At 59.9% G+C, this 114580-nt stretch carries 102 protein-coding genes and 1 tRNA gene (1 of these 103 cut by a window edge); 42 read left to right on the top strand and 61 right to left on the bottom strand.

The genetic code is table 11. The features are described from left to right. The 5 genes in view from hisB to hisF are tightly spaced (at most 35 nt apart) and all read left to right on the top strand, a layout consistent with a single transcriptional unit that may run on beyond the window. Positions 1–348 carry the 3' portion of an imidazoleglycerol-phosphate dehydratase HisB gene (hisB, locus tag H8S56_RS17105; RefSeq protein ID WP_004883084.1) on the top strand. Its footprint begins 246 nt before the window's first position, so the window shows 348 of its 594 coding nt (coding positions 247–594); its start codon lies off the left edge, out of view; its stop codon occupies positions 346–348. Further along, positions 348–986 (top strand): imidazole glycerol phosphate synthase subunit HisH, encoded by a 639-nt coding sequence (gene hisH, locus H8S56_RS17100; protein ID WP_024685351.1) that lies wholly within the window; start codon positions 348–350, stop codon positions 984–986. Before hisB ends, hisH begins: the two co-directional genes overlap by 1 nt. Before the next feature lie 5 nt (positions 987–991). Continuing rightward, positions 992–1252 carry a DUF2164 domain-containing protein gene (locus H8S56_RS17095; protein WP_024685352.1) on the top strand — a complete coding sequence of 87 codons (261 nt, stop codon included), beginning with the start codon at positions 992–994 and terminating at the stop codon, positions 1250–1252. A 23-nt stretch (positions 1253–1275) separates the two neighbouring features. Further along, positions 1276–2013 (top strand): 1-(5-phosphoribosyl)-5-[(5-phosphoribosylamino)methylideneamino]imidazole-4-carboxamide isomerase, encoded by a 738-nt coding sequence (gene hisA / locus H8S56_RS17090; protein WP_024685353.1) that lies wholly within the window; start codon positions 1276–1278, stop codon positions 2011–2013. Positions 2014–2048: 35 nt separating this feature from the next. Next, positions 2049–2819 carry an imidazole glycerol phosphate synthase subunit HisF gene (gene hisF, locus H8S56_RS17085; RefSeq protein WP_187519282.1) on the top strand — a complete coding sequence of 257 codons (771 nt, stop codon included), beginning with the start codon at positions 2049–2051 and terminating at the stop codon, positions 2817–2819. A gap of 55 nt (positions 2820–2874) precedes the next feature. Here hisF and H8S56_RS17080 read toward each other — a convergent pair whose 3' ends face one another. After that, positions 2875–4389, bottom strand: a complete 1515-nt coding sequence (locus H8S56_RS17080) for a trypsin-like serine peptidase (protein ID WP_187519281.1) — start codon at positions 4387–4389, stop codon at positions 2875–2877. 237 nt (positions 4390–4626) lie between these two features. Here H8S56_RS17080 and H8S56_RS17075 point away from each other — a divergent pair, with 237 nt between their 5' ends. Then, positions 4627–5382: a substrate-binding periplasmic protein gene (locus H8S56_RS17075; protein ID WP_024694611.1), complete on the top strand. Its 756-nt coding sequence runs from the start codon at positions 4627–4629 to the stop codon at positions 5380–5382. Between the two features lie 2 nt (positions 5383–5384). Here the strand turns inward: H8S56_RS17075 and H8S56_RS17070 are convergent, their stop codons facing one another. The 4 genes from H8S56_RS17070 to gpmI all read right to left on the bottom strand — a co-directional run bounded on the left by H8S56_RS17070 (position 5385) and on the right by gpmI (position 10526). Beyond that, positions 5385–6167, bottom strand: coding sequence for a divergent polysaccharide deacetylase family protein (locus H8S56_RS17070; protein WP_187519280.1), 783 nt, complete (start codon positions 6165–6167; stop codon positions 5385–5387). A 3-nt stretch (positions 6168–6170) separates the two neighbouring features. Then, positions 6171–7496: a S41 family peptidase gene (locus tag H8S56_RS17065; RefSeq protein WP_187519279.1), complete on the bottom strand. Its 1326-nt coding sequence runs from the start codon at positions 7494–7496 to the stop codon at positions 6171–6173. A gap of 33 nt (positions 7497–7529) precedes the next feature. Beyond that, on the bottom strand, positions 7530–8840 hold the full coding sequence (locus tag H8S56_RS17060) for a murein hydrolase activator EnvC family protein (protein ID WP_024694613.1): 1311 nt from the start codon (positions 8838–8840) through the stop codon (positions 7530–7532). Between the two features lie 153 nt (positions 8841–8993). Beyond that, complete coding sequence (gene gpmI, locus H8S56_RS17055; protein ID WP_187519278.1) at positions 8994–10526, bottom strand: 2,3-bisphosphoglycerate-independent phosphoglycerate mutase; 1533 nt, start codon at positions 10524–10526, stop codon at positions 8994–8996. A gap of 145 nt (positions 10527–10671) precedes the next feature. Between gpmI and H8S56_RS17050 the strand changes: the two genes are divergently transcribed. The 3 genes from H8S56_RS17050 to secB are packed head-to-tail and all read left to right on the top strand — an operon-like array spanning position 10672 to position 11869. Further along, a complete protein-coding gene (locus tag H8S56_RS17050; RefSeq protein WP_024685360.1) occupies positions 10672–11085 on the top strand; it encodes a rhodanese-like domain-containing protein in 414 nt (137 codons plus the stop codon). A 2-nt stretch (positions 11086–11087) separates the two neighbouring features. Further along, positions 11088–11339 carry a glutaredoxin 3 gene (grxC, locus tag H8S56_RS17045; RefSeq protein ID WP_024685361.1) on the top strand — a complete coding sequence of 84 codons (252 nt, stop codon included), beginning with the start codon at positions 11088–11090 and terminating at the stop codon, positions 11337–11339. 38 nt (positions 11340–11377) lie between these two features. Then, on the top strand, positions 11378–11869 hold the full coding sequence (gene secB / locus H8S56_RS17040) for a protein-export chaperone SecB (protein WP_024685362.1): 492 nt from the start codon (positions 11378–11380) through the stop codon (positions 11867–11869). Positions 11870–12177: 308 nt separating this feature from the next. Here the strand turns inward: secB and trmL are convergent, their stop codons facing one another. Then, complete coding sequence (gene trmL, locus H8S56_RS17035; protein WP_024688092.1) at positions 12178–12633, bottom strand: tRNA (uridine(34)/cytosine(34)/5-carboxymethylaminomethyluridine(34)-2'-O)-methyltransferase TrmL; 456 nt, start codon at positions 12631–12633, stop codon at positions 12178–12180. On the opposite strand from trmL, the gene H8S56_RS17030 reads away from it, so the two are divergent. Then, a complete protein-coding gene (locus H8S56_RS17030; protein WP_187519277.1) occupies positions 12632–13072 on the top strand; it encodes a hypothetical protein in 441 nt (146 codons plus the stop codon). The genes trmL and H8S56_RS17030 overlap by 2 nt on opposite strands. 276 nt (positions 13073–13348) lie before the next feature. Here H8S56_RS17030 and tauC read toward each other — a convergent pair whose 3' ends face one another. The 3 genes from tauC to tauA are packed head-to-tail and all read right to left on the bottom strand — an operon-like array spanning position 13349 to position 15963. Next, complete coding sequence (tauC, locus tag H8S56_RS17025; RefSeq protein WP_187519276.1) at positions 13349–14179, bottom strand: taurine ABC transporter permease TauC; 831 nt, start codon at positions 14177–14179, stop codon at positions 13349–13351. Continuing rightward, positions 14176–14961: a taurine ABC transporter ATP-binding subunit gene (gene tauB, locus H8S56_RS17020; RefSeq protein ID WP_187519275.1), complete on the bottom strand. Its 786-nt coding sequence runs from the start codon at positions 14959–14961 to the stop codon at positions 14176–14178. The genes tauC and tauB overlap by 4 nt, the downstream gene beginning before the upstream one ends. 24 nt (positions 14962–14985) lie before the next feature. Next, a complete protein-coding gene (gene tauA, locus H8S56_RS17015; RefSeq protein ID WP_187519274.1) occupies positions 14986–15963 on the bottom strand; it encodes a taurine ABC transporter substrate-binding protein in 978 nt (325 codons plus the stop codon). Between the two features lie 776 nt (positions 15964–16739). Between tauA and H8S56_RS17010 the strand changes: the two genes are divergently transcribed. The 6 genes from H8S56_RS17010 (at position 16740) to H8S56_RS16985 (ending at position 22027) form a co-directional block, all read left to right on the top strand. After that, positions 16740–18101, top strand: coding sequence for an OprD family outer membrane porin (locus H8S56_RS17010; RefSeq protein ID WP_024688097.1), 1362 nt, complete (start codon positions 16740–16742; stop codon positions 18099–18101). A gap of 169 nt (positions 18102–18270) precedes the next feature. Next, on the top strand, positions 18271–18909 hold the full coding sequence (locus tag H8S56_RS17005; protein WP_187519273.1) for a peroxiredoxin: 639 nt from the start codon (positions 18271–18273) through the stop codon (positions 18907–18909). A gap of 274 nt (positions 18910–19183) precedes the next feature. After that, positions 19184–20149 carry a sulfonate ABC transporter substrate-binding protein gene (locus tag H8S56_RS17000; RefSeq protein WP_187519272.1) on the top strand — a complete coding sequence of 322 codons (966 nt, stop codon included), beginning with the start codon at positions 19184–19186 and terminating at the stop codon, positions 20147–20149. A 28-nt stretch (positions 20150–20177) separates the two neighbouring features. Further along, on the top strand, positions 20178–20975 hold the full coding sequence (ssuC, locus tag H8S56_RS16995; RefSeq protein WP_024688100.1) for an aliphatic sulfonate ABC transporter permease SsuC: 798 nt from the start codon (positions 20178–20180) through the stop codon (positions 20973–20975). After that, positions 20972–21784 carry an aliphatic sulfonates ABC transporter ATP-binding protein gene (gene ssuB, locus H8S56_RS16990; protein ID WP_024693952.1) on the top strand — a complete coding sequence of 271 codons (813 nt, stop codon included), beginning with the start codon at positions 20972–20974 and terminating at the stop codon, positions 21782–21784. The genes ssuC and ssuB overlap by 4 nt, the downstream gene beginning before the upstream one ends. Before the next feature lie 27 nt (positions 21785–21811). Next, positions 21812–22027, top strand: coding sequence for a TOBE domain-containing protein (locus H8S56_RS16985; RefSeq protein WP_002555770.1), 216 nt, complete (start codon positions 21812–21814; stop codon positions 22025–22027). 116 nt (positions 22028–22143) lie between these two features. Here H8S56_RS16985 and H8S56_RS16980 read toward each other — a convergent pair whose 3' ends face one another. Continuing rightward, complete coding sequence (locus H8S56_RS16980) at positions 22144–22794, bottom strand: TetR/AcrR family transcriptional regulator (protein ID WP_024688102.1); 651 nt, start codon at positions 22792–22794, stop codon at positions 22144–22146. Between the two features lie 77 nt (positions 22795–22871). Continuing rightward, positions 22872–23801: a 2-hydroxyacid dehydrogenase gene (locus H8S56_RS16975; RefSeq protein WP_187519271.1), complete on the bottom strand. Its 930-nt coding sequence runs from the start codon at positions 23799–23801 to the stop codon at positions 22872–22874. 281 nt (positions 23802–24082) lie between these two features. Between H8S56_RS16975 and gabT (H8S56_RS16970) the strand changes: the two genes are divergently transcribed. The 4 genes from gabT (H8S56_RS16970) to H8S56_RS16955 all read left to right on the top strand — a co-directional run bounded on the left by gabT (H8S56_RS16970) (position 24083) and on the right by H8S56_RS16955 (position 27248). Continuing rightward, positions 24083–25387, top strand: a complete 1305-nt coding sequence (gene gabT, locus H8S56_RS16970; protein ID WP_187519270.1) for a 4-aminobutyrate--2-oxoglutarate transaminase — start codon at positions 24083–24085, stop codon at positions 25385–25387. 80 nt (positions 25388–25467) lie between these two features. Beyond that, positions 25468–26124, top strand: coding sequence for an HAD family hydrolase (locus H8S56_RS16965; protein WP_187519269.1), 657 nt, complete (start codon positions 25468–25470; stop codon positions 26122–26124). A gap of 48 nt (positions 26125–26172) precedes the next feature. Next, positions 26173–26661, top strand: a complete 489-nt coding sequence (locus tag H8S56_RS16960) for an Lrp/AsnC family transcriptional regulator (RefSeq protein WP_002555947.1) — start codon at positions 26173–26175, stop codon at positions 26659–26661. Positions 26662–26993: 332 nt separating this feature from the next. Further along, complete coding sequence (locus H8S56_RS16955) at positions 26994–27248, top strand: hypothetical protein (RefSeq protein WP_024688114.1); 255 nt, start codon at positions 26994–26996, stop codon at positions 27246–27248. 155 nt (positions 27249–27403) lie between these two features. Here the strand turns inward: H8S56_RS16955 and H8S56_RS16950 are convergent, their stop codons facing one another. Then, complete coding sequence (locus H8S56_RS16950; protein ID WP_187519268.1) at positions 27404–28558, bottom strand: cysteine desulfurase family protein; 1155 nt, start codon at positions 28556–28558, stop codon at positions 27404–27406. 247 nt (positions 28559–28805) lie between these two features. Between H8S56_RS16950 and H8S56_RS16945 the strand changes: the two genes are divergently transcribed. Further along, positions 28806–29276, top strand: a complete 471-nt coding sequence (locus H8S56_RS16945) for an Lrp/AsnC family transcriptional regulator (RefSeq protein WP_024688116.1) — start codon at positions 28806–28808, stop codon at positions 29274–29276. Positions 29277–29382: 106 nt separating this feature from the next. Here H8S56_RS16945 and H8S56_RS24650 read toward each other — a convergent pair whose 3' ends face one another. Beyond that, the gene (locus H8S56_RS24650; protein WP_268946028.1) at positions 29383–29796 is read right to left on the bottom strand and encodes a DUF805 domain-containing protein; all 414 of its coding nucleotides are present in this window, start codon (positions 29794–29796) and stop codon (positions 29383–29385) included. Positions 29797–30441: 645 nt separating this feature from the next. Here H8S56_RS24650 and H8S56_RS16935 point away from each other — a divergent pair. Next, a complete protein-coding gene (locus tag H8S56_RS16935; protein WP_187519267.1) occupies positions 30442–31029 on the top strand; it encodes a hypothetical protein in 588 nt (195 codons plus the stop codon). Between the two features lie 391 nt (positions 31030–31420). Here the strand turns inward: H8S56_RS16935 and H8S56_RS16930 are convergent. Further along, a tRNA-Arg gene (locus tag H8S56_RS16930) sits at positions 31421–31497 on the bottom strand. 341 nt (positions 31498–31838) lie between these two features. On the opposite strand from H8S56_RS16930, the gene gabD reads away from it, so the two are divergent. From gabD to H8S56_RS16910, 4 genes are all read left to right on the top strand, one after another. Next, complete coding sequence (gabD, locus tag H8S56_RS16925; protein WP_024688119.1) at positions 31839–33281, top strand: NADP-dependent succinate-semialdehyde dehydrogenase; 1443 nt, start codon at positions 31839–31841, stop codon at positions 33279–33281. A 189-nt stretch (positions 33282–33470) separates the two neighbouring features. Further along, positions 33471–34751, top strand: a complete 1281-nt coding sequence (gabT, locus tag H8S56_RS16920; protein ID WP_187519266.1) for a 4-aminobutyrate--2-oxoglutarate transaminase — start codon at positions 33471–33473, stop codon at positions 34749–34751. Between the two features lie 160 nt (positions 34752–34911). Further along, positions 34912–36300, top strand: a complete 1389-nt coding sequence (locus H8S56_RS16915; RefSeq protein ID WP_187519265.1) for an HDOD domain-containing protein — start codon at positions 34912–34914, stop codon at positions 36298–36300. Between the two features lie 304 nt (positions 36301–36604). Beyond that, positions 36605–37171 carry an HD domain-containing protein gene (locus H8S56_RS16910; RefSeq protein WP_187519264.1) on the top strand — a complete coding sequence of 189 codons (567 nt, stop codon included), beginning with the start codon at positions 36605–36607 and terminating at the stop codon, positions 37169–37171. Positions 37172–37174: 3 nt separating this feature from the next. Here H8S56_RS16910 and cadR read toward each other — a convergent pair whose 3' ends face one another. Further along, positions 37175–37621 (bottom strand): Cd(II)/Pb(II)-responsive transcriptional regulator, encoded by a 447-nt coding sequence (gene cadR / locus H8S56_RS16905; protein WP_024684970.1) that lies wholly within the window; start codon positions 37619–37621, stop codon positions 37175–37177. An 85-nt stretch (positions 37622–37706) separates the two neighbouring features. Here cadR and H8S56_RS16900 point away from each other — a divergent pair, with 85 nt between their 5' ends. Continuing rightward, on the top strand, positions 37707–39944 hold the full coding sequence (locus H8S56_RS16900) for a heavy metal translocating P-type ATPase (protein ID WP_187519263.1): 2238 nt from the start codon (positions 37707–37709) through the stop codon (positions 39942–39944). A gap of 620 nt (positions 39945–40564) precedes the next feature. Here H8S56_RS16900 and hutG read toward each other — a convergent pair. The 15 genes from hutG to hutC all read right to left on the bottom strand — a co-directional run bounded on the left by hutG (position 40565) and on the right by hutC (position 56913). After that, the gene (hutG, locus tag H8S56_RS16895; protein WP_187519262.1) at positions 40565–41371 is read right to left on the bottom strand and encodes an N-formylglutamate deformylase; all 807 of its coding nucleotides are present in this window, start codon (positions 41369–41371) and stop codon (positions 40565–40567) included. An 11-nt stretch (positions 41372–41382) separates the two neighbouring features. Further along, positions 41383–42588, bottom strand: a complete 1206-nt coding sequence (gene hutI, locus H8S56_RS16890; protein WP_187519261.1) for an imidazolonepropionase — start codon at positions 42586–42588, stop codon at positions 41383–41385. A gap of 15 nt (positions 42589–42603) precedes the next feature. Next, positions 42604–43980 carry an amino acid permease gene (locus tag H8S56_RS16885; protein WP_024684964.1) on the bottom strand — a complete coding sequence of 459 codons (1377 nt, stop codon included), beginning with the start codon at positions 43978–43980 and terminating at the stop codon, positions 42604–42606. Positions 43981–44083: 103 nt separating this feature from the next. After that, complete coding sequence (gene hutH / locus H8S56_RS16880; RefSeq protein WP_024684963.1) at positions 44084–45631, bottom strand: histidine ammonia-lyase; 1548 nt, start codon at positions 45629–45631, stop codon at positions 44084–44086. A gap of 94 nt (positions 45632–45725) precedes the next feature. Continuing rightward, positions 45726–47267 (bottom strand): HAL/PAL/TAL family ammonia-lyase, encoded by a 1542-nt coding sequence (locus H8S56_RS16875; protein ID WP_187519260.1) that lies wholly within the window; start codon positions 47265–47267, stop codon positions 45726–45728. A gap of 12 nt (positions 47268–47279) precedes the next feature. Next, positions 47280–48110 (bottom strand): quaternary amine ABC transporter ATP-binding protein, encoded by an 831-nt coding sequence (locus H8S56_RS16870; RefSeq protein WP_050586104.1) that lies wholly within the window; start codon positions 48108–48110, stop codon positions 47280–47282. Beyond that, the gene (locus H8S56_RS16865) at positions 48107–48958 is read right to left on the bottom strand and encodes an ABC transporter permease (protein WP_024684960.1); all 852 of its coding nucleotides are present in this window, start codon (positions 48956–48958) and stop codon (positions 48107–48109) included. Before H8S56_RS16865 ends, H8S56_RS16870 begins: the two co-directional genes overlap by 4 nt. 77 nt (positions 48959–49035) lie before the next feature. Then, positions 49036–50004, bottom strand: a complete 969-nt coding sequence (locus tag H8S56_RS16860; protein ID WP_187519259.1) for an ABC transporter substrate-binding protein — start codon at positions 50002–50004, stop codon at positions 49036–49038. A gap of 290 nt (positions 50005–50294) precedes the next feature. Continuing rightward, positions 50295–52013, bottom strand: coding sequence for a urocanate hydratase (gene hutU, locus H8S56_RS16855; protein ID WP_187519258.1), 1719 nt, complete (start codon positions 52011–52013; stop codon positions 50295–50297). A gap of 366 nt (positions 52014–52379) precedes the next feature. Next, positions 52380–53084 (bottom strand): anti-sigma factor, encoded by a 705-nt coding sequence (locus H8S56_RS16850; protein WP_187519257.1) that lies wholly within the window; start codon positions 53082–53084, stop codon positions 52380–52382. Further along, on the bottom strand, positions 53081–53647 hold the full coding sequence (locus H8S56_RS16845; protein WP_024686440.1) for a sigma-70 family RNA polymerase sigma factor: 567 nt from the start codon (positions 53645–53647) through the stop codon (positions 53081–53083). The genes H8S56_RS16850 and H8S56_RS16845 overlap by 4 nt, the downstream gene beginning before the upstream one ends. 100 nt (positions 53648–53747) lie before the next feature. Continuing rightward, positions 53748–54281, bottom strand: coding sequence for a DUF3455 domain-containing protein (locus H8S56_RS16840; protein WP_024695982.1), 534 nt, complete (start codon positions 54279–54281; stop codon positions 53748–53750). A 105-nt stretch (positions 54282–54386) separates the two neighbouring features. Next, a complete protein-coding gene (gene nhaA, locus H8S56_RS16835) occupies positions 54387–55562 on the bottom strand; it encodes a Na+/H+ antiporter NhaA (protein ID WP_187519256.1) in 1176 nt (391 codons plus the stop codon). Between the two features lie 47 nt (positions 55563–55609). Continuing rightward, on the bottom strand, positions 55610–56206 hold the full coding sequence (locus H8S56_RS16830; RefSeq protein ID WP_187519255.1) for a HutD/Ves family protein: 597 nt from the start codon (positions 56204–56206) through the stop codon (positions 55610–55612). Further along, a complete protein-coding gene (gene hutC / locus H8S56_RS16825; protein WP_175561776.1) occupies positions 56203–56913 on the bottom strand; it encodes a histidine utilization repressor in 711 nt (236 codons plus the stop codon). The genes H8S56_RS16830 and hutC overlap by 4 nt, the downstream gene beginning before the upstream one ends. 179 nt (positions 56914–57092) lie before the next feature. Between hutC and H8S56_RS16820 the strand changes: the two genes are divergently transcribed. Beyond that, positions 57093–58457, top strand: coding sequence for a formimidoylglutamate deiminase (locus H8S56_RS16820; RefSeq protein WP_187519254.1), 1365 nt, complete (start codon positions 57093–57095; stop codon positions 58455–58457). Between the two features lie 46 nt (positions 58458–58503). Here the strand turns inward: H8S56_RS16820 and H8S56_RS16815 are convergent, their stop codons facing one another. From H8S56_RS16815 to H8S56_RS16785, 7 genes are all read right to left on the bottom strand, one after another. Next, entirely contained in the window at positions 58504–59082 is a 579-nt protein-coding gene (locus H8S56_RS16815) for a lipocalin family protein (RefSeq protein WP_024687850.1), read from the bottom strand. Positions 59083–59084: 2 nt separating this feature from the next. Next, entirely contained in the window at positions 59085–59339 is a 255-nt protein-coding gene (locus H8S56_RS16810; RefSeq protein ID WP_024687849.1) for a hypothetical protein, read from the bottom strand. A gap of 135 nt (positions 59340–59474) precedes the next feature. Next, positions 59475–60077, bottom strand: coding sequence for a DUF924 family protein (locus tag H8S56_RS16805; RefSeq protein WP_187519253.1), 603 nt, complete (start codon positions 60075–60077; stop codon positions 59475–59477). A 14-nt stretch (positions 60078–60091) separates the two neighbouring features. Continuing rightward, on the bottom strand, positions 60092–61102 hold the full coding sequence (locus H8S56_RS16800) for a class 1 fructose-bisphosphatase (RefSeq protein WP_187519252.1): 1011 nt from the start codon (positions 61100–61102) through the stop codon (positions 60092–60094). A gap of 144 nt (positions 61103–61246) precedes the next feature. Next, positions 61247–62596 carry a DUF3999 domain-containing protein gene (locus H8S56_RS16795; RefSeq protein WP_187519293.1) on the bottom strand — a complete coding sequence of 450 codons (1350 nt, stop codon included), beginning with the start codon at positions 62594–62596 and terminating at the stop codon, positions 61247–61249. 26 nt (positions 62597–62622) lie between these two features. Continuing rightward, the gene (locus H8S56_RS16790; RefSeq protein ID WP_187519251.1) at positions 62623–65478 is read right to left on the bottom strand and encodes a DUF2339 domain-containing protein; all 2856 of its coding nucleotides are present in this window, start codon (positions 65476–65478) and stop codon (positions 62623–62625) included. A 1065-nt stretch (positions 65479–66543) separates the two neighbouring features. Next, entirely contained in the window at positions 66544–68994 is a 2451-nt protein-coding gene (locus H8S56_RS16785; RefSeq protein ID WP_024685621.1) for a glycogen/starch/alpha-glucan phosphorylase, read from the bottom strand. 281 nt (positions 68995–69275) lie between these two features. Here H8S56_RS16785 and pip point away from each other — a divergent pair, with 281 nt between their 5' ends. The 4 genes from pip to mdoH all read left to right on the top strand — a co-directional run bounded on the left by pip (position 69276) and on the right by mdoH (position 75485). Further along, complete coding sequence (gene pip / locus H8S56_RS16780) at positions 69276–70247, top strand: prolyl aminopeptidase (protein ID WP_024685620.1); 972 nt, start codon at positions 69276–69278, stop codon at positions 70245–70247. 39 nt (positions 70248–70286) lie between these two features. After that, on the top strand, positions 70287–70724 hold the full coding sequence (dtd, locus tag H8S56_RS16775) for a D-aminoacyl-tRNA deacylase (protein WP_187519250.1): 438 nt from the start codon (positions 70287–70289) through the stop codon (positions 70722–70724). A 263-nt stretch (positions 70725–70987) separates the two neighbouring features. Next, positions 70988–72910: a glucan biosynthesis protein G gene (locus H8S56_RS16770; RefSeq protein ID WP_024685618.1), complete on the top strand. Its 1923-nt coding sequence runs from the start codon at positions 70988–70990 to the stop codon at positions 72908–72910. Next, positions 72903–75485, top strand: coding sequence for a glucans biosynthesis glucosyltransferase MdoH (gene mdoH / locus H8S56_RS16765; RefSeq protein WP_187519249.1), 2583 nt, complete (start codon positions 72903–72905; stop codon positions 75483–75485). The genes H8S56_RS16770 and mdoH overlap by 8 nt, the downstream gene beginning before the upstream one ends. Before the next feature lie 486 nt (positions 75486–75971). Here the strand turns inward: mdoH and H8S56_RS25110 are convergent, their stop codons facing one another. From H8S56_RS25110 to ubiE, 11 genes are all read right to left on the bottom strand, one after another. Beyond that, a complete protein-coding gene (locus tag H8S56_RS25110; protein ID WP_187519248.1) occupies positions 75972–77915 on the bottom strand; it encodes a methyl-accepting chemotaxis protein in 1944 nt (647 codons plus the stop codon). 207 nt (positions 77916–78122) lie between these two features. Further along, positions 78123–80039 carry a HAMP domain-containing methyl-accepting chemotaxis protein gene (locus H8S56_RS16755; protein ID WP_187519247.1) on the bottom strand — a complete coding sequence of 639 codons (1917 nt, stop codon included), beginning with the start codon at positions 80037–80039 and terminating at the stop codon, positions 78123–78125. A gap of 116 nt (positions 80040–80155) precedes the next feature. Then, complete coding sequence (locus tag H8S56_RS16750; protein WP_024688899.1) at positions 80156–80863, bottom strand: 16S rRNA (uracil(1498)-N(3))-methyltransferase; 708 nt, start codon at positions 80861–80863, stop codon at positions 80156–80158. After that, complete coding sequence (tatC, locus tag H8S56_RS16745) at positions 80860–81660, bottom strand: twin-arginine translocase subunit TatC (protein WP_024688898.1); 801 nt, start codon at positions 81658–81660, stop codon at positions 80860–80862. Before tatC ends, H8S56_RS16750 begins: the two co-directional genes overlap by 4 nt. Then, positions 81657–82118: a Sec-independent protein translocase protein TatB gene (gene tatB, locus H8S56_RS16740; RefSeq protein WP_187519246.1), complete on the bottom strand. Its 462-nt coding sequence runs from the start codon at positions 82116–82118 to the stop codon at positions 81657–81659. The genes tatC and tatB overlap by 4 nt, the downstream gene beginning before the upstream one ends. A gap of 4 nt (positions 82119–82122) precedes the next feature. Further along, on the bottom strand, positions 82123–82410 hold the full coding sequence (locus H8S56_RS16735) for a twin-arginine translocase TatA/TatE family subunit (RefSeq protein WP_024688896.1): 288 nt from the start codon (positions 82408–82410) through the stop codon (positions 82123–82125). A gap of 47 nt (positions 82411–82457) precedes the next feature. Beyond that, positions 82458–82790, bottom strand: a complete 333-nt coding sequence (locus tag H8S56_RS16730) for a phosphoribosyl-ATP diphosphatase (protein ID WP_187519245.1) — start codon at positions 82788–82790, stop codon at positions 82458–82460. A gap of 2 nt (positions 82791–82792) precedes the next feature. Beyond that, positions 82793–83185 carry a phosphoribosyl-AMP cyclohydrolase gene (gene hisI / locus H8S56_RS16725; protein WP_003414224.1) on the bottom strand — a complete coding sequence of 131 codons (393 nt, stop codon included), beginning with the start codon at positions 83183–83185 and terminating at the stop codon, positions 82793–82795. 67 nt (positions 83186–83252) lie between these two features. Next, a complete protein-coding gene (gene ubiB, locus H8S56_RS16720; protein WP_024688895.1) occupies positions 83253–84872 on the bottom strand; it encodes a ubiquinone biosynthesis regulatory protein kinase UbiB in 1620 nt (539 codons plus the stop codon). After that, positions 84869–85492, bottom strand: a complete 624-nt coding sequence (locus tag H8S56_RS16715) for a ubiquinone biosynthesis accessory factor UbiJ (RefSeq protein WP_187519244.1) — start codon at positions 85490–85492, stop codon at positions 84869–84871. Before H8S56_RS16715 ends, ubiB begins: the two co-directional genes overlap by 4 nt. After that, on the bottom strand, positions 85492–86262 hold the full coding sequence (gene ubiE / locus H8S56_RS16710; protein WP_024688893.1) for a bifunctional demethylmenaquinone methyltransferase/2-methoxy-6-polyprenyl-1,4-benzoquinol methylase UbiE: 771 nt from the start codon (positions 86260–86262) through the stop codon (positions 85492–85494). Before ubiE ends, H8S56_RS16715 begins: the two co-directional genes overlap by 1 nt. Before the next feature lie 144 nt (positions 86263–86406). Between ubiE and H8S56_RS16705 the strand changes: the two genes are divergently transcribed. The 5 genes from H8S56_RS16705 to H8S56_RS16685 all read left to right on the top strand — a co-directional run bounded on the left by H8S56_RS16705 (position 86407) and on the right by H8S56_RS16685 (position 91573). After that, the gene (locus tag H8S56_RS16705) at positions 86407–86685 is read left to right on the top strand and encodes a polyhydroxyalkanoic acid system family protein (protein WP_187519243.1); all 279 of its coding nucleotides are present in this window, start codon (positions 86407–86409) and stop codon (positions 86683–86685) included. Between the two features lie 154 nt (positions 86686–86839). After that, positions 86840–87313, top strand: a complete 474-nt coding sequence (locus tag H8S56_RS16700; protein WP_187519242.1) for a phasin family protein — start codon at positions 86840–86842, stop codon at positions 87311–87313. A 10-nt stretch (positions 87314–87323) separates the two neighbouring features. Next, positions 87324–88097, top strand: a complete 774-nt coding sequence (locus H8S56_RS16695; RefSeq protein ID WP_187519241.1) for a phasin family protein — start codon at positions 87324–87326, stop codon at positions 88095–88097. A 604-nt stretch (positions 88098–88701) separates the two neighbouring features. Further along, a complete protein-coding gene (locus H8S56_RS16690) occupies positions 88702–89886 on the top strand; it encodes a YcaO-like family protein (RefSeq protein ID WP_187519240.1) in 1185 nt (394 codons plus the stop codon). 10 nt (positions 89887–89896) lie between these two features. Continuing rightward, positions 89897–91573 carry an ATP-binding cassette domain-containing protein gene (locus H8S56_RS16685; RefSeq protein ID WP_187519239.1) on the top strand — a complete coding sequence of 559 codons (1677 nt, stop codon included), beginning with the start codon at positions 89897–89899 and terminating at the stop codon, positions 91571–91573. A gap of 66 nt (positions 91574–91639) precedes the next feature. Here the strand turns inward: H8S56_RS16685 and H8S56_RS16680 are convergent, their stop codons facing one another. The 10 genes from H8S56_RS16680 to H8S56_RS16635 form a co-directional block, all read right to left on the bottom strand. Next, positions 91640–92254, bottom strand: a complete 615-nt coding sequence (locus H8S56_RS16680; RefSeq protein ID WP_024688887.1) for a TetR/AcrR family transcriptional regulator — start codon at positions 92252–92254, stop codon at positions 91640–91642. A 78-nt stretch (positions 92255–92332) separates the two neighbouring features. After that, positions 92333–94018, bottom strand: coding sequence for a class II poly(R)-hydroxyalkanoic acid synthase (gene phaC / locus H8S56_RS16675; protein ID WP_024694004.1), 1686 nt, complete (start codon positions 94016–94018; stop codon positions 92333–92335). 165 nt (positions 94019–94183) lie between these two features. Further along, positions 94184–95041 (bottom strand): poly(3-hydroxyalkanoate) depolymerase, encoded by an 858-nt coding sequence (gene phaZ, locus H8S56_RS16670; RefSeq protein ID WP_024694005.1) that lies wholly within the window; start codon positions 95039–95041, stop codon positions 94184–94186. Positions 95042–95173: 132 nt separating this feature from the next. Continuing rightward, positions 95174–96853, bottom strand: coding sequence for a class II poly(R)-hydroxyalkanoic acid synthase (gene phaC, locus H8S56_RS16665; RefSeq protein ID WP_187519238.1), 1680 nt, complete (start codon positions 96851–96853; stop codon positions 95174–95176). A 368-nt stretch (positions 96854–97221) separates the two neighbouring features. After that, a complete protein-coding gene (locus H8S56_RS16660) occupies positions 97222–97599 on the bottom strand; it encodes a gamma-butyrobetaine hydroxylase-like domain-containing protein (RefSeq protein ID WP_032622925.1) in 378 nt (125 codons plus the stop codon). Between the two features lie 80 nt (positions 97600–97679). After that, on the bottom strand, positions 97680–99017 hold the full coding sequence (gene hslU / locus H8S56_RS16655) for an HslU--HslV peptidase ATPase subunit (protein WP_024688882.1): 1338 nt from the start codon (positions 99015–99017) through the stop codon (positions 97680–97682). 41 nt (positions 99018–99058) lie between these two features. Next, entirely contained in the window at positions 99059–99589 is a 531-nt protein-coding gene (gene hslV / locus H8S56_RS16650; RefSeq protein WP_004882674.1) for an ATP-dependent protease subunit HslV, read from the bottom strand. 342 nt (positions 99590–99931) lie between these two features. Beyond that, complete coding sequence (locus H8S56_RS16645) at positions 99932–100627, bottom strand: SPOR domain-containing protein (protein ID WP_024686508.1); 696 nt, start codon at positions 100625–100627, stop codon at positions 99932–99934. Position 100628: 1 nt separating this feature from the next. Next, complete coding sequence (argS, locus tag H8S56_RS16640) at positions 100629–102365, bottom strand: arginine--tRNA ligase (RefSeq protein ID WP_024686509.1); 1737 nt, start codon at positions 102363–102365, stop codon at positions 100629–100631. A 238-nt stretch (positions 102366–102603) separates the two neighbouring features. Beyond that, entirely contained in the window at positions 102604–104823 is a 2220-nt protein-coding gene (locus H8S56_RS16635) for a primosomal protein N' (RefSeq protein WP_187519237.1), read from the bottom strand. 165 nt (positions 104824–104988) lie between these two features. On the opposite strand from H8S56_RS16635, the gene rpmE reads away from it, so the two are divergent. The 3 genes from rpmE (at position 104989) to H8S56_RS16620 (ending at position 107470) form a co-directional block, all read left to right on the top strand. Continuing rightward, positions 104989–105210: a 50S ribosomal protein L31 gene (rpmE, locus tag H8S56_RS16630; RefSeq protein ID WP_024686334.1), complete on the top strand. Its 222-nt coding sequence runs from the start codon at positions 104989–104991 to the stop codon at positions 105208–105210. Between the two features lie 13 nt (positions 105211–105223). Beyond that, positions 105224–106018, top strand: a complete 795-nt coding sequence (locus tag H8S56_RS16625; RefSeq protein ID WP_187519236.1) for a thermonuclease family protein — start codon at positions 105224–105226, stop codon at positions 106016–106018. 183 nt (positions 106019–106201) lie between these two features. After that, the gene (locus H8S56_RS16620) at positions 106202–107470 is read left to right on the top strand and encodes a malic enzyme-like NAD(P)-binding protein (protein ID WP_024686336.1); all 1269 of its coding nucleotides are present in this window, start codon (positions 106202–106204) and stop codon (positions 107468–107470) included. A 242-nt stretch (positions 107471–107712) separates the two neighbouring features. On the opposite strand, the gene H8S56_RS16615 is transcribed toward H8S56_RS16620, so the two are convergent. Both H8S56_RS16615 and H8S56_RS16610 read right to left on the bottom strand, forming a co-directional pair. Further along, positions 107713–109101, bottom strand: coding sequence for a GTPase/DUF3482 domain-containing protein (locus H8S56_RS16615; protein WP_187519235.1), 1389 nt, complete (start codon positions 109099–109101; stop codon positions 107713–107715). Then, on the bottom strand, positions 109094–110473 hold the full coding sequence (locus tag H8S56_RS16610; protein ID WP_187519234.1) for a DUF2868 domain-containing protein: 1380 nt from the start codon (positions 110471–110473) through the stop codon (positions 109094–109096). The genes H8S56_RS16615 and H8S56_RS16610 overlap by 8 nt, the downstream gene beginning before the upstream one ends. 109 nt (positions 110474–110582) lie before the next feature. Between H8S56_RS16610 and H8S56_RS16605 the strand changes: the two genes are divergently transcribed. Further along, entirely contained in the window at positions 110583–111095 is a 513-nt protein-coding gene (locus H8S56_RS16605) for a dihydrofolate reductase (RefSeq protein WP_024684724.1), read from the top strand. A gap of 181 nt (positions 111096–111276) precedes the next feature. Next, on the top strand, positions 111277–112335 hold the full coding sequence (locus H8S56_RS16600) for an HAD family hydrolase (RefSeq protein WP_024684723.1): 1059 nt from the start codon (positions 111277–111279) through the stop codon (positions 112333–112335). 104 nt (positions 112336–112439) lie between these two features. On the opposite strand, the gene ilvD is transcribed toward H8S56_RS16600, so the two are convergent. Next, the gene (gene ilvD, locus H8S56_RS16595) at positions 112440–114287 is read right to left on the bottom strand and encodes a dihydroxy-acid dehydratase (protein WP_187519233.1); all 1848 of its coding nucleotides are present in this window, start codon (positions 114285–114287) and stop codon (positions 112440–112442) included. Positions 114288–114580 lie beyond the last annotated feature (293 nt).

The raw sequence follows: 114580 nt of genomic DNA, 5'->3' as shown, positions 1-114580 counted from the left end.
GCCATTGGCGACAAGAAAGGTATTCGCCGTTACGGCCATGCCTACGTGCCGCTCGATGAAGCGCTGTCGCGTGTGGTCATCGACTTCTCGGGTCGTCCAGGCCTGCAGATGCATGTGCCGTACACCCGTGCAACCGTCGGTGGCTTCGACGTTGACCTGTTCCAGGAGTTTTTCCAGGGCTTCGTCAACCACGCCAACGTGACGCTGCACATCGACAACCTGCGCGGCCACAACACTCACCACCAGATCGAAACGGTCTTCAAGGCCTTTGGCCGTGCCTTGCGCATGGCCGTCGAACTGGATGAGCGCATGGCCGGTCAGATGCCTTCCACCAAGGGTGTGCTCTGATGCAGACAGTGGCGGTCATCGATTACGGCATGGGCAACCTGCACTCGGTCGCCAAGGCCCTGGAGCACGTTGGCGCAGGCCGGGTGCTGATCACCAGCGACGCCGATGTGATTCGCGAAGCCGACCGTGTGGTGTTTCCGGGTGTGGGCGCGATTCGCGACTGCATGGCCGAAATCCGTCGTCTGGGCTTTGATTCGCTGGTGCAGGAAGTCAGCAAGGATCGTCCGTTTCTCGGTATCTGCGTCGGCATGCAAGCCTTGCTCGACAGCAGCGAAGAGAGCGACGGCGTGGATTGCATCGGCATGTTCCAAGGCCAGGTGAAGTTCTTTGGCAAGGACCTGCACGAAGACGGCGAGCACTTGAAAGTGCCGCACATGGGCTGGAATCAGGTCACCCAGTCGGTCGATCACCCGCTGTGGCACGACATCCCCGATCTGGCGCGTTTCTACTTCGTCCACAGCTACTACATCGACGCCGTCAATCAGCGCCAGGTGGTGGGCCGTGGGCGTTATGGCCTCGACTTCGCCGCGGCGCTGGCCGACGGTTCGCGCTTTGCCGTGCAGTTTCACCCGGAGAAAAGCCATACCCATGGCCTGCAGTTGTTGCAGAACTTCGCTGCGTGGGACGGCCGCTGGTAATCGACATGAGCAAAGCCAAGGCCAAGCCGCCCATCCTGACCCTCTCGCCCGAGCACGAACAACAGGCGATCGACCAGCTCAAGCGTCTGTTTGCAGACCGCTTTGAGCTGGAACTGGGGTCGTTCGAGGTGGCTGAAGTGCTTGAGCTGTTCACGCGCGAGATTGCCCCGCATTACTACAATCGAGCCATTTTCGATGTTCAGCAGCACCTCAAGGAGAGGTTCGAGAGCATCGAGAGTGACCTGTGGGCGCTCGAGAAAAACTAATTTCCGGACAAGTAGGTTTCCCGATGCTGATTATTCCCGCTATCGACCTTAAAGACGGCGCCTGTGTGCGTCTGCGTCAGGGCCGCATGGAAGATTCCACAGTGTTTTCCGATGACCCGGTGGCCATGGCCGCCAAGTGGGTCGAAGGTGGCTGCCGCCGTCTGCATCTGGTCGACCTCAACGGTGCGTTCGAAGGTCAGCCGGTCAACGGTGACGTGGTCACGGCCATCGCGCGTCGCTACCCGAACCTGCCGATCCAGATCGGTGGCGGCATTCGCTCGCTGGAAACCATCGAACACTACGTCAAGGCGGGCGTGAGCTACGTCATCATCGGCACCAAAGCCGTCAAAGAGCCTGAGTTCGTGGCCGAAGCTTGCCGTGCGTTCCCCGGCAAAGTGATTGTCGGCCTGGACGCCAAGGACGGTTTCGTGGCGACCGACGGCTGGGCTGAAGTCAGCTCGGTGCAGGTCATCGACCTGGCCAAGCGTTTTGAAGCCGATGGCGTGTCGGCCATCGTGTACACCGACATTGCCAAAGACGGCATGATGCAGGGCTGCAACATCCCGTTCACCGCTGCGCTGGCGGCGGCGACGCGGATTCCAGTCATCGCCTCGGGCGGCATCCATAACCTGGGTGACATCCAGGCGCTGCTGGACGCCAGGGCACCGGGCATCATCGGCGCTATCACCGGTCGCGCCATCTATGAAGGCACGCTGGACGTGGCCGAGGCTCAAGCCTTGTGTGATCGGGAACAGCGCTGAGCACGGCACTGTTCCACTAACCGGAGATCGATTCTGTGGCCCTAGCCAAACGCATCATCCCTTGCCTGGACGTCGACAACGGTCGAGTGGTCAAGGGCGTCAAGTTCGAGAACATCCGTGATGCGGGTGATCCGGTCGAGATCGCTCGTCGTTACGATGAGCAGGGTGCCGACGAAATCACCTTTCTGGACATCACTGCCAGTGTCGACGGCCGTGACACCACGTTGCATACCGTCGAGCGTATGGCTAGCCAGGTGTTCATCCCGCTGACCGTCGGCGGTGGCGTGCGGACCGTGCAGGACATCCGCAACCTGCTCAACGCCGGGGCCGACAAGGTGTCGATCAACACCGCTGCCGTGTTCAATCCCGAGTTCGTGGGTGAAGCTGCGGCCCGTTTTGGCTCGCAGTGCATCGTGGTCGCCATCGACGCCAAGAAGGTTTCCGGACCGGGTGAAGCCCCGCGCTGGGAGATTTTCACTCACGGCGGGCGCAAGCCGACCGGGCTGGACGCTGTGGTCTGGGCGAAAAAGATGGAAGAGCTGGGCGCTGGCGAAATCCTGCTGACCAGCATGGATCAGGACGGCATGAAGAGCGGCTTCGACCTGGGCGTCACGCGTGCGATCAGCGATGCGCTGGGCATTCCGGTCATCGCCTCGGGCGGTGTCGGCAACCTCGAGCACCTGGCCGCTGGCGTGCTTGAAGGTCACGCCAGCGCTGTGCTGGCGGCGAGTATTTTCCACTTCGGCGAATACACGGTCCCTGAAGCCAAGGCTTACATGGCCAGCCGCGGCATCGTGATGCGCTGAGCCAGCGTCGAAAAAAAGCGAGCGCGCTGACCCGGTCAGCGCGCTCGTTTTCGTTTCAGTTATCGGTTTTGGGTGCGGTCAGGCTGTCGACACGAGGCTCGGAAGCCTGTCCCGAGGCATCTTTTGCCACAGTACACAGCGTGGCCGGAAGCAATCGTGTGCTGACGTTGAAGTTGTAGTACACCGTCTTGTAGCCATTCGGATCCGCGCAATCGGTCGAGTCTGGTGCGCCGAACTTGAAGGCATGGCTGGCGTGTGTTGGCAGGCTGCGGGTGAAGGTGACCTGGTACTTGCCAGTGTCCAGTTGCGTGACCGTGACATCAGGCGCAGGTGTTGCACCGGAATCCACCAGTTCCACACTGTGAATGAAGGCGTTTTCCAGCACGCCAGGCAGATCGCCCTCGTTGCCGTTGTGGCCGACGATACACAGCGAATACAAGCCGGGCTCGGTGCCGATCACCGAATTGATGTGCGCGGTGCGTGCGTCCCGTGAGCTGCGATAACCGTCCGGTTCGCGGCATTGGCTGGGGTTGCGGGTGGTCTTGAATTTGAACTGTGAGGTGTTGATGGTGAACTTCATGTCCCAGCGTGGCGCAATCACTGCGCCTTGTGCGTCGCGTTCCAGCCTGATCATGTGCTTCTGATAATACGGGTTGGGCAGTGTCACCTGGGCGTCGGTCTGCAGTCTGCAGGCCGGGAGCGAACGCTCGAAAACACCATCGACGAAGCAGGCGTGCAATACGTCGATCGGGCTGGCGTAGGTGGTGTCGGCTGACCAGGTGGCCTTGCCATCGCTGACTTCACAAGGCGAATCGGCAAAGCAGCGGCTCTGCTCGGTGGCGCCCCGTGTACCGGTGCCCATGATGCCGATGATCGTGTTGGTATGACGATCAATCAAAGGGCTGCCGGAGCTGCCCGGCAGTACGTCTTCGCAGCGGTTGCGCAGGTTCGCGCTCCACGCATAGGGATGCTCGATGATGTTCACGACCGCGTCCACCTCGCAGGCAGAAAGCCGCAGCGTGTGACCGTTGGGCGCCAGCGGAGCGCTGACCGACAGAACTTCGCTGCCCGTCTGCGCCGTAACCCCGGACAGTTTCATGGGCGTGATGCCGTCTTTCAGCAGGCGCGACAGCGGTGCCTGCAACTCCAGCAATGCGAGGTCGACGCCGCGCATGCTGCTCCAGTGGATTTTCTTCAATGGATAAACCGGACGTTTACCCGGCGGGATGTCCTTGAAGTAATTGAATTCCACATGACCTTCGATTTCCAGGTCCGTGGCCGCCTGACTGGGGTGGACATAGGTGCAATGGCCGCTGCTCAGTACATAGGCAGGTGCATCGGCATGGGCATCAGTTCGGGTATCGATCAGTACTGCGGTGCACATCCGGTTTTCCAGGCTTTCCATACGACCGACACCGTTCCAGTGATTGAAACGGCCATCCTTGTTTTCCAGCAGCACGGAAGGTGCGAACGCAGCGATACCGTCGCCGTAATCGCCTGGTTGGGCCAGCGCAATGCCCGATACGCAGGCCGACAGCAGGCCCAGGTACAGGTTTTTTTTGAGGCTCATTTATCATTCCTTTGATAGTCGAGAGTGTTGGGTCAGTCGTGCTGACGCGGCCTATCAAAACGCTTCTCGAATCAGGCTGTGCCGTAAATAGTTAACGGGGCTGGTTTTTTTGTGGCGGTGCGATGGGGTATGTCATCGGCGGAATGTGCTTGAAAGCGACATCCTCAAGTCGCGGGCTAGACACTGCCTCGGGTTCGCGGCACTCTGACTCAGTCGTTCAAGATCGAGTGCCGGAACATGCTCAAACGTCTTTTTCTCGCACTGGTCGGAGCAGCTGTTCTGCTCAGCGAAGTCGCCCGAGCCAGCGATTCACCTGCTTATTCCATGGTGCTGCTGACCGAAAATTACCCGCCTTACAACATGGCGATCGATGGCAAGAACTTCGCGCAGGACAGCAACATCGATGGCATTGCCGTCGATGTGGTTCGCGAAATGTTCAAGCGCGCCGGTGTCGGCTACAACCTGACCCTGCGCTTCCCTTGGGAACGCGTCTACAAGCTTGCGCTGGAGAAGCACGGCTATGGTGTGTTCTCCACGGTGCGCACGCCCGAACGTGAAAAGCTTTTCAAGTGGGTCGGGCCTCTCGGACCGGTCGACTGGGTGTTGCTGGCACCCGGCAACAGCACGATTGCACTGTCGAGTCTGGAGCAGGCCAAGGGTTATCAGATCGGTGCCTACAAGGGCGACGCCGTGGCCGAGCATCTTGCGCTCAAGGGCCTGGACCCGGTGGTGATGCTGCGCGATCAGGACAACGCTCGCAAACTGGTCAACGGACAGATCGACCTTTGGGCGACGGCTGATCCTGTGGGGCTTTATCTGGCCAAGCAGGAAGGCATCACCGACCTCAAGACCGTGCTGCGCTTCCACACGGCCGAGCTGTATCTGGCGTTGAACAAGGACACGCCGCAGGAGGTGGTCGATCGTTTGCAGTCGGCGCTGAACACCCTGCGTGATGAAGGGCAGTTGAAGAAAATCCGCGACCGTTACCTGTAAGCCTAACGATAGGTCCCGTCTTTGCCGTGACCGGCCATGGCCTTGTTGCCGCGCTGGCCGATCATTTCCCGCAGTTCGATCCATTCAATGCCCTGCGCCTTGAGCTTGGGCAATTCACGTTCCAGCACATCCAGCGTGACCGGATAGGGATGGCCGATGACCACGGCTGAGCCCTGCTTGCGCGCCAGTCTGATGGCGCTCTGCAACTGTCGGGTGATGGCTTCGGCGGTGCGCTCGTCGTCCAGAAACACATCGCGAGACACGCTGGCCAGACCGATGCGTTGCGCCTGGGCGGCGGCGACGGTCTTGGCGCTGGTGCGGCTGTCGACGAAGAACATATGGCGACGCTGCAGTTCTTCCATGAGCCAGGTCATGGCGACCGGCTCGGCGGTCATGCGGCTGCCCATGTGGTTGTTGATGCCCGCTGCATACGGCACTTTGAGCAACGCAGCACTCAGGCGGCTTTCAAGTTCCGGCAACGGCAGGTCAGGGTGCCAGGCATAGGGGCCGGTCGCCGGGTCCATGGGCATGTGCAGCATCACGGTCTTGCGTGCGCGATGGGCCTGGCGGGCAAACTCGGTGGCGTGCGGGGTGTCGGGCATGATCGCCAGGGTCACAGGGCCCGGAAGCGCCAGCGTACGGCTGTCGCGCTCGGGGTTCTGGCCCAGATCATCGATGATCAGGCTGAGGTAGGCTTTCGCAGGTTTTGCGTCGGTCTCGGCTGGCGCTGCGTGGGCAGCGCCAGTGATCGAGAATGCCAACAGCAGAAGGCAGAGAATCCGCATCCGTCAGTTGCCGCGCGTGATACTCAACCCTTTGAGCAGGCTGAGCGCCTGGCTGAGCTGGAAGTCATCGTCCTGCGGACGCGCCTTGGCTGCCGCGCCGCCCTTGAGAGTCGGTTTGTCTGCGCCGCCGTTGCCGTTACCCAAGTGACCGAGCAGGTCGGCTTCCTTGTAGTTCTCGCCATCGACTTCGTTGGTGACCTTGGCGCGTCGCACCACGATATCCGGGTTGATGCCCTGCGCCTGAATCGAGCGGCCGTTCGGCGTGTAGTACAGCGCCGTGGTGATCTTCAGGGCGCGGTCGTTGTTCAGCGGCAGCACGGTTTGCACCGAGCCTTTGCCGAAACTGTCGGTGCCCATCAGGATGCCGCGTTTCTGATCCTGCAAGGCACCGGCAACGATTTCCGATGCCGAGGCGCTGCCGCCGTTGATAAGCACGACCAGTGGCACGCCTTCGCTGGCGTCCGCCGGGTCGGCCGAGAAGCGCAGTTCGGAGTTGGCGATGCGGCCCTTGGTGTAGACGATCAGGCCCTTGGTGAGGAAGTGGTCAGCCACTTGCACGGCCGATTGCAGCACGCCACCCGGGTTGTTGCGCAGGTCCAGGATCAGACCGCTCATCTTCTTGCCGTTGTCCTTGCGCAGCTTGGCCAGCGCCTTGCCGACTTCATCGCCGGTCTTGACCTGGAACTGGGTGATGCGGATATAGCCGTAGCCGTTCTCCAGCATCTGCGCCTTGACGCTCTTGACCTGAATGGTCGCGCGCGCCAGCGTCACGTCGAACGGCGTGCCGCCGTCACGTACCAGCGTCAGGGTGATTTTTTCGCCAATCTTGCCGCGCATCTTGTCGACCGCTTCCTGCATGGTCTGACCCTGGGTCGGCGCGCCGTTGATCTTCACGATCAGGTCGCCGGCTTCGATGCCTGCCTTCGAAGCCGGGGTGTCGTCGATGGGCGAGACCACCTTGACGATGCCGTCCTCCACGCCGACTTCGATGCCCAGGCCGCCGAACTCACCGCTGGTGCTTTCCTGCAGCTCCTGGAAATCTTCAGGGCCAAGGTAGGCAGAGTGCGGGTCAAGGTTGCTGAGCATGCCCTTGATGGCGTTTTCCAGCAGGGTCTTGTCGTCCACCGGCTCGACGTAGGCGGCCTTCACCCGATCCATGACCTCGGCAAACGTGCGCAGCTCATCGAGCGGCAGCGGCGGCTTGGCGTTGGCCGGGGCGACTGCTGCTGTCGTGGCTGGCGTGGTTTTTTCGGCAGCGTGCGCCAAGGGCGCGCCGATAACGATGGCAATCGCCAGGGCCAGCGAGGTGAGGCGGGACAAATGCAGCATGTCTAACGAGCTCCTACTGATATTGGTGCCGACTTATCCTTGAGTGCGGCACCATTGGGCTGGATCGCTGGGGCGACCCTGCTGACGAATAGCAAAGTACAACGCTGATGTGTCCTGACCGCCGCTGTTGCCTACGGTGGAAATCGCTTCACCGGCTTTTACGATGTCGCCTGCCGACTTGAGCAGGCTTTGATTGTGTCCGTACAGGGTCAAATAGCCATTACCGTGGTCGAGAATGACCAGAAGACCCGCGCCGCGCAACCAGTCGGCAAACACCACCCGACCGCCGTGCACCGCATGTACCTGGCTTCCGGCCGCAGCGCTGATCATGACGCCGTCCCATTTGGTCCGCTCGTCATCACCGCGCGCTTCACCGAAACGTGCAAGCAGTCGACCATCGATTGGCCATGGAAGTTTTCCCTTGGCCTCTGCAAAAGGTCCGCCATACGAAACGCCGGCACTGGAAACCAGCGCGCCGGGGCTTTTGACCGGACGGCGCGGAGCGGGTTCATCGTCGCTCTTGCTACTGTTGCGTGCCACGGCCTCGGCTTCACGCTGGCGTTTCTCTTCTGCTTCCTTGGCTGCCAAGAGCGCCTTCTGGCGTGCTTCTTCGGCTTCGCGGGCCTGTCGGGCCAACGTCTCTTCGATGGTCTTGAGCACCTTGGCCAGATCGGCCTGGTCCTGCTGACGGGCCTGCAACTTCTGGTCGCGGGCCTTGTAGTCCTGATTGAGCTTAGCCAACGCCTGCTGACGTTCCTGGCGAACCTTGGCCAATTCTTCGGTCTGGCTGTCCAGGTTGCTCTTCTGAACCAGCAATTGCGCCTGTTGCAGGTCGATGTCTTTACCGACATTGGCCAGTTGACGCAGTGTTTCATTGAAGTTGCGCAACTGTTCCAGGCGCGCCTGGCTCAGGTAATCGTAATACGTAAGGGTGCGGGCGAATTTTTCGGGGTGCTGCTGGTTGAGCAACAGCTTGAGGTATTCCTGGCGGCCACTCTGGTAGGCGGCGCGGGCCTGAATCGCGATCAGACGTTGTTGCTCGACCTTGGCGCTATTCAGTTTTTTTTTCTCACTGTCGAGCTTTGTCAGCTCGGCTTCGGTCTTTTTTAGTTCCTTTTGCAGGACCTCGACCTGCTTTTCCAGCTTGCCCATTTCCGTTTCAGTGGTGCGCAGGTCCTTCTGGACGCCTGTGCGTTCTTCCTGAAGCTTGTTCAGGACTTTCTGCAGTTCCGCCACATCCTGACGCGCAGCATCTATCTGTTTTTGGGTTTGCACACGCTCATCTTCGGCGAATGCCGGATTGAGCAGGCAGATCAGAACAAGGGCGATCAAGGCGCGAAGCATGAGGGTGGGCGATACCGAGGAATTGTGAGAAAAAATGTCAGGCCTAGTATGCCCGGCATGGGGTACAAAAAAAACGCCCCGCACGTACTGCTTTGGGGCCTGTAACACAAAAAACCGGCACCGCCTGATGGCTAAGTGCCGGCTTTCAGCGGATTACTCGTTCACCAGGATCGAGTGGCCGGTCATCTCTTGCGGTTTCTCCATGCCCAGCAGGTGCAGCATGGTCGGCGCGACGTCGGCCAGTACACCGCCTTCGCGTACTTTCAGCTGGCGTTTGCCGACATACACGAACGGTACAGGTTCGGACGTGTGCGCGGTGTGCGCCTGACCGGTGTGGTCATCTGTCATCTGCTCGACGTTGCCGTGGTCAGCGGTAATCAACGCTTCGCCGCCGACTTTTTCCAGCGCCTCGGTGATCCGGCCGACGCAGACATCCAGGCACTCCACGGCCTTGATGGCGGCTTCCATGATGCCGCTGTGGCCGACCATGTCGCCGTTAGCGTAGTTGACGACGATCACGTCATAGCGCTGATGCTCGATGGCGTCGACGATCTTGTCGGTCACTTCCGGCGCGCTCATTTCCGGCTGCAGGTCGTAGGTGGCGACTTTCGGCGAAGGAATCAGGATGCGCTCTTCGCCCGGGAACGGTTCTTCGCGACCGCCGGAGAAGAAGAACGTCACGTGGGCGTACTTCTCGGTCTCGGCAATGCGCAGTTGCGTCTTACCGTTGTCGGCCAGGTACTGGCCCAACACATTCTTCAGGCTGCCTGCCGCAAACGCGGATGGCGCAGGGATGCTGGCAGCGTACTGGGTCAGCATCACGTAGCTGACCTTCGGCTGACGGGCGCGCTCGAAGTCCTTGAAATCATCCTCGACAAATACGCGGGTGAGCTCGCGGGCACGGTCGGCGCGGAAGTTCATGAACACCACGGCATCGCCGTCTTCGACTTTTGCAGGCTCACCAATGCGGGTGGCTTTGACGAATTCGTCGTTCTCGTCGCGAGCGTAGGCGGCTTCAAGCCCGGCCACGCCACTGTCAGCGTGGAATTCGGCGGCGCTGTCGACGATCAGGTTATAAGCACTGGAGACGCGATCCCAACGGTTGTCACGGTCCATGGCGAAATAACGGCCGATGATTGTGGCCGTGCGGCCCTTGCCCAGACGGGCGAAGGTTGCGTCCATGAGCTCAAGGGACGTCTTCGCGCTACGAGGTGGCGTGTCGCGACCGTCGAGGAAGGCGTGCAGGTAGATCTTTTCGGCGCCGCGCTTGACGGCCAGTTCGGCCATGGCAACCAGATGGTCCTGATGGCTGTGAACGCCGCCATCGGACAGCAGGCCCATGATGTGCACAGCCTTGCCGGCGGCCACGGCTTTGTCCACGGCTGCGCAGATGGTCGGGTTCTCGAAGAACTCGCCGTCGCGAATCGCCTTGGTCACTCGAGTGAAGTCCTGATACACCACGCGCCCGGCACCCAGGTTCATGTGGCCGACTTCAGAGTTGCCCATCTGCCCGTCCGGCAGACCGACATCCATGCCAGAGCCCGAAATCAGGCCGTTGGGCATGGTCGCGTAGAGGCGATCCATGACTGGCATCTTCGCGGCCATAATAGCGTTGCCTTCACGGTGTTCGCTGTGTCCGAAGCCGTCCAGGATGATAAGGACCAGAGGTTTTGGGGTGGCAGTCATAGAACCCACTCGAGGCTGGTTGAAGTAAAGAACAAGGGATCGGCATTTTAAGGACAAGTTCAAACGGCGTCACTGCCGTACGGACTTTGGCCGACCTTGGGTGCTGTGTATACTGGCCGACATTTTAACGCCCTGGAACCTACCGATGGTTGCTCATCTGCTTGAATTCGCTACTAACCACTATTTGATCACCGGTGCCTTCGTCATTTTGCTGGGACTGCTGATTGCTTACGAACTGAGCAAAGGCGGCGCGAGCCTGAGCACACGCGAGCTGACCGCACTGGTCAACAGCGACCAGGGCGTGGTTATCGACGTGCGCTCCAAGAAGGATTTCGCCAACGGCCACATCGTCGGCTCCCTGAACTTTCCGCAGGACAAAGTGCTGACTCGCACCGCAGAACTGCAAAAATACAAGGACAAGACGTTGATCATCGTCGACGCCATGGGGCAGCATGCTGGCAGTACCGCCCGCGAGCTGCTCAAGACTGGCTTCAAGGCGGCCAAGCTGTCCGGCGGCATCTCCAGCTGGCGCGGCGACAACCTCCCACTGGTGAAGTGAATATGGCCCAAGTCATCGTCTATTCCAGCGACTACTGCCCGTACTGCATACGTGCCAAGCAGTTGTTGCAAAGCAAGCGTGTGGCCTTCGAGGAAATCAAGGTCGATGGCAAGCCGCAGATTCGTGCCGAAATGACCAAGAAGGCCGGTCGCACGTCGGTACCCCAGATCTGGATCGGCTCGACCCATGTCGGCGGCTGTGACGATCTGTTCGCTCTTGAACGCGCCGGCAAGCTCGATGCACTGCTCGGCTGAATCCCCAACTTAACCGCCCCATTTGAGAAGGATCCGAAATGACCGATCAACCGAACAACGGCGCCGTGGCCAACGAAGAAGAAAACGCTCCGCAATTCTCCCTGCAGCGTATCTATGTTCGCGACCTGTCTTTCGAAGCACCGAAAAGCCCGGCGATCTTCCGCCAGGAGTGGACACCGACCGTCAGCCTGGACCTCAACACCCGTCAGAAGCCGCTGGAAGGCGATTTCTACGAAGTGGTGCTGACCCTCTCCGTGACCGTTAACAACGGCGAAGAAGTCGCTTTCATCGTTGAAGTGCAGCAGGCCGGTATCTTCCTGATCAAGGGCCTGGACGACGCTTCGATGAGCCACACCCTGGGCGCGTTCTGCCCGAACATCCTGTTCCCTTACGCTCGCGAAGCCATCGACAACCTGGTTGTCCGCGGCTCGTTCCCGGCGCTGATGCTGGCCCCGGTGAACTTCGACGCGCTGTACGCACAGGAACTGCAACGCATGCAGGAAGCCGGCGAAACGCCGACTGTTCAGTAAGCGTAACGGTTGAATGAAAAAGCGCCTTTCGGGGCGCTTTTTTGTGGAGCGATATACCTCTGTGCTGACACACCGCTGTCTCGCAGCAAGTCGCGTTCCACAAAAATGTATATAAGTTCAACACTCCGTGGGAGCGGACTTGTCCGCGAAGGCAGTGTGTCAGGCGCGACATCTCTACCGGATGTACTGGCCCTTTCGTGGACAAGTCCACTCCCACGGTCCTGTGTTTGCAGCGAGACAGCGGAGCGCCATGGACGAAGTGCCAACGCGGAGCGGAGTGGGAATGCAGCCCACGTCCGCTCACGGCGTTACGCGAACCCGTGCTGACGCCATGCCTCATAGACGGCCACGGCGACGGTGTTGGACAGGTTCAGGCTGCGGCAGCCTTCACGCATGGGCAGGCGCAGGCGATGATCGCCGCTCAACGCGTCGAGAATCTCGGCAGGCAGGCCCCGGCTTTCCGGGCCGAACAGAAAGGCATCGCCCGGCTCGAAGCTGACATCATGAAACGGGCGCGAGCCCTTGGTGGTAAAGGCAAACAGCCGCGGGTGGCCGATCTTCTCCAGACAACTGGCCAGGTCGGCGTGGGTCTGCAGCGTGGCATACTCGTGATAGTCGAGACCCGCCCGGCGCAGGCGTTTATCGTCCAGCTCGAAACCCAAGGGTTCGATCAAATGCAGGGTGCAGCCGCTGTTGGCGCACAGCCTGATGACATTGCCGGTATTCGGCGGAATTTCTGGTTGAAAAAGGATGACGTGAAACATGCACGGCTCCGAACGAAAGGACGGGATGCATTCTACCCCTGAAGAGGACCCCAGACCGAAGCTCTGGCCGCGTGTTCTTGGTTCGATGGCCATTGTCGGCTTCACCATCGGCACGATCATCGGCCGTTTGCAGCAGCCTGTGCCGGTCGAACTGGAACAGATCGAAGAGTTGCCGACGGGGCTTGCGCTGTGGTTCGACGAGCAACCCAGGTACGAAGCCAGTACGGTCGATGGTGCCATGGTGGTCAGGCTCGATGCGTCCGGGCGGCCGTGGAATGGCCAATTGCGGTTCGACAACAGGGTTACACGCTGGAAGCTGGAGCGAGGGGAGAAGGGGATGGTGCTGACGCTCCTGGCGGCCCGTCCACTTCACGGCGACTGGCGCACTGAGAAGGTGGACGGGCGCTGGAGACTGGAGGTCAGTCTCCGGGAGGAATAAAAGAGGGGATTCCCCGGCCTGCCTGTACCAAGGTCCCCAAAACTGGTGATGTAATACCTATTGCAGGCAGCGTGCCAGTTTTGAGAAAAAAGCGATAAAACCTCTTCTCCGCGCCGCAAAGCCCGCCATGGCGGGCTTCGACAGGTTGATACCTTGGCGCTGTCCCTTTCAGCTATTTACACGGCGGCCCGTTTGCCCCGCTTTGTGCACCCAATTTGCGCATCACAACGGTGCATCACACCAAGCTGATGCAATTTGTGTCCTGAGTCAGCAGACTCAATGATGCTGACCGTGCCAGGGCATCAGTCTGCGTTGCAGCGCCCGCAGGCTCAGCTCCATGGCGAAGGCGATGATCGCGATCACCAGAATCCCCAGCACCACGACGTCCGTGACCAGAAACTGCGCCGCCGACTGCACCATGAAGCCCAGCCCGCTGGTGGCGGCGATGAGTTCGGCAGCGACCAGTGTCGACCAGCCCACGCCGAGCCCGATGCGCACGCCGGTCAGGATGTCCGGCAGTGCGCTGGGCAGGATGACGTGGCGAATCAACTGCCATCGCGTGGCACCCAATGACTGCGCAGCGCATACTTTGGCCGGATCGACTGTTCGTACGCCGGTTGCCGTGGCAATGGCGATGGGCGCGAAGATCGCCAGATAGATCAGCAGCACCTTGGAAAACTCGCCGATGCCGAACCAGATCACGATCAGCGGCAGGTAGGCCAGAGGCGGAATAGGGCGGTAGAACTCGATCAGCGGATCCAGAATGCCCTGCGCGACACGGTTGTGGCCGATAGCGATCCCTACCGGAATGGCGGTCAATATCGCTGCGCCCAGGCCCAGCCCGATACGTTGCAGGCTGGCCCCCAGATGCTGCCAGAGCGTGGAGTCCATGTAGCCCTGGGTCAGCAGCAGCCAGGCTTTCTCCAGCACATCCGAAGGCGGCGGCAGGAACAGGGGCTCGATCCATTCGGCGGCGGTTACGGCCCACCATAGTGTCAACAGTACTAGCGTGGTCGCGACGCTGATGGCGCGCGTGCTCAGGAACAGGCGCTGTTTGCGTACCGGTATCCCGGAATTGACGGGGTTGCTCAGTTCATAGCTGTTCATGCGTGTTGCTCCCGCGCGCGTTGCGAAAAGACGCTGGCCAGCACGTGCTCGCGGGTTTCGACGAATCGTGGATCGGACTTGATTGCCCGGGCCGGTTCGCCAGCGCTGTAGCGTTGGCCGAAGTCCAGGCGCAGGTGTTCGGCGATGCGTCCGGGATCGGGCGCGAGCAGGATCAGGTCCGTGGCAAGAAAAACCGCCTCTTCTATATCGTGGGTAATCAGGAACACCGGCTTGGCGGTACGTCGCCACACCTGCAGCAGCAGTTCCTGCATGCTTTCACGCGTGAAGGCGTCCAGTGCGCCGAAGGGCTCGTCCATCAGCAACACCCGAGGGTCGGCTGCCAGTGCTCGTGCCAGCCCGACACGCTGCCGCTGCCCGCCGGATAGCTGCCAGATGCGCCGCTGTTCAAAGCCGCTCAGGTCCACCAGCGCGAGCATGTCCCGCGCCTTCGCTTCCCGCTCGCTCCTGCCGACGCCTGCCAGTTCCAGGCCGAACGCGACGTTGGCCAGCACGTTCTGCCAGGGTAGCAAGGCATCATCCTGAAACACCACGCCACGTTCGGCGCCTGGCCCTTCAACCGGTACGCCGTCCAGCGTGATGCGTCCGGTGTCGGGCTTAATGAAGCCTGCGATCAGGTTCAGCAGTGAGGTCTTGCCGCTGCCCGAAGGGCCGAGGGCCACCAGCAACTGGTCCGGGCCAAGGCTCAGGTTGATGTCCGTCAGTACGGGCTGCGCTGCGCCGGGGTACTGTGCGCCGACGCGCTTGAGTTGCAGTAAGGCCATGGCCTTTGGCTCCTTCAGGGCTGATCAGCGGGGGATGAATGTTGCCGTCACGTAAGGCGAGTAGTCGGGCAGCACGGCGTCGACCTTGCCTTGTTCTTTCAGGAAAGCGGCAGTCTTGGTCACGGCTTCAATGGTGGGCGCACCGAGCAGCGCGGCCTGCTCGGCAGCCAGCGGGTAGACATTGCCCTGCAGCAGGCCGGGAATGTCCGCCGCCTTCGCGCCGGAGAGGCGGGTCAGCTTGTCGATGTTGGCGGCATTGGCGATCCAGGCATTTGGGTCCTGACGATACTGTGCGTAGGCGTCGAGGGTGACTTTGGCGAAGGCACTGACCACTTCCGGGTGCTTGGTGGCGAAGTCCTTGCGCACGATCCAGGCGTCGAACGTGGGTGCGCCGACCCTGGCCAGTTCGCCGGACGTTATAAGCACTTTGCCGGTTTCCTTGGCGACGCCCAGTGCCGGGTCCCACACATAGGTCGCATCAATGTCGCCGCGTTTCCATGCCGCAGCAATGGCTGGTGGGGCAAGGTTCAGGATCGTCACCCTGGCTGGATCGATATTCCAGTGCTTGAGCGCGGCCAACAGGCTGTAGTGCCCGGTGGACACGAACGGCACGGCGATCTTCTTGCCAATCAGGTCCTGCGCAGAATTGATCCCCGAGCCGTTGCGCGCCACCAGTGCTTCTGCCGCGCCAATCTGGGTGGCGATCAGGAATGTTTCCACCGGCAGCTTGCGTGTTGCCGCCGCAGTAAACGGGCTTGAGCCCAGGTAGCCGATCTGAACATCGCCGGAGGCAATTGCGGTGATCACGTCAGCACCGTTCTCGAACTTGCGCCAGGCGATTTTCGAGTCGGTGGCCTTTTCGTAAGCGTTATCGGACTGAGCCACTTTGGCCGGATCCACGGTGGTCTGATAGGCCACGGTGAAGTCGGCCGCCTGGGCGATGAAGGCTGCACCGGTCAGTGAAAGCGCCGTCAACAGGCGCAAGGAGAAGTGCAGTTTCATGGCGATGCTCCGAATCAGGCGGGCCGAACATTGGCTGAAAGCGGAGGCTAAATGATCTAAGAAAAGCTAAATAAATAACATTTAAGCATTAGCTTATGAAGGGTTTCGCTTCTTTCTGGCGGGGGTTGAGGCGGTGTGAGGCACACCTGAATCGGTTTCGCATCGGCCAATCGGCTCACGCGAAGGTCGGCATGACAGGTAAAAGTCGATTTGGTTCACCGTCTTAACCGTTCAAGCGGTGTTGCGAGGGGTAAAACTGAGCGCGTTGGACCTCAAAAACCGATTATTTTTATTTCTTCTCCGGTGTTTCCATCGGAAACGTCAACGTGGTGACAACTGTAACATTAGGTGCTTATTCTCCGCGAAGTACCCGTTTTATAAGGGGTTTGAGCACAGGCTCTTCAGGTTTTGTGCTCGTGGGATATGACTGGCCGGTCGGTATGTGGCTAAGTGATGGCTCAAAACCTAACGATCTGACGAACGGTTGCAAAATATTTTTTGGGAATTAGCGAATTAGGTCGATACACTCCGTGACGTCTTTGTGACACGAGTTGTGACATATATCGAAAGGTTCTTAGGATCAGATAAATGATTCCTTTTGGGCTTGAGGTGTTTTCACTACCTTGCTGCACTGACATACGCGGTCTAGTCAAGCAGTCGTGGCGTTCAGAAACCATTGACCTCAGGGTCGGGACTGTCGCCTATCGCGAATCCGGAAGTCAGGGCAAAGCCCGGCATTCTGGACATAAAAAATTAGATTCACGAGGAGCGTAGCAATGAAGAAGTCCACCCTGGCCCTGGCCGTAACCGTTGGTGTATTGGCTCAGCAGGCCGGTGCAGCTGGTTTCCTTGAAGACAGCAAAGCGTCCATCAGTTCTCGTACCCTGTATTTCAACAACGACCTGCGCGAAGGCGTTCGTGCCTCCGACCAGCGCGAAACCGCGACTGGCCTGAAGTTCGACTACCTGTCTGGCTACACGCAAGGCACCGTTGGTTTCGGCCTCGATCTGCAAGCTGTCATGGGCCTGCATCTGGGTGGCGGCATTGATCACCACAACGCCAACACGGCTAACACTGTTGTGCCTACCGACACTGACGGTTCTTCGGTCAGCGACTGGAGCCGTGCTGGCGCCAACGCCAAGGTGCGCTTCTCGAAAACCGAGCTGAAAGTCGGTAACGCTCTGGCTCCAAACCTGCCGATCCTGGTCAGCAACGACGGTCGTTTGCTGCCTCAGGCGTTCGAAGGTGGCATCGTTACGTCCAAGGACCTGGACAACTTCACCATCACTGGCGGTCAACTGAACAAGTCCAGCGGCCGTGCGTCGAGCAACTGGTCTGACCTGTCCGTTGCAGGCGCTACCCAGGGCAGCGACCACTTCCGTTTCGCCGGTGCTGACTGGAAAGTCACCAAAGACCTGACCCTGCAGTACTACTTCGCGAACCTGGAAGACTTCTACAAGCAGCACTTCCTGGGCCTGGTTCACGTTTACCCGATCGCTGACAACCAGACGTTCAAGACTGACCTGCGTTACTTCAACAGCAGCTCTGACGGCAAGAACAGCAGCAACACCGCTGGCTACGGCTTCAACAACAACAGCGGTTACGCAAAAACCACTGGTGAAGTTGACAACCAGACCTGGTCTGCCATGTTCACCTACACCTTGGGCGGTCACGCATTCCTGGTGGGTCACCAGCAGATCGGCGACGACGGCGGCCTGGTGTTCCTGAACCAGGGCAACGTTGTTGACGGCCGCGGTCGTCCTGAAGGCAACGGCGGCGCAAGCTTCTACTCGTTCACTGACTCGATGATCAACGGCTTTAACCGTGCCGGTGAAAACACCACCTTCGGTCAGTACTCGTATGACTTCGCCAAGCTGGGCGTTCCAGGCCTGAAGGCTGCAATCGCTTACCTGCACGGTGATGACATCAAAGGTGCTCGTGGTACGACTGCCTTCGGTAAAGAGTACTCCGAGTGGGAACGCGACATGCGCGTAGACTACGTGCTGCAGAGCGGTCCGTTGAAAGGTTTCGGCACCACCGTTCGTTACGGCACCTACCGTGCTGAAGACGGCCTGAACAACTCGACTAACGCCGATCAGGCTCGTGTGATCTTCAACTACACCTACAACTTCATGTAAGTGTACTGAACGTCAAAGAAACCCCGCCTCGTGCGGGGTTTCTTTTGCCTGTTTTTTGATATTCCTTATCGGTCTATTCACAGTGATATCTATTCTTTTTAAATTACTTCACAGGCAGGCACAGTGGTCTTGACTGAAAGACTCAATCGAACAAGACAGGAGCTGCACCATGACGCTGCGACTTGGCGATATCGCCCCCGACTTCGAGCAAGAATCCAGTGAAGGCCTTATACGCTTCCATGAATGGTTGGGTGACAGCTGGGGTGTTCTGTTTTCCCACCCCGCGGACTTCACGCCGGTCTGCACCACCGAATTGGGTTTCACCGCCAAATTGAAAGACGAGTTCGCCAGGCGCGGCGTCAAGGCCATTGCGCTGTCGGTGGACCCGGTCGATTCGCACAAAAAATGGATCGTCGACATCAACACCACGCAGAACACCCAGGTCAATTTTCCGATCCTGGCTGACGCGGACCGCAAGGTGTCCGATCTGTACGACCTGATCCATCCCAATGCCAACGACACGCTGACCGTGCGCTCGCTGTTCGTGATCGATCCGAACAAGAAAGTCCGCCTGACCATCACTTATCCCGCCAGCACGGGGCGTAACTTTCATGAAATTCTGCGGGTCATTGATTCCCTGCAATTGACCGATAACTACAAAGTCGCCACGCCCGCCAACTGGGTGGACGGCGATGATGTGGTCATCGTGCCGTCGATCAAGGACGAAGAAGAGATCAAGCAGCGCTTTCCCAAGGGCTATAAAGCCGTCACGCCTTACCTGCGCCTGACGCCTCAGCCCAATCGTTAATTCCTGATTACCAAGCGTGGGGTTATTCGGGCCGATTTATCGGCCCTTTTTTATGGGTGTTCGCGCCTGAACCGACGCTATCCCCGGCAAGCCGCCTCCCGCGGTTGTGCGCGTTGCGAGAGGTCGGCACAGATACGGCCTTTTAGCATCTTGTTATATTCATTTATGGAATAACCAAATGAATAAATGAGATTTATAGATATAAAAAATCACTGTTACTGTCACTCCATACCGGCGATCCACGCCATGTCGATATTCACCAAAGGAGCGCGCCATGCGCACTGTTAATTTGCGTCGAGGTCTGGCCGCTCTGTTGGCCGCTGCAGTCACCCTTGGTGCCTTGAGCCAGGCTCAGGCCGAGGACCTGCGTATCGGTTATCAGAAGTACGGCACGCTGGTGCTGCTCAAGGCCAAGGGCTCGCTGGAGAAGCGTCTGGCCGAGCAGGGCGTCAAGGTGCAGTGGACTGAGTTTCCCGGTGGCCCGCAGTTGCTCGAAGGCCTGAACGTTGGCTCAATCGATTTTGGTGTCACCGGCGAAACGCCTCCAGTCTTTGCACAGGCTGCCGGTGCCGATCTGCTCTACGTCGCTTACGAGCCGCCAGCGCCGACCAGTGAAGCGATTCTGGTGCCCAAGGATTCTGCAATCACCTCGGTCAAGGACCTCAAAGGCAAGAAGGTCGTGCTCAACAAAGGTTCCAACGTGCATTACCTGCTGTTGCGCGCCCTGGAAGATGCGGGCCTGAAGTACTCCGATATCCAGACCGTGTTCCTGCCGCCCGCCGATGCGCGTGCCGCCTTCGAGCGTGGCAGTGTCGATGCGTGGGTCATCTGGGACCCGTACCAGGCCGCCGCCGAGAAACAACTGCAGGCGCGCACGCTCAAAGACGGTTCCGGCATTGTCGACAACCACCAGTTCTACCTGGCGACCAAGCCCTACGCGCAGAAAAACCCGAAAGTGATTCAGGCACTGATCGAAGAGGTGCGCGCGGTGGGTGAATGGTCCAAGGCCAACCCTGAGGAAGTCACTAAACAGGTCGCGCCTTTGCTGGGTCTGCCAGCCGACATCACGCTGACCTCGGTCAAGCGTCAGGGCTACGGCGCGCTGTTCATCACCCCGCCGGTGGTGGCGGCTCAACAGAAGATCGCCGACACCTTCTACCAGCTCAAATTGATCCCCAAGCCGCTCAGCATTGCTGACGTGGTCTGGACGCCACCTGTTGCTGTTGCTCAAGCACAGTGATCGACAGGCCCTTTGAGGAGACCACTCCATGAGCCTCAGTGCTTCGCAACGCATCACTCATCGGCTGGCACCCTGGGCCTTGCCTGTCCTGCTGCTGGCGGTGTGGCAGTTGTCGGTCAGCGCAGGCTGGCTGTCGACCCGCATTCTTCCGGCGCCGAGCGCGGTCATCGAGGCGGGCGTCCAGCTGATTGCCAGTGGCGAGATCTGGACCCACCTGGCGATCAGTGGCTGGCGCGCCGGTATCGGCTTTGCCATCGGCGGTGGCATCGGTCTGGCGCTGGGTTTCATCACCGGCTTGAGCAAGTGGGGCGAGCGCCTGCTGGACAGTTCGGTGCAGATGATTCGCAACGTGCCGCACCTTGCGCTCATTCCCTTGGTGATTCTGTGGTTCGGCATCGATGAAACCGCGAAGATCTTTCTGGTGGCGCTGGGCACCCTGTTCCCGATCTACCTGAACACATACCACGGCATCCGCAACATTGACCCGGCGCTGGTGGAAATGTCGCGCAGCTACGGGCTGTCCGGCTTCAGCCTGTTTCGCCATGTGATTCTTCCCGGTGCGATGCCCTCGATTCTGGTCGGCGTACGCTTCGCACTCGGCTTTATGTGGTTGACGTTGATCGTGGCCGAAACCATCTCGGCCAGCTCCGGCATCGGTTATCTGGCGATGAACGCCCGTGAGTTTCTGCAAACCGACGTCGTGGTGCTGGCGATCGTCCTGTACGCCGTGCTCGGCAAACTGGCCGACCTCGCAGCACGAGGTCTGGAACGGGTCTGCCTGCGCTGGCACCCGGCCTATCAAGTCAGCAAAGGCGGTGCCGCATGAGCAATCTGAAACAACAACCGGCGCACCTGCTGCGGGGCATTCCGCTGGCGATCCAGAACCTGAAAAAGGCGTTTGGCTCACGCGAAGTGCTCAAGGACATTGACCTGCACATTCCGGCCGGGCAATTCGTGGCGGTCGTGGGGCGTAGCGGCTGCGGCAAAAGTACCTTGCTGCGTTTGCTGGCCGGGCTCGACAGCCCGACCCAGGGCGAGTTGCTGGCCGGTTCTGCACCCCTTGGCGATGCCCGCGAAGACACGCGTCTGATGTTTCAGGAAGCCCGCCTGCTGCCGTGGAAAAAGATCATCGACAACGTCGGGCTCGGCCTGAGCGGCGACTGGCGCGGGCAGGCTCTCGAAGCCCTTGAGGCGGTCGGTCTGGCCGAGCGCGCCGATGAATGGCCGGCAGCCTTGTCGGGCGGTCAGAAGCAGCGTGTCGCATTGGCTCGGGCCTTGATTCACAAGCCGCGCCTGCTGTTGCTCGACGAACCCCTCGGCGCGCTGGACGCGCTGACGCGTATCGAAATGCAGCAACTGATCGAAAAGCTGTGGCACCAGCATGGCTTCACGGTGCTGCTGGTGACTCACGATGTCAGCGAAGCCGTTGCCATTGCCGACCGCGTGATTCTGATCGAAGAAGGGCGCATCGGCCTCGACCTGCAGGTCGATCTGCCGCGCCCCAGAGCCCGAGGTTCGCATCGCCTCGCTGCACTTGAAACCCAGGTACTCAATCAGGTGCTGGCCGTTCCCGGTTCACCGCCTGAGCCCGAACCCTCTTCACCACTGCCCACGCAATTGCGCTGGGCCACTTAACCCCGATCCCCCAAAGGAAGACCTGCCATGACTATCAAAGCCATCAACGTTCGTAACCAGTTCAAAGGCACCATCAAGGAAATCGTCCACGGTGACGTGTTGTCCGAAATCGACGTGCAGACGGCATCCGGCGTCGTGACGTCCGTGATCACCACCCGTTCGGTCAAGGAACTGGAACTGGTCGTGGGCAGCGAAGTGATTGCCTTCGTCAAATCCACCGAGGTCTCGATCGCCAAGTTGTGATCAGACTTCAACACCCGACCCCGAACGGTGACGACCCTTCGGGGTTTTTTGTCTGTACGCATGAAGGATGTTCAGGCGGCACGTCAGTCCAAATGACACCCCACGGGAAGGCGTGCTTACAGCGCTTCTTCAATCCCTGGCTTTCTCTTGGCCAGGAAAGGCGGCAAGTACAAACCGACATACGCATCAAACACCCGCATCCCTTCCACCGCCATGCGCGGTGTGATTTCACCGTGCAGTTGCACCGAGCGGGCGTATACGCGGTCGCCCAGTTCCATGGCCAGCGCGAACACGTCCACGTCGTCCGGCAGCGCGGGCAGGTGGAAGTGACGGTTGAACACTTCCAGCATCAAGTGGCCCAGTTCGATGTCGTGCTGACGGTCCGCCTGGTTGATTTCGGTCAGGCCGTGTTGCGCCAGGATCAACTGACGCGCTGCGGCGTCGGCGTTGTAGATGTCCAGCATGCGCATCTCCACCACCCGCGACAGGTCTCGCCAGGTGTCGAGCGAATCATGTTCGATAGGCGCTTGCAGGGAGGCGCGAAAGGCGGCGTGGATGTCTGCAGTCAGGGCTTCAAGCAGCGCCGGTACGCTGGCGAAGAAGTGATAGACCGAGGATGGCGGAATACCCGCACGCTCCGCCACGCTGTAAATCGACAGGCTGGCCACCCCTTCCGACGCCAGCAGCGTGCGGGCCGCGTCCAGAATCGAGTCGATCCTGGCCTGGCTGCGTGCTCGGGGTTTGCGCGGGGCGGCGGTACGGGTCATGACAAGGCTCTCGGTTGAACGAGCGCCATTGTAAGACAAACCCTTCACGCCTGTCGGCAAGCGAAGCGGATCGCGGTTCAGTAACCCTGGCCGCGATCCACCTGACCCTTCATGGCTTCGCCGCGTTCGAAGCGTCGAATGTTGTCCAGCAGCCCCGGGAACGCGCTTTCTGGCTGGGTCATGGCTGCCACGTGTGGCGTCAGCAAAATGTTGGGATGTGCCCAGAACGGATGATCGGCCGGTGCAGGTTCCTGTTGCAACACGTCCAGCACTGCGGCGCTGAGCTGACCGCTGTCCAGCGCTGCCAACAGATCCTGCTCCACCAGATGCCCGCCACGGCCCATGTTGATCAGCGCGGCGCCGGGAGGCAATTGCTCGAACAGCTCGCCATTGAGGATGCCTTCGGTTTGTCCGGTCAACGGCAGTACGCACAGCAGAATGTCGCACTGGCCAAGAAAGGCTGGCAGTTGCGCTTCGCCTGCGTAGCAGGTCACGCTTTCGACGTGATGTTCGCTGCGCGCCCAGCCTGACAGCTCGAAACCGAAGGGTTTCAGCGCCGACAGAATCTGCTGCGCTTGCAGGCCCAGGCCCATGACACCCACCCGACGTTGGTGAGCAGGCGTCAGTGGATGCGCCTTCCAGCGTCCTTCTACCTGCTGTTGCCGATAACGCAGCATGTCGCGATGCAGGCTCAGCACCGCGAAAGTCGCGTATTCGCACATGCCCCGGCCAATGCCCGGATCGAGCAGGCGCGCGACTGGCAGCGATGCCGGAATGCGGCTCAGGTCCAGTTGATCGACACCCGCCGACAGGGCAAACAGCACCTTCAGATTCGGCAGCACCGCCTGCAGATCATCCGGTGCCAGCCAGGCGCCTAGATAGTGAACGTCGTCTGGATTACCGATGTGTGGCCATTCCCGCCATTCGATGTCTGGCGCGTGCTCGGCGAACAGTGTTCGCCAGCGTTCGGCGCGTGCAGGATCGGCTTTGTAGAGAAAGGCAGGCATGGGCTTTTCCTGAGTCTGAGAGTGGGGCTCCATCTTGCCGCAAGTGCGAAGCACGATCTGTTGAAAGGCCCATTCCCAAGCACGCTACGCGCTGAAAAAGAGCGTTTTGCGGCAGATTAACCGGCCTTCGCGGGCTTGAAGGAATCTGCCGTTTGCGAGGCTAAAAACAGTGGATATGGACGTCTGGGCGGCCAAGTTCGGCTTAGATCGTTTCGCTGAACGCTTAATCTGAACAGCATCGCAGCCACCTGCCGGTTGCCTGGCTCACTATAGGTAAAACCATGAACAGCAAAATCGACGAAACACCTCATCTGCTGCATCAGCGCGATCAATTCGTGCCGCGCGGCATTGTCACGGCCCATCCACTGGTCATCGACCGTGCGCAGGGTTCCGAGTTGTGGGACGTCGACGGCAAGCGTTATCTGGACTTCGTGGGCGGCATCGGCGTGTTGAACATCGGACACAACCACCCGAACGTGGTCAAGGCCATCCAGGGGCAGCTTGAAAAAGTCACTCATGCCTGTTTTCAGGTGGTTTCCTACCAGCCTTACGTGGACCTGGCCAAACGCCTGAGTCTGCTGGTGGCCGGGCAGAGCGGCATCGATCACAAGGCGGTGTTCTTTACCTCTGGCGCCGAAGCGGTGGAAAACGCGGTGAAGATCGCTCGCGCCCACACCAATCGTCCGGCGATCATTTCTTTCCGTGGCGGCTTTCATGGCCGCACCTTGCTCGGCACGACGCTGACCGGCATGAGCCAGCCTTACAAACAGAACTTCGGGCCGATGGCACCCGAGGTGTTCCATACCCCGTATCCAAACGCGTATCGCGGTGTCACCAGCGAAATGGCACTGGCCGCGCTGCATGAGCTGCTCGCGACTCAGGTTGCGCCTGACCGTGTTGCCGCGATCCTCATTGAGCCTGTGCAAGGCGACGGTGGTTTTCTGACCGCGCCGGTCGAGTTCCTCAAAGCGCTGCGCGCCCTGACCGAGCAGCATGGCATCGTGCTGATTCTGGATGAAATCCAGACCGGCTTCGGTCGTACCGGCAAGTGGTTCGGTTTCGAGCACGCTGGCATCCAGCCTGACCTGGTCACCGTTGCCAAAAGCCTTGCTGGCGGCATGCCGCTGTCGGGTGTGGTCGGTCGCGCCGAGATCATGGACGCACCGCTTCCGGGCGGGCTGGGCGGCACCTATGGCGGTAATGCGCTGTCCTGCGCCGCCGCGTTGGCGGTGATCGACACCTACGAGCAGGAAAATCTGCTGGCCCGTGGCGAGCAACTGGGGCAACGCCTGCGGGCCGGGCTGCTCAAGCTTAAAGAGCGCTACAGCTTTATCGGCGACGTGCGCGGCACCGGTTTCATGCTGGCCATGGAGATGGTCAAAGATGATGCCGAGCGCAGCCCGGACGCGGATCTCAATTCGAAGATGATTGATCAGGCCCGCATGGGCGGACTGCTGGTGATCAAGTGCGGCGTTTACCGCAACGTGCTGCGCTTTCTGGCACCCCTGGTGACCACCGAGCAGCAGATCGACGAAGCACTGACCATTCTTGATGCCGCTCTGGCACGAGTATTGAAATCCAACTGAGCCGGGGGTCGGTCGTGGTTTCGCCAGAGGCCGCGACCGGGCGCTGAGGTTCAACTGTTGGAAAGGAGACGTTGCCTGCCATGGGGCTTATTGATTACCGCGCCTTGCTGATCGATTGTGATGAAGTGCTGGTGGATCGCGACTCCGGTGTGTGGAGCGCCTTGCAGCCGTTGCTGGGCAACGCGCCGAGCGTACCCAACAGGGACGCTGTGATGGCCGGGTTCAACGCGGTCATCGGCACGCTCTATCCGCGCTTCGACGAGTTGGGTTTCAGTGGGCTGTTGTGTTTTGCACACCGCCACCTGGCCGAGCGGCTGGGCATCAAGACCAGTTGGGAAGAGGGCATGACCTTCGCTCGCTCAGTGCCCAACTGGACGTTGTACGAGGATGCTCCCGGGGCCATGCTTTATTTGCGCAAGTTCTACCGGTTGCTGGTCTATGCCGACCGCGACCTGCAGGACCGTGGGTTGCTCTGTGAGCGGCTGGGCCTTGAGCCCGACAGTCTGCTGTCGCTGACCACTCATCCACTGGACGACCCGCAATGGCTTGCCGAGATGGATCTGGACCCCGGCGAAACCCTGCGTGTGTCGCGCCCGCCCGCTACAGCACTGGACGATGGCGGTCTTTGCCTGATCCGCAGAGACCGTGCGCAACACCGCCAGCCGTGCGCGGCGGACATCTGCATCAGCAGCATGGCGGATCTTGTCGCTCAGCATCAGCTGTCCTTACGGCGCTGATTTTGCTAGAAGGTAGGCACTGTGAACGGCACAACACGAGGTAGGTAGATGGAAGGCTTGGTCAAACTGGATCGGATTGATATCAATATCCTGGTAGAACTCCAGAAAGACGGGCGCATGACCAACGTCAGCCTCGCCGATGCCGTCGGGCTGTCAGCAAGCCCCTGCCTGCAACGTGTCAAACGCCTGGAGTCGGCGGGCTACATCTCCAGCTACAAGGCGCACCTTAATCTGGCGAAAATCACGGAGTCGGTCACCGTGTTCACGGAAATCTCCCTCAGCGACCACAAGCGTGAGGATTTCGCCAAATTCGAAGCCAACATCCGCCATGTGGATGAGGTGCTGGAGTGTCATTTGATCAGTGGCGGCTACGACTATCTGGTGCGCTTCATGACCCGCAGCATCCAGCACTATCAGGAAGTGATCGAGGAACTGCTGGACAAGAACATCGGCATCTCCAAGTACTTCAGCTACATCGTCATCAAATCCCCTGTCATGAAAGACGGCGTCCCGCTGCGCAAATTGTTGCGTCACTGAAACGGACGTGACGCAGCGCGCGCTGCCTCGCAGCACACACAGCTCCAGTAAGGGATGCGTCCTCAATATGGGATGCGGATCGACTGGCGTTTCGTATGCCCGCGAAGGCTGCGTCTCAGGCGCGACATTTCTCCCATTAATCGCATGGGCCGCTATCGATCAACCATTCCGGCTGGGCGCTTGCTCGCAGAATTGAAACCCGATGGTCTTTTCGTATCATGAAGATTACAGAGGCCGATAAAGGGTGCGTATCGCTGCGTTTGTCACCTGGATCGAACCCTTGGCGCTCAGGTACGTCCACTTTCTTTGGCAAGACAAAAGAGGTGGCCGACATGACAACCGATTTCATCCTGACAAACGAAGTGCCCAAGGAAGATCCGGCGAGCCCGCAGCTCGGCCAGTACGACCGTGAAGCCGATCCGGTATTGAACATGAACGCCAACAAACCGGGTGCAGGACCCGAGAAGGGCGACGAGGTGCTGGAGCGCACCGAAGAGGACGAGGCGTACGAAGATGATGAGCCTGAGGTGTATTCGGATGACCCGGACATCGTGGCGGATGAAGGCGGTGGCGTGTCGCCCGGCTGAGGCGACACTCATCCGGTTTCCATGGAGACCTGACCGCCAGCGGAGCCCGTCCTTAATGGCTTAAGTACAGCGGTTCAAAAGGCACTGGGGCTGACAGTACGATTCGATCACCCTACTGCAGCCCGCTGTTTTCTTTTCCGACTGACAGCCCGGCGTTACCAGAACGCCGCCGGTGCGCTGAGCGCCTTGCTGAACACCTCGATGGTGCGCTCTATATCCGCCTGCGTGGTGTAACGCCCCAGACTGACCCGCACGCTGGCCAGCGCTTTGTCGGCAGCCAGCCCAAGCGCCAAGAGCACGTGCGAAGGCGCATTGCGTGCCGAATTGCACGCCGAAGTCGAGGACAACGCCAGCGCATGCGACAGCTGCGAACTGGTGAAGCCAGCGCGCGTGATGCACAGGTTCAGGGTGTGCGGAATGCGTTGCTGCGCACACCCGTTGAGCTGCACGTCCGGCAGGGCCAGCAGCCCTTCACGCAGATGACTGCTCAACTGCGCAATGCGACGGTTTTCCGCATCAGCCTTGCCAACCGCCAGCGCAAACGCTTCGCCCATCCCGACGATCTGGTGCGTCGCCAGGGTGCCTGAACGAAAGCCACCTTCATGACCACCGCCATGCATCTGCGCCTGCAACATCGAATGGGCGCGCGGGCCAATGTACAGCGCGCCGATGCCCTTGGGGCCATACGCTTTGTGTGCCGAGAACGACATCAGGTCGACCGCCAGACTCGCCAGATCAACCGGCACCTTGCCGACCGCCTGCGCCGCATCCACATGAAACAACGCCCCATGTTCGCGCACCAGCGCGCCGATAGCCGCGATATCCGTCAGCGTGCCCAACTCGTTGTTCACCCGCATCAGCGACACCAGCAAGGTGTCTTCACGCAGCGCGGCCTGCACGGCGTGCGGCTGGATCAGACCTTGCTCATCCGGCGTCAACCAGGTCACCGGAAAGCCCTGACGCTCCAGCGTTTTCACGGTGTCGATCACGGCCTTGTGTTCCAGAACACTGGTGATGATGTGCCGACGCTGCGCGCTGCTGTCGTGGGCGATGCCTTTGATCGCCAGGTTATTGGATTCGGTCGCGCCAGAGGTCCAGATCACAGCATCGGCAGGCGCACCCACCGCGTCCGCCACCTGCCGCCGCGCCAGCTCGACCGCCTGACGCGCCACCTGACCATAACCGTGCCCGCTGGACGCAGGATTGCCGAAATGCCCTTCGCGCCCCAGACAGGCAACCATGGCTTCAATGACCTGCTCATCGACAGGCGTGGTGGCGGCGTAATCCAGGTACAGAGCAGGTGTGGTCATGGTCAATTCGCTTCGTGATCGGGTCAGGGCTGATGGGTAAAAGGTTACCGACGACGACGCGAAAAATTTTTGATATTTGGGCGAATTGAACGATCAGGAGTGAAAAACTATTCGCCTGATAGCCTGTTTTTACGATTAATGTTTTACAGGCTGATCGGCAGTCAGTAGTTTTATCCCAAAAGCGGCGTGAATACCGGTCAGCGCACCTTGGCCGTTTCCGCCTTGCGCCCGAGCCACAGGAACCCACATGGACAAATTCGACCGAGCCATCCTCGACATTCTGCAGACCGACTGCACCCGTTCGGTCGCAGACATCGCCGAACGCATCGGCCTGGGCAGCACCGCCTGCTGGCGACGCATTCAAAAACTGGAAGAAAGCGGCATCATCGACCGCCGCGTAGCCCTGCTCAACCCGCAGCAGTTGAACGTATCCGTCAGCGTCTTCGCCGCCATCCGCACCAACCAGCACAACGCCGCCTGGCTCGAACAATTCCACAACGCCGTCGGCGACCTGCCCGAAGTGGTCGAGTGCTACCGCATGGCCGGCGACACCGACTACCTGCTGCGCATCGTCGTCGCCGATATCGCAGGCTACGACGCTGTCTACAAACAACTCATCAGCATCCCTGGCATTACCGACGTCAGCTCCAGCTTTGCCATGGAACAGATCAAATTCACCACCGGGCTGCCGCTGCGGTATGCGTCGTTTGGTGGGTGAGGCGGGGGTGGTTGTGAGGGAGGGTTCGCGAAGGGCAGGCTGCCTGAAAATCGGTAATGGATGAGGCTGAAGGTGTGCTTAGCGATCACACCTCAGGAGGCGTTTGTTATTTGGGGCTAGGGCCGAATCGGTTGCTACCGCTATGTCCCTCCTGGCAACTGAATATGAAAGGGGCTATCGGTACCAACGACCACCACCCGCTATGATCAGTGTCGTGGAGCCTGCGCACCCCTACAGCAATCCCAGGAATGAAAACAGCCATTGCATAGAGGGTGGAAATCGAACCGTTGCCTTCGAGGAGATGCTCAGTCACATTGAGCGCCGCCGCGATCAGGATGTTCGTCAGAGTAAACATCCAGTATTCTCTTCTGCGCGCTCTACCGCTGAAATCAGCATACTTTTTCAAGACTTCGAAATACCAAAATTTCGAGTCTGGAGCATTTGATGAGACTGCGCTGGGTGTCCAGATAATATCCTTTGATGCACCGCAGTGGGGACACGTATCCTGTTTGTCGTTCATTTCCTTTGCGCAGTTGTGACAAAATGCCATGTCATTCCTTACTCTGTTAAAGGTGGCTAGTTGCTATTAGGCTTATGCGTTAATGCGGTGTTTGATGCGTCACGTTTGCTTTTCCGTGGCACAAATAAAATAGGAGACCTTGTCCATGGCCTCTTGATAGAAATGGAGTGGTTGTTTCAATCTGTCGGTGAGCTGCCAGGAAATCTTGAAGCAAAAAAATACCCTTGCCAAGCTTGAATTGTATTCGTTAACAACTATGTCGGGTTGGAAACAGTTCAGGGTGAAAGCACGCGAAAGAGCGATGGCTTAGTATTTTAGCGTGTGGCTGATTGGTAGTAATCAAGAGTTACACTATTTCGTGTTTTTGAAACATGTAGTTATAGAGTTGACGAGGTTTCGCAGTTTTTGCTGTATGTGAACACGTCAGTGCCTGGCCTAAATCGTCCGGCAGCAAATTTTCTTCTTCAGTCGCAACAATGGCATAACCTCCAGCAGTCACGCAGCGTCGTAAGCTTGCACTTTCAGCTTGTGTTGCCGAGTCGTCGAGCGGGCAGACTATTGGGTGTAACGTGCTCCAGGATTCATTGGGTAAATATCTTGAATTGCTGTAAGGTCTTGGCCATATTTATCGATTGAAGAAATGCTATGCGTGATCAAAAAAATGACTCTGCAAGGGAGCTGCTAATGTTAAATGCAATGCAACACAAAGAAGCTTTGCTGGCACTTACTCGATTTCGCGATGTAGGCTGGATGCATTGGCGTGGATCCATACAGGAACAGTGCTTTCCTGTTTCTCAGTTTATGCTGCCGATCATAGCGCAGTACAATTCAGATGCCAGGGTTTACGTGGGGTATGTGGAGGATGATGCGGAAACAGGAAATATTGTTGGCGAAATCGAAAAGTTTATGAAGTTGCCATGCTCTTTCCAAACGCCTCCGAGATACCATGCCTGGATAGCCGATAATTCTACCGGAAAAGTGTTGGTGGATTATGTTCTGCCTTTTGGTACTGGCCATAGCTATTACTCAGAATGCCACAACCCTTTCGGAAAAATTTATACGCCAGTGTTGAAAGACTATACTCAGGTTGCAGACTTCTCTGCCGCTTTATTGGTCCATAACATGTGTGTTCATCATTGGAGACTTCTGAGTGCTTGTGCAGTGCCTCCCGTGCAGTGTAACGGAACAAAAAAAGCGGGTTGGTTCGGTAAGCTTAAATCCTTTTTTAGTTAATGGTTCTTTCCGCCATTCACAGGGCGCTTCTGCAGCTGCCGGCTATCAGAATAATGCGTTAGGTGTTTTGGGACCGTCTGGCATCTTGCAAACCCTCCCGGTCCGACGATATCTACTATGTCAACCAGAGGTTCGCTTGGGTGGGCCTAGGTGCATATGTTTCCAGGTTATCGACGACTTTGTACTGCATGGCTTGTCTGAGATATATGGCAATCAGAGGGTCTTTCTTGCCTTGATGGATCAAGACTATGTGCAGCTGCTTGATCCCAGCCGAGCCTGTGTTCCGTTGGTCTGGGCCAAGCGCCGTTCAACAAAGCCAAAAAAAAGCCCGCACAGCGGCGGGCTTTTCAAATTCTTCTCGGACTGTCCGAAACATGTCCAAATAACGATATGGTGCACCAGGCGGGATTCGAACCCACGACCCCTGCCTTCGGAGGGCAGTACTCTATCCAGCTGAGCTACTGGTGCAACGCGGGCGCCATGATACTCATCTGGTGGGCGGGCGTCCATGCTGGCGAGCGGCTGTTGTCGATTTCGCACGCTTTACCCATTCTCACGCGCAAACCCAGTAAAACCTTCGACCACTCCTCGCTACCCCGTTCTTTTTTTCGAACAGCCTATTGTCCTTTACCCCCGCAGTCCCTAGGATTCGTTTGAGATTTCAAACGCACTTGTCCGGTCTTCGCGCTTTTTTGCGCCGTGCATCGCTCAAGCCGATGGAATGTTTTTCCGGCGATGGCTTCCAAAAGAGGTGCATCGATATTCACGTGTTCGCTCCGCCCTTGTGCGGTGCTGTTTAGGAGGCCGACATGCAGCTCAAAGATTCCAAACTGTTCCGCCAGCAAGCCTATATCAACGGCCAGTGGCTGGATGCGGACGGTGGTCAGTCGATCAAGGTCAATAACCCGGCTACCCACGAGATTCTCGGGACTGTGCCGAAAATGGGCGCGGCCGAGACGCGTCGTGCGATTGAAGCGGCTGATAAGGCGCTGCCGGCCTGGCGTGCGTTGACCGCCAAGGAGCGGGGCAACAAGTTGCGTCGCTGGTTCGAGCTGATGATCGAGAACCAGGACGACTTGGGTCTGTTGATGACGCTGGAGCAGGGCAAACCGCTGGCCGAGGCCAAGGGCGAGATTGCTTACGCTGCTTCCTTTATTGAGTGGTTCGCTGAAGAAGCCAAGCGCGTTTACGGTGATGTGATTCCGGGTCACCAGCCGGACAAGCGTCTGATCGTGCTCAAGCAGCCGATTGGTGTGACCGCTGCGATTACGCCATGGAACTTCCCGGCGGCGATGATCACCCGCAAGGCCGGTCCTGCGCTGGCGGCTGGTTGCACCATGGTGCTCAAGCCTGCTTCGCAGACCCCTTACTCCGCGTTGGCGCTGGCTGAACTGGCTGAGCGTGCGGGCATCCCGGCGGGCGTGTTCAGTGTCGTGACGGGCAGCGCGGGCGATATCGGCAGCGAGCTGACCGGCAACCCGATCGTGCGCAAGCTGTCCTTCACCGGCTCGACCGACATTGGTCGCCAGTTGATGGCCGAGTGCGCCAAAGACATCAAGAAAGTCTCGCTGGAGCTGGGCGGCAATGCGCCGTTCATCGTGTTCGACGATGCCGACCTGGATAAGGCGGTTGAAGGCGCGATGATCTCCAAGTTCCGCAACAACGGTCAGACCTGTGTCTGCGCCAACCGTATCTATGTGCAGGACGCTGTGTATGACGCGTTCGCCGAGAAGCTCAAGGCGGCGGTGGGCAAGCTCAAGATCGGTAACGGTCTGGAAGAGGGCATTACCACAGGTCCGCTGATCGACGACAAGGCCGTGGCCAAGGTCAAGGAACACATCGCCGATGCCGTGAGCAAGGGCGCGACGGTGCTGACCGGCGGTAACAGCATGGAAGGCTCGTTCTTCGAACCGACTATCCTGGTCAACGTGTCGAAAGATGCCGCTGTCGCGAAGGAAGAAACCTTCGGTCCATTGGCACCGCTGTTCCGCTTCAAAGATGAAGCCGAAGTGATTGCGATGGCCAACGACACCGAGTTCGGTCTGGCGTCGTACTTCTATGCTCAGAACATGAGCCGCGTGTTCCGCGTGGCCGAGGCGCTGGAGTATGGCATGGTGGGTATCAACACCGGCCTGATCTCCAACGAGCTGGCACCGTTCGGCGGCATCAAGTCTTCGGGCCTGGGCCGTGAAGGCTCCAAGTACGGCATCGAAGATTACCTGGAAATCAAATACCTCTGCCTGTCGGTCTGATCCAGACTGCCTGACCAGAGTTATTGCAGCCGGTGGCGCGCGAGAGCGACGTGCCATCGGCTTTTGCAGCACCCGAAACTTAGTGGTGGCTTGAAGGCTGCAGCAGTCGATCATCGTATGCTGTTGCAGTCCATCCAGGCCGCTCGATCCTTGAACCACGCCGACCGATGAGCGGCGAATGAGGAATACATGAGCAAGACAAACGACTCCCTGATGCAACGCCGCCATGCTGCCGTCCCGCGTGGCGTGGGTCAGATTCACCCGATCTTTGCTGCTTCGGCGAAGAACGCCACCGTTACCGACGTTGAAGGTCGTGAGTTCATCGACTTCGCGGGCGGTATTGCGGTGCTGAACACCGGTCACTTGCACCCGAAAATCGTTGCGGCGGTGCAGGAACAACTGACCAAGCTGACGCACACCTGCTTCCAGGTGCTGGCCTACGAGCCGTACGTCGAGCTGTGCGAGAAGATCAACGCCAAGGTGCCAGGTGATTTCGAGAAGAAAACCCTGCTGGTCACCACCGGCTCCGAAGCGGTCGAAAACGCCGTCAAGATCGCCCGTGCTGCCACCGGCCGCGCTGGCGTGATCGCGTTCACCGGCGCTTACCACGGCCGCACCATGATGACCCTGGGTCTGACCGGCAAGGTCGTGCCGTACTCGGCAGGCATGGGCCTGATGCCCGGCGGTATCTTCCGCGCACTGTACCCGTGCGAACTGCATGGCGTGAGCGTTGACGACTCCATCGCCAGCATCGAGCGCATCTTCAAGAACGACGCCGAGCCGAGGGACATCGCCGCCATCATCATCGAGCCTGTGCAGGGCGAAGGTGGTTTCTACGTGGCGCCGAAGGCCTTCATGCTGCGTCTGCGCGAACTGTGTGACAAGCACGGCATTCTGTTGATCGCTGACGAAGTGCAGACGGGCGCTGGCCGTACCGGTACGTTCTTCGCGATGGAGCAGATGGGCGTTGCAGCCGACCTGACCACCTTCGCCAAGTCCATCGCAGGCGGATTCCCGCTGGCGGGTGTATGCGGCAAGGCCGAGTACATGGACGCCATCGCGCCGGGCGGTCTGGGCGGTACCTACGCCGGTAGTCCGGTAGCCTGTGCGGCGGCGCTGGCCGTGCTGGATATCTTCGAAGAAGAGAACCTGCTGGAGCGCTGCAAGGCGGTCGGCGAGCGTCTGGTCACTGGCTTGAAGGCCATCCAGGCCAAGCACCCGGTCATCGGCGAAGTCCGTGCGCTGGGCGCGATGATCGCGCTGGAGCTGTTCGAAGACGGCGACTCGCACAAGCCGAACGCTGCGGCAGTGGCTCAGGTTGTGGCCAAGGCGCGCGACAAGGGCCTGATCCTGCTGTCATGCGGCACCTACGGCAACGTTCTGCGCGTGCTGGTTCCGCTGACCGCTGAAGACGAACTGCTGACCAAAGGTCTGGCCATTCTCGAAGAATGTTTCGCTGAAATCGCCTGATTCCCTGTGCGGTCACGGATTGGTTGATTTGTGACCAAACAGACAGAAAAAGCCCGTTTCGACGGGTTTTTTTTCGTCTGCACGAAGGTATTTCACTGTTTTGGCTATATCCGGGCGAAGGCTTTGGCTAAGGTGAACGCATCGATATCGGAGAGTCCTGATGACTGCTGTAGTTTTGCCCGCGGTACCTCGCGTATTGATTGCTGAGTCTGATCCGTGGGTTCGCGAAACACTCAGCGACCTTGTGCTGAGTGTGCGTGGCGATGTCGAGCTGGAGATGTGCACCGACGGCAGGCAAGCCATCGAGTGGATGAAAAAACACCTACCGGATCTGGTCATTGCTGCGCGTGAACTGCCCGCTATCGATGGCTTGAGCCTGCTGCGCGGCATTCGTAACCTGCGTCGTCAGCCGCCCATCCCGTTCATTTTGATCAGTAGCCGCAGTGACGCGGCCAGCGTGCGTGAAGTGCTGCCGCTCGCGCCGACGGCGTATCTGACCAAGCCTCTTGATACCGTAGGCCTGAAGCAGCGTCTGGAAGGGCTGTTGCTGGGGCGTAGTGCGCCTGCAGCGGGCGACATGCCGGCGTTGACGCCGGGCCTGACATTGATGAAGTTTCTCGAAAAACGCCGCGACGTGGCCGATGGCGCGCCGCTGTTCGTTGACGTGCCTAACGCGATTCAGTTGAGCCAGGGGCCGACGGGCCTTGATGCAACGCTGCTTGAGCAGGAGTTGCGCAACGACCCGCACATTACGGCGGTGCTGATCGCGGCGGCGAATACGGCTGCCCAGCATCTGGGAAAGCCCGTGCAAACCCTGGGCGGCGCGATGACGGTGCTGGGCGCGCCGCAAACGGCTGGTATCGCCTCGGGCCTGGCCAAAAAGCGCATGGCGGTATTGACCAGCGATGCGCTGCTGGCCAAGGCCAGTCAGTTCTGGACGCTGTCGCAACGCACGGCCGATTACGCCCGGATTCTGAGCGGCATGCTGGAGCTGGATGTCGAGCGCTGCTTCTGTGCAGGCATGCTGCAATCGTTGGGCGATCTGGCGGTGCTGGGTTGCTTGCAGGAATGGTTGCTGGCGGGCGGCGAGCTGGATGAGCAGGCGATCGATCAAGCGTTGGAGCAATATTCGGCGGCTTTCGGCTCTGCGCTGCGCACCCGCTGGCGTCTGCCGCTGGAGCTGCGCGAACTGATCGCGGCGGTGTATCAGTACAACACCGGCATTTACACGCGCGAGGTTCTGGCGATGAACCTCGCGGGCCAGATGGCGCAGTTGGGCGAGGAAGACAGTGTCACCCAGTTGCTCAAGACCAAGTCGGCCAAGCTGCTGAAGCTCAGCGTCGGGGATTTGCAGCGCCTGCGTAAGAAACTGACGGGGGTGACCGATCCGAGTCTGTTGGCGCCCTTGGTGGTGGAGCCTGAGGAGAGTGAGGAAGAGGGTGTTGAGGATGACGGCCCAGACCTCCTGGACCTGACACCCGAGCTGCCGGCGGCCGAAGAGCCTGAGCCTGAGCCTGAGCAAAGCATTGAGGATGTCCCGAAGGCTTGAGCTGGATGCCTTTTGATCAGTTCTGACGCTCCGGGCTTGCTGCGGTAGACAAGGCTTGCTGGAGAAATGCGAAACCTGGTGGGAGCGAGCTTGCTCGCGAAAGGGTCAGTACCTTCAGGAGAGACAGTGCGCCTGGATTATCGCCTTCGCGAGCAAGCTCGCTCCCACAGTTCCTGTGTTGGCTGCAATACAGCGCTATGTCACAGAGGTCTTGTGCCCACACAATCCAGTTCCGGTCTGCCCGCAAACCGCTTCAACCGACGCGAAGATTCAGTGATGACCCCGTCAACAAAGGAACCGCTTGATGCCTACCCTTGACCTGCAACATCTCTACAACAAAGCCTGGCTGTTCGCTTCTCAAGCTCACGTCGGGCAGAACATGACAAGCTCGGATCTCCCTTACACGACCCACGTGGCGATGGTTGCCAATGAGCTGATCTTCGCCCACCGCGAAGAACCCGTGGGTGCATTCGAGATTGCCCTGCCTGCTGCGCTGCTGCATGACGTGGTGGAAGACACGGATGTGACGACGATCCAGTTGCAAGAGGCGTTTGGCGCAGAGGTCGCATCGACCGTCGCGTGCCTGAGCAAGAACCTGATCGTGCCGTTTTCCGAGGAGCGTTATTTTCAGGGCATCGCCGAGCATTCCCGTGAAGCGGCGGCGGTCAAACTGTGCGACCGCATCACCAATCTGCAGTCAGCGCCTGCCAAATGGACGCACGCCAAGCGAGCGTCCTACCTGATCGAGTCTGCGCAGATCCTGAATGCGCTGGGCCATGCGAACGGATACCTCCGGCAACGGCTCAGCGACACCATGACGCGTTACCAGACCCTGTATGTGGATGGTTTCGAGGATCAGGTCAGTCGTTGAGCTTCAATGACTGTGACTGCGCCCCACATGCGAGGGCTCACCGTCGGGTGAGGCGACGGCGCCGGTTACTTCCAGCCGTTCCAGAATCGCGCAGTGATCGGCTGCGCCGCTGCCGCAACGTTGGCGCAGGTCTAGCAGTTGTTGTTGCAGCGTCTGCAGGCTGGCAACCCGGGCGTTGACGTGTTCGATGTGCTCGTCGATCAGCGCGTTGACGTTTTCGCACTGATCCTGCGGGCTGTCGCGCAGGTTCAGCAGGCTGCGAATCTCTTCCAGCGTCATGTCCAGGCTGCGGCAATTGCGGATGAATGACAGTCGCTCAACGTGGGCCTGGGTGTACAGCCGGTAATTGCCATCGCTGCGTGCAGGCGCGGGCAACAGCCCTTCGCGTTCGTAATAACGGACGGTTTCGACCTGCGTATCGGTCAACTTTGCCAGTTCGCCAATCTTCATGAGCTTTGTCTCGTTTTTAGCGCTTGACCCTATAGTGGCTACAGGGTGTTCACTTGGCAACAAGCAGAATCCAGGAGCGCGCCAAATGGGCCCGATCAGCAAAGTTACCCCGACACACGGTCATGACGAACACGACGCGGTGCATGCAGAGCACGCGCATTCCTGCTGTTCCACCAAGGCAGCGCCCGCCGTTGTGACGATCGACAATGCCGCGTCAGCCGACGCGCGCTTGAGCAGTTTCCGTATCGAAGCGATGGACTGCCCTACCGAGCAGACGTTAATTCAGAACAAGCTGGGCAAGCTGGCAGGCGTGCAGAAACTGGAATTCAACCTGATCAATCGCATCCTCGGCGTCTGGCATGACCTGCCGTCGACCGACCCTATTCGTGACGCCATCGGGTCGCTGGGCATGCAGGCCGACCTGATTGAAGAAGGCGCGGACTCAGAGGCTGTTACTGCCCCCGCACCCAAGAAGCATTGGTGGCCGCTGGCGCTGTCCGGTGTGGCGGCACTGGCTGCCGAAGTGGTGCATTTTGCTTCGCTGGGTCCGACCTGGGTCGTCGCGCTGCTGGCGCTTGTGTCGATCTTCAGTTGCGGTCTTACGACCTACAAGAAAGGCTGGATTGCGCTCAAGAACTTCAACCTCAACATCAATGCCCTGATGAGCATCGCTGTGACCGGTGCCGTGTTGATCGGCCAATGGCCTGAGGCTGCGATGGTGATGTTCCTGTTCACCGTGGCTGAACTCATTGAAGCCAAGTCGCTGGACCGGGCGCGCAACGCGATCAGCGGCCTTATGCAACTGACGCCGGAACTGGCGACCGTTCGTCAGGCGGATGGTAGCTGGCTGGAAGTAGAAGCCAAAAAGGTCGAACTGGATGCCATCGTGCGGGTAAAACCCGGCGAGCGTATTGGCCTAGACGGCGAAGTCGTGTCCGGGCAATCGACCATTGACCAGGCTCCGATCACCGGAGAAAGTCTGCCGGTCGAGAAGACCGTGGGCGACAAAGTGTTCGCAGGCACCATCAATCAGGCGGGTTCGTTGGAGTATCGCGTGACAGCGGCGGCCAACAACTCGACGCTGGCGCGGATTATCCACGCCGTTGAGGCGGCTCAAGGTTCGCGTGCGCCGACTCAGCGTTTCGTCGACAGCTTCTCGCGCATCTACACGCCGGTGGTGTTCGTCGTGGCCCTGGCGGTGGCACTGATTGCACCCCTGTTCTTCGGCGGCGCGTGGTTCGACTGGATCTATCGGGCGCTGGTGCTGCTGGTGGTGGCGTGCCCCTGCGCCTTGGTGATCTCCACGCCTGTGACCATCGTCAGCGGTCTGGCGGCAGCTGCGCGCAAGGGCATCCTGATCAAGGGCGGCGTGTACCTGGAAATGGGCGAAAAGCTGGATTACCTGGCCCTCGACAAGACCGGCACCCTGACATACGGCAAGCCGGTGCAAACCGATTATGTCGCGCTGCACGCTGAGGCGGCCGACAGCGCGCCTGCCATCGCCGCGAGCCTTGCGGGTCGTTCCGATCACCCGGTTTCTCAGGCCATCGCCAAGGCTGCCGAAGCCAACAGCACGGCGCATGAGGTCACGAATTTCGAAGCCTTGGGCGGGCGTGGCGTGAAAGGCGAGATCAATGGCCGGATGTATCACCTGGGCAACCATCGTCTGGTGGAAGAACTGGGGCTGTGCTCGCCTGAACTGGAAGCGCGTCTCGATGCGCTGGAAATGCAGGGCAAGACCGTGGTGCTGCTGCTCGACGCAACTGGCCCGCTGGCGCTGTTCGCCGTGGCCGACACCGTCAAGGAAAGCAGTCGTCAGGCCATCGCCGAACTGCACGAGCTGGGCATCAAGACGCTGATGCTGACTGGCGACAACCCGCACACCGCGAAGGCGATTGCCGATCAGGTGGGCATCGATCAGGCGCAGGGCAACCTGCTGCCGGCGGATAAACTGGCGGCGATCGAAGGGCTGTATGCGCAAAACCATCGCGTCGGCATGGTCGGCGACGGCATCAACGACGCGCCTGCGCTGGCGCGGGCCGAGATCGGTTTTGCCATGGCGGCGGCGGGAACGGACACCGCGATTGAAACGGCCGATGTCGCGCTGATGGACGACGATCTGCGCAAGATCCCGGCATTTATTCGCCTGTCGCGCAAAACCTCGGCGGTGCTAAAGCAGAACATCGTCTTGGCGATTGTCACCAAGGTGTTGTTCATCGGCATCACCTTTGCGGGGCTGGCGACCATGTGGATGGCCGTGTTCGCCGACATGGGCGTGAGCCTGCTGGTGGTGTTCAACGGGCTGCGGTTGCTCAAGAAGTGAGCGCTAGCTGATCTTGCCTGGCAAGCCGCCTCCCACATGAATCGTGTGTTCACGTATTCACCTGCCAAACCGCTCCTGCCCCAGGCAATGAAGGTTTCCAGCAAGGGTTTCAGCACCTTGCGGAGAGTTCCATCCTGTGGGAGTGAGCTTGCTCACGAAGAGGCCAGTGCACCTGGTCAAGATGTAGAGTCTGAGACATGGCCTTCGCGAGCAAGCTCGCTCCCACGGTTTTCTACTCATCCACTAACCCCTGCCAAACCGCTCCTGCCCCCAGGCAATGAAGGTTTCCAGCAACGGCTTCAGGACTTTGCGGAGAGTTCCATCCTGTGGGAGTGAGCTTGCTCACGAAGAGGCCAGTGCACCGGTCAAGATGTAGAGTCTGAGACATGGCCTTCGCGAGCAAGCTCGCTCCCACGGTTTCTACTCATCCACTAACCCCTGCCAAACCGCTCCTGCCCCATGCAATGAAGGTTTCCAGCAACGGCTTCAGGACTTTGCGGAGAGTTCCATCCTGTGGGAGTGAGCTTGCTCACGAAGAGGCCAGTGCACCTGGTCAAGATGTAGAGTCTGAGACATGGCCTTCGCGAGCAAGCTCGCTCTCACGGTTTTTTACTCATCCACTAACTCTTGCCAAACCGCTCCTGCCCCCAGGCAATGAAGGTTTCCAGCAAGGGTTTCAGGACCTTGCGGGTCGGTTCGGCCAGGTCCGGGCGGTATTGGAACGGGGCGAATTCTTCCATGTAGGTCCTTTGCGCCAGTTCCAGTTGCACGGCGTGGATGTTGTTGGCCGGGTCGCCGTAATGGCGGGTGATGTGCCCGCCTTTGAAGCGGCCGTTCAGTACGTGGCTGTAGTCCTTGGCGGCGGCGCAGACCTGTTCCAGCCTGTTGGCCAGCTCCACGTCGCAGCTGGCGCCGTTGAAGGTGCCGAGGTTGAAATCGGGCAGGCGACCATCGAACAGGTGCGGGACGTGGCCGCGAATCGAGTGCGCGTCGAATAGCAGGGCGTAGCCGAACGCGTCACGCAGCCGTTGCAGTTCCTGTTCCAGCGTCTGGTGGTAAGGCATCCAGATCTGCTCCAGGTACGTCGCCCGCTCTTCGGGCCCGGGTGTCTGGCTTTCCTTGAACAGCGGCACGCCGTCGAACAGGATCGTCGGAAACAACCCCGTGGTCGCACCGGCATACATCGGCTTGTCGTCAGATGGGCGATTGAGGTCGATGACGAAACGTGAATATTCGGCAGCCAGCGTGCTCGCACCCAGTTCGGCAGCGAAGTCGTACAGACGCGGAATGTGCCAGTCGGTGTCAGGCAGGCTCAGTGCTTCGTCCACCAGCCCGGCTTGCACGGCGGGCGTGAGCTTGAGGCCCGCGTGGGGCATGCTGATCAGCAGCGGAATACGGCCGCGGGTGAATGTCAGAACGTTGTCCACAATCTTCTCCTTTACACCAGTGATTCCACGCCATGGCGCACAATGCGTTTGTCCAGATCGCCGCCCAGCCAGTACGCCAGATCAGCCGGTCGCTCGATGTCCCAGGCGACGAAATCCGCCGTCTTGCCGACTTCCAGTGACCCGTGCGTGTCGCCCATGCCCAGTGCCTTGGCAGCGTTGAGCGTGACGCCCGCCAGTGCTTCTTCAGGCGTCATGCGAAACAGCGTGCAGGCCATGTTGAGCATCAGGCGCAGTGACAGGCCGGGCGAGGTACCAGGGTTCATGTCGGTGGAAATGGCGATGGGCACACCGTGTTTGCGCAACGCATCCAGTGGCGGCAGTTGAGTTTCGCGCAGAAAGTAATAAGCGCCCGGCAGCAGCACGGCGACTGTTCCGGCAGCGGCCATGGCGATGACGTCATCTTCGGTCATGAACTCCAGATGGTCGGCCGACAGCGCCTTGTAACGCGCCGCCAGACTTGAACCGCCCAGCGATGAAAGCTGTTCGGCGTGCAATTTTACCGGCAGCCCGAGTTGACCCGCGGTGATGAACACCTGTTCGACCTGCGCGGGGGAAAACGCCAGGTATTCACAGAACGCGTCCACGGCATCCACCAGCCCTTCGGCGGCCAGCGCCGGGAGCATGTCGTTGCAGATGTGGTGGATGTAATCGTCGGCGCGATTGGCATATTCGGGCGGCAGGGCGTGCGCAGCCAGGCAAGTGGCGCGCACGGTGACCGGCAAGGTGTTGCCCAGACTGCGGATCACGCGCAGCAATTTGCGCTCGTTTTCCAGGTCCAGCCCATAGCCGGACTTCATCTCGACCGTGGTCACGCCATCGTTGAGCAGGTGCCGCAAACGCCGCTCGGCGCTGCGATACAACTCGTCCTCGGTCGCTGCACGTGTGGCGCGCACAGTGCTGGCGATGCCGCCGCCTGCGGCTGCGATGTCCGCATAACTCACGCCTTGCAGCCGCTGTTCGAACTCGCCGCTACGGTTGCCGCCGAAGACCATGTGGGTGTGGCAGTCGATCAGGCCTGGCGTGACCCACGCCCCGCCCAGATCCACCGTGCTGTCAAAGCTTGACTCGTTCAATTGCGTCAGAGGCCCGATCCAGTCGATGAGCGCTGCGGAAGTCACGATGGCGGCATCCTCGATGATCGAGTAGTTACCCTGTGCCATGGTTGCGATGTGACAGTTCTTCCAGAGCGTTTTCATCCAGGCCTCCTCAGGCTAAGGAACAGGTGTCAGCGACTTGGGTTTGACCCATAGACGGTAGGCGATGACCAGCAGCACGATCCAGATTGCGCCGACGATCAGCGCGGCGCGGTTGTCCGGGAAGTAACCCAGCACGCCGAAGATAAACAGCATGAAGACGATGGCGGCGGCCGGCGCATAGGGCCAGAACGGCACCGGGAATTTCAGCTTGGCGACTTCTTCGGCGTTCATGGCGCGGCGCATCGCGACCTGGGTCAGCAGGATCATCAGCCAGACCCAGACGGTAGCGAAGGTCGCCAGCGAGGCGATCAGCAGGAATACGTTTTTCGGAATCAGGTAGTTGAGCACCACGCCGCCCAGCAGGGTCACGCCCATCACCAGTACGGTCATCCACGGTACGCCCTGACGCGACAGGCGCGCAAAGCTGGCCGGTGCCTGGCCGTCGCGGGCCAGGCCGTACATCATGCGGCCTGCGCCGAAGATGTCGCTGTTGATGGCCGACACGGCGGCGGAAATCACCACGATGTTGAGAATGGTCGCTGCCGACGCGATGCCGAGGTTGTCGAAAATCTGCACGAACGGGCTGCCCTGCGTGCCGATCTGCGGCCATGGGTAGATGGACATCAGCACGAACAACGTCAGCACGTAGAACAGCAGGATGCGCAGCGGCACCGCGTTGATCGCACGAGGCAGTGAGCGTTGCGGGTCCTTCGCTTCACCGGCCGTGATACCGATGATCTCGATGCCGCCAAAGGCGAACATCACCACGGCGAACGAAGCGATCAGGCCGGTCATGCCATTGGGCATGAAGCCGCCGTGCGCCCACAGGTTACTGATGCCGACTTCCGTACCGCTGGTCGAGGTGCCGATGCCAAACAGCATGATGCCGAAGCCCGCCAGAATCATCGCGATGATTGCGCCGACCTTGAGCAGCGACAGCCAGAATTCGGTTTCGCCGAAGACTTTGACGTTGCACAGGTTCAGCGCGCCGATGAGAAATACGATGCCCAGCACCCAGATCCAGCGCGGCACTTCCGGAAACCAGAAGCCCATGTAGATGCCGAACGCCGTGACGTCGGCAAGGCAGACGATGATCATCTCGAACGCGTAGGTCCAGCCCAGCACGAAGCCAGCCAGCGGGCCGAGGTAGCGTGTGGCGTAATGGCTGAAGGAGCCGGAGACGGGATCGTGCACGGCCATTTCGCCCAGCGCACGCATGACCATGAATACGGCTGCGCCGCCGATCAGGTAGGCCAGCAATACAGCAGGCCCCGCCTGTTGAATCGCCGAGGCCGAGCCGTAGAACAACCCTGTGCCGATGGCAGAGCCCAGAGCCATGAAGCGAATGTGGCGGGCGGATAACCCGCGTTTCAAACCATCTTGTGACGTCATTTCAGGTCCATTTCATTACTGGTATGGCTATAGCTGCGAGAACGCCTGCATTCGGCTTCCCGCAGCGATTGACCATGGCGAGCCCTGCCAGGCTCGCGGTGCATCACAGACTGGGTAGCAGACGTGCAGGAACCAAAGGGTTCAGGCAAGTGGAGGACAACAGCTGGCTGGCAGCTTCGATGTCCGGTGCGAAAAAGCGGTCTTTGTCGTAGGACGGGACCTTGCTGCGTAGTAGGGCTCGGGCTTGCTCCAGTTTTGGAGAGGTTTTCAGGCCATTACGCAGGTCCAGACCCTGACACGCAGCCAGCCATTCTACGGCAAGAATCCCGCGAACGTTTTCTGCCATTTCCCATAACCGCTTGCCGGCGGCTGGCGCCATCGATACATGGTCTTCCTGGTTGGCCGAGGTCGGCAGGCTGTCGACGCTGTGCGGGTGGGCCAGCGCCTTGTTTTCACTGGCCAGCGCAGCGGCTGTGACCTGGGCGATCATGAAGCCGGAATTGACCCCGCCGTTGGCCACCAGGAATGGCGGCAACTGCGACATGTGCTTGTCCATCATCAGCGAAATGCGTCGCTCGCTCAGTGAGCCTATTTCAGCGATGGCCAGCGCCAGGTTGTCGGCCGCCATGGCGACAGGCTCTGCGTGGAAGTTGCCACCGGAGATCACCTCGTTCTCGGCGGCGAACACCAGCGGGTTGTCGGACACGGCGTTGGCTTCGATTTGCAGCACCTCGGCGGCCTGCCGTAACTGGGTCAGGCACGCGCCCATCACTTGTGGCTGACAGCGCAGCGAGTAGGGGTCCTGAACCTTGTCGCAGTTGCGGTGCGACTCGGACACCTCACTGCTTTCACCGAGCAGGTCGCGATAGCAGGCGGCGGAATCGATCTGCCCGCGCTGGCCGCGAGCGGCATGAATGCGTGCGTCGAACGGTGAGCGTGAACCCAGTACCGCTTCGACCGTGAGCGAGCCACAGGTCAATGCAGCGGCGAACAGGTCTTCGCCCTCGAACAGACCGCGCAGCGCATAGGCGGTTGAGACCTGCGTGCCGTTGAGCAGCGCCAGACCTTCCTTGGCGGCCAGGGTCAGTGGCGTCAGTCCTGCGATTTTCAGTGCATCGACTGCGTTGAGCCATTCACCCTTGTAACGCGCCTTGCCTTCGCCCAGCAGCACCAGCGACATGTGCGCCAGCGGCGCGAGGTCACCGGATGCGCCCACCGAACCCTTGAGCGGGATGTGCGGGTAGACCTCGGCATTGATCAGCGCGATCAGCGCGTCGATGACCACACGGCGAATGCCCGAGAAACCGCGGCTCAGGCTGTTGACCTTGAGCACCATGATTATCCGCACCAGTTCGTCGCTGATCGGCTGACCGACACCGGCTGCGTGGGACAACACCAGCGAACGTTGCAGGTTTTCCAGGTCTTCGCTGGCGATGCGCGTCGAGGCCAGCAGACCGAAACCAGTATTGATGCCGTAAGCGGTGCGGTTCTCGGCCAGAATGCGCTCGACACAGGCCACGCTGTCGTCGATCGGCTGGTCAGCGCTGGCGTCCAGCGTCAGGGTCATGGGCTGCTGATAGAAGGCGCGCAGTTGTGCCAGCGTCAGTTGGCCGGGGATCAGGTTGAAGGTCTTGGCAGATGGGGTGGTCACGATGCAGCTACTCCTTGATTGATGTCGGGCGTGCGCGTGTGTTGAACGCGCCGCCGTCGGCCCTGCGTGGGTGACGCCGGGCCTTGACCGCTTTTTATTGGGTTGCCGTGTGTTCACGGCAGTGCTGGAAAACCCTCTCCAGCGTCTGGTTTTCGTTGATCAGTGCCGCGCTGCTGGCGATGTCCGGTGCCAGCCAGCGGTCTTCGTCGTAAGCCGGAACGCGTTCGCGCAACAGCTGCCAGGCGATGTGGGTGCCCACGCCGAATCGCTGCGCCTTGAGGAATTCAAACGCCTGCGCCGCCAGCAGGTATTCGATGGCGAGAATCTGCGTCGCGTTGCCCAGCACCTTGTGCAGCTTCAGCGCGGCGCTGGTGCCCAGGCTCAAGTGATCTTCCTGCAGACCGGACGTGACGTAGTTATCCACCACCGCCGGTTGCGCCATCTGGCGGTTTTCCGCGCACAGCGAGGCAGCGACGTACTGGACGATCATCATTCCCGAGTTGACGCCCGGCTGGCTGACCAGAAACGCGGGCAGGCCGCTGACCATCGGATTGATCAGGCGGTCCAGACGACGCTCGGCAATCGAGCCGAGTTCGGCGACGGCCACGCATAGAAGGTCCGCCGCCATCGCCACCGACTGACCATGCGGGTTGGCCTGGGACACCACGCGGTAAGCATCGGGCGTGCCGAGCAGCAACGGGTTGTCGGTGACCGAATTCAGTTCGGTCTCGATCTGCCGGACAGCATGTGCCAACTGGTCGCGGGTTGCGCCATGTACCTGCGGCATGGAGCGAATGCTCAGCGCGTCCTGCGTGCGAATGCCCTGGCTGCTGACGAGCACTTCGCTGCCTGCCAACAGGCTGCGCAGGTTATTACCGACTGCTTGCATGCCGGGATGCGGCTTGAGGGCCAGAATGGTTTCGTCGAACGCATCCAGTTGGCCGCGCAGGGCTTCGAAGGTCATGGCACCGATCACGTCGGCCCATTGGACCAGTCGCTCGGCGTCGGCGATGGCCAGACAGCTCAGCCCGGTCATGCAGGGCGTGCCGTTAACCAGGCACAACCCGTCTTTCGCGCCGAGGACGACCGGCTTGAGACCTTCCTCTTCCAGCGCCTGCTGTGCAGACACGATCTGCCCGCGATAGCTGACCTGACCGACGCCCAGCAAGGCGATGCCGACGTGGGCCATGTGGGTCAGATAACCCACCGAACCCTGCGCCGGGACCTGAGGCGTAATGCCGTGGTTGAGCAGGGCCAGCAGCGCTTCGACCACTTGCCGATGAATACCGGATTTGCCCTGGCTGTAATTGAGCAGGGCGGCGCAGATGATCGCGCGGGTCTGTTCGTCGGTCAGCGGTGCGCCGACGCCACAGGCATGGCTGAGCAGGGTGTTACGCGACAGGCGACCGAGCTGTTCGCCTGCCAGCGACACATTGCATAACGCGCCCAGGCCGGTGTTCACGCCGTAGGCGCGCTCGCCGCTGACAACGATGCGCTGCACGATGGCCTGGGCGTTCTCGATCCGTGCCCACGCGGCTGGCGACAGCACCAGTGGCGCGCCATGCCGGGCGACGGCGACCACGTCCTGCCAGCGCGCCGGGGCGTCGCCGAAAACGATCTTTTCTGCTCGTGACATCTGCAACGGTCCTTAAAGAGTCGCCACGCGGCGCTGAACGAAACGATCCACGTAATCGTCGGCGGGCGAGTGAAGGATTTCTTTCGGCGTACCGACCTGGATCAGCCGTCCGTCCTTGAGGATCGCGATGCGATTACCGATGCGCACGGCCTCATCAAGGTCATGGGTGATGAACACGATGGTCTTGTGCAGCGTGGCCTGCAGGTCCAGCAACTGGTCCTGCATTTCGGCGCGAATCAGTGGGTCGAGTGCGCTGAACGCTTCGTCCATCAGGATGATGTCGGTGTCGGCTGCCAACGCCCGGGCCAGACCTACGCGCTGACGCATACCGCCGGAAAGCTGGTGCGGGTACTTGTTTTCATAGCCGTTAAGGCCAACGGTGGTGATCCAGTGCCGTGCGCGTTCATCACACAATGCCTTGGTCTCGCCGCGCACTTTCAGGCCGTAGGCCACGTTGGCGAGTACGGTCTTGTGCGGCAGCAGGCCGAAGCTCTGGAACACCATGCTGATCTTGTGCCGACGAAACTGGCGCAGCGCTTCCATGTCGTAGCGCAGGATGTCTTCGCCATCGACCAGAATCTCGCCACTGGTAGGGTCGATCAGCCGGTTGAGGTGGCGCACCAGGGTCGATTTACCCGAGCCGGACAGGCCCATGATCACAAAGATTTCGCCACTGGCAATCGACAGTGACAGGTCGTTCACGCCCACCACGCAACCGGTTTTCGCCAGCACCTGATCCTTGCTCTGCTGTTGCTTGATCATGGCCAGCGCTTCTTTTTCCCGATTGCCGAAAATCTTGTACACGTTTCGCACAACGATCTTGTTCGGTTGCTCACTCATCATTTTTGCGCCTCATGCCGTGGACGGCCGTAGGCCTGAGTGATGCGGTCGATGACAACCGCCAGAATGACAATGGCCAGACCTGCTTCCAGTCCGCGTCCGACGTTCAGCGTTTGAATGCCGACCAGTACGTCTTCGCCCAGACCACGAGCGCCGATCATCGAGGCAATCACCACCATCGACAGCGCCATCATGGTGGTCTGGTTGATCCCGGCCATGATGCTGGGCATCGCCAGCGGCAGTTGCACGCCGAACAGTTGCTGCCAACGGTTGGCACCGAAGGCATTGATGGCTTCCATGACCTCGCCATCGACCTGACGAATGCCCAGGTCGGTCAGGCGAATCAGCGGCGGCGCGGCGTAGATCACGGTGGCGAAGATCGCCGGGACCTTGCCCAGGCCGAACAGCATCAGCACCGGAATCAGGTAAACGAAGCTGGGCATGGTCTGCATGATGTCCAGCAGCGGCATCAGTACAGAACGCAGGCGGTTGCTGCGCGCCGAAAGAATGCCCAGCGGAATGCCGATCAGTACGGCAATGATCGTGGCGACCAGCATCAGCGCCAGTGTCTGCATCAGCTTGTCCCACAACCCGACCGCGCCGACCAGAAACAGCAGGCCGACGATCACCACGGTGGTAACGATCTTGCGCGTGGCGTGCCAGGCAATGCCGCCGACGATGATCAGCATCAACCACCACGGCGCCATGCGCAGCAGGCCTTCCAGGTTGACGATGGCCCACAGCAGCGTGTCGGAGATGTGTCGGAACACATCGCCGTACTGGGTTACCAGCGAGTCGACGCCGTCGTTGACCCAGTTGGCGATCGAGAAAGTGAAGCTTTCAGGAAACATAAGCGGCTCTCAAGTAAGGTGTTTCGGTCAACGAACGGGCAGCCGAATCTGCAGTGTCAGCCCGGCTGCCCAGTCGTTTACAGCGAGGCGTCCACCTTCTTCGCGGCGTCTTCACTGACCCACTGATGCCAGACTTCCGGGTGCTCTTTCAGAAAGATCCGGGCGAGTTTCGGCGATTCGATGCGTTCCTTGGCCATGCGCCCCAGGTTCTGGTTGAGCAGGTCGATCGGCAGATTGACCTTCTCCAGCACGGCAATCAGTTCAGGCGCCTGATCATGGAACACTTTGGACACGCCGACCTTGATATCGATCGTCTTGTTAACCCCGGCTTTCTCTTCCAGACGCACCAGGTCTACCTGGCCCATCAACGGCGTTGGCGACCAGTAATACGTCAGGATCGGCTCGCCGCGCTTGTAGCTGGACAGAATAGCCGCGTCCAGCGCCGGGCCGGTGCCCGGACGGAAGTTGGTGTATGTGTTCTCCAGACCGTAGCTCTTGAGCATCTCGCTGTTTTCCAGCTCGCAGGTCCAGCCGGCCGGGCAGTTGTAGAAACGGCCTTTGCCGGGTTCTTCCTGATCCTTGAACACCGCCGGGTACTGCGCCAGATCGCTGATCGACTTGAGGTTCGGCGCCTTGGCTTCCAGCTTGCGCCTGGCATCGCCTTCGATCACGTAGCGCGGCACGTACCAGCCCTCGACTGCACCGACGACCGGCGCGCCGACACCGACCACTTTTCCGGCGGCCGCTGCCTTGTTCCACACTTCACTGCGACCGACCCATTCTTCCGCGAAGATCTGGATGTCGTTGGTGCTCAGGGCGTTTTCCATGGCGATGGAGTTGCCGGGCAGGGCATCCACTGTGCAGCCGTAACCCTTGTCCAGCACGATCTGCAGGATGTCGGTCAGCAGCATCGCGCTTTCCCAGTTCAGGCCCGCGAATTTCACCGGCTTGCCTGACTCACACCAGCTGGCAGCCTGACTCGCTCCGGCGCTGGCGAGCAAGCCAGCGGATACCAGAGTGGTCAACAGGGCCTTTTTCATGTTCATTGTCGATGCTCCTACGCCTGAAAGGGATGGTGGCAGCTTCATCAAAACAGGCATCCGGCCTTTGGGCGTTTTCACGCCCGTCCCCGAGGTCTGTCGGCCTGATGACCGACGTCGCCCTTAGGCTCTGTACGAAAAGTGGCTGCGCTCGGTGATGCTGCGTTAAAAACAGGCTCGTGCGCGAGTCCGATCGGAATGCTCATTTACAACACGTAGAGTCGAACGCGACCCCGGCCGTTCCTCGCCTGTTTTTGCCTTGCCTGACCTTCGCTCGCCGACTTTTCGTACAAAACCTAACGTCCGATCATCGGCAGGTTCAAGCCCTGCTCTTTGGCACAGTCGATTGCAATGTCGTAACCGGCGTCGGCGTGGCGCATGACGCCCGTCGCCGGGTCGTTGTGCAACACGCGGGCGATACGCTCGGCGGCTTCATCGGTGCCGTCGCAGACGATCACCATGCCCGAGTGCTGCGAGAAGCCCATGCCGACGCCGCCGCCGTGGTGCAGGGACACCCAGGTCGCGCCGCTGGCGGTGTTGAGCAGGGCATTGAGCAATGGCCAGTCGGACACCGCGTCTGAGCCATCACGCATGGATTCGGTTTCGCGGTTGGGGCTGGCAACCGAGCCAGAGTCCAGGTGGTCGCGACCAATCACGACCGGTGCCGACAGCTCGCCGCTGCGTACCATCTCGTTGAACGCCAGACCGAGTTTTGCGCGCTGACCCAGACCGACCCAGCAGATACGGGCGGGCAAACCCTGGAAGCTGATGCGCTCGCGGGCCATGTCCAGCCAGTTGTGCAAATGCTCGTCGTCCGGGATCAGTTCCTTGACCTTGGCGTCGGTCTTGTAGATGTCCTGCGGGTCGCCCGACAGCGCGGCCCAGCGGAACGGACCAATGCCACGGCAGAACAACGGACGGATGTAGGCGGGAACGAAGCCTGGGAAATCGAAGGCGTTGGTCACGCCGACTTCCTTGGCCATCTGCCGGATGTTATTGCCGTAATCGAAGGTCGGGATACCGGCTTGCTGGAACGCCAGCATGGCCTGGACGTGTTCGGCCATCGATTGCTTGGCGGCCTTGGCCACACTGGCCGGCTCACTCACCGAGCGGGCGCGGTACTCGTCCCAGGTCCAGCCTTTGGGCAGGTAGCCATTGAGCGGGTCGTGGGCGCTGGTCTGGTCGGTGACCATGTCCGGGCGCACGCCACGGCGGACCATTTCCGGCAGGATTTCGGCCGCGTTGCCGCACAGCGCGATGGAGATGGCCTTGCCTTCAGCGGTGTAGTGGGCGATACGGGCCAGCGCGTCGTCCAGATCGGTGGCCTGTTCGTCGACATAGCGGGTCTTGATGCGGAAATCGATGCGGCTCTGCTGGCATTCGATGTTCAGCGAGCAGGCGCCGGCCAGTGTTGCGGCCAATGGTTGCGCGCCGCCCATGCCGCCCAGACCTGCGGTCAACACCCAGCGGCCTTTGAGGTTGCCGTCGTAATGTTGGCGACCGGCTTCGACGAAGGTTTCGTAGGTGCCTTGCACGATGCCCTGGCTGCCGATGTAGATCCAGCTGCCTGCGGTCATCTGGCCGTACATCGCCAGGCCCTTGGCATCCAGTTCGTTGAAGTGTTCCCAACTCGCCCAGTGCGGCACCAGGTTGGAGTTGGCGATCAGGACACGTGGGGCGTTGCTGTGGGTCTTGAACACGCCGACCGGCTTGCCGGACTGCACCAGCAGCGTCTCGTCGTCATTCAGGTGGGTGAGGCTCTCGACGATCTTGTCGTAGCACTCCCAATTGCGCGCCGCTCGCCCGATACCGCCGTAGACCACCAGTTCATTGGGGTTCTCGGCCACTTCCGGGTCCAGGTTGTTCATCAACATGCGCAGCGGCGCTTCGGTCAGCCAGCTCTTGGCTGTTAGTTGAGTCCCACGGGCAGCACGTACCTCGCCTTCACGATGGCGGGTCCAGTCCTGCTTCAGGTCTTGATTATTCTCGGTCACAAAAAAATCCTCAGCGATCATTCCAAACCAGCCCGTGCAGGGCGCTTCAATGCAGGTCGGCAGAGCGGCTTGATTAGCCTGTCTCTACTTGTACATACAAGCATATGCAATCTGAAGACCAACTTTGTCGGGCGAGGGCTGTAGCCTATTCAGAAACAGCGCAAGGCCTTGCTTTTCGAGGTTTTCAGAGGAACGGGCATGGTTGGCGTGCGAGCGCGCCAAGACGCCGTGATTGTTACCTGAGGGCTTTTTTGCGCAGTTTTGGGGCGGTGGGTAACACGCTGGTGCGGCTCGGGTTGCCGGCGCATTCCCACAGGGTTGTAGTTATCCGGTGAGGCGGGTGTGAAGCGAAGGGGGCAGAACGTCAGACGATCCGTGTCATACGTCTCAAATCACCTTGACTGCTCGTCCAATGAATTGAATCGGACCCGTCGGTTTGCCGATGGGCGAGCCGGTGGATGTTTCCAGCGTCAGCTCGAACAACTGGTTGGGTTGCAGTGGCGGTAGTTTGTCGAGCGGGATGTTCAGGCTTTGCCCCGGTTTGACCAGCCCGAGGGAAACCGGTCCTTGCCAGCCATCACCCTTGGTCCAGAACTCCAGCGCCTTGTCGGCCGGGACTTCGAACGCGCCCAGCGGGATGAGCTGGATTTCCTGCGGGTTACTGGCCTGCACGACCCAGCCGGGTGATTTGTCCTGAGGCCCGACCAGCACCACCAGATAAGAGGGCGGCGTTGGGGTGCGGGTCAGCAGTGTCATGCCCAGCACCAGCGAGGCGGCAAGTCCTGCGCCTGCAAGGCCGCGCCAGATCGCCAGGTTGTCCCACCAGCGTACGCGCTGTTCAGGCTGCGACCGGGTCACTGTGCGATCTATCAGGTTGCGCTCGATCCGCTCCCATAGACCGGGTGACGGCATGACCGGCTCTGCCAGCTCGGTCAGGGGCAGCAGACGTTGTTCCCAGGCGTCTATCGCCGCTTGCAGGTCGGGCTCGTGGGGCAGCCGACGCTGGACGTCGAGCCTTTGCCCGGCCGACAGGGTGCCGAGTACGTACTCGCCCGCCAGCTCGTGAATATTCTCGTTCGAAGGTTGGGTCATCCCATGCACTCCCGCAAAGCCGTCAGGCTGCGCTTGATCCAGGCTTTGACCGTACCCAGTGGCGCGCCAACTTTCTGCGCGATTTCTTGATGCGAATAACCGTCTACATAGGCGTGAAGCACACAGTTACGCCGCACCGGTTCTAGCTGTTCCAGGCACGATGTAATGCGCCCGGGATTGACTCGCCAGTCGAAAGCATCGCCGGTTTCCTGCCAGCCTTCCAGTGTCGCCTGCTCATGATGATCTTCGCTGCCGTCATCCTCAACGCGAACTTCCCGTGCGGTGTTGCGCAGGTTGTTGAGCGCCAGATGGCGCGTCACGCTGTAAATCCAGCCGCGTGCCGAGCCGCGTGAGGCGTCGAAACTGGCGGCACCGGTCCATATCTTGAGAAAGGCATCATGCACGATGTCTTCAGCCTGTGCGCGGTCACGCACCAGCCGCATGACCACACCGAGCAGCCGTGCGCTTTCCTGTTCATAAAGACGATGCAGGGCCTGCCGCTCACCGCGAGCGCAGGCCTGCAGCGTGCCTTCGTAATCAAAGAGAGATTCGTGTGAGGACAAGGTGATCCGCCGTCAATGGACTACTGCCTCGTTGATATCACGAGGACCCGCGCAGCAGCATAGCTCACTGGCTGCGCGGTGACCGATTGCCTGACTGTGATCAGTTGGCGGTCCAGAACAGGTAGTCGGCCTGATACTTGACCACTTCCTTGGCGCCCTTGTTGCTGGCCGCGCACGCGGTGGTCGGTGCTACGCCGCCTTTCAGGGCGGTGCGCTGGATGTAGGCAACGCCGGTCATGGCGCCTTTGCCTTCAGCCGGGTTGGCCTTGACCAGTTGATACGGCAGGTTGCCTGCGCTCGACGGTGCCACGGCGACCTGAGTGCCGGTCACTTTCGAGCCGTCTTTGGCTTCCCACGTTGCAGGCGGGCCGTAGTAGGTGCCGACCTGTTTGCCGCTCTTGTCATTGAGTACCGCCTTGGGACCGACGAACGCCCATTCCATCTCATTGGGCATGTTGGCTTTGGCGCGGCATTCGTAGGTAATTTCGCCGACCCCGGTGGTTTGCATGCTGATCTTGTGGCCGGCCGGAACCCGAACGCTTTCGGGCAGATCGGTCTGGGCCATGGCGACGGACGACAGGCAAGTGAAAGCCAGGGTACTACCTGCAAGGCAGAGCAAGCGTTTTGCGTTCATGCAGAAATCTCCAGATGGTTTAACCGCGCTCAGCAACTCGAAGTGGCTGCTGCAAGTACTACCCGCGAGGAAACGATCTGGATGCAGTGATTTGAAAATATTTTTTCAGGGCCGGCTAAAACGGCTGCGCAGCAGCAAGATCCCGGTGATCGCCGCGAGGCCCGAGCCCATCAATACGCCGACTTTTACTTCATCGATCAGGTGCTGCTGACCGGGAAACGCCAGGTTGCCGATGAACAGGCTCATGGTGAAGCCGATGCCGCACAGGATCGCCACGCCATACAGCTGCACCCAGTTACTGCCTTCCGGCAGCACGGCCAGCCCTGCACGAATGGCCAGCACGGCGGCCAGGAATACGCCGATCTGCTTGCCCACGAACAGCCCCAGCGCGACACCGAGCGGCACCGTATCGACGAGGTTTTCCATGGAGATGCCGGCCAGCGAAACCCCTGCGTTGGCAAAGCCAAAGATCGGCACTACCGCAAATGCCACCCAGTAATGCATCTTCTCTTCGAGGAACAGCAGCGGCGAGCGCGCTTCTTCCTCGGGCTTGCCCAGCGGGATGCACAGCGCCAGCGCGACGCCTGCCAGCGTGGCGTGAACGCCCGACTGCAACACGAAGAACCACAGCAGCGCACCCAGCAACAGATACGGCAGCAGGCGACGGACGTTGAGGCGATTCATCACGATCAGCACCGCCAGCGTGGCCAGGGCCGCGCCCAGCATCGGCAGGTTCAGGCCGGAACTGTAGAAGAACGCGATGATGGTGACGGCACCCAGGTCGTCGAGAATCGCCAGTGCCGCGAGAAACACCTTGAGCGACGTCGGCACGCGATTGCCCAGCAAAGACAGTACGCCCAGTGCGAACGCGATGTCAGTTGCAGCAGGAATCGCCCAGCCGCTCAAGGTCTGCGGGTTGCCCCAGTTGACGGCGATGTAGATCAGCGCCGGCACCAGCATTCCGCCTGCAGCGGCAAAGCCGGGCAGGGCGCGTTGGCCCCAGGTCGAGAGTCCACCCGCCAACACTTCGCGCTTGATTTCCAGGCCGACCATCAGGAAGAAGATCGCCATCAACCCGTCGTTGACCCACAGCTCGACTGACAGGCCCAGCCACACGCTGTGCAGCACCGCAAAATAACCGGCTGACAGCGGCGAGTTGGCGACAATCAGGGCGGCCAGAGCGGCCAGCATCAAGATGATGCCGCCTGCGGACTCGGAGGCGAGAAAGCTGGCGAGGATGGCAACGGCCCGAGGCGTTTCCTTGATCGGGAATTGAGTCATGGTCGTCCTTGAAGGGAGCTGATTTTTAGAGGGCGCTTAGCATACCTTCATTGACCCATGGCGTTCAGCTCAATCAGGCAGCAACGGCTGGCGCCCGACGATTGCAGCTCGATCTCCATGAGTGCGCCGGTGTTGTCCACGTGGGCGCAGTCGTGTCGGCCGAGGATTTCCCACGGCTGGCCGTTGATGCTGAGGGCGATCTGCTCGGCCATACTGAACAGCATGAAGGTGCTCGCCGAACTGAACAGCCGTTGCGGCTGGCGCACGTCGATCCACTGCAGGCGCGCGCTGTATTGATGCGCCGCATAGATGAGATTGAAATCCCGGATCGGCCCGTCGAGCAATGTGCACTCGACCTGGCTGTCCCCGCTGAACGCAAATGGATCGGAAGGCAGCAGCGGGCGACTGGTGATGCCGTCGACCGTCAGTGTCATGCCCGCGCCCTGCAGCACGGTGATGATCCGCTGATAACCGGCGAACACGGAAAAGCCGCCTGAGTGTTCGATATCCGCAATCGACAACCGCCAGCCGAAACCGTCCAGGTCCTGACCTGCGTCGCGGGCGATTTCTTCAGTGCTGCCGCCGCCGTTCTTCCACGGCATGCGCGGGTAATCGATGGCGCGCAGGATGCGGGTCGCGGTCATTTGGTGAAACGTCCTTCAAGGCGATGACGGGAGCCGGGATGGATCAGGCGTGCGGCGGTCACCGGCTGGCGACCTGACCACGTACGGCGGCGAATCAAAAGGCAGGGTTCGCCCGCGTCGATCTGCAACAGTGTGCACTCGTCGGCCTCTGCCAGAATCGCCTCGACCACATGCTCACCCTCGGTCAACGGCGCCACCTGCGACAGGTAGGCGTAGGGCGTCTGCAGGGTGAAGTCCTGCTTGAGGTAATCCGGCGCGACCAACGCGTTCACGAAACGGTCTTCGATCTGTACCGCAATGTCGTTTTCGTAATGCACGATCAACGAATGGAACACCCGCTGACCCTCGCGCATGTCCAGCGCCAGTGCGCGTTCGGAGCCTGCGGCTTCTTCTTTGAGGATGATGACCTTGCAGGAATGACGATGGCCTCGTGCGGCAATCTCGTCAGCGATATTGTGGACTTCAAACAGCGCTGACTGGCTTTTGGGCTCTGCAACGAACGTACCGACGCCCTGCATGCGCACCAGCAGGCCTTCGGCGGTCAGTTCACGCAAGGCGCGGTTGATGGTCATGCGGCTGAAACCCAGTTGTGTCACCAGCTCGCTTTCCGACGGCACGCGATGATGCGGCGGCCAGGTGCCGTTCTGGATCTGCAGGGCGATCATGTGTTTGACGCGGGCGTACAAGGGTGCGGGACTTTCGCCCATCTGGGCTGCCAGTGAGGAAGAGGCGGGCGGCGTCGGCACGTAGGTGTCCTTGTCGTGGAGATGATTCAGGCGCTCAAGCTAACCATTAACCTGTGGTACGGCAAGTTTGCCGACGGTTTACCGGTGAACCAAACGTCTGTATATGTATATACAAATTACAGTGATGAGGTGTGAAGTCAATGTCAGCCTTCTTTGCCGAGCGCGCGCTACTTCCGGACGGCTGGGCCAACGACGTACGTCTGGAGGTCAGCCCTGAGGGTATGCTGACGCGGATTCAGGCCAATGCGGATCGGCAGGGCGCTGAAGTCGTCCACGGTCCGTTGCTGCCCGGCATGCCGAACCTGCACTCGCACGCTTTCCAGCGTGCCATGGCCGGTCTGGCCGAAGTGGCCGGCAACCCGAACGACAGCTTCTGGACCTGGCGCGACCTCATGTACCGGCTGGTCGGACGCATCACGCCACAGCAACTGGGCGTCATTGCCCGTCAGCTGTACATCGAGATGCTCAAAGGCGGCTACACCTCGGTCGCCGAATTTCACTACGTGCATCAGGACATTACGGGCAAACCCTACGACGACCCCGCCGAGCTGGCGGTGCAGATCAGCCAGGCGGCAAGCTCGGTCGGTATTGGCCTGACGCTGCTGCCGGTGCTCTACAGCCATTCCGGGTTTGGCGGGCAGGCACCGAACGAAGGCCAGCGTCGATTTATCCACAGCACCGACAGCTATCTGGACCTGCAGGCGCGTTTGCAGCCAATTGTGGCGAGTCAAACGGCGCAGCGGCTTGGCCTTTGCTTTCACTCGTTGCGTGCCGTGACGCCCGGGCAGATCAGCGCCGTGCTGGCTGCCAGCGACCCGCATTGCCCGGTGCATATCCACATTGCCGAACAGCAGAAGGAAGTCGACGACTGCCTGAGCTGGAGCGGTCGACGTCCGTTGCAGTGGTTGTATGAAAACACGCCTGTGGATAACCGCTGGTGTCTGGTGCATGCGACCCATGCCGAGCCTGACGAAGTGGCACTTATGGCGAGCAGCGCAGCCGTTGCCGGTTTGTGCCTGACCACTGAAGCGAACCTGGGTGACGGGATTTTCCCGGCTGTGGATTACATCGCGCAGGGCGGGCGCTGGGGCATTGGTTCAGACAGCCATGTGTCGCTCAGCGTGGTCGAAGAGCTGCGCTGGCTGGAGTACGGCCAGCGGCTGCGCGACCAGCGTCGTAACCGGTTGCATCGCAGCGATCAGCCGATGGTTGGCAGAACCTTGATGGATGCAGCGCTTGCGGGCGGTGCCCAGGCGCTGGGGCAGGAGATTGGCGCGCTGGAAGTCGGCAAGCGTGCTGACTGGCTGGTACTGGATGGCAATGACCCGTATATCGCCACTGCATCGGGCGATGCCATTCTCAACCGCTGGTTGTTCGCAGGCAGTGACCGCCAGATCCGTGACGTGGCGGTGGGCGGACGTTGGGTCATTCGTGACGGGCGACATGCCGATCAGGAGCAGAGTGCCCAGGCGTTTGCTCAGGTACTAAGGGCGTTGCTGGACTAACGGACTGATCGTGCCAACGGGTTGGCACGATCACGCCCGCCAGTGTTCACTTCTCGCCCTTGCCGATCTTCGAGTCAGCCTCGCGCCAGATCAGGCGTGAGGTGTCGTAACCCTGCTGACGAGCCTTGCTGAGCATGCCTTGCTTGACCGACTCGGACACCGTTGGCGTGCGTGACAGCAGCCAGAGGTACTTGCGGTCCGGGTTGCCGACCACCGCGGTCTTGTAGCCGTCGCCGATGTCCAGCACCCAGTAGTCGCCCTTGGCAACACCCGGGAGCAGACGCGAGAACCAGTTATCGAACACGACCCACAGCTTGTCGGTCTTGCCCGGAACCTGCGGCGAGGCGGTGCCGGTCGCTTCCTGCCATTCGCCTTCAATGGTGCGGCAGCGATTGGTCACGGCGATGTTGCCGTCATCCTTGAGCTGATAGTGAGCTTCGGACTGCGCGCATTTGCGCTGGAAAAACATCGGCAGTCGCGCCAGTTCGTACCAGGTGCCCTGATACTGCTTGAGATCGACGCTGTCGACCGTCCTCGGCTCAAGGTTGTCAGCCGAGTGCGCAAAGCCGATGGCCAGAAAACTGGCCATCACGAAGATACCGAAACGTACGAGTACCTTGACCATGCTTATTTCAGGCCCTGACCCGAGAACAGGACGACCTTGTCAGCGGCGTACTGCACGCTGATGAACGTGTTTTTGTCGCCCCATGTGCAACTGGACATGCCCAGCGCACCGGAACATTCAGTCGGGCTGCCCAGCAAGGATTCGACCTGACCCTTAGGCATGCCCGCAGAGAGTTTGGAGTAGTTTTCCTGGGTGATTTTGCTGCACGCAGCCAGGAACACGCAAAACGAGAGTAAAGCGACATAGCGCAAGGACATGGATGAAGCTCCTGAACGGAAGAGGGGTCTCGTCGCAACGGGGGCCGATGCAGCCTGACGCTGGCGCAGTACCGAAAGCTTAGAAGAGAAAAAGCGGATCTGGTTCCCGGCAGACAAAAGGATTTATTTGGTCTATCAGAAGCTTGAGCCGGGTTTCTCGAGAAATTCGACTTCCTGATCGGTAGAGGTTCTGCCCAGAATGGCATTTCGATGCGGGAAGCGTCCGAAGCGGGCGATGATCGCCTGATGACGCTCGGCAAAAGTCAGGCTTCTCGTGAAATAGCCGCGATCAGTGGCAGGTAGCAGCGGCAGCAAACGGGTGAAACAGGCGGTGGCCTGATTCTGGTCCGCGAGGTTCTCGCTGTGCTCCAGCACCAGGTAGATGAAGGTGCGCTGCAGTGGATCCAGATGCTGGTCCCGCTCCAGTTTCAAGCCATGCTTGACCAGTGCCTGCGCGCGCGGGTCTCCGGCAAAGGCGTTGGATGTGTCGCGATGGATCATGCGTGGCAACTGATCGAGCAGCAGAATCAGCGCCAGCCAGCCCTTTGGGTTTTCCGCCCATTCGGCCAGACCACCCGCCAGCGCTTTCTCGACCTGATCACCGAAGCGCTCGCGGGCTTCGGCGTCGTTAGCCTTTTTCTTGCCAAACCAGAGCGTGTTCCTGGCTTTCACCACTTCAGTCGGTGATTCGGCCGAGCCGAACCACCAGTCAAGCAGCGGCAGCCAGGGCGCACGCATCGGTCTTGTCCCTCTTACTCTTTGTGGTAAGCGGCGGCGCGCTCGACTTCCTGTTTGGAACCCAGGAATACAGCAACACGCTGGTGCAGACCTTCAGGCTGGATGTCGAGGATGCGCTGGTGGCCGTCAGTGGACGCACCGCCTGCCTGCTCAACCAGGAACGACATCGGGTTGGCTTCGTACATCAGGCGCAGCTTGCCCGGCTTGGATGGCTCGCGGCTGTCGCGCGGGTACATGAACAGACCGCCACGGGTCAGGATGCGGTGCACGTCGGCAACCATCGCCGCAACCCAGCGCATGTTGTAGTTCTTCTTCAGCGGACCTTCGTCGCCCTGCAGCAACTCTTCCACGTAGCGCTGTACCGGGGCTTCCCAGTGGCGCTGGTTGGACATGTTGATGGCGAATTCCTGAGTGGTCTCAGGGATGGTGATGTCCTCGTGAGTCAGTACGAAGCTGCCCATCTCGCGGTCCAGCGTGAAGCCTTTGACGCCGTCACCCAGGGTCAGGATCAGCATGGTCTGCGGGCCGTAGATTGCGTAACCGGCAGCGACCTGCTCGGTGCCTGGCTGCAGGAAGGCCTTTTCGTTCAGGGCTTCGTTCTGGCTCAGGTACTGGTTCGGGCAGCGCAGCACCGAGAAGATGGTGCCGACGGGTGCATTGATGTCGATGTTGGACGAGCCGTCCAGTGGGTCGAACACCAGCAGGTAGGCGCCTTTAGGGTATTTGCCTGGAATCTGGTAGGCATTGTCCATTTCTTCGGACGCCATGCCGGCCAGGTGACCGCCCCATTCGTTGGCTTCCAGCAAGATTTCGTTGGAGATCACGTCGAGCTTTTTCTGCACTTCGCCCTGCACGTTCTCGGTGCCCATGCTGCCCAGTACGCCGCCCAGCGCGCCCTTGGAGACGGCGTGGCTGATTTCCTTGCATGCTCGCGCCACTACTTCGATCAGGAAGCGCAGATCGGCAGGAGTGTTGTTGCTGCGGGTCTGCTCAATCAAGTAGCGACTTAGTGTAACGCGGGACATGGATAGCTCCGAAAATAGGGGGTATGAAAACCCGCGCAGTTTAACGCGAGTGGCGACGTAATACTGCTATCAGACTGGCTTATCGCGGTTTCAGTTCATATGCCGGGTCAGCGTAGCTGGAATCCGGCAGGCCAGATGACCTGTTCAGCGCTTCGAGGCCCGCAGGGTGCTGAGCGCCATCCAGCCCAGAAACAGCACACCCAGCAGCAGGACGGCCCAGAGCCCGAGGCGCTTGAAATCGACGTTTTCCTGCACCACCGGCAGTGGCGCAGCCATGTCGGCGACGGTTGCACTGGCCGGTTTCGCGGTACCCAGCGAGGCCAGTTTCTGTGGCGTGAAATCAGGAATCAGTGTGGCCAGCGACAGGTTGGCAGCCTTGACGCTCGCGTTGCCCACGGCCAGGGTAAAGGGTCCATTGCCGCGTGCCAGAAACACCACTTCGCTCGCCTGCACGGCCACGCTCAAGGCTGGCGCTTCCTCGCCCAGTCCGCCGCCGCGGTCATCGACCACCAGCTTGAGCTGCTGCACGACACGCCCGGACAGGTGCAGTTGATCCTGAACCATGTCGCCGCCGTTCTGCGTCAGGCGATACAGAAGCCCGCTGCTGACCGGCTGCCACGGCTGTCTGGCATCGCTGCGCGCATACAGGGTGCCTGGCGCGAGGCTGTTGGGCTGAGTGATGTCGACCTTCACGCGCTCGACCGGCAAGCCCGCCGGCAGTTGCCAGATGTACTCGTTGGCCGTTTCGGCCTTGCCAGTGATGGCGGGTGACCAGGTCAGGGGCGGCGCTGGGTTTTCCGTCTCTGCCGCGAATACGTGCGCGGAAATCAGCGTGGGCGCACTGTGCGGCGAGCGCCACAGCAGGCGCAGATAACGAGCGCTCTGGCCGGGCAGGCCGACTTCGCGCTGGTCTACCACTTCGTCGGCGAACGACAGGCGCGCCACTTGGCCGTCACCCCAGTTGCGCCAGTGCTGAAGGTCATCGCTGGCTTCGATGCTGAAACTCTGGAAACCCTCGCGCTCGGCGCTCCAGTCAATGATCAACTGTTCCAGCGGTGCCTTGACCGCGCTTGTGTCCAGCAGCCAGCCACGCAGGACTTCTTCGCCTGCCTCGATGTCACTTTGCGGCTGGACTTCGATCACTGTGCCGTTGCTGGCGCGCTCGATACGGATGACCGGCGTCGCATCGCCCGCTTCCTGAGTGCTGTAGAGCGCGAACCACTTCACCGGAATCGGCGTGGGCTCCTGATCGTGCGCCGCCTGCTTCTGATTCAGTGCATACGCCTGCGGCTGACCCTCGCTGTTGAAAACGCGCAAGTCGCTGAGGTCGGTCTGCCGAGCACTCAGTTGCACGGCCAGCGGCAGCTCGATTCGATACCACGGGCCATCGCCGCTGAGCGTCAGCGGCGTCTGGCTGGCAAAGTCGGCCTGTTTGTCTTGAGCATGGGCGGCCATCGTCGTGCACAGCGCCAGGCCGAGCGCAGCGACTTTCAGGGGTGAACGACTCAAGAACGGTTTCCTCATGGGCTGGTCGGCTCGGTGGTGGGAGCCGTGCCGGGTTCCTCGTCCCTCTTCGCAGCGAGAGGTTTCGGCGGTAATGGTGCGAAATATCCCACCACCAGTAGCAAAATGCCAACACCTATGAAGGAGACGATGCGCTCCATGCCGCCGCGATTGCTCAGTTCCACGAAGAACAGTTTGACCACCACCACACCGATGAGAACCGCGCCGCCCAGCCAGACATGTCGGTTGGCGCGCAGATGCCCGCCGATCATCAGCGCCAGTGCCATCAGCGTCCAGACAATCGATAGCCCGGCCTGCACACGCATCGATTCGAGCAGGCTTTGCGTGTGCCATGGCACATCGGCCCAGTGATGCGCGGTGCGCATGACCATCGCCGTGACCAGAGCGAACACGGAACTGCCCGCTATCAGAAGGGCAGTTGTACGGGCGCGAATGGTGTCCAGACCCATCCTCGCCAGGCAGTGGCGCATCCACAGGAAAACGCCGCCCAGTGCAAACAGCAGGCCGATTTCCAGTGGATTGAGCAGCGGCAGGTAGGGCAGTGGGTCCGCCGCGCCGTCGCTGAAGAAATTGGCCAGCCAGAACCACGCCAGCATCAACACCGCCAAGGGCGCGGCGGCGCTGACCCGGTAGGCGTCGGGGAAGGCCGAGACAGGCCACGGCCATTGACGCTGCGAGGCCATGCCCCACAGATACAGGCTTGGCACGACAGCCCAGCCCAGCCAGCGCCAGGCGTTGTAGGACTCGGAAAGCTGCATCAGGCCAAAACGCAACTCCAGCGCCAGCACGGCGATGATCAGCCAGCAGCCAACGATATGCGCTACACGGTTTGCAAGGCTCGGCAACAGGCCTGCCAGACGACGAAGTGACAGCAGGTGCACGGCGAACACCGCCAGCCAGCCCACCCAGCCGCCATCCTGCGCCGGGTGGTAAAACGTGCCCAGCGAGGCCAGCAGCAAGAAGCTGCAAAGCGGCATCAGTGCGGCACACAGCATGGCCATGTCCGGCCAGCGCAGGCGCAGGGCAAGCGCTGTCCACAGCGCGACGCTGGTCGCCGCAGCTATCAACAGCGTGGCCGTTTGCAGCGAGCCGGGTACGAACAACTGGACGGCGCTGAGCACGGAGAAGACCCACCACGCCGCTGCCCACACCATCAGCAATGACCGGGCCAGTTCCTGATCCACCCGCGTCAGCCCCTTATAGCGATGGATGCACCACGCGCTGATTAACGCGGCAATCGCCAGGATCATCGACGTCCAGTAATCGCCGTTGAACAGCAGCGAGGCGTAGGTCAGATCAAGGTTGCTCAGCAGCGCTGCGCCAGCAGCCAGTTGCAGCAACAGGCCGAAAGCGCGTGCGAGCAGCCGGTGCTGGCGCATGCCCAGCCAGAAGATGGCGGCACCTTCCACGGCCCAGGCGCAGGTCGTCCATTGGGAACCCAGCCCCAGCGGGATCGCCAGCGTGGCGAACACCACGCCCAGTGCCAGGCAGGTTTCCATCAACAGTGTGGTCCGCTCCGAGCCTCGCGCTGCAAGCACTCGCGCCAGCGCCATGTAGATCAGTCCCAGGACCAATGCGCTGAACGCAGCGCCCAAGGGGATGTGTTCGACCAGCGCATATTGCAGGCCGAACCCCACGATCGGCGTACCGAACAGCAAGGTGCCATCGACATAGTCACCTTGCCGCGCCGACCAGCGCAGCAGCGCATGGCGGCTGTCATCCTGCGGTGCGCTGGCCTGCTCTTGAAGCTTGCGTCGGGCGAACAGCAGGCCGATGACCAGGTACATTACGAAAAACAGAATCAGGAATGGCTCGGTGCTCCAGAACACATCCGCTGTGTAGGTCTTGATGCCCCAGGCGAAACCGATACCGAAGGTGCCGAAGAAACCGATCAGGTTCAGGATGCGCCAGGCCCGGAACCAGGCGATGGCGAAAATGCCCGCGTTGAGCAGGGCGAAATAACTGAACAGCGACACATGGCTGCCTTGCCCGGTCGAGGCCAGAAGCGGCGCGGCGAACCCGCCCAGCGCCCCCGCGCAGGCCAGTGCCAGCGCGTTCTGGGTCAGGGCCAATATGGCGGAGAACGCGGTGATCGCGACCAGCAGCGCGAAACCCAGGGTCGGGTCCAGCAGCGGGTGCAGTTTCATTGCGGCGAACACCGTCAGGTACAGCACGCCAATGCCTGCGCCTTGCAGCATCAGCGCATAAGGCCCATTGCGAAGGCGCAGCCACCAGCCAAGCCCCAGCAGAGCCAGCGCACTGGCCGCGACGCCTGCGTAGCGGGCTTCGATCGGCACAACCATGCCTTCAGTGGCGTAGCGCAACAGAAACGCCAGTCCTAGAAAAAGCACCACCACACCGACTCGCAATACCGTGTTGCCCCCCATCAGCCAGCCCATGGCGCGGGACAGGGTCTTTTCGAGGACATTGGGCGCGTCGGCTTGTCTTGGCGTGCTGTTCTGCGCCGCCTTGATCGCAGGTTCGGCCCGCTGCACAGCGGGTGCCTCAGCGACAGGCAGGTCCCAGATCAACTCAGGTCCGGTGGTCTGCGCGGGGATGATGATCGAGTCCGCAGGCAACGGTGCCGCCTGCTCTGGCGTGGCCACAGGCTGAGCGCTGGAAACGGGCGGGTATTCGAGAAGGGTCAGGCGTTGCTGCAGGGATTCGACGGTTTTTCGTGTGGCAAGCAATTCAAGCGACTGCTCGGCCGAGCGCTTATCGAGCACGTACAGGCGAATGCCTGCCCACAGCCCCCAGCCCATAATGGAACCGATGAGCATGCCTTCCCACTCGTCGTAACTCAACGAGTAGCCCAGCGCTGCACCACCCACCACCAGACAAATCCAGAGCACGCGACGACATCCTTTCCGATGTGTGAAGGTTTATCGGTGCGCAGTATAGGGTGGAACAGGATTGAGCGCGCTCCTGACGCGCAACGGCGTATTCAGCCAGTGGGAGCGAGCTTGCTCGCGAAGGGGCCGGTGTGTTCAGTCGAAGGGTTGCGGCTGGAAGTCAGTCTTCGTGAGCAAGCTCACTCCCACAGGTTGAAAACCGGTTTCAGTCTGTGGGAGCGAGCTTGCTCGCGAAGGGGCCGGTACATTCAGCCGACATGTTGCGTCTGAGAGTCAGTCTTCGTGGACAAGTCCACTCCTACAGGTTGAAAACCGGTTTCAGTGAGTGGGAACGGACTCGTCCGCGAAGGGGCCGGTACATTCAGCCGACATGTTGCGTCTGAAAGTCAGTCTTCGTGGACAAGTCCACTCCTACAGGTTGAAAACCGGTGTCAGTGAGTGGGAGCGGACTCGTCCGCGAAGGGGCCGGTGTGTTCAGTCGAAGGGTTGCGGCTGGAAGTCAGTCTTCGTGAGCAAGCTCACTCCCACAGGTTGAAAACCGGTGTCAGTGAGTGGGAGCGGACTCGTCCGCGAAGGGGCCGGTGTGTTCAGTCGAAGGGTTGCGGCTGGAAGTCAGTCTTCGTGAGCAAGCTCACTCCTACAGGTTGAAAACCGGTTTCAGTGAGTGGGAGCGGACTCGTCCGCGAAGGGGCCGGTACATTCAGCCGACATGTTGCGTCTGAAAGTCAGTCTTCGTGGACAAGTCCACTCCTACAGGTTGAAAACCGGTGTCAGTGGGTGGGAGCGGACTCGTCCGCGAAGGGGCCGGTACATTCAGCCGACATGTTGCGTCTGAAAGTCAGTCTTCGTGGACAAGTCCACTCCTACAGGTTGAAAACCGGTGTCAGTGAGTGGGAGCGGACTCATCCGCGAAGGGGGCGGTACATTCAGCCGACAAGTTGCGTCTGAAGGTCAGTCTTCGTGGACAAGTCCACTCCTACAGGTTGAAAACCGGTGTCAGTGAGTGGGAACGGACTCGTCCGCGAAGGGGGCGGTACATCCCTTCGCGGAGCTGTCCTGCTACGTTCAGTCCAGCGCTTTCCAGATTTCGCCCGCGTACTCGCGAATGGTCCGGTCCGAAGAGAACCAGCCCATGCGCGCAGTATTGAGCACTGCCGAGCGCCACCATTGCTTGGAGTCGTGCCAGCGCTCTTCGACCTTGGCCTGAGCTGCCCAGTACGAATCGAAGTCGGCGCAGACCAGGAAGCGGTCGTACGCCAGCAACTGATCGACCAGACCGGCATAGCGGTTCGGATCATCCGGCGAGAACACGCCGCCACGAATCGCTTGCAGCACATCGTTCAAGCGACCGGACGCTGCCACGTCGGCATGCGCACTGAAGTCGCCTGCCTGTTTGCGTGCCTCGACTTCTTGAGAGGTCATGCCGAAGATGAACATGTTCTCCAGCCCGATCTGCTCGCTCATCTCCACGTTGGCACCGTCCAGCGTGCCGATGGTCAGCGCACCGTTGAGGCCGAACTTCATGTTGCTGGTACCGGAAGCCTCAAGGCCAGCGGTGGAAATCTGCTCGGACAGGTCGGCTGCCGGAATAATGCTTTCGGCCAGGCTGACGTTGTAGTTGGGCATGAACACCACTTTGAGCAAGCCGCGTACGGTCGGGTCGTTGTTGACGGTGCGTGCAATGTCGTTGGTGAGCTTGATGATCAGTTTGGCCGAGTGGTAACTGGCCGCCGCCTTACCCGCGAAGATCTTCACGCGTGGCACCCAGTCGGTTCCCGGTTCGGCACGAATCGCCTGATACAGCGCGACGGTGTGAAACAGGTTCAGCAACTGGCGCTTGTATTCGTGGATACGCTTGACCTGCACGTCGAACATCGCCGCCGGGTTGACTGCGATGCCAAGACGCTCGTGAATGATCGCCGCCAGCGCACGTTTGCTGTGCAGGCGTTGATCGGCCATCTGCTTGCGGAACGATGACTTTTCGGCGAAGGGCTCCAGCTCTATCAAGCGGGTTTCGGCGTTGTCCAGCACGTCCGCGCCGATGGCTTCGACCAGCATTTCGGTCAGCTTCGGGTTGGCCTGGAACAACCAGCGGCGGAAAGTGATCCCGTTGGTTTTATTGTTGATTCGCTCGGGGTACAGCTTGTGCAGTTCGGCGAACACGGTCTTGCGCATCAACTGGGTGTGCAGCGCCGAAACGCCGTTGACGCTGTGCGAGCCGAGGAATGCCAGGTTGCCCATGCGCACGCGACGGCCGTTGTCTTCTTCGATCAGCGACACGGCACGCAACACTTCGAAATCGTGGATGCCCTTGGCACGCAACGTGTCGATGTGTTGCGCGTTGATCAGGTAAATGATCTGCATGTGGCGCGGCAGCATCCGCTCCATGAGGCCGACTGACCAGGTTTCCAGTGCTTCCGGCAGCAAGGTGTGGTTGGTGTAGCCGAGCGTGCCGACGGTGATTTTCCAGGCGGTGTCCCATGGAATGCTGTGGTTGTCGATCAACTGACGCATCAGTTCCGCCACGGCAATGGACGGGTGCGTATCGTTCATCTGGATCGCCGCATGTTCCGACAGATCAGTCAGCGTGGCGTGCATGTTCAGGTGACGACGCAGCAAATCCTGCAACGAGGCCGAAACAAAGAAATACTCTTGGCGCAGGCGCAGTTCCTGACCGGCTTCGGTCGCATCGTTCGGGTACAGCACGCGGGAAATGCTTTCGGCCCGGACGACTTCCGCCACCGCGCCAAAGTGGTCGCCGGCGTTGAAGCGTTCCAGGTGCAGGTCTTCCACAGCACGGGCGCGCCACAGGCGCAGGGTGTTCACACTTTTGCCGCGCCAGCCGACCACGGGCGTGTCGTAGGCAATGGCCCGTACGGTTTCGCCCGGACGCCAGACCTGACGTGTTTCGCCGGCTTCGTTGGTGAAGGTTTCGACGCTGCCGCCAAAACCGATCGAGTACACCACTTCCGGGCGTTCGAATTCCCATGGGTTGCCGAAGTCCAGCCAGTTTTCGGTCTGCTCCTGCTGCCAGCCATCGACCACGGCCTGACGGAACAGCCCGTGTTCGTAACGGATGCCGTAGCCATGGCCTGCGATGCCCAGGGTCGACATGCTTTCCATGAAGCAGGCAGCCAGACGGCCCAGGCCGCCGTTGCCCAATGCTGCATCGGGTTCGAGCAGACGGATGCGCTCAATGTCCACGCCCAGTTCAGTCATGGCTTCGCGCGCGATTTCCAGCAGGCCCAGGTTGCTGAGGCTGTCGTAAAGCAGTCTGCCGATCAGGAATTCCAGTGACAGGTAATACACCCGCTTCTGAACGGTGCGATAAATCTGCCGAGTGTGGTCCATCCAGTGTTCGACCATGTGGTCGCGAGCGGCCAGCGCAACCGCTTCGAACCAGTCATGCTCGAACGCATGGTCGGGGTCCTTGCCCACCGAGTAAGTGAGTTTGGCGAGCACTGCGGCGCGAAAAGCTGCCACATCAGCGTCACGAACGAGTGGTTCCTGAGACATCGGTACGACCTCAAGTAGTCTGACGGATTAAAAGATGGGGTTCTCTGACTGTAGGCGTGTCGTCAGTTATTTCCTGAAAATAGAAGAAATAATTGAGGGCGCGACTCACGCTTCGACCCAGCGCAACTGCTCTGGTTCGCGAACCGTGCAAATTGGCAAAACGCTTGCATCGTTCGTTCCATACTGATCGATGATGTGCAGCATGCTCATTCCTCGTTTCGGGTTTATGATGCCCCACGGCAGAATAATAGAAGCCTCTGAATCGGACTCATGGAGCACATATGCAGACTTTGTACCCGCAGATCAAACCTTACGCCCGGCACGATCTGGCCGTGGAACAACCGCATGTGCTTTATGTCGATGAAAGCGGGTCCCCCGAAGGACTTCCCGTGGTGTTCATTCACGGTGGGCCGGGTTCGGGCTGCGATGCGCAGAGCCGTCGCTACTTCGATCCGAACCTGTATCGCATCATTACGTTCGATCAACGTGGCTGCGGTCGCTCCACGCCTCATGCCAGCATCGAGAACAACACCACGTGGCATCTGGTGGAAGACCTTGAGCGCATCCGTGAGCACCTCGGCATCGATAAATGGGTGCTGTTCGGTGGTTCATGGGGCTCGACGCTGTCGCTGGCCTACGCCCAGACGCACCCGGAACGTGTTCATGCACTGATCCTGCGCGGAATCTTCCTGGCGCGCCAGCAGGATATCGACTGGTTTTATCAGGCCGGTGCCAGCCGCCTGTTTCCCGATTACTGGCAGGACTATGTCGCGCCGATTCCAATGGATGAGCGTGACAACCTGCTGGCCGCTTTTCACAAGCGTCTTACCGGACCTGACCAGATTGCCCAGATGCATGCCGCCAAGGCCTGGTCTACCTGGGAAGGTCGCGCCGCCACCCTGCGTCCCAACCCGCAGGTGGTCGATCGTTTCTCCGAACCGCAGCGCGCCCTGTCGATTGCGCGTATCGAATGTCACTACTTCATGAACGACGCGTTCCTGGAAGCCAACCAGTTGATTCGCGATATGCCGAAGATTGCCCATCTGCCGGGGGTCATTGTTCATGGTCGCTACGATGTCATTTGCACGCTGGACAACGCGTGGGAGTTGCATCAGGCGTGGCCCAACAGCGAACTACAGGTGATTCGTGACGCAGGCCACGCGGCATCTGAGCCAGGCATCACCGATGCGCTGGTGCGTGCCGCGGCGCAGGTCGCTCGCCGCCTGCTGGACCTGCCGCCTGAAGAAGCCTGATAGCGTCGTCTCCTTGTTGCAGGTCTGGAAAAAGTCTCTATGAAAGGTTTATTGCAACGCGTGCGTGGTGCACGCGTCGAGGTCGGCGGTGAGGTGGTTGGCGCTATCGATCAGGGCATTCTTGTGCTGGTGGGTGTGGAGCCTCAAGACAACCGGGCCAGTGCCGATAAGTTGCTGCATAAGTTGCTCAACTACCGGGTATTCAGTGATGCCGATGGCAAGATGAACCGGTCGTTGCGTGATGTGCAAGGCGGCTTGCTGCTGGTTTCGCAATTCACACTGGTGGCCGATACCCGAAGCGGCATGCGCCCAAGCTTCTCGAAAGCAGCGCCACCTGCCTTGGGCGCCGAATTATTTGACTACCTTTTGAATCAGGCCAGGATCGCGCATCCGGCCGTGGCAGCGGGCCAATTTGGTGCGGACATGCAGGTGCACCTGGTCAATGATGGCCCGGTGACATTTCTGCTGGATACATAAGCTAAGATTCCACCCGCTGCGCTGGAATGAATAAGTCCGGGAGCGGTTAAAATTCTTTGTCATACCTGATGCGTTGTGGCGCGTGCTACTGGATAATCGCGCGCTACTGTTAGGTCAGCAGTGATCCATCTTGTATGACAAAAGCGGTTCCGATACTTGATTGGGGAATCATTAAGCCCATTTGGAGTCGGAACAATGCTCGCCAACCCGGCATTCGATAGCTGGCCGTTGGTTTCTTCATCTGTTTTCGGCGAGGGTTGCTCGTGATTGTTAGTCCCTGTGATGCTCCAAAGAAACCTGTCAAGCGGTTGCGCAGTGCGCTTCTGGCAAGCTCGGCGCTTGTATGCCTGTTCAGTGCAGGCCAGCTCTGGGCCTTCAACCTGGATGATGTAGCGGCCAGGGCCAAAGAAATGGCCGGGCAAAAGTTCGAAGCCCCGAGAAGCAATCTGCCCAACGAGTTGCGCGACATGAAGTTCGCGGACTACCAGAAAATCCGTTTCCGCGAAGACAAGGCCGAGTGGGCGGGCGACAAGACGCCGTTCAAGCTTTCGTTCTATCACCAGGGCATGCACTTTGACACCCCGGTCAAGATCAATGAGGTCACGGCCACCAACGTTGAAGAGATCAAGTACGACGCCAGCCGTTTTGATTTCGGCGACCTGAAGATCGACCCCAAAGCCACCGAGAAACTGGGTTATGCCGGTTTCCGTGTGCTGTACCCGATCAACAAGGACGACAAGCAGGACGAGATCATGACCATGCTGGGCGCGAGCTACTTTCGCGTGATCGGCAAGGGTCAGGTCTATGGCCTGTCCGCCCGTGGCATGGCCATCGACACTGCGCTGCCGTCGGGTGAAGAGTTCCCGCGCTTCAAGGAATTCTGGATCGAGAAGCCAGGCCCGGATGACAACCATCTGGTGATCTTCGCACTGCTCGATTCGCCGCGTGCCACCGGTGCGTATCAGTTGACCCTGCGTCCAGGCACCAACACCCTGGTTGACGTGAAGTCGCGCATGTTCCTGCGTGACAACGTCACCAAACTGGGTGTCGCGCCGCTGACCAGCATGTTCCTGTTCGGTGCCAACCAGCCATCGCGTGTGCCTAACTATCGCCGCGAGCTTCACGATTCCAGTGGTCTGTCGATTCAGGCTGCCAACGGCGAATGGCTGTGGCGTCCGCTGAACAACCCTAAACACCTGTCCGTGAGCAGCTTCTCGGTCGAGAACCCGCGTGGTTTCGGTCTGCTGCAACGTGGTCGTGACTTCAGCCAATACGAAGATCTCGATGACCGCTACGACAAGCGCCCAAGCGCCTGGATCGAGCCTAAAGGCGACTGGGGCAAAGGCACCGTCGACCTGGTCGAAATCCCGACTGCCGATGAAACCAACGACAACATCGTTGCGTTCTGGAAGCCTGAGACCCTGGCCAAGCCGGGCGAGCCGATGGACTTCAACTACCGCATCCACTGGACCATGCAGGAAAACTCGATTCACTCCCCGGATCTGGGTTGGGTCAAGCAGACTCAGCGCTCCATCGGTGACGTGCGTCAGTCCAACCTGATTCGTCAGCCTGACGGCAGCCTGGCATTCCTGGTCGACTTCGTCGGTCCGGTTCTGGCCGCACTGCCTGAAGACAAGACCATCCGCAGCCAGGTCACTACTGACGACAACGTCGAGCTGGTCGAAAACAACCTGCGCTACAACCCGGTCACCAAAGGCTATCGCCTGACCCTGCGTGTGAAGGTCAAGGATTCCGGCAAGCCGACCGAAATGCGTGCTTACCTGTTGCGCGAAATTCCTGCCGAGCCTGGCAAGGAACCTGCGTTGTTGGTGGCTGACAAGGCCGAAGAGAAGAAAGCTGCCGCCAAGGAAGTGGCTGCCAAGGAAGCTGCGAAGCCTGCAGCGACCAAGGACAGTGCCAACGACCAGGTGGAAATCGCCAAGTCCGATGCGCCGAAGACTGAGGCTGTGAAGCCTGATGCTGCCAAAGGCGATGCTTCCAAGCCTGAAGCTGCCAAAGGTGATGTCGCCAAGGCCGACGCAGCGAAAGCTGACGTAGCCAAAGACAAGGACGGTAAAGAAATCAAGCAGCCTGAAACCGAGGCCGCGCCCACCCATCCGGAACCGGCCAAGACGCTGCAAGTCATGACCGAGACCTGGAGCTATCAGTTGCCGAGCGATGAGTAATTCTCTACCGGTGCCAGTGTCCTTGAACGAGTACCTGGCGCACTTACCAATGAGCGACGAGCAGCGGGCAGAACTTGCCAACTGCAAATCCTTCGCCGAGCTGCATGAACGCCTTTCGGCGCAGCCGGTCAACGACACTGCCGAGGCCGCTCAGGCTTCGGTGGGTCGTCGCCTGACGCTGTCCACAGCCGACGAACTGCAGGACGCCGAGATGCTCGGCGTCGATGCCAGCGGTCGCTTGTGCCTGAAGGCTACGCCTCCTATCCGTCGTACCAAGGTCGTTCCAGAGCCGTGGCGCACCAATATTCTGGTGCGTGGCTGGCGTCGCCTGACCGGCAAGACCAATCCGCCCAAGCCTGACCACAGTGACTTGCCGCGTGACTTGCCCAAGTCCCGCTGGCGCACGGTCGGCTCGATTCGTCGTTATATCCTGCTGATTCTCATGCTGGGTCAGACGATCGTTGCCGGTTGGTACATGAAAGGCATCCTGCCGTATCAGGGCTGGTCGCTGGTGTCGCTGGACGAAATCACTCGCCAGACGTTCGTGCAGACGGCTTTGCAGGTCATGCCGTACGCGCTGCAGACCAGCATCCTGTTGCTGTTCGGGATTCTGTTCTGCTGGGTCTCGGCCGGTTTCTGGACCGCGCTGATGGGCTTCCTGGAACTGCTCACCGGTCGCGACAAGTACCGCATCTCCGGTGCCAGCGCAGGTAATGAGCCGATCGAAGCCGGCGCGCGCACTGCGCTGGTCATGCCGATTTGCAACGAAGACGTGCCACGGGTGTTTGCCGGTCTGCGTGCGACATTCGAATCGGTAGCGGCCACGGGTGACCTGGACCGCTTCGACTTCTTCGTGCTCAGCGATACCAATGACACCGACATCGCCGTTGCCGAGCAGCAAGCCTGGCTCGACGTGTGCCGCGAGACCGGTGGTTTCGGCAAGATCTTCTATCGCCGTCGCCGTCGTCGCGTGAAGCGCAAGAGCGGCAACCTCGACGACTTCTGCCGTCGCTGGGGCGGCGAATACCGTTACATGGTCGTGCTCGATGCCGACAGTGTGATGAGTGGTGAATGCCTGACCAGCCTGGTTCGTCTGATGGAAGCCACGCCAGACGCCGGTATCATCCAGACCGCGCCACGTGCCTCGGGCATGGACACGCTGTATGCCCGCATGCAGCAGTTCGCTACGCGGGTCTACGGTCCGCTGTTCACGGCCGGTTTGCACTTCTGGCAGCTGGGTGAATCCCACTACTGGGGTCACAACGCGATCATTCGCATGAAGCCTTTCATCGAGCACTGCGCGCTGGCGCCGTTGCCGGGTAAAGGTGCGTTTGCCGGTGCGATCCTGTCTCACGACTTCGTTGAAGCTGCGCTGATGCGCCGTGCCGGCTGGGGCGTGTGGATTGCCTACGACCTGCCGGGCAGTTACGAAGAGTTGCCGCCCAACCTGCTGGACGAACTCAAGCGTGACCGCCGCTGGTGCCACGGCAACCTGATGAACTTCAGGCTGTTCCTGGTCAAGGGCATGCACCCGGTTCACCGTGCGGTGTTCCTGACGGGCGTGATGTCTTACCTGTCGGCGCCGTTGTGGTTCTTCTTCCTGGTGCTGTCCACTGCCTTGTTGGCCGTGAACACGCTGATGGAGCCGACCTACTTCCTGGAACCGCGTCAGCTGTATCCGCTGTGGCCACAATGGCACCCGGAAAAAGCCGTCGCGCTGTTCTCGACCACCATTGTCCTGTTGTTCCTGCCTAAACTGCTCAGCGTCATTCTGATCTGGGCAAAGGGCGCGAAGGGCTATGGTGGCAAGTTCAAGGTCACCATCTCGATGCTGCTGGAAATGCTGTTCTCGGTGCTGCTGGCCCCGGTTCGCATGCTGTTCCACACCCGCTTCGTACTGGCCGCTTTCCTGGGCTGGGCAGCGACCTGGAACTCGCCGCAGCGCGACGATGACTCCACGCCATGGATCGAAGCGCTTAAGCGTCACGGTCCGCAGACATTGCTGGGTGCTTGCTGGGCGGGTCTGGTGTTCTGGCTGAACCCCAGCTTCCTGTGGTGGCTGGCGCCGATCGTGGTGTCGCTGATGCTGTCGATTCCGGTGTCGGTGATTTCCAGTCGTACCGGTCTGGGTCTCAAGGCGCGTGACGAGAAGTTCTTCCTGATCCCGGAAGAGTTCGAGCCGCCGCAGGAACTGATCTCTACCGATCAGTACACCCACGAGAACCGCTGGCATGCGCTGAAACAAGGCTTTATTCGTGCCGTGGTTGACCCGCAGCAGAATGCACTGGCGTGTGCGCTGGCGACGTCTCGTCACAAGCAGGCCAGGCCGATCGAAGTGGTCCGTATGGAGCGCGTCGAACATGCATTGAAGGTGGGGCCGGACAAGCTTGGCAATCACGAGCGTCTGATGCTGCTGAGCGACCCGGTGGCCTTGGGTCGTCTGCACGAGCTGGTCTGGAGCGACGGTCACGAACAGTGGCTGGCGGCCTGGAGAGCGTCCATCGAAGCCGATCCTCATGCCCCGTTGCTGCCTTTGCAGCCGCTCAAGTCTGAGTCGGAACCGGTCCTGGCGTAAGTCATCCGGTTTGAAAAAGCCCCTGAAGCGCTGCTTCAGGGGCTTTTTTGTAGGCGCTGCCCCAGGCTCACCCGCTGAGCGACTGCCTTCGCGGGCAAGTCCGCTCCCACGGGTTGAAAACCGATCTCAGTCAGTGGGAGCTTGCTTACGAATGGGACTGTGCTGACGCCACAGGCCGTCTCGCTCATCGTCCCCGGGTGATCACCCCACCCGAAATTTCCCGACCAACGCCTTCAGCTGTGATCCTAGACGCGCCAGTTCTCCCACGGGTTGAAAGCCGATCTCAGTCAGTGGGAGCGGACTTGTCCGCGAAGGGGCCGGTACATTCAGTCGGAGGGTAGCGTCTGGAAGGCAGTCTTCGCGGACAAACGGAACGCCGTCCGGTCCACCCCTACGGGTTGAAAACCGGTTTCAGCCAGTGGGAGCTTGCTTACGAATGGGCCTGTGCTGACGCCACAGGCCGTCTCGCTCATCATCCCCGGGTGATCACCCCACCCGAAATTTCCCGACCAACGCCTTCAGCTGTGATCCCAGACGCGCCAGTTCTACGCTCGACGCAGCGGTTTCGTCGCTGGCGGACGCGGTTTGCTCGGAGATGTCGCGTACGTTGATGACGTTGGCGTTGATCTGCTCGGCAACGGTGCTCTGTTCTTCACTGGCGGCAGCGATCTGTTCGTTCATTTGCTGAATGGTCGCCACAGTGCGGGTGATGTGTTCCAGCGCACTGCCCGCCCTGCGGCTCAGGTCAACACTGCTGTCCGTCAGGCAGCGGCTGCTGTCGAGTGTGGTTGCTACTTGCTGAGTACCGGTCTGCAGGGCGGCAATCAGTTCCTCGATTTCCTCGGTCGACTTCTGAGTACGCTGCGCCAGGCTGCGAACCTCATCGGCCACCACCGCAAAGCCACGTCCGGCCTCGCCTGCGCGGGCTGCTTCGATGGCGGCGTTCAGGGCCAGCAGGTTGGTTTGCTGCGAAACCGACTTGATCACATCAAGAACGCCCACGATCTTGCCGCTTTCCTGCTTGAGTTGATTCATCGCCTGCGTTGAGTTGACGACTTCGCGAGCCAGTTGCTCTATCTGGGTAATGGCCTGGCCGACCACTTGATCACCCTCGCGCGCCTGCTGATCCGCCTGTGCGGCTGAGCGCGATGCTTCCTGCGCATTACGGGCAACCTCTTGCACGGTTGCTGCCATTTCGTTCATGGCGGTCGCGACCTGGTCGGTCTCTTCCTTCTGAGTATTGACCCCCGAACAGGTCTGCTCGGTGACGGCCGATAATTGCTCGGCGGCGCTGGCTATTTGTGTCACGCCGTCGCCGATTCCGCCGATCAGGTCACGCAGGCTCATCGTCATGGCTTGCATGCTGTTCTGCAACTGCCCCAGTTCATCGCGGCGTCCAAGCTGCAGATCCTTGCTCAGATCCCCTTGGGCGATGCGGGCTGCGGCGTTCAGCGTGTCACGCAGCGGCACCGTGATCTGCTGTGTCATGACCCAGGCCGCCAGCAGCCCGACCAGCAGGGCCAGCCCGGCAACGCCTGTCAGGGTTCGTCTTGAGTCGGCGGCTTCGCTGTCGCGGCGTGTTCCCTGCAGGCTGCTCAGTTCGGCAACGGCGCTGAGCATCTGGTCGCCCAGATTCTCCAGGGTCTCCTGGCCCGCTTCGGTCTTGACCTGGATCGTCTTGAACCGGGTCAACTGCTCACGATACTGCTGCAAGGCCTGATTGGCGGGCGCCAGCGCCTGGATGTTCTCGTCGGCCTGATCCTGCGAAATCTGCTGCATCTCCTTGAGGGCCTCATCAATCGCGGCAATGGCTGCGGTTTCATCGGCTTCCTTGCCGCTGAAGGTGTAGGCCTGCACCTGATAGCGCGCAATCTGGATCTGCTGCTTGAGTTGCGACAGGTTGGTGAATTCATCCATCCGCTCGCCGTTATCCTGTTCCTCGCTGACGGCCTTGAGCACTTCAGCTTCTACATGCTCGATGGCTTTCACGGCTTGCTCGGATTTCTGATCGAGCTGGATGCGGGTCTGATCACGAGCCTCTCGATCGACGCCCAGGTCGGTGAAGGCCGTTTCCATGCGGCTGATCAGCTTGCTTTGGGCGTCGAGGCTGGCCAGCGTATCCGCTTCATCGTTCTGTTTGCGCAGCAGTGCCAGGTGGGCCTCGATTTCGTTGAGCCGGTCCACCACCTTCGATACGTTCTGCGGTGTATTTTCCACCCGTGCGACAACTCGCTCGGCGCGCAGGTCTTTGGTCAGGCTGTTCAGTCGGTCTGTGGAGGAAAGCGATTCGGAGCGCTCGATCATGGTGTCCAGACCGTGCCAGCCGGTCAGGGTGATGGCCAGCGTCAGCAGCAACACAAGGCCGAAGCCCAGCGACAATTTGAGTCTGACGCTCAGGTTGCCAAGTGTTTGGTTGATCCTTCCGGGCATTGAAATACTCCTGCGGTATGCGAACAGAAACAGGCTCCAAAAGGCAGAGAGCCTGCGTTATGAGCGCATCGGCGAGGAGGTGGATCACGTGACCTGAACAGGTCGTAGGAGATTTCCGAGTCGACTGAATCAGTGACGAGCGTCACTCAATCGCCACTCCGATCATCCCCGCGCCGTTGCGTGCGCGCGGGAATGATCCACGGAACGTCAGATGGTAAAGCGGCTCACCAGCGTTTGCAGGTGGGTGCCCAGTCGCGCCAGCTCGACGCTGGACGCAGCGGTTTCTTCACTGGCGGCGGACGTCTGTTCCGAAACGTCGCGCACGTTGATGATGCTGCGGTTGATCTCTTCGGCTGTCGCACTCTGCTGTTCAGCGGCGGCAGCGATCTGCTGGTTCATCGACTGAATCGCCGAGACGGTCTTGGTGATGTTCTCCAGCGAGCCGCCAGCGCGGCGCGTGAGATCAACGCTGCTGGCACTCAGCTCACGGCTGCTGTCCATGACGGCGGTTGCCTGTTGCGTACCGCTTTGCAGGCTGACGATCAGGGCTTCAATCTCCTCGGTGGACTTCTGGGTGCGCTGCGCCAGGCTGCGCACTTCATCGGCCACCACGGCAAACCCACGACCGGCTTCCCCGGCGCGAGCGGCTTCGATGGCGGCGTTCAGGGCCAGCAGGTTGGTTTGTTGGGCGACTGACTTGATGACATCCAGCACGCTGCCGATCTTGTCACTTTCCTGTTGCAGGGCGCCCATGGCTTCGCTGGAGTTTCCGACAGCCACGGCAAGACGCTCGATCTGGGCGATGGCTTCGTTGACTACGCGCTCGCCCTCGCGAGCTTGCTGATCGGCGGCCACAGCGGCTTCGGAGGCTTCCTCGGCGTTGCGGGCAACTTCTTGCACGGTCGCTGTCATCTCGTGCATGGCGGTAGCAACCTGGTCAGTCTCGACCTTCTGGCTGTTGACGCCTGCGCTGGTCTGTTCGGTAACGGCGGACAGTTCTTCGGCGGCGCTGGCGATCTGCGTGACGCCATCGCGAATGCCGCCCACCAGCTCGCGCAGGCTGAGGGTCATGCGCTGGATGGTGCTCTGCAGTCTGCCCAGTTCGTCCTTGCGGCCGACGCTCAGGTTGCGACTCAGATCGCCAGCGGCGACGCGCTCGACCACTTCCAGGGTTTCCTGCAGTGGCGTGGTGATCTGACGGGTAATGATCCATGCCGCCAATACGCTGAACAGCAATGCCAGAGCCGTGGCCAGTGCAATCATCATGACGGCCTGGTCGCTCTCCGCATCGCGGCTCTTGTTCTGACGGTCGATCATGTCGCTGCTGGTGGCCAGCATTTTCACGCCAAGCGTGGTCATTTTCTCCAGTGCTACCTTGCTGGCGGCCTGCGAGTCGCGGTACACGCCGACGGCTGCGCGGTAGCCTTTAAGGCCTGCGATGGCCTGCTGCAGGGTTGGGGCGAACTCAGACGAGATATCTCCGGCCAGGGTGTTGATGCCGATGATCGCTTCATCGATTGCCTGATTGGCGTTCTTCTCGAATTCCGGCCTGCCGCTGTAGGTGTAGCCGCGCACCTGGAAGCGGGCCTGCTGGATCAGCTTGCTGACACCCACGATACCGTTGAAGGCCAGGATGTTGTCTTCCTTGAGCAATGCGGCTTCGATCTTGTTCGCCTGTTCCACAGCCTTGTCGGCGTTGTCGCCCATCTGGCTACGGCTGCCTTCGCGCACTTCAATGGCCTTGGTCATCTCGGAAAACGCTTGCTGGTAATCGCGGGCTGCCTGCAGTTGACCGTCCAGCAATGCAATGTTTTCGGGGTTGCTCAGCAGCCCTCGGGCTTGTTGAAGCGCGTCATTCAGTTGCTTGAGCGTGTCGTTTACCGCACTGGCGGTTTCGGTGCTGTAGAGCGCTTCATAGCGCATTCTGTTGATGCGCAGCTCCAGGGTCAGCTCGTTGATCCCGGCAATGGCGGTCACCCGGTCGCCACGTGATATCAGGCCCTGAGTGCTGAACCAGGCCGTGATAGAGATCATCAGGGTCATCACCAGCACCAGGCCGAAGCCGATCGCCAATTTCAAGCTGACACTCGCGTTAGCGAGACTTTGAGTTAACCCGCGATACATGACCATTCCTCGACGTCTGATTCTTGTGCGTACTCATCCCTATCGGCCAGTCACGGGTTAACTGAAGCAATTGAGTGACGACAAACGAAAGGAGCAACTGATGCAGAGCGAAGGGCTTAAAACAAGCGCGCAAGCAGCGCAGTGACGGCGGTTTCGACCCGCAGAATACGGTCGCCCAGTTGCACCGGTTGCAGGCCGGATTTGCGCAACAGATCGACTTCGTAGGGGATCCAGCCGCCTTCGGGGCCGATGGCCAGCGTGACAGGTTCATTGACGGCGCGCGGACAGGCAGGGTAGTCGCCTGGATGGCCCACCAGCCCCAAGGTGTTCATGGCCAGTTGCGGCAGGCGGTCTTCGACGAAGGGTTTGAAGCGTTTCTCGATCACTATTTCCGGCAACACGCTGTCGCGCGCCTGCTCCAGGCCCAGAATCAGTTGCTCACGAATCGCTTCGGGCTCAAGAAACGGCGTTTGCCAGAAACTCTTTTCCACGCGATAGCTGTTAAGCAGAATGACCTTCGGCACACCCATGGTCGCAACCGTCTGAAATACCCGACGCAGCATCTTGGGGCGCGGCAGGGCCAGTAGGAGGGTCAGCGGCAGCTTGGCAGGCGGCTCGCTGTCCAGCGAAACGCGCAGCTCGGCCTCACGGGGTTCCAGACGCAGCAGCTCTGCAGTGCCAAGCAGACCGTTGACGCGACCGACCCGAAGGCTGTCGCCGACCTCGGCACGGTGCACTTCCTGCAGGTGCTTGAGGCGGCGGTCGCGCAGCACGACCCGGTCGGGCGCAATGAAATCGGCCTCTTCAAGTAGCAGCAGATTCACGGCTGAGTCGCGGGCGGCTGGTCTTGCTTGTCAGCCTCTTCTTGTTCATCGTCCGGGTGTTCGCCACGCTTCTTGATCAGCCCGCTGCACAGCACGCCCAGTTCGAACAGCAGCCACATCGGCACGGCCAGCAGGGTCTGCGAGAAGATGTCCGGCGGGGTGAGAATCATGCCGACCACGAAGCAGCCGATGATCACGTACGGGCGGATCTTTTTCAGGTACTTCACGTCGACGATGCCGATCCAGACCAGCAGCACCACGGCCACTGGAATCTCGAACGCTACGCCGAAGGCGAAGAACAGCGTCATCACGAAGTCGAGGTAGCTGGCGATGTCGGTCATCATCGACACGCCTTCCGGGGTCACGCTGGCGAAGAAGTGGAAAATCAGCGGGAAGACCAGGAAGTAAGCGAACGCCATGCCTGCGTAAAACAGGATGATGCTCGACACCAGCAGCGGAATGGCCACACGCTTTTCATGCTTGTACAGCCCCGGCGCAATGAAGCCCCAGATCTGGTGCAGGATCACCGGCATGGACAGAAACAGCGCCACCATCATGGTCAGCTTGAACGGCGTGATGAACGGTGAGGCCACGTCGGTGGCGATCATCGTTGCGCCTTCGGGCAGGTAGACCCGCAGCGGTGCGGACACCAGCGTGTAGATCTTCTGCGTGAAGTAGAACAGACCCGCAAAGATCAGAAACACTGCGGCAACGCAGCGCAACAGGCGTGTGCGCAACTCGGTGAGGTGCGAGATCAGCGGCATTTGCTGATCGTTTTCCGGGGTATCTGCGCTCATGGGGCTCGCGGTGGCAATGACGAATCGTGGGCGGGAGAGGGCGTCGCGACCGGGGCCGATACGGCGGCAGGTTTCGCGGTTTTCTCGAGCGTCAGTGGTGCCTTCGCAACAGGCTCGGCCGGGCCGATGTCGCTGTGCGATGCCGTGTCGGCCGCCATTTCCTGCGGTGCTGGTGGCGGGGTGATCGGCTCGTACGCCACTTCAGGGTGCTGTTGCTGAGCAAACATTTTGCGCGCTTCATCTTCCAGCGAAAGAATGTGCTCGTTGTGCAGTTGCCGACGAATCTCGTCAGCACCGATTTCACGTTCAACTTCCTGTTTGATCGCGTTGAAGCTGCGCTTCAGTCGGCCTATCCACAGACCTGCGGTGCGTGCTGCGCCGGGCAGTCGCTCGGGGCCCAGCACCAGCAGGGCCACGAGTCCGATCAGCAGCAGTTCAGAGAAGCTGATACCGAACATGGTCTTAAACCTGGTCTTTGCGGGTCGGCTCTTCGACTTTGTGCGCGTGCGCGTCGATGGTGTGCGGCTGATTCAGGGGCGAGCCCTGCGGCGCGGTATAGGGCTGTTGAGGCTGCGGCTGTGGTTGCGGCGATGCCTGATCAGCCGGTTTTTCGTCGTCGTTCATGGCCTTGCGAAAGCCCTTGATCGATTCGCCGACGTCCGTGCCCAGACCCTTGAGTTTCTTGGTACCGAAAACCAGTACCACGACGATCAGGATGACGATCCAGTGTTTCCAGTCAAAAATACCCATGAAACAGTCCTCGTAGAAGATTCTTCAAGCTCAAAAGGGGAAGGCAGTCAGTCTGCTGTGCGAGCGGCTTTTTCCGCATGACCGGACAGCCCGAACCGGCGATCCAGTTCATCGAGCACCGCTTGTGGATGCTGACCCAGCGCTGCCAGCATTACCATGCTGTGAAACCACAGGTCAGCCGTTTCGTAGATCACGTCGCTGCAATCACCGCTGAGGGCAGCGTCCTTGGCGGCAATGATGGTTTCAACCGACTCTTCGCCAAGTTTTTCCAGAATCTTGTTCAAACCCTTGTGATACAGGCTGGCGACATAGGAACTGTCGGCAGCGGCATCCTTGCGTGATTCCAGCACCTCGGCCAGGCGGGACAGCGTATCAGTCATGTTCAATGGCCTGCGTGGTAAATGGCATCAGGATCTTTCAGGACCGGGTCTACGGTCTTCCAGCCTGAGTTTTCATACACTCGGTAGAAGCAACTTTCGCGACCTGTGTGGCACGCGATGCCGCCGATCTGCTCGACCATCAGGATAATGACGTCGGCGTCACAGTCCAGGCGCAGTTCATGCAGCTTTTGCACATGACCCGATTCTTCACCTTTGCGCCAGAGTTTGCCACGCGAACGCGACCAATAGATTGCACGATTCTCGGAAGCCGTCAGGCTCAGGGCCTCGCGGTTCATCCAGGCCATCATCAGTACGCGTCCGGTCTTGTGGTCCTGGGCAATTGCAGGCACCAGACCGTCGCTGTTCCAGTGAATCTCGTCCAGCCAGTCTTTCATATCTACTCCGGCAGCCGGACTTGAGGTCCGGCGGGTTGAACAGTGTGCCAGCGCCATGCGCTGCTGGCTATCGGCGAACGATCAGATACAGGCCCGCAATCAGCATGATCGCCGCAGGCCAGGCGGCCAGCGTGGGCAGCTGCGTGCCGGCTTCGCTGATCACCCAGCCTTGTATGACGCCGCCAGCCAGCAAGGCCGAGCCGATGAGGCGCAAAGCCCAGCCATCCTTGCTCTCGCGCCACGGATTTGGCGGGTCGGAGGCATGCGGGCGGGACAGACGTTCCAGCAGGTCGCGGGTCATGTTGGCAATGTGCGGTAGCTGCTCGACCTGCGATTGCAGGTTGCTGACCAGCGTCTTGGGGCTCACACGCTCGCGCATCCAGCGTTCCAGATAGGGTTGCGCGGTGCTCCACAGGTCCAGCTCGGGATACAGTTGGCGACCCAGGCCCTCAATGTTGAGCAACGTCTTTTGCAGCAGGACCAGCTGTGGCTGGACCTCCATGTTGAAGCGTCGGGCGGTCTGGAACAGACGCATCAATACCTGTCCGAAGGAAATATCCTTGAGCGGCTTCTCGAAAATCGGTTCGCACACGGTGCGGATCGCCGCTTCGAATTCGTTGAGCTTGGTCTCCGCCGGCACCCAGCCCGAATCGATGTGCAACTGGGCCACACGCCGGTAATCGCGCTTGAAGAAGGCAAACAGGTTGCGGGCCAGATAATCCTGGTCTTCAGGCGTAAGGCTGCCGACGATGCCGCAGTCGATGGCGATGTACTGCGGGCTCCAGGGGCTGACCGTGCTGACAAAGATATTGCCCGGGTGCATGTCGGCGTGAAAAAAGCTGTCGCGGAAGATCTGGGTGAAGAAAATTTCCACGCCCCGCTCGGCGAGCAGTTTCATGTCGGTGCGCTGATCGGCCAGGGTCGCCAGATCGGTCACCTGAACGCCGTAGATGCGCTCCATGACCAGCACTTTCGGACGGCACCAGTCCCAGTAGACCTGAGGCACATACAGCAGCTCCGAGCCTTCGAAGTTACGGCGCAACTGACTGGAGTTGGCGGCTTCGCGCAGCAGGTCCAACTCGTCGTAGATGGTCTTCTCGTAGTCCATCACCACCTGAACCGGGTGCAGCAGACGTGCATCGGCAGAGAGGCGTTCAGCGGTGCGGGCCAGGATGAACAGCCACGCCAGGTCCTGGCCGATGATCGGTTTCAGGCCGGGACGCACTACCTTGACCACGACCTCTTCGCCCGTCTTCAGGCGAGCGGCATGCACCTGGGCGACCGAGGCCGACGCGAGTGGCGTTTCATCGAAACGGCTGAACACATCGCAGATCTTCGCGCCCAATTGTTCTTCGATCAGCTTGATCGCCAGATTCTGGTCGAACGGCGGTACGCGGTCCTGCAACAGCATCAGTTCGTCGGCGATGTCTTCGGGCAGCAAGTCGCGCCTCGTCGACAGCAACTGACCAAATTTGATGAAGATCGGCCCCAGATCCTGCAAAGCCAGCCGAAAGCGTGCGCCCCGGCTCAGCTCCGACTTGCTGCGCGGCAGCCAGCGCCAAGGCAGCACGAATCGCACCGCCAGCATCCACCATGGCAGGGGCAGGGCGAACAACAGGTCATCGAGGCGGTAGCGGATAACGACACGTTGAATGCGAAACAGACGGCGGACGGCAAGCAGCTTCATGCGTTATCGCTGGAATTGAGGGATCGGGCAAGGCGCTCAAAACGCGCCTCAAGGCGTTCCAGATCGAGTTTGATCCGGTCGAGTTCGGCAAAACGGGCTTCAGCTTCATGCTTGCCGACCAGCGTGCGCGACTCTTCACTGAAGTAGTCGGCGGCGTTCTGGCTCAGACTCGCCACACTATCACGCGTCCAGCGCGCACGGCTGCGCAAATGGCCACTCAGCAACTGGCTGGCGACCGGGCCGAGCCAGCGTGACAGTTCGTGCTCCCAGTCCAGCTCCAGATCCTGAAGGACACCGACCAGTTCCAGCAGTACACCGCTATCACCATCGAGTTCGACTTCCGGGCCATGCAGCACCGCAGTCTTGTCCTTGCTCAGTGCCAGGCGCAGCAGGCTTGAGGCCGGGGCACGCAGGGTGCAATCGGCGTCGGCCGCCCACTCGGGGGCAAGCAACAGGCCCTCGTCGCTGGGCAGAATGAAGATTTTCAGGGACGGATCGCGGCAGTCGATCTTGATCACATGGCCGGATAACCGCGCCAGACGCGGCAATGCCGTGCTGTCCAGACGCAATACGCGGTTGATGCCGTGCTCGACGCTGGCGAGCAGCCCCCGAAACAGCATTACGGTTTGATGCCGCGGTGCAGGGCCACGATGCCTGAGGTCATGTTGTGGTAGGTCACGCGGTCGAAACCGGCTTCTACCATCATCGACTTCAGGGTTTCCTGGTTGGGGTGCATGCGGATCGACTCAGCCAGGTAGCGGTAGCTCTCCGAATCGTTGGTCACCAGCTTGCCCATGAGCGGCATGAACGCGAACGAGTAAGCGTCATAGGCCTTGGACATCAGCGTATTGGTCGGTTTGGAGAATTCCAGCACCAGCAGACGACCGCCGGGCTTGAGCACGCGCAGCATGGAGCGCAGGGCGTCTTCCTTGTGCGTCACGTTGCGCAGGCCGAAGGCGATGGTCACGCAGTCGAAATGGTTGTCCGGGAACGGCAGCTTTTCCGCGTCGGCCTGAACGAACTCAACGTTACCCGCTACACCCAGGTCGAGCAGGCGGTCGCGGCCGACCTTGAGCATCGAGGCGTTGATGTCGGCCAGCACTACGTGACCGGTAGGGCCTACCAGCGTGGAGAACTTGCGGGTCAGGTCACCCGTGCCACCCGCGATGTCGAGCACGCGGTTGCCGGTACGAACGCCCGAAAGTTCGATGGCAAAACGTTTCCAGAGCCTGTGCATGCCACCCGACAGGAGGTCATTCATCAGGTCGTATTTGGCCGCTACCGAGTGGAATACCTCAGCGACTTTGTCTGCCTTCTGGCTTTCCGGTACATTTTTGTAACCGAAGTGAGTCGTAGGTTCGGCATCGCTGCCTTTGCGCTGATCGTTCATATCGCTTCACCGGAATAGATTGCGGGCCATTCTAATCGTCAAGGCTGGCTTTGTCTTGACAAGGCTCACCGCCAACGCTTTCTTGGATGCAGGCGGATGTATATAGTTGCGCCGCATTTCATCCGACGATCAAGGAACGCCCCCATGGCCAAGATAACTGTTGAACGCCCTCATTCCCTGGGCCGGGAACAGGCACGCGCGCGCGCAGAACAGTTGGTGGAGAAGCTGGCCGACAAGTACGGTCTGGCTCATGAATGGGTTGGCGACACCGTGAAGCTTGAAGGCAAGGGTGCCAAGGGTCGGGTTGAAGTCGAAGAAGCGCTGATTCGCATCAGGATCGAGCTGAACTTCATCCTGTCGGCCATGAGCGGCTCGATCAAGTCCGAGGTCGAGCGTGTACTGGACAAGGCACTGGCTGCCTGAGTCGCGATTGCCTGCCTGTCGGGGTTCGGAACGCCACCGGACGCTGTTTCTTTCTGATCACCCTAGGGTGAGCATTCTAATTTTTGTCCGTAGCTTTGACCTCATGCCCTGTAAAAAAGGGCGGTTCCTTCAACTTTCGAGCATGAGGTGCACCATGGCCAGAGCGACCATCAAGAGAAAAATCGAAAACGAACAGGCTTCCACCTTTTCCGACGTCAAATTGTATGCCCGTAAAATCTGGCTGGCTGGCCTGGGCGCCTACTCCAAGGTCAATGAGGAAGGCGCGCAGTATGTCAAAGAGCTGATCAAGACCGGGGAACAGGCAGAGAAAGAAGCCAAAAAAGTCCTGGATGAAAAACTCGAAGCCGCCAACAGCGAGATAGATTCGATCAAAGGCGAAGTGTCAGAGGTCAAGGGTCGCGTCGAGGTGCAGCTTGACCGGATCGAAAGTGCTTTCGATCGTCGCGTCGCCAAGGCTTTGAACCGGATCGGTATCCCATCTAAACATGATGTTGACTCTCTCTCTGCTAAGCTCGATGAGCTGACGGCATTGCTTGAACGTGTCGGGCCTAAAAAGCTCGAACGCTCCGAGCCTAAACGACTCGAACGTTCCGAGCCTGGACAATAAGGAGAACAGGATGGCTGGCAAGAAAAAGGTAGAAAAAGAAGGCAGCTCCTGGATTGGCGAGGTTGAGAAGTACTCTCGCCAAATCTGGCTGGCTGGTTTGGGCGCTTACTCCAAGATAAGCAATGACGGCAATAAGCTTTTCGAGACGTTGGTAAAAGACGGCGAGAAGGCCGAGAAGCAGACCAAGGCCGAAGCGCAGAAACAGATCGACGACGTCAAGGACACCACCAAGGCGGCCAAATCCCGCGTAGGTGATGTAAAAGACATGGCGCTGGGCAAGTGGAGTGAGCTGGAAGGTGCGTTCGACAAACGCCTGAACAGCGCCATTTCGCGTCTGGGCGTGCCGAGCCGTAACGAAGTGCAGGCGTTGCACAGCAAGGTCGACCAACTGACTCAGCAGATCGAGCAACTGACGGGTGCCAAGGCGCGTCCAGTGGTCTCGCGCGCTGCGGCCGCGCCCAAGCCTGCTCCCAAGACCACGGCCAAACCGCTGAAAGCAGCAGCCAAGGTCGTCGCCAAGACAGCAGACAAAGCGGCGGATAAAGCAGCAGCGGCCAAACCGGCAGCCAGAAAGGCAGCGACCAAGCCGCTGGACGTAGCCGAGAAAGCCGCGTCCAAAACGGCAAGCAAAGCCAAGGACGTTGCCAAGCCGGCTGCGCCGAGAAAGCCGGCAGTCAAAAAAGCCGCAGCGCCCAAGCCTGCAGCGTCGGTCAGGGAAGACAGCCCTAAACCCGCTGCCGCCCCAGCGCCTTCGTCGGAAGCGCCAGCCAACCAGCCTTCGTAAGAAGACCGGAACGCCAAGGCCCGGCCTGCTTCGCAGGTCGGGCTTTTTGTTGTGCGGCGCTTACTGATAGTCCTTGTGGAGACTCTACTTTCCACGTCCGGCAAGATCTTAAATAGATTGCTTACAGGTCTCGGTGCATGTGTGAAGAAAACGGATGGTCGGCACTGAGTTGGATCGTCCGTATGTAAAGTTAGTGATGAATTTAAAATAATAAGACAGAGTTTGTTTAGCCATTCCTACAGTGATTTGCTTGATTGTTCATAGGTTTAAGCTTGGCGTCCTACGTGGCCAGGGAATTATCCTACAGTTTTGTCGGACTGCAGGGCGTCCAATGGGCCTATGAGGATTCTGGTGTCGATGTTACTAATATCTCACTCGCACCGCGTGTACGAGTAAGGTGATTGTCACCACTACTTAAAATCTTATGGAGCAATAATAATGGGAAGACGACGTTCGGAAATTTCAATTGACCCGATGAATCAAAGTCAAGATGCGCTGGGTCATCTCCTGCCGAGTGAAAATCAATTCTATTTTATTGATTAATTCGGTATCGCTGTAAGGCAGGCTTGGGGCACTCCCCAAGCCTTTCCAGTCTGGAGTTTTTATGTTTGAACGAGAGTACGTACCTGCGGCAGCGAGAGATAAAATCTTGCAAGCGACTTCTTCTTTATCGTTGTCTGCTTCACTAGAGTATGAAAATTCATCGAAAACAGTTGCAACCTGTGTACTCAGTGATAATGAGGGTAAGGTGGTAAGCGAGGGCGCGGGGAAAGGTTATCATTGCGACATTGGTGCATTGGCTGAAGGCATTGAACACTATGCATTGAGCTACGAGTGGTCTCGGCATCTCGTAGAGTCCGCTGTGAAATCGGTTCGTCTTCAGCCTTTGCTCAACATGGATGGGTTGGTGGCTAACCTTCCAAGTGACTGTTCGGTTATTAATTGTGTGACGTTGACCGATATGCAGTCCGGTGCGCCTGTGCTGCTTCCGGCAGTGCTTCAAATGCCACATATACCGCTTACAGAAAAAGCCTGTACGCAGGCTGAGCTCTCATTTCTTAATAAATACTCTTCGAATTCAGGCGTTGCGTTTGGTTGTTCAAGGTCTGAGGCGCTTCTTCACGGTCTCAATGAAGTTGTAGAGCGGCACGTGCTTTCAAAGATCTTTATGTCTCTGTGTGGTCAGCATGAGCGATTAATGCTGGCGTCTGTAAGCGCAGACGTACTGGACGATATTTTCTGCACAGGCTCCGATTTTCGTTCCGCCGTTGAAACGATGAAAATATTAATCGTGGAAACAATTTATGGCGTTTATTTTAGTATGGCCCTACCGAAAAGGCCGGATGGAAGATATCCGATTTGCCCAATAGGATCGGGCTGCTCGGTGGATCCTAGGATCGCTATAAAACGAGCCGCTTCTGAGCTTCTGCAAACGACTCAGCTTTTTGACGCGTCTGAAAAAGCAACTGACTTTAGGGCCTATGCATTGATGCATAAAGTACCTGCGCTACAACCACTGTTGCAGTTGGAAGTGCTTAGGAATATTGACCTGCCCTGCAAGCGACTCACCCCGCCGGGTCGAGTGTCAGTGACTGATCAGATGGGGCATATGATGAAAAAAATTTCGAGCACAGGGCTCAGGATTCTTAGTCGTACGGTGCTGGCTTTTGAAAATGGCTGTGCAGTGACGCAGATTTATGTTCCCGGGTTGGAGAGGTTTAACTTGATTAGAGCGGGCCTGCCAGTCGTTCCGCAACACTTACTGCATGCCAATAAGTCGTTGCAATAAAAGGTGCGCTATGATTGCTTTTTTAAAGGAAACGCTTCGTTCAAAGCGAACGCTTTTTATCAGCGCAACGGGCATGACAGTGCTCGTAAAGGTCGCTGTGTTAATGCCCGCTCTGCTGCTGGGTAGGATTATTGACACGTTTTCTACTTCGCCTCCGATCGACGCAACCTACAGTTTTTTTCTGTTGATTATGTTGTGCGTTGCTACCGCTCTTCAGTCAGCTTTTCATCCCTTGCAAACTTATCAGCTTGTGAAGCTCGTACAGATAATTCTGAAAGAAAAATCTGTTCTGTGGACAGCAAAAATACTGCAGAAAGAATTCGAGCAATTTTCATCTCTACGTCTTGGTGGGTTGATAAAGTCGTTGGAGAGAGGAATAACTGCACATGAAAAATTTCTGACATTCGTCATCACGGCAGGGCTGCCCTTAATAATCGAGTTGGCGTTAATTGCTGCTATTTTTACGCTTGTCGGGGGCGTAACTATATTTTTTGCTCTTTTGGGTGTGTCAATTGTCTATATGTTTATTTATCGCTGCCTGGTAAACTGGCGGCGTCCTTTTCTAATGGCTGTCAACGAACTAGAGGACGCCGTGTCCTCAAAGCTTTTTGAGACGTTTCAGGCCGGGAAGATAATAAAACTTGAGCAGGCCTGCGATCAAGCGCCTGAACAGTTGTATGCGAGTTATGCAGGTTATGCGCAAGCTGCTACAAAAGTCGCCAGCACGGGAGCCCTTCTGGGTGCTGTAAAGATTTTGTACCTTGGACTGTCAGTCGCAGGATTGTTAGCATGGGGTGTCTATGATCAACTGTCGGTTTCACCAAGGCTGACGGTCGGCGATCTGGTCGCCGTATTTTCGATCGCCGGGATGCTACTGAATAATTTCAGTGCATTGGCAGAAGCGTATAGAGCACTTGATCAATTTCGAGTTGACAAAGAAAAGCTGGAAAAAACGTTGCTGTTGGATGACGTGATAACGTGTTCTCAGCAATCTGTTTTGGGTCATCTGTTCAGCCTGAGTCTGTCGCGCGTGGAAAGGGTGACGAACAAACCGTTGCGTTTTCAGTCTGACCAATCCGTCGCGATAATCGGGCCAAGCGGTGGAGGTAAAACCACGCTTTTGGAAACATTGGCTGGTACGCTAATTTCCAAACGTCAGTATCTCAGTGCCAACGACTTGCCCATGCAACCCTCAGGTATCGAGGAATACCTGAGTCGTGTTCGCTACTGCCCGCAAAACCCTGTTTTTCTGGAGGGATATATTCGCCAGTCTGTTCTTTTTGGATATGAAATATCTTCTTTAGCGGCATCGGCAATTGAGTCGTTAGAATTGCACGAACTGGCAAAAAGCACCTATATCGCAGAAGGTGCCAAAAATATTTCTGGCGGAGAGGCGAAAAGACTTTCGTTACTAAGGCTGATCAACCGACCTGGAGATTTTAACCTCTTCGACGAGCCAACGGCTTCATTAGACCAGGAAACGGGATGGCGTGTCTGGAAAATATTATTCACTCATTTTCAGCATAAGGGATTGATCTGTGCAACTCACGATCTTGCAGCGCTTCCTTTTTTTGATCGGGTAATTGTCATGAAGCAGGGATCTGTCATTGCTGATGGGATATGGAGCGACCTTGAAGGTGATCTTAGGGTATTAGACGTGCTGAACGAAGTCGTTCCTTCCGAATAGCTCTAGCGCATCAGGTCGCGTACAAAGCATCAATCGTAAAGCAACTTGCTTCCCAACCTTCAATCCTTACCGCCCCAGATACTCCATCGCAATCTGCTCGGCCGCCTGCCTGGAGGTGGGCAGCAGGTGTGGGGTGACCAGCATCATGATCTGGTACACCACCACCCGCACATCGCCCTCACGGCCGAGAATTCGCTGGTAATCCAGCGAGAACAGCAGGGTCATGGTGATCTGTTCCACCAGTTGCCCCAGCGCCTGGGTTTCGCTGACCAGTTGGCCCTGGGATTTCAGGCGAGCCAGCAGTGAGGCCAGGGTGCGCTTTAGCGAGTTGAGCAGGTTGCGGATACCACGCGCCAGCTTGGGCAGACGTCCGGCGAGGTTGGACAGGTCCTGAAACAGAAACCGGTAGTGCGACAGCCGCTCGACGATCAGGTGCAGGAATACCCAATAGTCCTCGGCACCCAGCCTTGCGTCGGCGGGCGGGTCGAGCAGCGGGGCAAGTTCTGCCTGAAACCGCTCGAACAGCCCCAGAATCAGCGGCTCCTTGCCATGAAAGTGGTAGTAGAGGTTGCCAGGGCTGATGCCCATTTCGTTGGCAATTTCCAATGTGGAGACATTGGGTTCGCCCTGCTGATTGAACAGTGTCAGCGCACATTCGAGGATACGGTCGCGGGTTTTCATCCAGTCTTCTTGTTCGAGTCCAACGTCATCATAAGGCAAGGGGCGCGCCTTACCGGGCGGGCCCTTGAGGTCAGGCCATCAGCGCACGTGCACGTAAGTACCTGGTGCGGCCTCCATGGGCGGGTATTTCTCGCTGCCCAGTTCCATGCGGGTTTCACGCTGGGTGCCAGAGCGCTCCTGAATCCAGGCCAGCCATGCAGGCCACCAACTGCCGTCCCGGCTCTGTGCGTCGTAATACCAGGCACGCGGATCGCTGCTGAACGTGCTGTTCTCGACGTAGCTGGCTTTCGGATTACCGGGCGGGTTGAGGATGCTCTTCACGTGGCCGCTGTTGGACAGCAGGAAACGTCGATCGCCGCCCAGCAGCAAAGTCGAGCGGTACACCGAGTCCCAGGGGGTGATGTGATCGTTCATCCCGGCGACGCTGAAACTGTCTACCGTGACCTTCTGCAGATCGATGGGCGTGCCGCAGACTTCCAGTCCGCCCGGGTGCCTGAGCGGGTTGTGCTTGAAGAAGTCCAGCAGGTCGCCATGCAGTGCGGCAGGCAGGCGCGTGCTGTCATTGTTCCAGTAAAGAATGTCGAACGGCGGTGGCGCCTTGCCTAGCAGGTAGTTGTTGACCCAGTAACTCCAGATCAGGTCATTGGGGCGCATCCAGGCGAACACTCGGCTCATGTCGCTGCCTTCCAGCACACCGCGCTGGTAGGAGCGTCGCTTGGCCGCTTCCAGTGCCTCCTCGTTGATGAACAGGGTGGCCGGGCTTTCGATCTGGCTGTCCAGAAGGCTGACCATGTAGGTCGCACTGGCCACCCGTCGAATCTGCCGCTTGGCCTGCAAATGGCCTTGCAGCGCCGCGATGGTCAGGCCCGCCGCGCAGGCACCGACCAGGTTGACCTCACGAGCGCCGGTGATCGCCCGGCACACATTCAGGGCTTCTTCAGTGGCCTCAACGTAGCTGGACAGCCCCCATTCCCGATGCCGTACATCCGGGTTACGCCAACTGATGACAAAGGTTTGCAGGCCGTTCTTGAGGGCGTATTGCACAAAGCTGTTGGCGGGACTGAGGTCGAAGATGTAGTACTTGTTGATCTGCGGCGGGACGATCAGCATCGGTCGGCTGTACTGCTTTTCGCTCATCGGCTTGTACTGGATCAGCTCCAGCAGCTCGTTGCGAAACACCACTGCGCCGGGGGTGGCGGCTACGGTTCGACCGATCTCGAACGCATCCCGGGTGATCTGGCTGGGCAAGCCGTTGTTGTGCAGCAGATCGTCGGCCATGTGGCTCAGGCCCTTGATCAGGCTGGTGCCGCCAGAATTGAACAGTTCCTTGATTGCCAGCGGGTTGAGCAGGGTGTTGGTGGGCGACAGCGCATCGTTGAGCAGGTTGAACAGGAAGTGCGCCCGCGCCTGATCGTCCTTGGAAAGATCGCAGTCATCAATCCAGCGTTTGACCTGATGCTGCCAGCTCAGATAAGCCTGCAACCCACGACGGTACAGCGGGTTGTTGCTCCAGGTCGGGTCGGCGAAACGGCTGTCTCGCGGGTTGGGCGGATAGGGCGTTTCGCCCAGCACCATCACGCGCCCCAACTGGGCGCCTAGCGCCATGGCGTGGCGAGCGCTGCGAAAAGGGTGTCGCCAGCCCTGAGCGGCGACACTGCGCAGGGTGGAAAACAGGTCTTGCCCGCGCAGACCCGTGAAAGCGCTTTGCACGTTGATGAAGGTGGTCGGTGTCATCTCTGCCACCTTCTTTGGTTTTTCTTGCATGAGGGCAACACTCCTTCGTCAAGCCATCAACCCAGGGGCTGACGCAGGCCCCATCCCGGCGGCCAGCGTCGTTCTGCGCGGTTCGACACTCCTGTCTCCGGCGCAGTCGGTGAAGCATTTTTTGTTCGCGAAGCGTTCCAGTGCCTTCGACCATGACGGACGGGTTCAGCGCGCTCTGGGAGGTGCAGGTTGCGGGTGCATGACCGCGCGTTGTCGTTCCTGCTGCAGAAAACTCATGATGATGGGGGCCACGGCTTCGGCTCGAGTGATCAGAAACAAATGTCCGTCATCGATTATGTGTAGCTGGGCATTGGGTATTCGCCAAGCCAGCAGGCGCATATTGACCAGCGGGATCAATGGATCGTCGTCACCGGCAAGGACCAGCGTCGGCTGATGGATCTTGTGCAGCCAGTGAATGCTGGTCCAGCCCATGCCCGCAAACAGCTGCCAGTAGTAGCCCAGCTTGCCGGACGAGCGGACCTTGGCCGCGTGGTTGGCCGCCAGGTAAGGATCGCGCCGAAACGCACCGCCATAGATTTCCGGGGCGATGCGAATCACATGGGACGGCTGGATATACCGGCGGGGACTCGCCATCAACCACAGCACCCGCGGCTTGCCCGGCACCATCGCCATGCCTGCCGCTGTAGCCGCCAGCACCAGCTTTTTACAGCGCTCGGGGTAGTCGTGGGCGAACTGCTGGGCCAGCGCGCCGCCCCATGACACGCCGATCGCGTTCACTTGTCCGTAATCCAGATAATCGAGCATGCGCGCGGCCAGCTTGGCCAGACCGGGAAAGCGATAGGGCCGTTTGGGCGTCGACGAGCCGCCGACCCCCGGCACATCGAACGCAATGACTTCCAGGTCCGGGTCCAGTGCGTCGACGAACGGAAACACCAGTTCGAGGTTGGCGCCGATGCCATTGAAGATCAGCAGCGGCGTCAAATGACTCTTGCCAGGTCGCACGGCGGTGCGAATGGTATGACCGTCCAGGTCAATGGAGCGAAATACAAACGGTAGAGGCATGCGCGAAGCCCTGTTGGTTAAACCGCTGGGAAAGCTGTCCTGCGTTTCGACCAGATCGTACGTCTGTCATTCGCCTAACGAGCGCTGCCGGTCACTTCCATAGTGAACGGCAGCGTGCCTTCTTCCTTGAGTCTAGCGTTCGTGAACGTAGGTGCCGGGCGATGCCTCGCCTGCCGGGAATGTCTTGTTGCCAAGGGTGGTGGGCGCTTTCTTGAGCTTGCCCGAACGTTCGGTTTGCCAGGTCTGCCAGTGCAGCCACCACGAGTCGGTGTGCTTGGTGCCGTTCTCCTGCCATTCGTCTGCAGTCGGCGGCAGTTCGGAGTTGGTCATGTAGCGCGACTTTGGGTTGCCCGGCGGGTTGAGAATGCTCTGTATGTGCCCGCTGCTGGACAGCACGAACTCGGTCTTGCCGCCAAACAGCCGGGCGGACTTGTAGCACGAGGCCCATGGGGTGATGTGATCGTTGGTGCCTGCCAGGCAGAACACGTCGGTGGTGACCTGTTTCAGGTCGATGGGCGTGCCACAGACTTCCAGCGCGTTGGGTCGGGTCAGCGGGTTGTTCTTGAACATCTCGATCAGGTCGCCGTGAAAGGCTGCGGGCAGACGTGTGGTGTCGTTGTTCCAGAACAGAATGTCGAAGACCGGCGGTTCGTTGCCGAGCAGGTAGTTGTTGACCCAGTAATTCCAGATCAGGTCATTGGGTCGCATCCAGGCAAACACCTTGGCCATGTCCCGACCCTCCAGCACGCCCGCCTGATACGAATGGCGTTTGGCTGTTTCCAGGGTCTGCTCATCGACGAACAGCGCGACGTCCGTGTCCAGCGTGGTGTCCAGCACACTGACCAACAGGGTCATGGCGTTGATCTTCTGCTCGCCGAGTGCCGCGTAATGGCCCAGCAGGGCGGTGCAGGTGATACCGCCTGAACAGGCGCCCAGCACGGTGAGATCCTTGCTGCCGGTGATCGCCAGCACCACGTCCACGGCTTCCTTGAGCGCCTCGATGTAAGTCGAAAGCCCCCATTCGCGCTGAGCCTTGGTCGGGTTGCGCCAACTGATGATGAAGGTCTGCACGTTGCTGCGCAGACAGAAGCGCGCCAGGCTTTTTTCCGGGCTCAGGTCGAACACATAGAACTTGTTGATCTGCGGCGGAATCACCAGCAACGGCTTCTCGTGGACCTGCTCGGTGATCGGCTTGTACTGGATCAGCTCCAGCACGTCGTTGCGAAACACCACCGCGCCCTCGGTTGTGCCCAGGCTTTTGCCCACCTCGAAGGCGTCCATGTTGACCTGGCTTGGCATGCCGCCGTTGTGCACCAGGTCCTTGGCAAGATGTGACAGACCGTCCAGCAGGCTTTTGCCACCCGTTTCAAAGAAGCGCTTTGCCGCGGCGGGATTGGCGGCCGAATTGGTGGGGGACATGGCTTCGGTCATCAGGTTGATCACAAAGTGACCGCGGCTGATGTCCTGCGGGGTCAGGTTGCTGTTGCCGATCCAGTCGTGCAGCTCTTTGCGCCAGGCCAGGTAAGTCTGCAGGTAGCGACGGTAGAGCGGGTTCTGGCTCCAGGCCGGATCGGCAAAGCGTCGATCGTCCGGAGAGGGCTGCAGGGCGGATTTGCCGAACACCACATTCTTGAGTTCAACACTCAGGTGAGCGACATGTTTAAGGCTGTGGATCGGTTGCTTGATCGCCTGGCGCAAGACCATGCGCGCAGTGCTCAATAAGTCCTTGCGGCGCAAGCCCACCACCGGATTGAGATTCAAGGTGTTTTCAGAGGCCTGGCGCTGCAAATCATCGTCTTTCGTGTTACTCATCTACGACGCTCCGTTGTCCTGAGACGAGTACCGCCACTTCTTCCCTGTGAACCAGCGACACAGGCGAATAGCCGGTACTACTGCTCGTGTGACCTAAGATGGCTTGGCGACCCATTCCCCGATTTTCATGCAGGCTACCGCGAAGGCAGCTGAACAACTGCGCTTCGTGTCGCCACTCCTTGCATACCGCTTGTGTGCATCTTTCGATGCAGAAGAACTGCCAGTGCCATTGGTTACGCGAGATTTGCAAAAATCGCAAGCAGCGTCAGTCATTGGCCGCTGCGCGGACCATTGAAACAAATTGGATTAGAAAGCGCGTCCTAAAACGACGCAAGCGTGCCAGAGCGGCTGGGGCGGGGTTTTGCTGGTCAGAGCATCAGTTTGACGACGTGCTCGGAAGGATCGCGGGACTTGCCGGCTTTTTCCAGTTCCTGAAGATAATCGGCCCAGAGCGACTCCTGACGTACGGCCAGCTGGTGCAGATAGTCCCAGGTGAACAGCCCGCTGTCGTGACCATCGTCAAAGGTCAGTTTCAGCGCGTATTGCCCGGCCGGTTCCACTTTCGTCAGGCCCACGTTCAGCTTGCCGTATTGCAGGATCGGCTTGCCGTGGCCCTGAACTTCAGCGGATGGTGAATGCACTCGCAGCAGCTCGGCGGGCAGATGATATTCCTCGCCCGACGCGTACTTGAGCGTCAGGGTTCTGGAGGCTTTGTGCAGCTGAATGGCGGTGGGGATCTGGGTCATGGCGTTCGGTTCGATGTGCTGTCGCGCTATTGATCGTCCACAAGAGCGCCTTGGCGGCGCTCCTGAGGCGTCGGGCAGGTTTACAGAATATAGCGCGACAGGTCTTCGTCCTTGGCCAGTTCGCCCAGGTGACTGTTGACGTAGTCGGCATCAATGGCGATAGGCGCTGCGTCCGGGCTGGTGGCCAGGTCGCCGGCGCTGAACGACACTTCTTCGAGCAGGCGCTCAAGCAGCGTGTGCAGACGACGGGCACCGATGTTCTCGGTCTTCTCGTTGACCTGCCAGGCGATTTCCGCAAGACGCTTGATGCCATCGGGCTTGAATTCGATATTCAGGCCTTCGGTCTTGAGCAGCGCGCAGTATTGCTCGGTGAGCGACGCATGCGGCTCGCTGAGAATGCGCTCGAAGTCCTGTGGCGAAAGGGCCTTGAGTTCGACACGGATCGGCAAACGACCCTGAAGCTCAGGCACCAGATCGCTCGGCTTGCTCAGGTGGAACGCGCCCGAGGCGATGAACAGGATGTGGTCAGTCTTGACCATGCCCAGCTTGGTGTTGACCGTGCAGCCTTCGATCAGCGGCAGCAGGTCGCGCTGAACGCCCTCGCGGGACACGTCCACACCACCGGAATTGCCACGCTTGGCCACCTTGTCGATCTCGTCGATAAACACGATGCCGTGCTGCTCGACGGCTTCCAGCGCCTTGACCTTCAACTCTTCGTCGTTGACCAGACGGCCGGCTTCCTCTTCACGCACCAGCTTGAGCGCTTCCTTGACCTTGAGCTTGCGGTTCTTCTTCTTACCCTTGCCCATGTTGGCAAACAGGCTCTGAAGCTGGTTGGTCATCTCTTCCATGCCGGGCGGCGCGGAGATATCGACGCCCACGGCCTCGTTGATCTCGATCTCGATTTCCTTGTCATCCAGCTGACCCTCGCGCAGGCGCTTGCGGAACAGCTGACGGGTATTGGAATCGTTGGTCTGCACTGGATCTTCGTTGAAGCCGACGCGTGCCGGAGGCAGCAGGGCGTCGAGGATGCGGTCTTCGGCGGCGTCTTCGGCACGATGACGAACCTTGACGATTTCCTGTTCGCGCAGCAGCTTGATCGCGGCGTCAGCCAGATCACGGATGATCGACTCGACATCGCGGCCCACGTAGCCGACTTCAGTGAATTTGGTCGCTTCGACCTTGATGAACGGTGCGTTGGCGAGCTTGGCCAGACGACGGGCGATTTCGGTTTTGCCGACACCGGTCGGGCCGATCATCAGGATGTTCTTGGGCGTCACTTCGACGCGCAGCTCTTCAGGCAGTTGCATGCGGCGCCAGCGGTTGCGCAGGGCAATCGCGACGGCGCGCTTGGCATCGTCCTGGCCGATGATATGGCGGTTGAGTTCGTGGACGATTTCGCGGGGAGTCATGGACATAATGATTGACGGTCCTCTAGCGCAAACAAGCCGGCAGCGGCTTATTCGGCGAGGTCCTGCTCCTCAATGGTGATGTTGTGGTTGGTGAACACGCAAATGTCGCCTGCGATGTGCAGGGAGGTTTCCGCGATTTCGCGTGCCGACAGATCGGTCTTGAGCAGCAGGGCGCGTGCAGCGGCCTGGGCGAATGCGCCACCGGAGCCCATGGCGATCAAACCGTCTTCCGGTTCGACGACATCGCCGTTGCCGGTGATGATCAGCGAGGCGTCCTTGTTGGCGACGGCCAGCATGGCCTCCAGACGGCTCAGCGAGCGGTCGGTACGCCAGTCCTTGGCCAGTTCGACGGCGGCTCGTACCAGATGGCCCTGGTGTTTTTCCAGCTGGCCTTCAAAGCGCTCGAACAGCGTGAATGCATCGGCGGTGGCACCGGCAAATCCGGCAATCACTTCGCCGTGGTACAGGCGACGCACTTTCTTGGCGTTGCCTTTCATGACGGTGTTGCCCAGGGAAACCTGGCCGTCGCCAGCCATGACGACTTTGCCGTGACGGCGCACTGAAACGATGGTGGTCAAGGGGAGAGTCTCCACGCAGCGGGGCGAAAATGCCCTGATGCAGACTCATATGGGGGTGGGGGCGGGTATTTCAACCGTTGAGGGTGAATGCCGTCTGCATGGTGTCAGGTCGACGGGTGTGATCGTTCCACTGCGCGTGGGAACGATCATCAAGGTGTCTGACTGAACGCATACCGCCTCCCACAGTCCTGGTGGGAGTGAGCTTGCTCACGAAGAAGCCGGCACATTCGCTGAAGCAGGGTCGTCTTAACCATGGCTTTCGCGGACAAGTCCGCTCCCACCGGATGTTGCAGCAAGACTTATGTATGGCAATGAACGCGGAGCATGGGCACGATCAACGCCTTACCGGCTCTGACGTTGTTGCAACAAAAGGTTACTGAATCCGCCACCCGCCAGTTGCTTCTGGGCCGTGGTCAGTTGCTCGCGGTTGCTGAACGGGCCGACCAGTACGCGGTACCAGGTTTCGTCCTTCACGGTGCCCGACTCCACGGTCGCGGTCTGGCCCAGCAGGATGATCTGCGCACGTACCTTCTCCGCATCAGCCTGTTTGCGGAACGAACCCGCCTGCAGGAAGAACGTCGTCACCGCTGCCGGCTTGGTCGTAGCGACGGGAGGCGGCGGTGGCGGGGTCAGGCCGCTGAGGGCGGCCTGAGCGCGTGCGGTATCGATCTTGGCAGCCTGTTCTGGCGAAACCGGGGCAATCGGCGCGACCGCAGGTGGCGTTTTCTCCGGCACCGCCTCGTTCGGCACGATGACTTCCGATTCCGGCAGCAGCGTGTAGAAGTCGTACTTGGGCTTGACCGGCGCCGTGGGGCTCGGTGGCGTCTTGTTCGCTTCGGCGATCTTCGCAGCCTTGGCCTCGGCCTTGACCCGCTTGACGTCTTCGCCGCCCGGCTCAAGCTTCATCAGGAAGACGACGAACGCCCCCACGGTCAAGCCAATTGCCAGCCACATCCATCCTGGAATCGGCTTCTTCGCGGGTGCCTGGTAACGGCTGGCGCCGCGCTTGGGAGCCGGTTTCTTCTTTGCAACTGCCAACTTACATACGCTCCAGAGTTTCCAGACCCAACAGATCCAGGCCTTGCTTGAGGGTGCGACCGGTCAGGGCGGCCAGACGCAGGCGGCTCTGTTGCTGATCGGGGTTTTCGGCACCGAGGATCGGGCAGTTTTCGTAGAAACTCGAAAACAGACCCGCAAGGTCGTACAGGTAAGCACAGAGTACGTGAGGCGTGCCTTTTTCTGCGACGTTGTTCAGGGTTTCGGCGAATTGCGCCAGACGCGCAGCCAGTTCCTGCTCCTGCGTCGCTTGCAGCACGATCTGGCCCTTGCTGGCGTCGAACGGCGTACCCAGCTTGCGGAACACCCCGGATACACGGGTGTAGGCGTACAGCAGGTACGGCGCGGTGTTGCCTTCAAAGCTCAGCATCTGATCGAAATTGAAGCTGTAGTCGCTGGTGCGGTGCTTGGACAGGTCGGCGTACTTCACCGCGCTGATGCCCACGGCCTTGGCGATGCTGCGCAGCTCGGCTTCGGCCACCTCGGGGTTCTTTTCTTTCACCAGCGTGTAGGCGCGCTCTTCTGCTTCGTCGAGCAGGTCGATCAGCTTGACCGTGCCGCCGTCGCGGGTCTTGAACGGACGGCCGTCGGCACCGTTCATGGTGCCGAAACCCATGTGCTCCAGCTGCATGCCTTCATGCACGAAGCCTGCACGACGCGCCACTTCGAACACCTGCTGGAAGTGCAGCGCCTGACGCTGGTCGACGAAATACAGCGCACGATCAGCCTTGAGGACCTTGCTGCGGTAGCGAATGGCAGCCAGGTCGGTGGTGGCGTACAGATAACCGCCGCCGGCCTTCTGCACGATCACCGGCAGCGGCGTGTCTTCGGCGGTGCGGAATTCTTCGAGGAACACGCACAGCGCGCCATTGCTCTCTACCAGCAACCCGGCCGTCTTCAGATCGCTGACGACGTTGGCCAGGTCATCGTTGTAGGCGCTTTCGCCCATGACATCGGCTGGCGTCAGGTTGACGTTGAGACGTTCGTAGGTCTTCTGGCAGTGCGACAGCGAGATCTCGTTGAAGCGTTTCCACAGTGCCAGGCAGTCGGCATCGCCGCCCTGCAATTTGACCACCAGCCCGCGAGCGCGCTCGGCGAACTCTTCGGACTCGTCGAAACGCTGTTTCGCCGCACGGTAGAAGTTTTCCAGGTCCGACAGCTCGTCGCTGGTCGCCGGTTTTTCCTGCAGATAAGCCAGCAGCATACCGAACTGCGTGCCCCAGTCGCCGACGTGGTTCTGACGAATGACCGTGTCGCCCAGGAAACCCAGGACATTGGCCACGCCGTCGCCAATGATCGTCGAGCGCAGATGGCCAACGTGCATTTCCTTGGCCAGGTTCGGTGCCGACAGGTCAACCACTACACGCTGTGCCGGGCCTGCCTTGCGCACCGAAAGCTGCGGGTCGGCGAGGGCTGCGTCCAGGCGAGCCGCCAGGGCCTGAGTGTTCTGGAAGAAATTCAGAAAGCCGGGACCTGCGATTTCCACCTTGCTGACCTGCTCGTCGGCAGGCAGTGCGGCGATCAGTTTTTCAGCCAGATCACGCGGCTTCATCCCGGCGGGCTTGGCCAGCATCATCGCAATGTTGCTGGCGAAATCGCCATGGGTCTTGTCGCGAGCGTTCTCTACCTGAATCGCCGGCGTCAGCCCTTCTGGCAAGACGCCCTCGCTGACGAGACGGGTCAGGGCTTGTTGGATCAGCTGGCGAATGGTGTCTTTCATGAGGCTCTCTTCGACCGCAAGCGCGGTGGCGCCTGGAAGCGCGGGTGGAAAAACTCTGCATTATCCGTTGCTCAGGCCGTGTTGCCAACCGTGTTGGTTTTCAGGCCCATAACTGTGGAGGCAATGTGGCAGGCGGCTTGTCAGCGATCGCGGGGGTTCAGTCACTGAAAGGTCGCCTGAATGATCGTATCGCCGGCAAGCCGCCTCCCACGAAAGCGTATTTATTCACATGGATAGCTCAGTATAAATCCACCGGGTCCACGTCGAGCGACCACCTGACCTGCCTGCCACTGGGCATCTGCTCAAGAGCAATCAGCCAGTTGCTCAACAGTTTGTGCAGCGGCGCGCGGGCGCTGGACTGCAACAGCAATTGCGCGCGATAACGTCCGGCGCGGCGTTCCATCGGTGCGGGCACCGGGCCGAGCAGCTCGATGCCGCCCAGGCTCATTTCAGTCAGCAGGTGTTCGGCTTCACTGCAGGCCTGATCGAGAAACGCTTCGGCCTGCCCTGGCTTGTGCGCTTCGGCGCGCAGCAATGCCAGGTGCGAGAACGGCGGCAGGCCGGCGGAGCGACGTTCACTCAAAGCCTGTTCAGCGAAGGCGAAATAGCCCTGTTCGGTGAGCTGGATCAACAAGGGGTGGTCGGCCAGGTGCGTCTGAATGATCACCCGGCCCGGCTCCTCGGCCCGGCCTGCGCGCCCGGCGACCTGAACGATCAGTTGTGCCATGCGCTCGCTGGCGCGGAAATCGCCGGAGAACAGCCCGCCGTCGGCATCCAGAATCGACACCAGCGTCACGCGGGGGAAGTGATGCCCTTTGGCGAGCATCTGCGTGCCGACCAGAATGCACGGCTGGCCGCGCTGGATGGTCGCGAACAGTTGATTCATCGCGTCCTTGCGCGAGGTGCTGTCGCGATCGACTCGCAGCACCGGGTAATCCGGGAACAGAATCGCCAGCCTTTCTTCTGCGCGCTCGGTGCCTGCGCCGACCGGCCGCAGGTCGACCTTGCCGCACGATGGACACTGGCGCGGCACTCTTTCAACGTACCCGCAGTGGTGACAACGCAATTCGCCCGAGCGCTGATGCACCGTCATGCGCGCATCGCAGCGCTGGCAGCCGGACATCCAGCCGCAATCGTGGCAGAGCAGAGTCGGTGCGAACCCGCGTCGGTTAAGGAAAACCAGCACCTGCTGGCCTGCCGCGAGTGTCTGGCCAATGGCCTGTTGCATGGGCCCGGAAATGCCGCTGTCCAGTGGGCGACTTTTCACATCCAGTCGCAGAAAGCGCGGTTGTTGTGCGCCGCCAGCCCGTTGATTCAGGCGCAGCAGGCCGTAACGACCGGTGTAGGCGTTGTGCAGACTTTCCAGCGAAGGAGTGGCCGAGCCGAGCACGATCGGAATGTTTTCCTGGCGGGCGCGCACCAGCGCCAGATCGCGGGCGTGATAACGCAGGCCTTCCTGCTGTTTATACGAGCCGTCGTGTTCTTCGTCGATGATGATCAGGCCCGGGTTCTTCATGGGCGTGAACAGGGCCGAGCGGGTGCCGATAATAATGTCGGCTTCGCCATCGCGTGCGGCCAGCCAGGCGTCCAGTCGCTCGCGGTCGTTCACCGCCGAATGCACCAGCGCGATGCGCGCATTGAAGCGTTGCTCGAAGCGCAACAGCGTCTGGGGGCCGAGGTTGATTTCCGGGATCAGCACCAGTGCCTGCTTGCCCGCTTCGAGGGTTTCGCGGATCAACTGCAGATAAACCTCGGTCTTGCCGCTGCCCGTTACTCCCGCCAGCAAAAACGCATGAAAGCTGTCGAACCCGGCGCGGATCGCTTCATACGCGGCGCGCTGTTCGGTATTGAGTGGCAGTTCCGGCTGGGCCAGCCAGTGTTCATGCCGGGCGCTGGGCGCGTGGCTGCGGACTTCGACGTACACCAGCTCCTTGGCCAGCAGCAGGTTGAGGCTGTCTTTATTGAGCATCAATTTGCTGAGCAACTGATGCGCCACGCCATGCGGATGCTGGGCGAGGGTGGTCAAGGCTTCGCGCTGTTTGGGCGCACGGGCGATGCGCGAGTCGTCGACGCTGGCCCCCGGAGAAACATGCCAGAAACGCTCCTGACGGGTTTCAGCCAGTTCTCCCTGACGCAGCAGCACCGGCAAGGCCCAGCTCAGGGTGTCGCCCAGGCTGTGCTGATAATACTGGGACGTCCACAGGCACAGCTTGAAGAGCGAAGGCGGCAACGGCGCCTGACTGTCCAGCAGCGCAATCGCCGGTTTCAACTTGTCGGCAGGTACTTCGCTGTGGTCCACGACCTCAACCAGAATACCGATCATTTCCCGCCGCCCGAAAGGTACGCGCAGGCGCATGCCGGGCTGCAAATCACTGCGTAACACACCTGCCGGCGCACGGTAATCGAACAGGCGGCGCAGCGGCGAGGGCAGGGCAAGGCGCAGGATGGCGTTGGGCACGCGGTGTTTCCCTGTGGCGGTCGTGGGCGATGGGCGATCTTAGCAGACGACCGGCGCAAAGGTTCGCTTGCGTCGTTTTGATTGTCTGGTACTATCCACGGCCTATTTCCGTGCGGTATTCAACAATAGTGTTGGGTGGCGGCACGTTAGACCGAGGAAGTACCGATGAAAGCTGATATCCATCCAGTTTACGAAGCCATTGACGCTACCTGCAGCTGCGGCAATGTCATCAAGACCCGTTCCACACTCGCCGCTCCTCTGAGCCTCGACGTGTGCAACGAGTGCCACCCGTTCTACACTGGCAAGCAGAAGACGCTTGACATCGGCGGCCGTGTCGACAAGTTCAAATCCCGTTTCGGTGCGTTCGGCGCAACCAAAGCGAAGTAAGACTGGTTGCCTCATGGGCATTTCCAGGCTGCTTGAAAAGACGCCCCTTGTGGGCGTCTTTTTTATGTCCGCGATTTGGCTGTCCAGCGCGCAAGCGTTCTGCCCCGCGCCGGACGGCCTGCCCGTTGTACACGTGCAGCGCGTGGTGGATGGCGACACGCTGCGCCTGGACGATGGCCGCAGTGTGCGGATGATCGGGCTCAATGCGCCCGAAACCGGCAAGCGCGGCCAGCCCGCCGAGCCGTTTGCCGAGGCGGGCAAGCGACGCCTGCAAGCCTTGGTGAAAGACAGCGCAGGTCAGGTCCGTCTGCAGGTCGGTCAGCAGCCCAAGGACCGCTACGGTCGTACGCTGGCCAATGTCTATGGCCGCGATGGCACCAACCTTGAAGCGCAGTTGCTCAGCGAGGGGCTTGGTTATCTGGTCGCCATTGCGCCGAATACGGCGCTGGTGGCGTGTCAGCAGAGCGCTGAGCGGCAGGCGCGTCAGAGCAGAACAGGGCTGTGGCGCAACTCCCCTGTGCAAGCGGCGGCACAGATCGACAAGGGCGGCTTTGCCGTGGTGTCCGGGCAGGTGAAGAGCGTTCAACGTAACCGCGGCGGCATCTGGCTAGAACTCGACGGCTCACTGGTTCTGCGTATTGCGCCTGATCTGCTGCCTGCCTTCGATGTCGCCACAATTGAGCGCCTCAAGGGGCGACACGTTGAAGCACGAGGCTGGGTGGTGGACCGCTCGCGGCGCGGTGGTCTACAGTCAGGACAGGCTCGCTGGCTGATGCCGCTGACCCACCCGGCCATGCTCAATCTCTAGGCATCGCCTGCAATCACGGGCCTTTCGACGAGCGGTTCGGCTTTTTGTGTTTCCAGTGCCTTAGCGTAAAGTCTAACTTCTCGCCCCTTGACAGCAGTGACTGGCCAGTCTTGTTAGGACTATGCATCTTGCGTATCCTCGGCGGTCCGTCTGTCCCACAGTAAAAAAAGCGGAATCCAATACATGTCAGATTTGAAAACTGCCGCGCTCGAGTACCATGCCAACCCTCGTCCTGGGAAGCTGAGCGTAGAACTCACCAAGCCGACCGCAACCGCTCGTGACCTGGCTCTGGCCTACAGCCCTGGCGTTGCTGAACCCGTGCGTGAAATTGCCCGTGACCCTGAGCTGGCTTACAAGTACACCGGTAAAGGCAACCTGGTAGCAGTTATTTCCGATGGCACCGCGATTCTCGGCCTCGGCGATCTGGGCCCATTGGCTTCCAAGCCAGTCATGGAAGGTAAAGGCGTTCTGTTCAAGCGTTTCGCCGGTATCGACGTGTTCGATATCGAAGTCGATTCGGAGAGCCCGCAGGCTTTCATCGATACCGTAAAGCGTATCTCCATCACCTTCGGCGGCATCAACCTGGAAGACATCAAGGCACCCGAGTGCTTTGAAATCGAGAAAGCGCTGATCGAACAGTGCGACATCCCGGTTTTCCACGATGACCAGCACGGCACCGCTATCGTGACCGCAGCCGGCATGATCAACGCCCTGGAAATCGTCGGCAAGACCCTCGATTCCGCGAAGATCGTCTGCCTGGGCGCAGGCGCTGCTGCCATCTCCTGCATGAAGCTGCTGGTGAGCATGGGCGCGAAGATCGAGAACATCTTCATGGTCGACCGCACCGGCGTGATCCACTCCGGCCGTACCGACCTGAACCAGTACAAGGCTGTCTTCGCACATGCGACCGACAAGCGCACCCTGACCGATGCGCTGGATGGCGCTGACGTGTTCGTGGGTCTGTCCGGTCCGAACCTGCTGAGCCCGGAAAACCTGAACCTGATGGCCAAGGATCCGATCGTGTTCGCCTGCTCGAACCCTGATCCGGAAATCTCCCCGGAACTGGCTCACGCCACTCGCAGCGACGTGATCATGGCCACCGGCCGTTCGGACTACCCGAACCAGGTCAACAACGTGCTGGGCTTCCCGTTCATCTTCCGTGGTGCTCTGGACGTTCGCGCCAAGCGCATCAACGAAGAAATGAAAATTGCTGCAGCCAACGCCCTGCGCGAACTGGCCAAGCTGCCTGTTCCTCAGGAAGTGTGCGACGCCTACGGCGGCATCAAACTGGAATTCGGTCGTGAGTACATCATCCCGAAACCAATGGACACTCGCCTGCTTGGCCTGATCGCCGACGCAGTCGCAAAAGCCGCCATCGAAAGCGGCGTGGCCACGCTGCCGTATCCGAAACACTACCCGCTGACCAGCGTGGATGACGTGTTCAAGGGTTGATTCCTTGAGGCAATAAAAAACCCGCAGAGATGCGGGTTTTTTTATGATTGCTGAACTGACGCCATCGCGGGCAAGCCGCCTCTCACAGTCCCGTGTGTACACGTTCAACACTTTGTGGGAGCGAGCTTGCTCGCGAAAGCCATCGTTCGCACGCCTCTATTTCAGCGGATGAACCAGCCTCTTCGTGAGCAAGCTCACTCCCACTGGGATGTGTTTGCTGCTAGGCAATGCAGTGCAAAGGATCACTCCCGCAAAATCACCCCCGCCAACTCATCAATCGCTTCCTGCCTTTCGGCCTGATTCAGCCGCGCACGGGGATTGAGCGATGACCATTGCGGGTGGGCGCGGGAGCGTGACAGGGGCTCTGGCAGTTTGCCCTTGCGCCAGGTCGTGTCTTGCGGGGTGGTCAGTTCGATGCGGTTGATCGCCGCATGGCCTCTAACGCCCAGCGCAACCAGCAAATGATTTTGACGTAACGCCAGCACGCGCAGCACGGCGTCATCGACGGTCAGCTCTCGATGCCCTTTGAGTTTGCCGAGCAGACGTCCGCCATAGCTACGTGCGGTCAGCAGGGCACCGCCAGCAATCGCGCCGACCAGCGCAGCAGCGCCCAGGGTGACACCGCCGACCATCAGGTCGACGCCAGCGCCTGCCGCAGCGCCTGCCGCCACGCCACTACCGACGCGCACGCCCATCAGTTTGAGGGTTTCCGGGTTGAACAGGTCGTCGCCCCAGCGGCCATCCATCAATGGCAAATCGCTGGCGGTCACGTCATCCTTGCGAAACGCATACAGCTTGAGCAGCGCCTCGACGCACTGTTGTTCACGCTGACGAACCGCCTGACGCAGTGCCTCTACAGCTCGTTTCTCTTGATCTGGAGTGGTCTCGACGCTGCGCCGACAGGCCGCGCAATCAATCAGCATTTCCGCGATCAGGCGTGCCGCGCTGTGGCGCTTGGCCTGGCGCTGTTTTTCCTGGTCCTGAATCAGGCGTTCCAACTGCGGGCGCGCGCCTTCCAGCATGAGCGCCAGGCTCTCATAGAGACGCCGCCCGCCGTCTTCCGGCGGTGCGACGCTGTCGAAACGCACCAGCGCATGGAGGCCGAGACGCGAGAGCGCTTCGCGCCATTCCGGTTCGCGATGCTGCTGCGCACTGACGAAGTTGAGGACCGGCAGCAACGGCTTGCCACAACTGGCCAGCACCGCCAGCTCATCGCGGTATTTGGACAGCACCGGTTCGCGGGCATCAATCACATAAAGCCCCGCGTTTGAATCGAGCAACTGTCGCAGTACCTTGGCTTCTTGCTCGAAGCGTTGTCGTGCCTCGCTGCCTTCCAGAAAACGCATCAGTCGCGCCGGACCATCCAGCCGTTCGCCAGGGCAATCCAGACGCTCCAGATAATCGAGGAGGGCAATGGCGTCTTCCAGACCGGGCGTGTCGTACAGCTCGACCGTCGCCTGGCCGTCCACTGAGAGGCGGGCACCCTCAACGTGCCTTGTCGTGCTGGGTCGATGGGAGACTTCGCCAAAGCTGACGTCGCCTGTCAGGGTCCGCAGCAACGAGGTCTTGCCCACGTTGGTGTGTCCGACCACTGCCAGCTTGATGGCTGCGGGTGTGTGCGCTTCACTCATGGCCTGTCTCCAGCCAGCTCATGGGCGTGCTGTCTGCCCATGGCAATTGCAATTGATCCAGTGCGACGTGCCAGTCATCCAGACGTTCGGGGTCCAGAGCCTGTCCGGCAGGCGCAGGCAGCAACCAGACGCGGGTCGCGCCTGCGCAGCGCGCCAGCTCTGCAATCAGCGCAAGGCTGCCACGGTCCGGCGAGCGGCGCGGATCACAGGCAATCAACAGGCGTGCGGGCGGGTATTGAGTCAGTTGTTCCAGCAGTTTGTGTCGGGATTCGCGGCTGTCCAGTACGCCTGCGTTGGCGACGCCAGCGGGCATGTGCGGCGGCCAGACCTGTTGATCATCCAGCTCGATGGCCACCAGCAAGGCGCCGTCGCTTTGGGTGGTCCCTGCCTCACGCTGAACCTGATGCATCAACGCCGGCTCGGCGTCGTTGACGCCCAGGCGCTCGCTGCTGGGCATCAGTCGCTCGCGCAGTTCGAGGTAGTCGGGCAGTTCGAGATCCAGTTGCAGCGCAGCCTTGCCACGCTTCCAGCGCCATAGACAAAACGCGGCCAGCAGCAGACGTGGAACGATGCCGTAGACCAGCAGCACGCCGACCAGCCAGGCCGCCCAGGCCTGACGGGCATTTTCGATGCTCAGTGCGCCGTTGCCGCTGGCGCGGATCATGGATTCGTCCGGCACGCTGAAACCCAGCCACGACGGAATCGTGCTCAAGGTCTGGGTCAGGTTGACGAAGGTGTCGCTGCTCAGGATGGTGGTCTCCCAGACAAAGCCATAACGCCGCGTCGACATCAGCATCAACAGCACAACCAGTGCGCTGAGCAGGGCGATCAGCCACAGGCTGTTGACCATAAGACCCAGCGCCCAGCGATTCAGGCGTTTGCGCTGTAACAGCAGGATCAGCGCCGGTGCGAGCTGCGCGGCCTGGGCGTCGCGGGCGAGCTTTTCGCTCAGCCACAGCCAGAGGCGGCCGAGCCCACTGTTATTGCGTCCGGCAAAGACCAGGCCCAGCGCCCAGCTGATCAGCAGGATCAGGTTCAGCCCGAGCAGGCTGCCCAATGCCCAGAACACATTCACAGGCGTCTGCCCGTCGCCCATCGCGGCGAAGGCCAGCCCTGTGCCGCTCATGATGGCCAGTACGGCCAGCGCCATCAGCGCCAGTCGCGCACCCTGTTTCCAGTGATGCAGCGCGGCAACCATCCCGTCGCGCTCCGCGAGCCATAAGGCGCGATGAGTGATGCGGGTCGTGAGGTCGCCCTCGGCAGCGCGGGCGCGGCGGTTGGCTTCCTGATCGTCCAGCGTGCCCGCCTGTTGTTCACGCAGGCGCACAGCTTCGGTCAGCCAAAGGATATCGAGTGGTGTCAGCGCAGTCACACGGCGTCTCTTCAATGAATTCAGCGGTGAGCATAACCGCTGTCATGGGACTGAGCACGGCGTGTAACAGTTCAGTGGCTTGCCGGGCGCGCTCTGATATCCTCGCACCATGACAACTCATCTCCCCCTCAGCCTGATTGCCGCCCTTGGTGAAAACCGAGTGATCGGCGTCGACAATTCCATGCCCTGGCATTTGCCGGGGGACTTCAAATACTTCAAGGCGACGACCCTCGGCAAGCCGATCATCATGGGCCGCAAGACCTGGGATTCTTTGGGTCGGCCGTTGCCCGGTCGCCTGAACCTGGTGGTCAGTCGCCAGCCGGACCTTCAGCTTGAAGGGGCTGAGGTGTTCTCTTCACTCGACGCCGCGGTGAAGCGCGCTGAAGAGTGGGCGCACGAGCAGGGCGTGGATGAAGTCATGCTCATTGGCGGCGCGCAGTTGTACGCTCAAGGCCTGGATCAGGCCGATCGTCTGTACCTGACCCGGGTGGCGCTGAGCCCGGAGGGCGATGCCTGGTTTCCCGAGTTCGATCCGGCGCAGTGGAAGCTGGTTTCCAATACTGAAAATGCCGCTGTCGAAGACAAGCCTGCCTACGCCTTCGAGGTGTGGGAGCGGGTTTGATTTTTGAGTGATGGGGCGACAGCAAACAAAATGTCACGAAAGTGTCGTTTTTGGTTTTGCTGTCGTGATCAGTGGGGCAAATGACGTCTTCTAACGCCTCAAAGGTCGCTGACGCACTTTTGTGTTCACAATATTTTGTTACGGTCTGACCCTTCAAATTTTCAAGAAGGGGACTTCGCCTATGAAACTCGCGCCAAAAATGCTGATTGCTGCGCTCTGCGTCGGGCTTGCCGGCCAGGCTTTCGCCGCCACTGAACTGAAGCACTGGCCCGAGCCTGCCGCGAAAGCACTCGATGCGATGATCGCGGCCAACGCGAACAAGGGTAACTACGCCGTCTTCGACATGGACAACACCAGCTACCGCTTCGACCTCGAAGAGTCGCTGCTGCCCTACATGGAAAACAAAGGCCTGATTACCCGCGAGAAGCTCGACCCTTCGCTGAAGCTGATCCCGTTCAAAGACACTGCCGAGCACAAGGAAAGCCTGTTCAGTTATTACTATCGTCTGTGTGAGCTGGACGACATGGTCTGCTACCCATGGGTCGCTCAGGTGTTTTCCGGCTTCACCCTGCAGGAGCTCAAAGGCTACGTAGACGAGCTGATGGCGCTCGGCAAGCCGATCCCGGCCACCTATTACGATGGCGATACCGTTAAGCAGCTCAACGTCGAGCCGCCGCGCGTATTCACCGGGCAAACCGAGTTGTACAAAAAGCTGATGGAAAACGGCATCGACGTCTACGTCATGACCGCTGCATCCGAAGAGCTGGTGCGCATGGTCGCCTCTGATCCCAAGTACGGCTACAACGTCAAACCGGAGAACGTGATTGGCGTATCGCTGCTGCTCAAGGACAAAAAAACCGGTGAGCTGACCACCGCGCGCAAACAGATCACGGCAGGCAAATATGATGCGAAAAGCAACATGGGCCTGGAACTGACCCCGTACCTGTGGACCCCGGCCACCTGGATGGCTGGCAAGCAAGCGGCGATCCTGACTTATATCGATCAGTGGAAAAAACCGGTACTGGTTGGCGGCGACACCCCGACGAGCGATGGCTACATGCTGTTCCACAGCGTTGACGTCAGCAAAGGCGGCGTGCACTTGTGGATCAACCGCAAAGACAAGTACATGACCCAGCTTAACGGCATGATGACCAAAAACGCCGAGGCCCAGGCCAAGGAAGGTTTGCCGGTGACAGCCGACAAGAACTGGGTCATCGTCAAGCCGGACGAGATTCAGTGAGTCGAATGTGATCGCGGCTGCGCTCTGCGTCCGCGCTTGATGGCACACACGCCCAACAAAAAGCCCGGCATCTCTGCCGGGCTTTTTGTGTGAGCGACGTTGCTTTATGGCACCAGTTTGTCCAGCAATGCCTTGTCACGTACCGCACCCTTGTCGGCGCTGGTCGCCAGCAGGGCGTAGGCCTTGAGAGCGGTGGTGACTTTGCGCGGACGTACTTCGACCGGCTTCCAGCCTTTCTTGTCCTGCTCGGCACGGCGCTCAGCCATTTCCGTGTCGTCGATCAACAGGTTGATCGAGCGGTTCGGAATGTCGATCAGCACTTTATCGCCATCGCGCACCAGACCGATTGCGCCGCCGGCCGCAGCTTCAGGCGACGCGTGGCCGATGGACAGGCCCGAGGTGCCACCCGAGAAACGTCCGTCGGTGAGCAGTGCACAGTCTTTGCCCAGACCTTTGGATTTCAGGTACGACGTCGGGTAGAGCATTTCCTGCATGCCCGGACCGCCTTTCGGGCCTTCGTAACGGATGATCACGATATCGCCAGCTTTCACTTCGTCAGCAAGGATCCCGCGCACGGCGCTGTCCTGGCTTTCGAAGATCTTGGCGTTGCCTTCGAAGACATGGATCGACTCGTCGACACCTGCGGTTTTCACCACGCAACCATCCAGCGCGATGTTGCCGTAGAGCACGGCCAGACCGCCTTCCTGCGAGTAGGCGTGCTCGACGCTGCGGATGCAGCCGTTTTCACGGTCGTCATCCAGGCTGTCCCAGCGGGTCGACTGGCTGAACGCGGTCTGCGTCGGGATGCCGGCAGGGCCTGCCTTGAAGAAGGTGTGAACCGCTTCATCGGTGGTCTGGGTGATGTCCCACTTGGCGATGCCTTCGGCCAGGGTCTTGCTGTGCACGGTCGGCAGGTCGGTGTGCAGCAGGCCGCCACGGGCCAGCTCGCCCAGGATGCTGAAGATGCCGCCTGCGCGGTGCACGTCTTCCATGTGGTACTTCTGGATGTTCGGGGCGACCTTGCAGAGCTGCGGCACCTTGCGGGACAGGCGATCGATGTGGCGCAGGTCGAAGTCGATCTCGGCTTCCTGGGCTGCGGCCAGCAAGTGCAGGATGGTGTTGGTCGAGCCGCCCATGGCGATGTCCAGCGTCATGGCGTTCTCGAACGCCTTGAAGTTGGCGATGTTGCGTGGCAGCACCGAGTCATCGTTGTGGGTGTAGTACTGCCTGCACAGGTCGACGATGGTGCGGCCCGCCTGCAGGAACAGTTGCTCACGATCACTGTGAGTGGCCAGTGCCGAGCCATTGCCCGGCAAGGCCAGGCCCAGCGCTTCGGTCAGGCAGTTCATCGAGTTGGCTGTGAACATGCCCGAGCACGAACCGCATGTCGGGCAGGCGCTGCGCTCGTACTCGGCGACTTTTTCATCGCTGGCTGTCGGGTCAGCGGCGATCACCATGGCATCGACCAGATCCAGCCCGTGACTGGCCAGCTTGGTCTTGCCCGCTTCCATCGGCCCGCCGGACACGAAGATCACCGGGATGTTGAGGCGCAATGAGGCCATCAGCATGCCGGGGGTGATCTTGTCACAGTTGGAGATGCACACGATGGCGTCGGCGCAGTGAGCATTGACCATGTATTCCACGGAGTCGGCGATGATCTCGCGGCTCGGCAGCGAATACAGCATGCCGTCATGGCCCATGGCGATGCCGTCATCCACCGCAATGGTGTTGAATTCCTTGGCCACACCACCGGCGCGCTCGACTTCACGGGCAACCAGTTGGCCCATGTCCTTAAGGTGGACATGGCCAGGCACGAACTGGGTAAAGGAGTTGGCAATGGCGATGATCGGTTTCTTGAAATCTTCGTCTTTCATGCCCGTGGCGCGCCAGAGGGCACGGGCGCCGGCCATGTTGCGGCCGTGGGTGGACGTTTTCGAGCGGTAATCAGGCATTGGAGCACTCCGGCAAAATAAGGCTGATCAGGAAGGGAGTGAGCTTCTATTGACGTCGCTTGCAAACGGCAGTGACCGGGTGCAGCGAAGAAACCGAAAACCACGGGATCACCGTGTGCTCGGCCTGAGCTCATAAACCCGCCGGGGGATGACTGGCGATGAATATGGTCGATTCTACACCGCTGATGGGCCGGGGGACACATTCCGCACAGGTAATGCGGCACTGTGGTGCTTTGGCATGCTCGTGCACGCCGAATGGAATATTGAGGGGGCGAAACGGTATAACGGAAGTG

Origin of the sequence: Pseudomonas triticifolii (assembly GCF_014358015.1) — a bacterium.
GTDB lineage: Bacteria > Pseudomonadota > Gammaproteobacteria > Pseudomonadales > Pseudomonadaceae > Aquipseudomonas > Aquipseudomonas triticifolii.
This window is presented reverse-complemented; position numbering and strand designations above follow the sequence as displayed.

Coding starts and splice junctions, on each gene's coding strand:
- hisH (WP_024685351.1), top strand. CDS start 348: ATGCAGACAGTGGCGGTCATCGATTACGGCATGGGCAACCTGCACTCG.
- H8S56_RS17095 (WP_024685352.1), top strand. CDS start 992: ATGAGCAAAGCCAAGGCCAAGCCGCCCATCCTGACCCTCTCGCCCGAG.
- hisA (WP_024685353.1), top strand. CDS start 1,276: ATGCTGATTATTCCCGCTATCGACCTTAAAGACGGCGCCTGTGTGCGT.
- H8S56_RS17080 (WP_187519281.1), bottom strand. CDS start 4,389: ATGAGCCTCAAAAAAAACCTGTACCTGGGCCTGCTGTCGGCCTGCGTA.
- H8S56_RS17075 (WP_024694611.1), top strand. CDS start 4,627: ATGCTCAAACGTCTTTTTCTCGCACTGGTCGGAGCAGCTGTTCTGCTC.
- H8S56_RS17070 (WP_187519280.1), bottom strand. CDS start 6,167: ATGCGGATTCTCTGCCTTCTGCTGTTGGCATTCTCGATCACTGGCGCT.
- H8S56_RS17065 (WP_187519279.1), bottom strand. CDS start 7,496: ATGCTGCATTTGTCCCGCCTCACCTCGCTGGCCCTGGCGATTGCCATC.
- H8S56_RS17060 (WP_024694613.1), bottom strand. CDS start 8,840: ATGCTTCGCGCCTTGATCGCCCTTGTTCTGATCTGCCTGCTCAATCCG.
- gpmI (WP_187519278.1), bottom strand. CDS start 10,526: ATGACTGCCACCCCAAAACCTCTGGTCCTTATCATCCTGGACGGCTTC.
- H8S56_RS17050 (WP_024685360.1), top strand. CDS start 10,672: ATGGTTGCTCATCTGCTTGAATTCGCTACTAACCACTATTTGATCACC.
- grxC (WP_024685361.1), top strand. CDS start 11,088: ATGGCCCAAGTCATCGTCTATTCCAGCGACTACTGCCCGTACTGCATA.
- secB (WP_024685362.1), top strand. CDS start 11,378: ATGACCGATCAACCGAACAACGGCGCCGTGGCCAACGAAGAAGAAAAC.
- H8S56_RS17030 (WP_187519277.1), top strand. CDS start 12,632: ATGCACGGCTCCGAACGAAAGGACGGGATGCATTCTACCCCTGAAGAG.
- trmL (WP_024688092.1), bottom strand. CDS start 12,633: ATGTTTCACGTCATCCTTTTTCAACCAGAAATTCCGCCGAATACCGGC.
- tauC (WP_187519276.1), bottom strand. CDS start 14,179: ATGAACAGCTATGAACTGAGCAACCCCGTCAATTCCGGGATACCGGTA.
- tauB (WP_187519275.1), bottom strand. CDS start 14,961: ATGGCCTTACTGCAACTCAAGCGCGTCGGCGCACAGTACCCCGGCGCA.
- tauA (WP_187519274.1), bottom strand. CDS start 15,963: ATGAAACTGCACTTCTCCTTGCGCCTGTTGACGGCGCTTTCACTGACC.
- H8S56_RS17010 (WP_024688097.1), top strand. CDS start 16,740: ATGAAGAAGTCCACCCTGGCCCTGGCCGTAACCGTTGGTGTATTGGCT.
- H8S56_RS17005 (WP_187519273.1), top strand. CDS start 18,271: ATGACGCTGCGACTTGGCGATATCGCCCCCGACTTCGAGCAAGAATCC.
- H8S56_RS17000 (WP_187519272.1), top strand. CDS start 19,184: ATGCGCACTGTTAATTTGCGTCGAGGTCTGGCCGCTCTGTTGGCCGCT.
- ssuC (WP_024688100.1), top strand. CDS start 20,178: ATGAGCCTCAGTGCTTCGCAACGCATCACTCATCGGCTGGCACCCTGG.
- ssuB (WP_024693952.1), top strand. CDS start 20,972: ATGAGCAATCTGAAACAACAACCGGCGCACCTGCTGCGGGGCATTCCG.
- H8S56_RS16985 (WP_002555770.1), top strand. CDS start 21,812: ATGACTATCAAAGCCATCAACGTTCGTAACCAGTTCAAAGGCACCATC.
- H8S56_RS16980 (WP_024688102.1), bottom strand. CDS start 22,794: ATGACCCGTACCGCCGCCCCGCGCAAACCCCGAGCACGCAGCCAGGCC.
- H8S56_RS16975 (WP_187519271.1), bottom strand. CDS start 23,801: ATGCCTGCCTTTCTCTACAAAGCCGATCCTGCACGCGCCGAACGCTGG.
- gabT (WP_187519270.1), top strand. CDS start 24,083: ATGAACAGCAAAATCGACGAAACACCTCATCTGCTGCATCAGCGCGAT.
- H8S56_RS16965 (WP_187519269.1), top strand. CDS start 25,468: ATGGGGCTTATTGATTACCGCGCCTTGCTGATCGATTGTGATGAAGTG.
- H8S56_RS16960 (WP_002555947.1), top strand. CDS start 26,173: ATGGAAGGCTTGGTCAAACTGGATCGGATTGATATCAATATCCTGGTA.
- H8S56_RS16955 (WP_024688114.1), top strand. CDS start 26,994: ATGACAACCGATTTCATCCTGACAAACGAAGTGCCCAAGGAAGATCCG.
- H8S56_RS16950 (WP_187519268.1), bottom strand. CDS start 28,558: ATGACCACACCTGCTCTGTACCTGGATTACGCCGCCACCACGCCTGTC.
- H8S56_RS16945 (WP_024688116.1), top strand. CDS start 28,806: ATGGACAAATTCGACCGAGCCATCCTCGACATTCTGCAGACCGACTGC.
- H8S56_RS24650 (WP_268946028.1), bottom strand. CDS start 29,796: ATGAACGACAAACAGGATACGTGTCCCCACTGCGGTGCATCAAAGGAT.
- H8S56_RS16935 (WP_187519267.1), top strand. CDS start 30,442: ATGCGTGATCAAAAAAATGACTCTGCAAGGGAGCTGCTAATGTTAAAT.
- gabD (WP_024688119.1), top strand. CDS start 31,839: ATGCAGCTCAAAGATTCCAAACTGTTCCGCCAGCAAGCCTATATCAAC.
- gabT (WP_187519266.1), top strand. CDS start 33,471: ATGAGCAAGACAAACGACTCCCTGATGCAACGCCGCCATGCTGCCGTC.
- H8S56_RS16915 (WP_187519265.1), top strand. CDS start 34,912: ATGACTGCTGTAGTTTTGCCCGCGGTACCTCGCGTATTGATTGCTGAG.
- H8S56_RS16910 (WP_187519264.1), top strand. CDS start 36,605: ATGCCTACCCTTGACCTGCAACATCTCTACAACAAAGCCTGGCTGTTC.
- cadR (WP_024684970.1), bottom strand. CDS start 37,621: ATGAAGATTGGCGAACTGGCAAAGTTGACCGATACGCAGGTCGAAACC.
- H8S56_RS16900 (WP_187519263.1), top strand. CDS start 37,707: ATGGGCCCGATCAGCAAAGTTACCCCGACACACGGTCATGACGAACAC.
- hutI (WP_187519261.1), bottom strand. CDS start 42,588: ATGAAAACGCTCTGGAAGAACTGTCACATCGCAACCATGGCACAGGGT.
- H8S56_RS16885 (WP_024684964.1), bottom strand. CDS start 43,980: ATGACGTCACAAGATGGTTTGAAACGCGGGTTATCCGCCCGCCACATT.
- H8S56_RS16875 (WP_187519260.1), bottom strand. CDS start 47,267: ATGTCACGAGCAGAAAAGATCGTTTTCGGCGACGCCCCGGCGCGCTGG.
- H8S56_RS16870 (WP_050586104.1), bottom strand. CDS start 48,110: ATGATGAGTGAGCAACCGAACAAGATCGTTGTGCGAAACGTGTACAAG.
- H8S56_RS16865 (WP_024684960.1), bottom strand. CDS start 48,958: ATGTTTCCTGAAAGCTTCACTTTCTCGATCGCCAACTGGGTCAACGAC.
- H8S56_RS16860 (WP_187519259.1), bottom strand. CDS start 50,004: ATGAACATGAAAAAGGCCCTGTTGACCACTCTGGTATCCGCTGGCTTG.
- hutU (WP_187519258.1), bottom strand. CDS start 52,013: ATGATCGCTGAGGATTTTTTTGTGACCGAGAATAATCAAGACCTGAAG.
- H8S56_RS16850 (WP_187519257.1), bottom strand. CDS start 53,084: ATGACCCAACCTTCGAACGAGAATATTCACGAGCTGGCGGGCGAGTAC.
- H8S56_RS16840 (WP_024695982.1), bottom strand. CDS start 54,281: ATGAACGCAAAACGCTTGCTCTGCCTTGCAGGTAGTACCCTGGCTTTC.
- nhaA (WP_187519256.1), bottom strand. CDS start 55,562: ATGACTCAATTCCCGATCAAGGAAACGCCTCGGGCCGTTGCCATCCTC.
- H8S56_RS16830 (WP_187519255.1), bottom strand. CDS start 56,206: ATGACCGCGACCCGCATCCTGCGCGCCATCGATTACCCGCGCATGCCG.
- hutC (WP_175561776.1), bottom strand. CDS start 56,913: ATGGGCGAAAGTCCCGCACCCTTGTACGCCCGCGTCAAACACATGATC.
- H8S56_RS16820 (WP_187519254.1), top strand. CDS start 57,093: ATGTCAGCCTTCTTTGCCGAGCGCGCGCTACTTCCGGACGGCTGGGCC.
- H8S56_RS16815 (WP_024687850.1), bottom strand. CDS start 59,082: ATGGTCAAGGTACTCGTACGTTTCGGTATCTTCGTGATGGCCAGTTTT.
- H8S56_RS16810 (WP_024687849.1), bottom strand. CDS start 59,339: ATGTCCTTGCGCTATGTCGCTTTACTCTCGTTTTGCGTGTTCCTGGCT.
- H8S56_RS16805 (WP_187519253.1), bottom strand. CDS start 60,077: ATGCGTGCGCCCTGGCTGCCGCTGCTTGACTGGTGGTTCGGCTCGGCC.
- H8S56_RS16800 (WP_187519252.1), bottom strand. CDS start 61,102: ATGTCCCGCGTTACACTAAGTCGCTACTTGATTGAGCAGACCCGCAGC.
- H8S56_RS16785 (WP_024685621.1), bottom strand. CDS start 68,994: ATGTCTCAGGAACCACTCGTTCGTGACGCTGATGTGGCAGCTTTTCGC.
- pip (WP_024685620.1), top strand. CDS start 69,276: ATGCAGACTTTGTACCCGCAGATCAAACCTTACGCCCGGCACGATCTG.
- dtd (WP_187519250.1), top strand. CDS start 70,287: ATGAAAGGTTTATTGCAACGCGTGCGTGGTGCACGCGTCGAGGTCGGC.
- mdoH (WP_187519249.1), top strand. CDS start 72,903: ATGAGTAATTCTCTACCGGTGCCAGTGTCCTTGAACGAGTACCTGGCG.
- H8S56_RS25110 (WP_187519248.1), bottom strand. CDS start 77,915: ATGCCCGGAAGGATCAACCAAACACTTGGCAACCTGAGCGTCAGACTC.
- H8S56_RS16755 (WP_187519247.1), bottom strand. CDS start 80,039: ATGTATCGCGGGTTAACTCAAAGTCTCGCTAACGCGAGTGTCAGCTTG.
- tatC (WP_024688898.1), bottom strand. CDS start 81,660: ATGAGCGCAGATACCCCGGAAAACGATCAGCAAATGCCGCTGATCTCG.
- tatB (WP_187519246.1), bottom strand. CDS start 82,118: ATGTTCGGTATCAGCTTCTCTGAACTGCTGCTGATCGGACTCGTGGCC.
- H8S56_RS16735 (WP_024688896.1), bottom strand. CDS start 82,410: ATGGGTATTTTTGACTGGAAACACTGGATCGTCATCCTGATCGTCGTG.
- H8S56_RS16730 (WP_187519245.1), bottom strand. CDS start 82,790: ATGACTGATACGCTGTCCCGCCTGGCCGAGGTGCTGGAATCACGCAAG.
- hisI (WP_003414224.1), bottom strand. CDS start 83,185: ATGAAAGACTGGCTGGACGAGATTCACTGGAACAGCGACGGTCTGGTG.
- ubiB (WP_024688895.1), bottom strand. CDS start 84,872: ATGAAGCTGCTTGCCGTCCGCCGTCTGTTTCGCATTCAACGTGTCGTT.
- H8S56_RS16715 (WP_187519244.1), bottom strand. CDS start 85,492: ATGCTGTTTCGGGGGCTGCTCGCCAGCGTCGAGCACGGCATCAACCGC.
- ubiE (WP_024688893.1), bottom strand. CDS start 86,262: ATGAACGATCAGCGCAAAGGCAGCGATGCCGAACCTACGACTCACTTC.
- H8S56_RS16705 (WP_187519243.1), top strand. CDS start 86,407: ATGGCCAAGATAACTGTTGAACGCCCTCATTCCCTGGGCCGGGAACAG.
- H8S56_RS16700 (WP_187519242.1), top strand. CDS start 86,840: ATGGCCAGAGCGACCATCAAGAGAAAAATCGAAAACGAACAGGCTTCC.
- H8S56_RS16695 (WP_187519241.1), top strand. CDS start 87,324: ATGGCTGGCAAGAAAAAGGTAGAAAAAGAAGGCAGCTCCTGGATTGGC.
- H8S56_RS16690 (WP_187519240.1), top strand. CDS start 88,702: ATGTTTGAACGAGAGTACGTACCTGCGGCAGCGAGAGATAAAATCTTG.
- H8S56_RS16685 (WP_187519239.1), top strand. CDS start 89,897: ATGATTGCTTTTTTAAAGGAAACGCTTCGTTCAAAGCGAACGCTTTTT.
- H8S56_RS16680 (WP_024688887.1), bottom strand. CDS start 92,254: ATGAAAACCCGCGACCGTATCCTCGAATGTGCGCTGACACTGTTCAAT.
- phaC (WP_024694004.1), bottom strand. CDS start 94,018: ATGCAAGAAAAACCAAAGAAGGTGGCAGAGATGACACCGACCACCTTC.
- phaZ (WP_024694005.1), bottom strand. CDS start 95,041: ATGCCTCTACCGTTTGTATTTCGCTCCATTGACCTGGACGGTCATACC.
- phaC (WP_187519238.1), bottom strand. CDS start 96,853: ATGAGTAACACGAAAGACGATGATTTGCAGCGCCAGGCCTCTGAAAAC.
- H8S56_RS16660 (WP_032622925.1), bottom strand. CDS start 97,599: ATGACCCAGATCCCCACCGCCATTCAGCTGCACAAAGCCTCCAGAACC.
- hslU (WP_024688882.1), bottom strand. CDS start 99,017: ATGTCCATGACTCCCCGCGAAATCGTCCACGAACTCAACCGCCATATC.
- argS (WP_024686509.1), bottom strand. CDS start 102,365: ATGAAAGACACCATTCGCCAGCTGATCCAACAAGCCCTGACCCGTCTC.
- rpmE (WP_024686334.1), top strand. CDS start 104,989: ATGAAAGCTGATATCCATCCAGTTTACGAAGCCATTGACGCTACCTGC.
- H8S56_RS16625 (WP_187519236.1), top strand. CDS start 105,224: ATGGGCATTTCCAGGCTGCTTGAAAAGACGCCCCTTGTGGGCGTCTTT.
- H8S56_RS16620 (WP_024686336.1), top strand. CDS start 106,202: ATGTCAGATTTGAAAACTGCCGCGCTCGAGTACCATGCCAACCCTCGT.
- H8S56_RS16615 (WP_187519235.1), bottom strand. CDS start 109,101: ATGAGTGAAGCGCACACACCCGCAGCCATCAAGCTGGCAGTGGTCGGA.
- H8S56_RS16605 (WP_024684724.1), top strand. CDS start 110,583: ATGACAACTCATCTCCCCCTCAGCCTGATTGCCGCCCTTGGTGAAAAC.
- H8S56_RS16600 (WP_024684723.1), top strand. CDS start 111,277: ATGAAACTCGCGCCAAAAATGCTGATTGCTGCGCTCTGCGTCGGGCTT.
- ilvD (WP_187519233.1), bottom strand. CDS start 114,287: ATGCCTGATTACCGCTCGAAAACGTCCACCCACGGCCGCAACATGGCC.